We start from the raw sequence: 92,037 nt of genomic DNA on the forward strand, positions 1-92,037 counted from the left end.
GCGGGGCCCGCTCGGGGGGGGCCCCCCCGCCGCGTGCCGCAATGCCGGTTGTGTTTGTACGGCCGCGCCATTCGCTCCGGCTGCGATGACGCGACCGTCCTCCTTACTTGCCAACGCTACCCAGCGTACCCAGCAACCCCGTGACCGGTGCCAGCAGGCCCGTCGAACCGCTGCTCGACGATGCCGTACCCGACACGCTGCCGACCAGCGACGTGACCGGCGCGAGCGGGCTCGCCCCCCCGGACCCTGCCGCACCGCCAACTGCTCCGGTGACAGTATTCAGCAAACCGGTGACGGGCGCGAGAGGGTTTGCACTGCCTGCGCCACCCGTGGCGCCGCCGAGCGTGCCCGTGACCGTCGACACGAGATTCGTGACGGGTGCGAGCGGGCCGCTGCTGCCGCCTGCTGCGCCACCCAGTGCGCCAGTCACCGTGGAAACCAGGCCGGTCACCGGCGCGAGCGGGCCGCTGCCCGAGCCGCCTGCTGCGCCGCCGAGCGCGCCCGTGAGCGAGCCGAGCGGCGTCGAGCCCAGACCCGACAACAAGCCGCCGAGCGGGTTCGTCGAACCGGAACCTGACGACGAGCCGTTCTGGACGGTTGCCGTCGAGCCGCCGACGAGGCTCGTGATCAGGCCGGGGATCGGCGCCGCGCCATTCGGGCCGTTCGGATTGACGAGGCCGCCCGCGTTGGTCACGGTGTTGCCGACTGCCGTCACGAGCTGGCCGACGTCGCCGACGAGCGGCTGGCTCGACGTGCCGCCGACCTGCTTGCCGGCCGAGCTGATCGCGCCGCCGATCTGGCCGAGCAGGCCCGAGACGGGTTGGCCGAGGCCGGTCGTCGTGCCGACCTGCTGCGTGACCTGGCCGGCGGTGATCACGAGCGGCGTGATCGCCGAGCTGATCGGTTGCGTGACCTGCTGCACGGCGCCCGACGACAGCGTCGAGCCGATCGTCGTGCCGGCGGCCGTCAGGCCGTTGGCGACCGTGTCGAGCACGGTGCCGACCGGCGTCGTGACCGGCGCGAGCGGCGCCAGCGGGCCCGTGCCCAGCGCCTTGACCGTCGAGCTCAGGCCGGACACCGTGTTGCTGGTCGCACCGACGACGTTGCCGAGACCGGCCACCGTGGTGCCGACCGGGTCCTTGGTCGAACCGATCTGTCCCAGCCCGTTGCTCACCGCATCGGCTGCCGCACCGACGATCGTGCCGGTGCTGGACAGCGTGCTGCCGATACCCTTCGGCACGCCGTCGCCGAGGCCCGGCAGGCTGATATTGCCGACCGTGCTGCCGAGGTCGGTGGCCGTCTGGCCGACCGTGCTGATGACGCCCTTGGTGCCGGTCGACGAGCCGCTGGTGCCGCTCGTCCCGGACGTGCCGCTCGTGCTCGGGTTGTTGTTGTCGTTGCTGCTGGTCGGCGGCGAGCTGACGCCGCCACCGCCGCAGGCGGCCAGCAGGCACGCCGCGGCGAAGGCGGTGAGGGGCGCGCGCCAATGGCGCAGGGCGACCGTCGGGAGGGAACGTTGCTGGGACATGATGGACTCCTCGCTGTCTTTTCGATGAATGGATGTCGGATTACTTGCCGTGCGTGCCGCCGAGCAGGCCGCCGATCAGCGACGTGACGGGCGCCAGCGGATTCGACGACGAACCCGAATTCGTGACGGCACCCGTGCCGCCGCTCAGTGCCGGCACGCCCACCGTGCTCGTGACCGTGGAGACGACGTTCGTCACCGGGGCGAGCGGGCTGCCGCCGCCTGCGCCAGCCGTCGCGCCGCCGAGGGCGCCCGTGACTGCGCCGAGAAGACCGGTGACGGGCGCCAGAGGATTTGCGCTGCCTGCGCCACCCGTTGCGCCGCCGAGTGCGCCCGTGACCGTCGACACGAGACCCGTGACCGGCGCGAGCGGACCGCCGCTGCCACCTGCTGCGCCGCCGAGTGCACCCGTGACCGTCGAGACGAGACCGGTGACCGGCGCGAGCGGGCCGCCGCTGCCGCCGGCTGCGCCGCCGAGTGCACCCGTGACCGTCGAGACGAGACCGGTGACCGGCGCGAGCGGGCCGCCGCTGCCGCCGGCTGCGCTGCCGAGCGCGCCCGTGACCGTCGAGACGAGACCCGTGACCGGGGCGAGCGGGCCGCTGCCGCCACCCGTTGCGCCGCCGAGTGCGCCGGTCACCGTCGACACGAGACCCGTGAGCGGGGCGAGCGGGTTGGTCACGCCGCCGGTGCCGCCCGTGAGCAGGCCGCCGACGGCCTTGACGGTGTTGCCCGTCGACGAGACGGTGTTGCCGAGGCCCGTGGTGACCGGGTTGCCGCCCGTCGATGCGAGCAGGGCGCCAGCCTGGTTCAGACCGTTGCCAACCGTGCCGAGCAGCGTGTTGACCGGCGCGCCGAGGCCGGTTGCGGTGCCGATCGTCTGGGTCGTCTGGCCGACCATGGTCGTGATCGGCGTGATGGCCGAGCTGACCGTCTGCGTGACCTGCTGGATCGGGCCGGTCGACAGCACGTTGGTGAGCGTGGTGCCGCCGTTCGACACGGCACCGCCGAGCGTCGTGACGAGGCCGCCGACCGCGCCCGTGACCGGTGCGAGCGGTGACAGCGGGCCGCTGCCGAGGCTCGTGACCAGGTTGCCCGTTTGCGTGACTGCGCCGCCGAGCTGATTCACCACGCCGCCGGTGCTGGCGACCGTGGTGCCGACCGGATCCTTCGTCGCGCCGAGCTGGCCGAGCCCGCTGCCGAGGCCGTTGCCGAGTGCGGTAACCGCGCCGCCGACGCTTTGCACGATGCCGCCCGCGGCTTGCGTGGTGGCCGGATTGACGCCCGGCAGCGTCTGGCTGCCGATGACGGAGCCGAGGCCGGAGACGGTGTCGCCGGCATTCGTGATGATGTTGCTGCCTTGTGCGAGGACATTTCCCACCGGGTTCGCCGACACACCGGAGGTGCCGGACGTACCGCTCGTGCCCGAGGTTCCGCTGGTGCCGGACGTGCCGCTCGTGCCCGAGGTTCCGCTGGTGCCGGACGTGCCGCTCGTGCCTGAGGTTCCGCTGGTGCCGGACGTGCCGCTCGTACCCGAGGTGCCGCTCGAGCCGTTGCCGCCCGACGTGGAGATCGTATCGCCGCCGCCGGAGCTCGAGCCGCCGCCGCCGAGACCCTGGCTGATGGAGCCGGAGCCGCCGCACGCGGAGAGGGAAAGCATGGCTGCAACGGTGGCCGCGATCAGAGTCGTCCGGAACACGCCATGAGGGATAACCTTAATGTCCATTTCGTCCTCGCATTAAAAATGTGTTGTGAACTGCGTTGTGTTGAGTGGTGCGAGGACTACTCTGCAACTGTCGTGCCATTTCGAGGCTCGACGGTTCGACAACCGGTTTTAAACGAGGCAATTCCTTGTCGGAAAAGGAAGTTCCGGAAATTGAAAGATTGTTGAATCTGTTTAAGTGCAGATGAATGAGAACGGTTTCGGCCGTTTCGTAACGTAACGTCACAACATTGGCGTTACGCGTGCGGCGTAACGTGGGGCCCGCGCAGGCTTGGTGGACGAGGCAATTGTTTTACTGGTGGATTAGGTGTGCACATCTAACCTATCGTAAATCCTATGTGTAAGTCGTACCGAAACGCCGTACAAATACGTTGTGCTCCTGGTCATTTTTTTCCGTCAGAGTGGTTAAAAGAGGTTGGAACTTAAATGGGATCGGATATAGAATCGGGAGCAGATGTAAGGAAATGTACGGTTCGGTACACTACGTTCGAGGAGGAGCGCTATCGCGAATGTTAACTTGCATCAAATCGTGAGCAAGGCCCTTCGGGGCGACCTATAAAGAAAGCGCACCCGGTTGTCGTTACAGCAGATGTGGCGAACGGTTGGGGCAAACGGCCAGATATGCGGGGACGTATACGTATAAAAGGCCAGAAAACGTAAATACAGGCACGAGGAATAAAATGAAAGCAATCATCAAGCGTTTCCTTAAGGAAGAAGACGGGGTTACCGCAGTCGAGTACGGACTCATCGCGGGACTTATCGCAGTCGCTCTCGTCAGTGCGATGAGCACGTTGACGGGCGGCATCTCGGGGGCGTTCACCTACATCGCGAACCAGCTGCCGAAGGCATAACGAACGAGCTTTTGCTCATTTCCCTGTTGTTAGGGGCGCGGGTTGCTTCGGCAACCCGCGCGGTAAGTTTTGCCGTTCGGGGCGTAAATGATCCTGCTAACTGGCGTCGGGGTTTTCCTCGCGTGGGCGGTGCTCGTCGCGCTCGAGGACATCCGTCATAGGCGTATACCGAATTCACTGGTGATCGGTGGATTCGTATCTGCATTTGTGCTCGCCGGGCATAATCCATTCGGCATATCCGTGAATCAGGCGCTCATTGGCGCACTGGTCGGCTTTCTCAGTCTTTTCCCGTTTTTTGTGCTGCGCGTAATGGGTGCCGCGGATGTCAAGGTATTCGCGGTGCTGGGCGCGTGGTGCGGCCCGTATGCGTTGCTGTGGCTCTGGATCATTGCGAGCCTGCTGGCATTCGCGCATGCCGGCACGCTGGTCTTCGCCACCCGTACGCCGGTGTCGGCGTTGTGGCAGCGGCGTTCCCCGACGATGCAGATTGCCGGTTTCCGCGCGTCGCCGTATGCCGCGTTTCTCGTGATCCCGGCGGCGCTGTGGTGCCTGTACCGGATCGCGGTGGGGGGGATGCAATGAAGGCGGCCCGGCCGGTATCCGGCATGCGGCGCCGCGAGCGCGGCGCAACCGCGATCGAATTTGCACTGATGTTGCCGGTGTTCTTCCTGATCCTGTACGCGATCATCACGTACGGGATGATCTTCGCGGCTCAGCAAAACCTGACGCTTGCCGCCACGGAAGGCGCTCGCGCCGCGTTGAACTATCAGCAGGTCGGCGCGGCCGCGTCGGTGCAGGCGGCCCAGCAAGCCGCGCTGGCGGCGCGGGCCCAAGCCGCATGCACGGCCGCGACGAACCTGACCACTTGGCTGAAAGGGTCGACATGTTCGCCCACACAGCAAGGCAACTGTTCGTATGACCCGACAATGTTGTGCGTGCAGATCACGCTGACCTACCCCTACTCGCAGAGCCCGCTGATTCCGTCGTTCCCGCTGCTCGGTTCGCTGTTGCCGGTGCCGTCGACACTCACCGGCACCGCGATGGTCCAGATCAGCCCGGTCAACATCATATAGACGGCAGCGACGGCGTCGTGCCGGGTCGAGGGCGCCCGGTTGGCACGTTGTGCGGAGAATTCAATCGTGAGTAGCGGGGAAACATAACAACACCATGGCCAACAACCTGACGAAGATCATTGCGGGCTTGCTGATCGCGATCGCGATCCTGCTCGGCGTCTATGCATGGATGCTCGGTCGCAAGCCGGGCGACGTCGCGCCGGTTGCCGCGACGGTCGCGACGCAGAGCGTGCCGGTCGTCGTGACGACGCGGCCGTTGCAAGCCGGTCAGCCGATTCCGGCCGATGCGCTGAAGGTCCAGCAGTCGACCGCTGCGCCGCAGGGGGCGTTCGCCGATCCGCTGCAACTGGTCGGCCGCACGCCGGCTGCCGACATTCCGGCGCAGGCGGCCGTCGTCGCGAGCGCCTTGTCGTCCGGCCTCGCCGAGCAGATCGCGCCGGGAGAACGCGCCGTCGCGATCAAGGTCGACGAGACCAACGCGGTCGGCAACCGCGTGCGGCCCGGCAACTATGTCGACGTGTTCCTGAACCTGAAGCGCGACGGGACCGGCGTGGCGATCGGCGGGACGTCGACGGCCGAGATCGTCAATACCCAGGCGCGGCTGCTGATGTCGAAAGTCCGCGTGCTGTCGTTCGGCGATGCAACGACCGAGCGGGACAGTTCGAACGGCTCGGTGGTCGGGACGCGGACCGCGGTGCTGGCCGTGCCGACCGCGCAGGTCGACGCGCTGACGCTCGCAGAGCAGAGCGGTCGGCTCGTGCTCGCGCTGCGTAACCCACGCGACGACGATGTCGCGACGCAAACCGTCGCGGTTCGTGTCGGCGACGACAAGAGTCCGTCGACGCTTGCCGCGGCGGGCGTGGTGCTGGGCGAGTTGTCGAAGAGCGCGACGACGGCGGCGCCGGCCCCGCGTGCGGTGCCGCGGGTGGTCGCGCGGCATCCGAGCGGCGGCAGCATCGAAGTGATTCGGGGTGGGCGGACCGAAACGGTCGCCTATTGAGCGGGACGACGACGGCAAAACAATGAAAAAGAAACTGATTGGTTTGGCTATTGCATTGAGCGCGCTGGCGATGCCGCCGCTGTCGGACGCGGCCGACACGAGCGGCACGATCAGCCTTGCGATCGGCGCGCAGCGGCAGATTGCGACGGGGCGGGCGCTGCAGCGGGTCGCGGTCGGTGACCCGTCGGTGGCCGACGTGCTCGTCGTGAAGGGCGGGCGTGGCGGCGTGCTGCTGGTGGCGAAGAATGCCGGCGCGACGAACGTGATGATCTGGGAGCGCGGCCATGATGAGCCGACCGTCTACAACGTGAACGTCACGAGCGGTGCGGCGCGGGCACTGCTCGACGGCGCGTCGCCGAGCGTGAACACGTATGGCGGCACGACGGTGATCGGCGGTGCGGCCGGAACGCTCGACGGGCATCAGCGGGCGGTCCATGCGGCGAAGACGGTCGGCGGCAAGGACGGGACGACGCTCGATGCGTCGACGATCTCCGGCAAGAACGTCGTGCAGGTCGACGTGCGTGTCGTCGAATTCAGCCGTTCGGTGCTGAAGCAGGCAGGCCTGAACTTCTTCAAGCAGAGCAACGGCTTTGCGTTCGGCGCGTTCGCCCCGTCGGGACTGGCGTCGATTAGCGGTTCTCCGAACAGCTCGCTCACGTACAACACGAACGTACCGATTTCGTCGGCGTTCAACCTCGTCATCCATTCCATGTCCCGCGGATTGTTCGCCGACCTGTCGATTCTCGAGGCGAACAACCTGGCGCGCGTGCTCGCGCAGCCGACGCTCGTCGCATTGTCCGGCCAGAGCGCGAACTTCCTCGCCGGCGGCGAAATCCCGGTGCCGGTGCCGCAATCGCTCGGCACGATCTCGATCGAATGGAAACCCTACGGCGTCGGGCTGACGGTCACGCCGACCGTGCTGAGCCCGCGGCGGATCGCGTTGAAGGTCGCGCCCGAGTCGAGCCAGCTCGACTTCGTGCATTCGATCACGATCAACAGCGTGCAGGTGCCGGCGCTGACGACGCGGCGCGCGGACACGACGGTCGAGCTCGGCGACGGCGAAAGCTTCGTGATCGGCGGCCTGATCGACCGCGAAACCACGTCCAACGTCAACAAGGTGCCGTTCCTGGGCGATCTGCCCATCATCGGCGCGTTTTTCAAGAATCTGAGCTACCAGCAGAACGACAAGGAGCTCGTGATCATCGTGACGCCGCATCTCGTTGCACCGATTGCGCAGGGTGCGCCGCTGCCGGCGACGCCGGGCGAGCTGTCCGAGCAGCGCGACGGTCCGGTGTGGCGTTCGTACCTGGGCGGCATGGCATCGCCGGACGCGGGGCCGGGGTTCTCGAAATGAGCGCGCCGAATCGTTACCGGACCGCGCAGGCCGTCGCGCACGACGCGATGCCTTGCTTCATTGTGAGTATCCAAGATGAACGCGAGAACCTATTCTTTGGCTGAGCCCGCCGTCACCGACCACTTCGTCTGCGCCACCTCGGTCGCGGAGCATGTGCACTGGCTGTCGCAATCGCTGGTGTCCGCCGGCGCCGTCGAAGGGGTGCCGCTCGACGGCGCCGCGTTGTCGCAGCGTATCGGCGTGTTGAATCCGGCACTGGTCTTCATCGATTTTTCCGGTGATTGCGCGGCTGCGAGCACGGTGGTCGCCGCGATACGCGTCGCGCATCCGGGCGTGCCGGTCGTCGCGCTGGGCTCGCTCGCGCAACCGGAAGGCGCACTCGCCGCGCTGCGCGCGGGCGTGCGCGATTTCGTCGATTTCTCCGCACCGGCGGACGAGGCGCTGCGGATCACGCGCGTGTTGCTCGACAACGTCGGCGAGCCGGCGAATCGCCACGGGAAGGTCACCGCGTTGCTCGGCGCGCGTGCCGGGATGGGCGTGAGCACGCTCGCCGCGAACCTGTCGGTACTGATGCAGCGGCGGCCGGCCGATCCCGCCCGCACGGCGGCGCTGCTCGATCTCGGGCTGCCGGCCGGTGACGGCGCGTTGTTCCTGAATACGCGTTGCGAATTCCATTTCGTCGAGGCCGTGCGCAACCTGCGCCGGATCGACCGTACGTTCGTGACGACCGCGCTCGCGCGCCATTCGAGCGGCGTCGCCCTGACGACGCTGCCGCCGAATCTCGCCGAGCTGCGGGATGTGGCGACGGCGTCGTGCGCGGCATTGCTGAACCGGCTGCGGGCGTTCTTCGATCACCAGATCGTCGATCTCGGCGGCTTCCCGAATCGCGAATTCATTGCGCAGGTCGTGAACCTGGCGGACGAAGCATGGCTGGTTTGCGACCAGGGCGTGGCGTCGGTCGTGTCGGCGGTCGAGATGCTGGACGGGTTACGCGAGGCAGGTGCCGCGACCGACCGGATTCGGCTCGTCGTCAATCAGTTCGACGCCGAGCTCGGGCTGCTGCCCGCGCAGATCGCCGAGCGGCTGGAACTGTCGCTGCTCGCGACGTTGCCGTCGCGGCGCGTGTCGATCGGGCATGCCGCGAACCAGGGCAAGCTGATCGCCGAGGTCGCGGAACGCGACCCGTACGTCCGTGCGCTCGGGCCGCTGGTCGAGCGCCTTGCGGGCGCGCCGGCGCCGGGCGCGACGCAGCGTGCGGCCGGCGGCCTCTCGGCGCTCAGGCGCATCATTCAATCCTCAACGAAGCGGTCGTAAGCGATGGCACACGACATTCAATTTGCCGACGGCGCAGCGCCGTTCTCGCAAACGCAACAGTTCCACGACATCAAGAATGCCGCGCACGAGCATCTGCTCACGCGGATCGAGGAACTGGGCGCCGAATTCGGCCGTTGGTCGCGACAGGCGATCAACCAGTTCGTCGATCTCGAAATCGACAGCTTCGTGCGGCTGCGGCGCATCCCGCTCAACGAGAGCGAGGTGCGTGCGGTGGCCGAGGCGCTGACGAAGGAGCTCGCCGGCTTCGGACCGATCGAGGACCTGTTGGCGGACCCGCACGTCGAGGACATCCTGATCAACGGCTACAACGACATCTACGTGTCGCGCCACGGGATCCTGTCGAAGCTGCCGATCCGTTTTACCGACAACGCGCATCTGCTGCGGATCGTGCGACGGATTCTGGCCCCGGTCGGCCGGCGGCTCGACGAATCGAACCCGATGGTCGACGCGCGGCTACCCGACGGCGGGCGGGTCAACGTCGTGATCGAACCGTTGTCGATCGACGGCCCGGTCGTGTCGATCCGGAAGTTCCGCAAGGACCCGCTGAAGCCCGAGGACCTGCTGGGCAACGGTACCTACAACGAGGAAATCGGCCGGCTGCTCGAGGCGGCGGTCGACGCGCGCTGCAACGTGCTCGTGTCGGGCGGCACCAGTTCGGGCAAGACGTCGCTGCTGAACGCGCTGGCGTTCCACATTCCGATGGCGGAACGCGTCGTGACGATCGAGGATACGGCCGAACTGTCGCTGAATCACCCGCACGTCGTGCGGCTCGAAAGCCGTCCCGGCGGGTTCGACGGCAGCGGCGTCGTGACGATTCGCGACCTGCTGCGAAACACGCTGCGGATGCGGCCGGACCGGATCATCGTCGGCGAAGTGCGCGGCGGCGAAGTGCTCGAAATGCTGCAGGCGATGAATACCGGCCACGATGGATCGATGGGCACCGTGCACGCCAGCTCGCCGCGCGAATGTTTGTACCGGCTCGAGATGCTGGCCGGCTTCGCCGGTTTTCAGGGTACCGAAGCAAGCCTGCGGCGGCAGATCGCCAACGCGATCGATTTCATCGTGCAGATCGGCCGGCTGTCCAACGGCCGCCGCCGCATCCTGTCGATCACCGAAGTCACCGGCATGTCGGACAACATCGTATCGACGCAGGAGCTGTATCGCTACGAGGCGCGGGTCACGCCGGAGGGCGAAGAAATCGATCATTGGGAATCGCTCGGCATTCATCCGCATTCGCCGAAGCTCGCACGTTTCCGCAGCACGCTGGTGTCGGCCGGTGGCGGTGGCGGCGGGTTCGGTGGCAGCTTCGGGCGAGGCGGGGGCTTCAATGTCTAGCGCCACCTTGCTCGCGCTGATGTTCGCGTTGATTTGCGCGGCGGCCGGGTTGCTGCTGTGGCGCGGAAGCCAGGTGCGGGAAGGGCGCGCGCATACGCAGCGGTTCTTTGACAGCCGCGTGGGACAGGGCGCGCGTTCCGCCGCCCCGGCGGCCGATACGCGCGCCGCACGTGCCCCGGCGGCCGGTACGCCGAACGGGCAGGCGTCCGAACACGGGATCGCGCGCTGGCGCGCGTCGGCGCTCGGCGCGTGGACCGTGCTGTCCGACCGCGCGGGCCTCGATGAAGTACGCACCGGCCTCGTGCTGGCGCTGGCGGTCGTCGTGCTGCTCGCGCTGTGGGCCGGCATGGCCGGCGGCGTGCTCGCCGCGGTGGCCGCGCTCGTCGCGGGCAGTGTGCTCGTCGTGCTGTGGATCACGTCGCGCATTAGCCGGCGCCGCCTGAAGATCGTCCGTCAGTTGCCGTCGTTTCTCGACGGGATCGTGCGGCTCGTGACGCTCGGCAACAGCGTGCCGGCGGCGTTCCAGTCTGCGCTGCAGACGGCCGAGATGCCGCTGCGCCGCTGCCTCGACGACGTGTCGCAGATGCTGCGCTCCGGTGTCGAGATCGATCGCGCGATGCTGCACATCGCGCATACCTATCGCATCCGCGAATTCGAACTGGTCGGCGCGGTGTTGCGGTTGTCGGTCCGCTACGGCGGGCGGGCGGACGTGATGCTCGACCGGATGTCGACCTTCATGCGCGATCTCGAGCAGGCGGAACGCGAACTGTCCGCGATGTCGGCCGAGACCCGGCTGTCCGCGTGGGTACTGGCACTGTTGCCGATCGCAGTCGGCAGCTTCGTCATCGCCACGAGTCCGCGCTATTTCACGGCGATGTGGGGCGACGATAACGGACGCCAGCTGATTTACCTGGCGTTCGCGTTGCAGGCGATCGGTGGTTTCTGGTTGTACCGGCTCGCGCGGCTGAGGTGAATCGATGGATGCAAACCGTTTAGGCGCACTTGCGCTGGTGCTCGGATCGGTCGGCGTGCTGCTGCTTGCCGCGCTCGCGATCGTTCGCATCGTGCTCGTGCAGCGTGCCGAGCGCGCGCTGGTGAATGCGCTCGATCGCCGGACCGCGGCAGTGGAAGCGGCCGCCGCACGCGCCGGTGCCGCCGAACCTGCGCGCGACGCGGTGGCGCCTGCCGCGCCGCGCGTGCGTTTCGCAGGGCTGCGCGCACGCTTCGAAGACGTCGGGATGCGCTGGCTCGAGACCGGCTTCAGCCGATATCTGATCGCCGACGAAGATCGTCAGTTGCTTGAACAGTGCGGTTTCGTCGACGTGCGCGCGCGAGCGCTGTTCGTCGGCGCGCGCATCGTCTGCGCGATCCTGCTGCCGGCGCTTGCCGTGCTGGTCCTGATCGGTCGCGGACAGCAGACGCGCTGGCCGCTGTGGATCTCCGTCGCGCTCGTGACCGGCTACATGCTGCCGAAAATCTACGTGCGGCGCCGCGCCACTGCTCGCCGGCAAAGCATTGCGGCCGAATTGCCGCTGCTCGTCGACATGTTGCGGCTGCTGCAGGGCGTCGGCCTGTCGCTCGACCAGAGCATCCAGGTCGTCACGCACGATTTCCAGACGATGCTGCCCGTGCTGTCGTGGGAACTCGGCGTTGCACAGCGGCAGTTCGCGGCCGGTCGTACGCGCGAACAGTCGCTGCAACGCCTCACGAACAGTTTCGACAACGAGGACCTGCGCGCGATCGTGCGCTTGCTGATTCAGGTCGACAAGCATGGCGGTGCGGTGCAGGAGCCGCTGAAACAATTCGGTGACCGTCTGCGTGAAGGGCGTCGCGCGACGCTGCGCGAGCAGATCGGCCGCCTGACGGTGAAGATGACCGGCGTGATGATCGTCACGCTGTTGCCGGCACTGTTGATAGTGACGGCGGGGCCCGGGATCATGACCGTGCTGGCCGCGCTCGCCGCGATTCACCGTTGATGCGGCACGAAGGGAAGGAGCGACAGAAGATGAATCGATTGGGTTGGGTTCGCACGATCGCAGGCGCGACGGCATGCGCGTTGCTGGCCAGCGGGTGCGCGATGTTCAAGGAATCCGGATACGGCGTCGGCGCGCAGGCCGAACGCGGCGCGCTGATGCAGGCCGCGGCCGACAAGAATGCGCCGCCCGATACGCCAGGCATGTATCTGGGCCTGATCGAGCGGATGCAGGGGCAGGGACTGTATTTCGCGTCGTTGGCGCACATCGATCAGTACGAGAAGCAATATGGCGCGTCGCCGGACACGATCCTGCTGCGCGCCGACGCGTTGCGCGCGACCGGCCAGTACGACGCCGGCGTGGCCGCCTATACCAAGTTGCTGACGACGCCGCTCGCGGCGCGCGGCTATCGCGGGCTGGGGCTGACCGCCGGCGCCCGCGGCGATTTTGCGCTGGCCACGCAGCAGCTCGAACAGGCGACGGTGCTTGCGCCGACCGATGCGGCGACGTTGTCCGACCTCGCGTATTCGAAGATGCGCGAAGGCGATCTGGCGGGGGCACGCGTGCCGCTGCTGAAGGCGGCCGAACTCGAGCAGAAGAACCCGAAGATCCTCAGCAACTTCGTGCTGTACCTGCTCGCGACGGGCCATGCGAAGGACGCGCGGCGGCTGATGGATCAGCAGAAGCTGTCGCCCGCGGTGCGCGGCCAGATTCGTGACGACGAGACGAAGGTCGCGGCCGCGATGCGTGCGAAGCAGCGCGCCATTGCACGTGCGCCGGCCAGTGTGTCCGTGCCGTCGGTGGCGAGCAGCGACAATTTCGATCTTGCCGTGCCGCTGCTGCAGCGTTTCGCGCGATAACGACGATATTCACGGAGGCCATCATGTTTCACCTTTCCTCAATCCGCGTGCGGGCCGTGGGCATCGCGTTCGTGTGCTCGCTGGGCGCGGGCGTCGCGCACGCGCAAAGCGACACGCCGGCGTCCGAAATCGGTCATGCGACCACCGCGCTGCTCGACCTGCAGCGCTCGAATCGCTCGGCCGCCACGCCGCAACCGATCGACGGCGCGGCGGGTACGTATGCGTATCAGCGCTATATCGACTCGTTCAAGACGCCGATTCCGCAGTGGTTCGGCACGATGTCGGCGTCGGGCGGTGGCAGTAGCGGTGGCGGCGGCAGCGGCGGGCTGTCCGGCGGCGATCTCGCGCGCTGACGGAGCAGCACGGTGACTACCCGACACAGTGGCGGCACGATCCGCCGCGCGTCACGACAGCGCGGCGCGTTCTCGGTGATGGCGATCGTCGCGACGCTGATCGCCATCACGACGCTTGGCGCCATTGGCGTCGGTAATCTCTTTTACCAGCGTCGGGACGTGCAGCGCATTGCCGACATGGCCGCGCTCGCGGCCGTGCAGCGGATGGACGATGCCTGTTCGCAGCCGACTGCCACCGCGACCAGCAATGCGCAGTCCAACGGTCTCAATGCGTCGAACGGCGACACGATCAACATTGAATGTGGCCGCTGGGATACGTCCGTCAACCCGGCACCCAGCTACTACGCTGCCGCGGCAGCCGGAACCACGCAATTGAACGCCGCCAAGGTGGTCGTCACGCGTCAGGTGCCGTTCTTCTTCGTCGGACCGCCGCAGACGGTGTCCGCGGTATCAACCGCGCGTTCGACGAACATCGATACGTTCTCGGTCGGTGCAACCCTGGCCGCGCTCGGCGGCGTCGGCTGCTCGGGCGGATCCGCACCGACGTCCGGCAATCCGGGGCTCGTCAACGGACTGATCGGCGGGTTGCTCGGCGCCAACCTGAACCTGAACATCGGGTCATACCAAGCGCTTGCCTGCACCAACGTGACGGTCGGCGATCTCGTCGTGGCGGCGGGCGTCGGCACGGTCGATCAACTGCTCGCGCTGAAGCTCACGTTGCCGCAACTGATCCAGTTGATGGTGAAGGCGGCCACCCAGACGTCCGTCGTGAACGCAAGCCTGCAGGCGAGCCTCGCCACGCTGCAGGCGATCCTGAACGCCAACATTCCGGGAACGTCGATCGGTCTCGGCGGCGCGGGCGGGTTGCTGAACGTCGCGCTCGCGGATACGCAGGCGGCCCTCAATGCGCAGGTGGATCTGCTCGACCTCCTGATGGTCGGCGCGGAGATCGCGGCAACGGGCAAGCCGGCGGTCACGGTCAATGTGCCGTCGCTGAATCTCGGCGGGCTGACGGGAACGCAACTGCAGGTGCAGATCATCAGCCCGCCGTCGATCGGCGTTGGCGAGGGCGGGATCGATCCGGCAACGGGAACGTGGCGCACGAAGGCGTCGACGGCTGCGGTGGGTGTGTATCTGAATGTCGCTCTCGGCACCGCGCAGTTGCCGATAGTCGGGCCGTTGCTGAATGCGATCGCATCGATCGATGTCAAGCTTCCGATTTACCTGCAAGCCGGCACCGGTACCGCATGGCTGAATTCGACGCAATGTGCGTCCACGCAGGAGGCGAGTACCGTCGCCATTACGGCGCAACCGGGCGTGGCCAATCTGTGCATCGGCCAGCCGCCACTCGATGCATCGGGCAAGATCAGCCTGTCGTCGAATTACAGTTGTTCGTCGCCGGCGCAGATCATCAACGCGAACGCGGTGCTTGGGGCTGTTCGGGTGACGGCCTCTATGTCCAACGTATCTGTCCAAGTGCAGGGCGCTTCCCAATCGCATACGTTCAATGGCGTGCCGGGAATCGATGCGAACTACTGGACCGTGAATTCGAATGCACTCGGCTCAGCGCTCAGTTCGGCGCTGGCTCAACTCGCGGCTGCGACGATCACTGTCAACCTTACCTTGCTCGACCTGACCCCTTTGCCGATACCGTCTTCCTTCGTATCGACGCTGCTCGGTTTTCTGACCAGTCTGCTCAGCCCACTCCTGTCGAGCCTCGACGCAGTCCTCGTTCCGCTGCTGAATCTGCTCGGCGTCCAGGTCGGCGCGGCGACGGTCCACCAGATCTCGCTCAATTGCGGGGTCGCCCAAACGGTTTACTGAAGAAGCAGATCAGATGAGAAATACGCCCGCAATCGAAGAGCTCGACCTGTACGTCTGGGAAGGCAAGGCGGACATCGTCGACCGCGTCGCCCGGTGCATGGCGAGCTTCGACGTCGAAGTGATCCGCGCCGACAACGCGGCGGTCTCGCCCGAGCGCGCCGCGTTGCGGCGCTCGCTGGCGATCATCAGCGTGACGATGATCGAAGGCGGCGCGGCATTCCTGCGCGACTGGCAGGCCAACATCGGCATGCCGGTGGTCTGGGTCGGCGCGGCGCGCGACCACGACGCGTCGCAGTATCCGCCCGAGTATTCGCATATCCTGCCGCTCGACTTCACGTGCGCCGAACTGCGCGGCATGATCGGCAAGCTCGTCACGCAACTGCGTGCGCACGCAGCCGAGACGTTGCAGCCGTCGGAACTCGTCGCGCACTCCGAATCGATGCAGGCGCTGCTGCACGAAGTCGATACGTTCGCCGACTGCGACACCAACGTGCTGCTGCACGGCGAAACCGGCGTCGGCAAGGAGCGCATCGCGCAACTGCTGCACGAAAAGCATTCACGCTACCGGCACGGCGAATTCGTGCCGGTGAACTGCGGCGCGATTCCGGACGGCCTGTTCGAATCGCTGTTCTTCGGCCATGCGAAAGGGTCGTTCACGGGCGCGGTTGTTGCGCATAAAGGCTATTTCGAGCAGGCGGCCGGCGGCACGCTGTTCCTCGACGAAGTCGGCGATCTGCCGCTGTACCAGCAAGTCAAGCTGCTACGCGTGCTCGAGGACGGCGCGGTGCTGCGCGTCGGCGCGACGGCGCCGGTCAAGGTCGATTTCCGTCTGGTCGCGGCAAGCAACAAGAAGCTGCCGCAGCTCGTGAAGGAGGGACTGTTCCGCGCCGATCTCTACTACCGGCTCGCGGTGATCGAGCTGAGCATTCCGTCGCTGGAAGAGCGCGGTGCGGTCGACAAGATCGCGCTGTTCAAGTCGTTCGTCGCCCAGGTGGTGGGCGAGGAGCGGCTCGCCGAGTTGTCCGACCTGCCGTACTGGCTCACGGATTCGGTCGCGGACAGCTATTTCCCCGGCAACGTGCGCGAGCTGCGCAACCTCGCCGAGCGCGTCGGCGTGACGGTGCGACAGACGGGCGGCTGGGATGCCGCGCGACTGCAGCGACTGATCGCGCACGCGCGCAGCGCGGCCCAGCCGGTGCCGGCTGAGAGTGCGGCCGAGGTGTTCGTCGATCGCAGCAAGTGGGACATGAACGAGCGCAACCGCGTGATCGCGGCGCTCGACGCAAACGGTTGGCGGCGTCAGGACACGGCCCAGCAGCTCGGCATCAGCCGCAAGGTGTTGTGGGAAAAAATGCGCAAATATCAGATCTTCGACGAAGAGCCCGAGACCCGCGAAAGCGAGTAATTAATGAGATAAAATCGCAGTGAATTACAACGACTCGGGCGGGAATAAAACTTCATGAGCCATATGACGGGGTTGGGGCGGGTGAGCGTAATGCTCGCCCTGGTGGGAGGCATGCAAGGCGTGTTCGCGCAGGGGCTGGCAGGCAGCGATCCGTCGGCGGTGCAGCAGGCATCGGCGCCGGTGGCCGCGATTCCGGTGATCGATTCGCAGGCGCAGACGTCGGTGCAGCCGCAGGCCGGCGAGACGACGGGACCGAGCACGGTCGACGATTTGCAGCGCCAGATCCAGGCGCACTCGCTGACGGAAATGCGCACGAGCTACAACGGCAGCTACGGCGCCAGCCTGCTGTTCAACGTCAAGGACGGTGCGTATTTCGTCGCGTTGTTCCAGCAAAAGGCGTTCTGGCGCGTGATCAAGACTTACGACGAAACGCGCGCGGAAGCGATCTATCGCGATTTCTCGCATCAGGCGGAGCGGCTGGCCGTCAACGAACTGCGGGCGGCGAAGCTGGAATCGCAGAAGGCGCAAATGGACAAGCAGATCGAAGTCACGCAGGACCGCGCGCGGCGTCTGCAGGCGGACATCTCGATCGCCCGCCAGCAGCAGGCGGCGGTGGCGGATCGCCAGAAGAGCGTGCGGAGCGAAACGGCGGCGTTGCAGGCGCAACAGGCGCAGCTCCAGTCGCAATTGCGGGCGTTGCAGCAGCAGGTGCGTTCGCTGCAGCGCGAGGCCGACGCGGGTTTGCCGACGACGGCACGCTGAATTCGGTAACGGCGGTGCGGCGACATGCCGCGCCGGCCGTACAAGTGAAAAGGGCAAGCCGGTTGGCTTGCCCTTTTGTTTTACTGGCCGTCCGGCACGATTCGCCGGCGGCGCGTCACGATGACCGGCCCGTTGCCGCCGCGGGAATCCGACGGCGCGGCGTTGCCGGATGCGTCGCCGGTGTCGCGCGGCGCGCCGTAGCTTTCGCGCGGTTCACGCGGTGCGCCGTAGCCTTCGCGCGGCTCACGCGAGCCGTAGCCCTCGCGCGGTTCGCGCGAACCGTAGCCTTCACGCGGCTCGCGGGAGCCGTAGCCGCCGTCGCCGCGCGATTCGCGCGGACCGCCGTGCGAGCCGTACGGGCTGTGGCCGCCGCCTTCACGGCCGCCGGGGCGACCGCCGGTGCGCGGGCCGCGGGGGCCGCCGCCGCCCGGGCGCGAACCGCCCGTGTCGAGCTGGATCGTGGAAATCGCACGCTTGTAGATGCCTTGCAGACCCACGGGGGTGCGCAGCATCACCAGATACTGGTCGAACGACTCGATACACCCCGTCAGACGAATGCCGTTGACGAGATAGATTTCAACACGCTTACGTTCCTTGCGCGCCGAATTGATGAAGTCGTTTTGCGGATGGGATTCTGCGGGATTGGCCATTGAGGTGCGGCAGGAGCCTGCGTCAGAGAATATGTTGTGCGTGTGTGTGGCGTGTTCGTCCACAAGCCGTTTGGCGGAATTCTACCCTGTTCGATAGGGGAGCGCGCAGTCGTGATTGTGTCGAACCGTAACCCACTATAGACGTTCCGGCGCATTTTCGCGATCCGGCCGAATGGCCAAAGCCGTTTCGTTACGTCGCGTTACGACTCTCGCAGCCCCGTATCACCTCGGCGCGGGCGGCGCGCTTACATTGGTTGCGTGAGCCGGGCGGGCCGGCTTATCAGGGATCCGGAGCATGAACAAGAGGCAAGTGGCAGGGGTAATCGGGGGCATGGCGTTGCTCGTTTCCGGTAGTGCAATGGCGGGGCATGTCGACCTGTCGGTCGGCATCGGCGTACCGGTCGCACCGGTCTATGTCGAACCGGCGCCGGTCTATGTGGCGCCGCAGCCCGCCGTCGTCGCCTATCCGGGCTACGGATACGGCTATTACGGCGATGACGACGACGATCGCTACCGCAAGTGGCGCAAGCACTACTACAAGCACTGGCATCGGCACCACGGCGACGACGATGACGATTGAGCCCGTGATCGGCCCCGTCAGCGCGTGTCAGAACGCGTAGTCGGGGTTTTTCGGGTCGAATGCGGTGTCGTCGAGGGTCGCGGGCGCGATTTTCTCGATGACGATCCGCTCGAAGATCTTGCCGTCGTTGTCATAGGACTCGACGGTCCGGAAATAGGGGGCGTGCAGGTCGAGCCCCAGCACTTCCTTTTTCGCATAGAACTGCGGCCGGCCGGTCGGCGTTTCGTAGGTGAGCGCGACGACGCGCACGCCGTCGATCGTTTTGGCCTGCACGTCGGTCGGCCGCTGCACGCCGGCTTCCAGGTATTTCTTCCCTTCGGTCAGGTACAGGTTCGTGATGAACTCGGTGCCGAGATCCTTCACCTGGTGATTCGACTGGGCACGCGCCAGCGCGCCGTCGATCGCCGTCCACAGCGGAATCTTGCCGAGCAGGCCGCCGAGATGGCCATACATCTCGTCCTTGCGCTGGGTCGTGTCGTAGATGGTCTCCTGTCCGGCATGCGCGCCGCCCGGCAGCCATTTCGCATACACCCGCAGCGGCTCGCGGGTCGTCTTCACGAGCATGCGGTCGGGCGTGTCGGACCATTTTCCGCTGATGCGCTCCTGGCGCACCATCGTGAACTGGTAGGCCGGATAGCCGTTCGGGCCGTTGCGGATATAGAGCGGTACGGCGAGCGGATCGAGCGCCTTGAAGAGCGCGGTGAGCGTCGCGTCGTCGAGTTGCGCGAGCGTGCCGCGCTGGGCCGCCGTGCGCAGCCAGCGCGCCTGTTGCGCGAGCGGCTCGTGCGTGACCTTCGCGAGATCCGCGGGCAGCGCGACGGCCGGTGCCGCGCTCGCGGCGCTCGCCGTTTCCTGTGCATGCAGGCCCGCCTGTGCGAGCGACAGCACGCACGCGAGCGCCGCCGCGGCGGCATGCCGCGCGCGGCGTTTCATTCCTTCGTTCATCGACAGCGTCTCCCGGAGCGATGGATCGTTCAGCCTTGCTTCGCGGCGTTGAGTTTGGCGAGTTCCTCGTCGCGCAGCGCGCGGCGCAGGATCTTGCCGACGTTCGTCTGCGGCAGCGCGTCGCGGAACTCGACGAATTTCGGCATCTTGTAGCCGGTCAGGTTCTTGCGGCAGTGCGCGAGCACGTCCTCGGCCGTCAGCGACGGGTCGCGGCGCACGACGAACACCTTGATCCGTTCGCCCTGCACCTCGTCGGGAATGCCGATCGCCGCGGCTTCGCTGATGCCCGGATGCATCACCAGCACTTCCTCGATCTCGTTCGGATACACGTTGAAGCCCGACACGAGGATCATGTCCTTCTTGCGATCGATGAGGCGGATGAAACCGCGCTCGTCCATCACGCCGATGTCGCCGGTGCCGAGCCAGCCGTCGGCGTCGATCACCTTGGCGGTCTCGTCGGGGCGCTGCCAGTAGCCGCGCATCACCTGCGGGCCGCGCACGCACAGCTCGCCCGGCTCGCCGACGGCGGCCCAGGTGCCGTCCTCGCGGCGAAAGCGCACGAGGGTCGATGGCGCGGGCAGGCCGATCGAACCGCTGAACGCGGCCATGTCGTTCAGATCCACGGGGTTCATCGTGACGATCGGCGAGCACTCGGTGAGGCCGTAGCCTTCGACTACCGGCCGGCCCGTCACCTGCTGGAAGCGCTCGGCGACCGCGCGCTGCATCGCCATCCCGCCCGCCATCGCGAGCTTGAGCTTCGAGAAGTCGCGCTTGCGGAATTCCTCGTTGTCGAGGAATGCGTTGTACAGCGTGTTGATGCCGGTGATGCCCGTGAACGTCTCGTGGCGGATGATCTTCATCACCATCTTCATGTCGCGCGGGTTCGCGATCAGGATGTTGCGCCCGCCGAGCCCCATGAAGATGAACGCGTTCACCGTCAGCGAATAGATGTGATAGAGCGGCAGCGGCGTGAGCACGGTTTCGACGTCGCCCGACACCTGGTCGGCGATCCACGCCTTCGCCTGCAGCAGGTTCGCGATCAGGTTGCCGTGCGTGAGCATCGCGCCTTTCGCGACGCCGGTCGTGCCGCCGGTGTATTGCAGGAACGCGAGATCGTCGCGCGTGGTCTGCACCGGTTGCGGCGTGCCGCGCGCGCCGAGCGCGAGGGCGGAGCGCAGCCGGATCGCCTGCGGCAGGTGGTAGTCCGGCACGAGCTTCTTCACGTGCTTCAGCACGAAATTGATCAGGCGTCCTTTCGCGTTGAGACCGTCGGCGAGCAGGTCGCCGAGCGCGGTGACGACGATGTGCTTCACCTGCGTTTCCGGCAGCGCGTCCTGCAGCGTGCGCGCGAAGTTCTCGAACACGACGATCGTCTGCGCGCCGCTGTCCTTCAACTGGTGCGCGAGTTCGCGCGCGGTGTAGAGCGGATTCACGTTGACGACGATCGCGCCGGCCTTCAGCGTGCCGAACAGCGCGACCGGATACTGGAACGTGTTCGGCAGCATGATCGCGACGCGGTCGCCGGGCTTCACGCCGAGGCTTTGCAGATACGACGCGAATGCGTCGACCTTCTGCGCGAGCGTGCGATAGGTCATCGACGCGCCGGCGCTGACATACGCGACGCGGTCGGCGAAGCGGGTCGTGCATTCGTCGAAGAACTGCACGAGCGACGCGTATTGCGTGACGTCGATCTCGTGCGGGACGCCGGGCGGGTACGACGCGTACCAGATGGCGTCGGTGTTCGGCGGAAGCTGGGCCGAGGTGGTTGCTGCGGATGATGACATGACGTGTCTCCGGTCTTGGCGCTCGGCGCGGGTCGGCGCGTCAGCGCCAGCCCATGCCCCGTGCTTCGCGGCCGGCCGGCGCGGGCGTCTCGACGCCGCGCCTGACCGTGCGTATCAATCAAATCGTGAACAGGAAGCCGCGCGTGGCCTCGCGCGTTCAGTTCGTGGAATGCAGCGTTGCCGCCTCGGCGGCCGTCGCGCCCGACTGCGGCAGCCCGAACGCTTCGCTGGCGTCGGCATCGTCGAGCACCGCCGCGAAGATCGACAGTTGCGCGCTGTCTGGCATCGGCGCTTTCAGCGCGGCGACGATCAGCGACGACAGCCGCGCGATCATCTGCACGTCGTTCATCGTGCGGCCTTGCGAGAATTCGTCGATCAGGCTTTCGGTTTCGGCACCCGCGAGCGCGCCGGACAGCGCGCCGATCGCGAAGTGCAGCCGCCAGCCGAGTTCGGTGCGCGGCAGGTGCGGCAGCGCGCGCTGGAACGCATCGAAGAAGCGGCCCGCGACGCTCGCGTAGTGCGCGGTCAGGAAGTTGCGGACGAACGGCGAAGGGTCGGTATACGCGCGGCCGATCAGCCGGAGGAACCCGGGCCCGCCGCGTTCGGGATCGCGCGAGGCCTTCAGCGCCGGAATGAACATCGCGCCGAGCACGTGCTCGCAGGTGATGTGGGTGCCGAGCTGCGCGTCGAAGCGGTCGAGGATGCCGAGGCGCTCCTGGTTCAGCTGATCGAGCCGGCGCGACAGCATCGCGTGGATCAGCGCTTCCTTGCTGCCGAAGTGGTAGTTGACCGCGGCGAGGTTGACCGCCGCGCGCGAGGTGATCTGGCGCATCGACATCGCCTCGAAGCCGTGTTCGATGAACAGATCCTCGGCCGCATCGAGAATGCGCGCCTTCGTCCCGCCGGTCTGCCGCGTGCCGGATGACCGCGCCCCGGACGGCCGTCCCGCCGATGGCCGCCCCTCCTGACTTACTGCCATGTTCCGCCTCCCATGCCGGTTTCCCGGCCGCGAACAGGTGATTTGATTATCTGATTCAAACAGTCGTTTTCATTAAGATAAAAAAACGCGGGCGGCGCGGGCAAGCGCGGCGTCTGGACCAATTCCTCTAGTTCGATGTGCAGGTGCGGAAAGCGCGGCACCCGCTCACGGCGGGGCGGGGCGCGCGCGATGATGCGGTGCCGCAACGCGCGGGTTCACCCGACGGTGCTACGCGTATTGACCGATTGCGTCATGTCGATGCCGCGCCGTTCGCGGCTGAACAGGATCAGCACGGCGATCGCGACGGCCACGATGCCGGCCACGAGCGCGAGCGCGAAGCCGTAGTTGTTGCCGTTCGACACGGCGAGTGATGCCTGCATCGTCGCGTTGCCCGACGCGAGCAGGTTACCGAGCTGGTAGACGACGCCGGGGAAGGTGGCCCGGATCTCGTCGGGCGAGATCTCGTTCAGGTGAACCGGTATTACGCCCCACGCGCCCTGTACCGAGATCTGCATCAGGAACGCGCCGGCGGCGAGCGCGACCGGGCCGCTCGAGAACGCCCACAGCGGCAGCACCGGCAGCGCGATCAGCGCGGCGATGAAGATCGCGCGGCGCCGGCCGAGCCGCTCGGAGATCGTGCCGAACGACAGGCCGCCGACGATCGCGCCGATGTTCAGCACGATCGTGATCCAGGACACGGTATGCGGATCGAAGTGATGCTGTTCGCGCAGGAAGGTCGGATAGAGATCCTGCGTACCGTGCGAGAAGAAGTTGAACGCGGTCATCAGCACGATCGCGTAGATCGTGAGTTTCCAGTTCTGTTTCAACGTGGCGCCAAGGCTCGGGCGCGGGCGCTTCTCCATCTGTTTCCATGCCGGCGATTCGGGCACGTGCGCGCGCACGTACAGCACGAGCAGCGCGGGCAGCACGCCGACCATGAACATCCCGCGCCAGCCGATGTATTGGTAGAACAGGCCGAACACGACCGACGCGAGCAGATAACCGCTCGGATAGCCGGCCTGCAGCAGCCCGGACACGAAGCCGCGCGCATGCGTCGGCACGGTTTCCATCGTCAGCGCGGAGCCGACGCCCCATTCGCCGCCCATCGCGATGCCGAACAGCGCGCGCAGCACGAGCAGCGCGGTCAGGCTCGGCGCGAAACCCGACGCGAGTTCGAGCAGCGAATAGCACGCGATGTTGACCATCAGCGTCGGGCGGCGGCCGAAGCGGTCGGCGAGCCGGCCGAAGATCAGCGCGCCGAGCGGGCGCATCGCGAGCGTCAGCGTGAGCGCGAACGCGACGGCGGGAATCGTCGACGCGAACTCCGCGGCGATGTCCTTCAGCACGAAAACCATCAGGAAAAAATCGAACGCATCGAGCGTCCAGCCCAGGTAGGCGGCGATCGTGACGTTGCGTTGCTCGCGGGTCCAGCTCATGTCCGGGGTCTCCTCGTTGGCTTGCGCGCTCACGATGTGCATGCGGATGCCGGCCCGGCTCGCGCGCGGCGCGGGAGGCATTGATCGAGTGTAGGCTTCCGCGTCGCGCGATGTGGGGCGCGATAGCGCCGAATCGGGAATAATCCCTACGAAATGCACTGTTTCGGAAACGGAAACGGAGCCGCGCGAGGCACGCGTCAGGACTCTGTATCATTCCGGAAGGCTGTTTGTATCAATTCTGTAATGCGCTCGATGCGCATCGCCCCCGTATCAGGAGTCCAGATGAACGACCGTTCCGCCGACCCGTTGCCCGTGCTCGAAACCGCGCGGCTGTGGCTGCGTCCGCGCGTGCTGGCCGATCTCGATGCGTGCATCGAGATGGATCGCGATCCCGAGGTCACGCGCCACATCGCGGGCCCGTGGCACGACCCCGTCGAGCATCGTCGCTTCGTCACGCACCGGATCACGTGCGACTATCCGCCGGGCCTCGGCTACTGGTCGATCTTCGAGAAGGCCGCACCCGAGGTGTTCATCGGCTGGATCCTGCTGATTCCCGATTACAAGGACGGATCGCGCGACGTCGAGATCGGCTGGCGGCTGGTGCGTGCGACGTGGGGGCGCGGCATCGCGAGTGAAGCCGCGGCGGCCGTCGTGCGGCACGCGTTCGACACCGTGCGCCTGCCGCGCGTGATCGCCGATATCGCGGAGGCCAACAGCGGCTCGCTGAATGTGGCGCGCAAGCTCGGCATGCGGCGCGTGAGCGTCGTGCACGACGGCATTCCTTACATTCGTCACCGCCTCGAACGCAACGATTTGCGGGCGTAGCGTGGCGTCGTGCGTGCGGCAAGTGTCAGAGAGGGTCAACCGGACGCGCATCGCGGTGATGACGGATTAACGGCGCGCGCGATCCGGAGTATCGTTGCCGGAATTTCGCAACATGGGGTACGACCATGGCACTCGGCACCGACGTTCATCTCATTCCCGTCAGGCTCGACGCGCTGCGTCCGACCCAGATGACGGTGGGCTACCGCGAAGTCAAGGCGAAGCGCAAGCACTGGAAGGCGCTGAACAAGCGCGCCCGCAAGGCCGCGATCGAATCGCACTGGTTCCCGGCCGTCCTCGGCCCGGACGGGCTGCACTACATCACCGATCACCATCATCTCGGCCTCGCGCTGATCGAGGAGGGCGAGTCGCGCGTGAACGCGATGCTGCTGAAGGATCTGTCGTGGCTCGACGACACGATCTTCTGGCGGATGATGGAACACAACCAGTGGGTGCATCCGTTCGGCCCGGACGGCTCGCGGCGCGACTATGCGCATTTGCCGAAGGCGCTGACGGGGCTCGAGGACGATCCGTACCGCAGCCTCGCCGGCGAGCTGCGCACGGCGGGCGGGTACGCGAAGGACGCGACGCCGTTCAGCGAATTCCTGTGGGCCGACTATCTGCGCCAGCACGTGTCGCTCGACCAGATCCGCAAGAATTTCGCGAAGGCGCTCGATGTCGCGCTGCATCGTGCGCACGACCAGGATGCGCGCTATCTGCCCGGCTGGTCGGGCGTGATCGCCGTCAAACCCTGACCGGCCCACGGCGCCGACCGCCTCATGACGACCGCCCCGATCCGCCCCGACGCCGGCCCCCAACATCCGGACCATTTCGCGGCGCTCGACACGCCGCCGGCACCGCGTACGCAACGGATCGGCCTCGATGCGCTGGCCGGCCTGTCGATTGCCGGCCTGCTGATTCCCGAGGCGGTCGCGTATGCGGGGCTCGCGAACCTGCCGCCGCAGGCCGGCCTGATCGCGCTGCTGTCGGGGCTCGTCGTCTATGCGCTGACGGGCAGCAGCCGCTTCGCGATCGTGTCGTCGACGTCGTCGTCGGCCGCGGTGCTCGCCGCGACCGTGCTCGCCGAATCGGGGATGGCGCTCGCCGCGCAGCTCGCGCTGGCGGCGGCGCTCGTCGCGATGACGGGCGTGCTGTTCATCCTGGCCGGCGTCGCGCGGCTCGGCGGCATGTCGGATTTCGTCGCGCGGCCCGTGCTGCGCGGCTTCACGTTCGGCCTCGCGCTGACGATCGTCATCAAGCAGCTACCGAAGATTCTCGCGATTGCCGTGCAGCACGGCGATGCGCCCCACGTCGCGCTCGATTTGATCACCGGCGCGCCGCACGCGAATCTCGCGAGCGTCGTGCTCGGCGCGACCGCGCTCGCGCTGCTGTTCGTGCTCGGCCGCGGCGCGCGCGTGCCCGCGACGCTCGTCGTGATCGTGCTGTCGATCGCGGCGGGTTACGCGATCGACTGGCAGCGGTACGGAATCGCGATCGTCGGCCATATCGACTTCCGGCACCTCGAATTCGGGTTGCCGCATCTCGGCCGCAACGCATGGATGCAGACGGTCGAGCTCGCGTTCGCGCTGATGCTGATCCTGTATGCGGAGTCGTACGGATCGATCCGCAACTTCGCGCTGAAGCACGGCGATACCGTGTCGCCGAACCGCGACCTCGTTGCGCTCGGCTGCGCGAATCTCGTGTCGGGCCTGCTGCACGGGATGCCGGTCGGCGCCGGCTATTCGGCAACGTCGGCGAACGAGGCGGCCGGCGCGCAGTCGCGCTTCGCGGGAATGTGGGCGGCCGGCGTGGTCGCGCTGATCGTCTGGCTGCTGCTGCCGCAGCTCGCGCGCACGCCCGAGCCCGTGCTCGCGGCCATCGTGATCTTCGCGGTCAGCCATTCGCTGCATCCGTCCGTGTTCCGGCCGTACTGGGCCTGGCATCGCGACCGGCTCGTCGTGATCGCGGCACTGCTCGCGGTGCTCGTGCTCGGCGTGCTGCACGGGCTGCTCGCGGCCATTGGCGTGAGCCTGCTGCTGACGCTGCGCAAGCTGTCCGAGCCGAACGTCAGCGTGCTCGGCCGGCTGCGCGACAGCCACGATTTCGTCGACGTCGCGAGCCATGCCGATGCGAAGCCGGTGCCGGGCGTGCTGATCGTGCGGCCCGAGGCGCAACTGTTCTTCGCGAATGCGGACCGGATGCTCAATCGCGTGCGGGCGCTGATGAAGGCTGCACCGGACACGCATACCGTGATGTTGAGCCTCGAGGAAACGCCGGATGTCGACGGCACGACGATCGAATCGTTGCGCACGTTCGCGGCCGAATGCGCGGCCCGCGGGCTGCGGCTCGCGCTCGTCCGGCTCAAGACGCACGCGCTGCATGCACTGCGCCGCGCGGCGGACGATACGCTGCACGACGATGCGATGTCGGAACTGAGCGTCGACGAGAGCCTGCAACTGCTGCAGGCCGGCCGTCCGCCGGACGGCAGCGACGGCACGGCCGCCGCGTGAGGGCTGCATGACGGCGCGGCGCGTCGGCGCCGTCTAGTGCGACAGCGCGGCGCCGGCGCTGCGACCGATCATGTCGGCCACTTCCGCGGCCGTCGGCGCATACGCGCCCGCATGCGCACAGGCGACGGCCGCGCACGCGGCCGCGTAACGCAGATGCTCGGCGGCTGACGCATCGGGTCGAGCAAGCTGGCTCGCGAGCCAGCCGCCGATGCTCGCATCGCCGCAGCCGACCGTGTCGGCGACCGCGGTCGGGAACGCGGGCTGGAACAGCTCGGTATCGCGATGCAGCAGTTGCATGCCGGTTGCGCCGCGCGTGACGAGCATCGTCGCGGCGGGCGCCCACGCGCGCAGTTGCGCGAGCGCGGCCGCTTCGTCGAGTTCGGGAAACAGCCCGCGCAGATCCTCGTCGGAGACCTTGATCCAGTCGGCCAGCGCGGTCAGGCGGCGCAGCGTGTCGCGATACGACGGCGCGGCCATCGGTGCGCGGAAGTTCGGGTCGAACGAGATCCGCTTGCCGGCCGCCCGCGCGGCTTGCGCGAGTTCGATCAGGCGCGCTGCGAGCGGCTCGCGCACGACGCCGAGCGAGCCGACGTGCACGATCTCGGCCGCGTCGAACGCGCCGGCCGGCAAGTCGGCCGGATCGAACGCGAGATCGGCGCTGTTTTCGCCGATGAAGAAATAGTGCGGCGGCTGCTTCGATACGACCATCGCGAGGAGCGGCGCGCGGTCGACCTGCCGGATGAAGCGCATGTCGAGCCCCGCATCGGCGCTCTTGCGCATCAGCTCGTCGCCGAAAGTGTCGCGGCTGACCGTGCCGGCGAAGGCCGTCGGCACGCCGAGTCGCGCCCCGACGCGCGCGACGTTCCAGCACGAGCCGCCGGCGACGCTGTGCCAGTGCTGTGCGTCGTCGCGGATGAAATCGGTCAGCGCTTCGCCGAAAACGATCAGGCGGGGAAACGTCGTCGTCATGTGGAAACCTTGTGCCGCGGCGTCGCGCGCGGCCGTACAGCGGTTGATCTGAACAGGCGGCAGTACCGGCCGTCGCGCGCGGCGACGCGGCCCGGCGCCGCCCGGCTCGCAGACGGGCGGCGCGCTCGGCGCGATCAGCGCGGGGAGCTCCAGCCCTTGTAGGTCTTCACGTTGTCGCGCGTGACGAGCGTCGGCTCGATCAGGATCATCGGATTGGCCGGCTTCTGGCCGTTCATGATCCCGTAGCCGACGTTGACCGCCTGCTGCGCCATCGCCCACGGATCCTGGCTCGACGACGCCTGCACGAGCGTGTTCGACTTGAGCGCGACCTCGATGTCGGGCGCGCCGTCGACCGACGTGATCACGATGTTCGGGCGGTTCAGCTGTTTCGCCGCGAGATCGCTGCCGATCGCCTGCGGGTCGTTGATCGTGAACACGCCGTCGAGCTTCGGAAAGCGCGTCAGGTAGCCCTGCATCGCGTTCATCCCGCCTTCGCGCGAGCCCTTGCCGTCCTGGTCGCTCGACAGCAGCTTGATGCCGGCGTTTTTCGCAAGCACGGCCTTGCAGCCGTTCACGCGATCGATCACGGCCGACACCTGCGGGCCGTTCTCGATGATCACGTTGCCCTTGCCGTTCAGCTTCTTCGCGAGGTAGTCGCACGCGAGCTCGCCGGCCTTCACGTTGTTGGTCTGCACGGTCGCGTTCGCGCCGGCCGCCGCGACGTCCACCGCGACGACCGTGATGCCGGCCGCCTGCGCCTTCTTCACCGCCGGCTCGATCGCCTTCGGGTCGGTCGCGTTGAGCAGGATCATGTCGACGTGCGCGGAGATGAAGTTGTCGATCTGCGTGAACTGCTTGTTCAGGTCGTAGTCGGCCGAGACGGCCGTGACCTTCGCATTCGGGTTGAGCTGCTTCGCGCGCGCTTCGGCGCCTTTCACGATCGTGACGAAGTACGGGTTGCCGAGCGACCCGACCGTGACGCCGATCGATTTCAGCGGCTTGTCGGCTGCGTGGGCGGCGGCGGCGCCGAACGCGAGTGCGCAGGCGACGGCGGTCAGGGCGGCGGTGTGCTTGAACATGTCGTTGTGTCTCCGTGAGGTCTGTTGGCGAACGCGCGCAGGAGGACCTGCCTGCGCGCCGATGGTTGAATGGTCAGGAATGCGCGGTGAGGGAACGGTGTCAGGTACGGGCCGAGTCGCGCTGGCGATAGCGGTCGAGGGCGACCGCGCCGATGATCACGAGCCCCTTGATGATGTACTGCCAGATGTCGGACACGCCGAGCAGCACGAGGCCGTTGGTCAGCACCGCGATGATCAGCGCGCCGATCAGCGTGCCGACGATCGACCCGACGCCGCCGACGAAGCTCGTGCCGCCGAGGATCACCGCGGCGATCGCGTCGAGCTCGTACGACTGGCCGAGCTGCAGGCCGTTGGCCGCATACAGGCGCGCGGCCGACATCACCGCGCCGAGGCCGGCGAGCAGGCCCGACGCCGCATATACGAACATCTGGATCGCCCGTACGTTGATGCCCGACAGCCGTGCGGCTTCCGGGTTGCCGCCGACCGAATAGATCCGCATCCCGAGCACCGTGCGGCGCAGGATGAACCACGAGATCGCGATTACCGCGCACGCGATCACGACGAGCCACGGCACGCCGAGGATCGAGCCGTTGCCGATGAACGCGAACGGCAGTTGCGGGTTGAACACGGTCGTGTCGTTGCCGATCAGGCGCGCGACGCCGCGCACGGCGGTCATCGCGCCGAGCGTGACGATGAACGGCGGCAGGCGCAGGAACGAGATCAGTCCGCCGTTGATCGCGCCGAACACGAGGCCGACCGCGAGCGCGAACGGCACGCCGAGCCAGCCCCAGCCGGGAAGGGTCGACGCGATGAGCGCCGCGACGGCCGCGGCGGCGAGCACCGAGCCGACCGACAGGTCGATGCCGCCCGTCAGGATCACGAACGTCATGCCGGCGGCGAGCACGATGTTGATCGACGCCTGCTGCGTGACGATCGACAGGTTCTGCAACGTGAAGAAGCCATCGGTCAGGAAGCCGAAGCCGACGCACAGGACCAGCAGCACCGGCAGCATGCCGGCCGTGCGGATCAGCGATTGCATGCGGGCGCGGTGATCGGCGCCGCGCATCAGGGGCGTGCGGTTGGCGACCGGATGGGCGGTCGCGGAAGCGAGGTTCCGCTGCTTGGTCGGGTTGATCATTTCGGTAACCTGAAAGTGAGAGTGAAATGAAAAGGGCGGGGCTCAGTGCGCGTCGGCCAGTTCGGCCTGCGAGCCGGTGGCGAGCGCGATGATCGCTTCCTGCGTGATCGGCGTATGCGTGTGTCCGCCGAGTTCACCCGCGATCTCGCCCTCGCGCATCACGAGCACGCGATCGGCGACGCCGATGATTTCCGGCAGTTCGCTCGAGATCACGATCACGCCCACGCCGGCACGGGCCAATTCGTTGATGATCCGGTAGATCTCGGATTTCGCGCCGATGTCGACGCCGCGTGTCGGTTCATCGAGGATCAGCACGCGCGGCTTCGTCTCGAGCAGGCGCGACAGCAGCACTTTCTGCTGGTTGCCGCCCGACAGCGCGCCGACGTTGACGTTGGCGTGCGGCACGCGGATCGACAGCGACGCGATCGCGTCGCGCGCCCGTTCGGCGCCGCGCGCGAGGTCGAGCGCGCCGAGCCGCGCATCGCGGTTGCACACCGAGATGTTGATGTTGTCGCGCACGCTCATGTCGAGGAACAGGCCCCGGCGCTTGCGGTCCTCGGTCAGGTAGACGAGGCCCGCGTCGATCGCGTCGCGCGGCGAGTGCGCGCCGAACGTGCGTTCGCCCAGCTTCACGTCGCCGCGCACGCGCGGCTCGGCCCCGAAGATCAGCCGCGCGAGTTCGGTGCGGCCCGCGCCGACGAGGCCGGCGATGCCGAGCACTTCGCCGGCATGCAGATCGAAGCTGCAGCCGCGTACGCGCGCGCCGTCTGCGACGTCGCGGACCGACAGCAGCAGGTGGCCGGGGTCGTACGGCGCGTGTTCCTTCTTGTAGAAACCGGAGATGTCGCGCCCGACCATCATCGCGACGAGCCGCTCGGCCGACAGCGACGCGCGTTCGAGCGTGCCGACGTACGTGCCGTCGCGCAGCACCGATACGCGGTCGGACAACTCGTAGATCTCCGCCATCCGGTGGCTGATGTAGATGATCGCGAGACCTTCCTCGCGCAACTGGCGGATCAGGCGGAACAGGTGCTCGGTTTCGCGCGACGACAGCGGCGTGGTCGGCTCGTCCATCACGAGGATGCGGGCGCGGGTGTGTACGGCGCGCGCGATTTCGACGAGCTGCTGTTCGGCGATCGACAGCGTGTCGACGAGCGTGTCGGGCCCGAACGGCGCGCCCAGGCGTGCGAGCACGTCCTGGCAGCCGCGCGCCATCGCCGCGCGGTCGATCGTGCCCCAGCGCCGGTTGCCGCGGCGCAGTTCGCGGCCGACGTAGATGTTTTCCGCGACGGTCAGGTTCGGCGACAGGCACAGCTCCTGGTAGATCACCGCGACGCCGGCATCGCGCGCGGCGAGCGGGCCGTCGATGTCGATGCGTTGGCCGTCGATCAGGATCTCGCCGCCGGCGTCGGCGCGGTACGCGCCCGACAGAATCTTCATCAGCGTCGATTTGCCCGCGCCGTTCTCGCCCATCAGCGAATGGATCTCGCCCGGATAGACGGTCAGGCTGACGTTGTCGAGCGCGCGGACGGCCGGGAACGTCTTGCTGATCCCGCGCATCTCGAGCAACGGACGGGGCGACTCAGATCGCGACATGGTTGACCTCCTGCGAGTCGGTGCGGGCGCCCTTGAGGATGCCGGCCCGCGGGGAGAAGTTGAAAAACATCGGCAGCGTGGCGGCGCCGATCGCGCCGGCGTCGGCGCCGAACGTGCCGCGCACGAGCACGGGCGTGCCGCGCGCTTCGGGTGCGGTCGCCACGAGCGCCGCGCGCAGCCGGCTCGTGACCGCGTCGAGCAGGCCCGCGTCGGTGTCGGCGTCGAGCACGACCACCGGCGCGTCGATCACGCACAGCACCGCGCGCAACGCCGGTGCGAGCGCGTCGACGCAGTCGTCGATCCATTCGTCGACGGCCGGCAGGCCGCGCGCGATGCAGGCTTCGAGATCGGCGCGGTTCTCGACCGTCTCGCCGTGATGGCGCAGGTGGCGCACGAGCGCATGCAGCGAGGCGCGCGCGAGCAGGATGTCCCACGGGCCGCGCGGCGGCGGCGCGGAGGCCAGCCGGCTCGGCGGCACCGGAATCACCGCGATGTCGCCCGCATTGCCGGTCACGCCGCGCAGGCAGTCGCCGTCGATCGCGATGCCGCCGCCGATCGCCGGCCCGATGAACAGGTAGACGAAGTCGTCGCACTGCCGGCCATATCCGTAGAACAGTTCGGCGATCGCGGCCGCGTTGCCGTCGTTTTCGCCGAACACGGGCAGCGACAGCGTGCGGCCGAGGTCGGACGCGAAGTCGACGTCTTCCCACGCGCGGAACGTGTCGGGTGCGAGGCCGAGTTCGCGCATCCACGCGCCGAGGTTGTACGGCTGCGCGACGCCGATGCCGGTCAGACGCGCGCGTTCATGGTCGGGGAGCAGGGCCTGCATTGCGTCGATGTCGTGACGGACGATCTCGAGCACGTCGGCGGGCGGCGGCAGCAGCGTGTCGTGAGAGCGGCGGCCGAGCACGTCGCCCGCGAAATTGACGAGCGCCGTCTCGATGCGCATCCGGTCGAGATGGACGCCGATGCCGAATGCACCGCGCGGATCGAGGCGGATCAGCGAAGCGGGTTGGCCGCGCTGGCCTTCGGTGCGACCCGCGAATTCGATCAGCTTCGCGTCGGCGAGCGCCCCGATGATGCTGCCGACCGCCGTGCCCGTCATGTTCGCGAGACGCGCGAGGTCGGCCTTCGACGCGCTGCCGGCGCGGCGCAGCGTCTTCAGCAGCAGGCGCTCGTTGTAACGGCGCACGTTGGCCGAATTGCTTCCCTGGCCGAAGTGCGGGCTTCTCATGGCGTCTCCTTCCATGTCGCACCGCTCGGCGGCGCATTAAATAAATCACGTTGATTTATTTAACCGCGTGAGGGACGGCCTGTCAGCCTAGGGAAATCCCGGTTTTTCTACGACGGAGGGTTCGCGTGGGGCGGAGTGACGTGAAGGGGCCGAATGCAGTCGTGTGCCGATCGACGGTACGTGAGGCGGGGAGAGGGAAGATACGCGATACGGAGATTCCGTAAGCGCGCCCGGTGCTGGGCGCCGGAAATGAAAAAAGGTCGGCAAAAGCCGACCTTTTTTATAAATCGAGTGGTGCCCAGGAGAGGACTCGAACCTCCACGATGTTGCCACCGCTAGGACCTGAACCTAGTGCGTCTACCAATTCCGCCACCTGGGCACGTTTCGCTTGCTGCAGTGCGAAGACCGCTATTCTAGCGTGCCGGGAGAATCTGTCAATAGAATTTGAGGGGCGGACGAAAATATTAATCTGGCGGCGTGATTGTCCTGCGCGGGAGGGCGTGCGAGCCGCGACGACCTCCGAGTGTGATGTTGGGAGGCGATACGTCGACGCGAGCGCACATATTTATTTGAGCGCCGGAAATGAAAAAAGGCCGGCAAAAGCCGACCTTTTTTACAAATCAAGTGGTGCCCAGGAGAGGACTCGAACCTCCACGATGTTGCCACCGCTAGGACCTGAACCTAGTGCGTCTACCAATTCCGCCACCTGGGCACGTTTCGCTTGCTGCAGTGCGAAGACCGCTATTGTAGCGTGCTGACGAAGTCTGTCAACACAATTTCATCCGGCACGCTAAAAATACTGCGCACCTTGCGGAACCGACCGTCACCCGCCGATCGGCTCCGCGCGCTTCGTCGCAAAATTCCAGCGCTGCGCCTGGTCCGTATCGACGCGAGCGGGTAGCAGTCCGGCCGCCAGAAACGTGTCCGCGATCTTCTGTTGTTCGCCGAAGTTTTGCGGGGCCACCGCGCGGACCACGTAGCTGCGTCGCGCATTCGCACGTGCGATCGTCGTGGCATCGAGTCCCCAGATCGGTGCGAGCGTGGTCGCGGCCTCCTGCGGATGGTCGCGCAGCCACGTACCGGCCAGCGACAACTGGTCGAACAGGATCTGGACGACGTCGGGGCGCGCCGCGGCAAAGCTGCTCGATGCGAGGTAATAGCGCTGGTACGACGCGAGTCCGTTGCCGTCGGCCAGAATCCGCACGTTGGGATTCCGGTCGACTGACGCGACATAGGGATCCCACGTGATCCATGCGTCCACGCTGCCGCGCTCGAATGCTGCGCGGCCGTCAGCGGGCGTCAGGTAATGGATCGCCACATCGGCAGGCGCGAGCTTCGCGCGGGCGAGCGCGGCAAGCAGCAAGTAGTGGCTGCCGGCTGCCTTCGTGACCGCGATGCGTCGGCCCTTGAGATCGGCAAGCGTGCGCAGCGGGCTGTCCTGCTTGACGACGATTGCCTGCGCCTTCGGCGAGGGCGCCTCCTGCGCGATGTACACGAAACGCGCATGCGCGGCCTGCGCGAAGACCGGGACCGTATCGGCCACGTCGGCGCTGAAGTCGACGGCGCCGACGTTGAGCGCTTCGGTCAGCGGCAATCCGCTCGCGAATTCGTGCCATGACACGCGCAGGCCGAGCGGCGTCAGCGCCTGCTCGAGCGTGCCGCGCGTCTTGAGTAGCGTGATCAGCGTCGACGACTTCTGGTAACCGATGCGCAGGGTGGCCGGCGCGTTCTCGGCGTGCGCGCGGACGCCGGCGGCAGTGAGGCCCGCGGCCAGCATCGCGCGCGCGAATGCGCGGCGGTTCATCGACGTCATGAAGGGGGCTCCTCGTTGGATGCGTTGAAAGCGAGGCGGCTAACGTAACAACGGGGACGACGATTGATAACCGATAAATTCTGCTATCGATCGGAGCGGCCGACATAAGGGCAGGGGACGGACGCTCGCGACGCAAGCGCGGAAATGAAAAAAGGCCGGCAAAAGCCGACCTTTTTTATAAATCAAGTGGTGCCCAGGAGAGGACTCGAACCTCCACGATGTTGCCACCGCTAGGACCTGAACCTAGTGCGTCTACCAATTCCGCCACCTGGGCACGTTTTGCAGTAGCTGCTTGCTGCAAAGAAGCGAAATTATAGCGCCCCAATTATTCCTGTCAACACTTTTTTGCGATGCATCGCAAACCGGCCGCCGACGCCCGCGCCGGCGGCATTCCGGTCATTTGGCGACACAGGCGGGTGATAGAATGACCCGCCGCCGTCAATATAGAACTGTCTGACGGACACCTCTATGTTGATGCCGTGCACCATCAGTCAACGCAACGAGAACAATCATCGACAAACCCTTGAGCAAATATCCGTACCCCATTCCGAGCCGTGAAGAGATTCTCGGCGTGCTGCGTACGAGCGACGCGCCGCTGGCCGCCAACGACATCGCCGAAGCACTGTCGATCAAGCGTCAGGAGCGCGAGGGGTTCTTCCGGCGTGTCGCCGCGATGGAGCGCGACGGCCAGATCCGCCTCGACAAGCGTGGCCACTACCAGTTGACCCATCCGTCGAATTTCGTCGCCGGGCGCGTGCAGGGGCATCGCGACGGCTACGGGTTCGTGATCCGCGACGACGGCCAGGACGATCTGTTCTTGCCGAACGGCGAAATGCAGAAAGTGATGCACAACGACCGCGTGCTCGCGCGGATCGTCGGCTACGATCGCCGCGGCCGGCCGGAAGGGCATGTCGTCGAAGTCACGGACCGCGCGAACAAGCGCGTGATCGGCCGTCTGCTGAACGAGAACGGCGCGCTGATCGTCGCGCCGGAAGACAAGCGCATCGGCCACGACATCCTGATCACGCAGAACGTGAAGAAGGCGAAGGTCGGGCAGGTCGTCGTCGTCGAGCTGACCGATTTCCCGAGCCGCCATTCGCAGCCGCTCGGCCGTGTCGTCGAAGTGCTCGGCGATATCGACGATCCGGGCATGGAAATCGAAATCGCGGTGCGCAAGTACGGCGTGCCGCACGAATTCAGCCAGCCGGCGCTCGACGAAGCCGCCGCGCTGCCCGACAAGGTGCGGCCGGCCGACCTGCGTTTCCGCGTCGACCTGCGCGACGTGCCGCTCGTGACGATCGACGGCGAGGACGCGCGCGACTTCGACGACGCCGTCTACTGCGAGCCGGTCAAGGTCGGCCGCGGCGACGGCTTCCGGCTGATCGTCGCGATCGCCGACGTGTCGCACTACGTCCAGCCGGGTACCGGGCTCGACGCCGACGCGCTCGAGCGCAGCACATCGGTCTACTTCCCGCGCCGCGTGATCCCGATGCTGCCGGAGAAGCTGTCGAACGGTCTCTGTTCGCTGAATCCGCAGGTCGATCGCTGCGTGCTCGCATGCGACATGGTGATCACCGCGCGCGGCGAGATCAAGGCCTACCAGTTCTACCCGGCCGTGATCCATTCGGCGGCGCGCCTCACGTACACCGAAGTCGCGGCCGTGCTGTCGAACACGAAGGGGCCGGAGGCCGCGCGCCGCGCGGACCTGCTGCCGCACCTGCAGGACCTGTACGGCGTCTACAAGTCGCTGTTCGCCGCCCGTCAGAAGCGCGGCGCGATCGACTTCGACACGACCGAGACCTACATCGTCTGCAACTCGCAGGGCAAGATCGAGCAGATCGTGCCGCGCCAGCGTAACGACGCGCACAAGCTGATCGAGGAATGCATGCTGGCCGCGAACGTCTGCGCGGCCGATTTCCTGAAGCGCAACAAGCATCCGGGCCTGTACCGCGTGCACGCGGGGCCGACGCCGGAGAAGCTCGAGAACCTGCGGGCGTTCCTGCGCGGCATGGGCCTGTCGCTCGGCGGCGGCGACAAGCCGCACGCGAGCGACTACGCGGCGCTGATGGCGCAGATTCGCGACCGTCCGGACGCGCAGATGCTGCAGCCGATGCTGCTGCGCTCGATGCAGCAGGCCGTCTACAGCCCGGACAACATCGGCCACTTCGGCCTGGCGTACGAGGCATACGCGCACTTCACGAGCCCGATCCGTCGCTATCCGGACCTGCTCACGCACCGCGCGATCTACGCGATCCTGTCGGGCAAGAAGTACACGCCGAAGGCGCCGGAAGGCTTCGAGTTGAACACCGCGTTGTCGCCGCGCGCCCGCGCGATGCAGCAGGCCGACGACGAAGCGCGCGGCCGCTCGCGCTCGAACACCGCGATCTGGGAAGAGCTCGGCCTGCACTGCTCGGCGAACGAGCGCCGTGCGGACGAAGCGTCGCGCGACGTCGAGGCGTGGCTCAAGTGCTACTTCATGCGCGACAAGCTCGGCGAGGAGTACGGCGGGATGGTGAACGGCGTGACGTCGTTCGGCATCTTCGTGCAGCTCGACACGCTGTTCATCGAAGGCCTCGTGCACGTGACGGAACTCGGCTCGGACTATTTCCAGTACGACGAGATCAAGAACGAGCTGCGCGGCGAACGCACGGGCATCCGCTATCGTCTGTCGGATCGCGTGCGCGTGCAGGTGAGCCGCGTCGATCTCGATGCGCGCAAGATCGATTTCCGCCTCGTGCGCGATACGCCGGTGAAGGCGCCGCGTCCGTCGCCCGCGCCGGCTGCCGGCGTCGATCGCAACGGCAACGGCAACGGCAATGGCCCGCGCGTGCGCGCGCTGCCGCCGGTCGAGGAAACCGTGCCGCGTCGCAAGAAGGCCGCGAGCGCGCCGAGCGTCGCGGTGCAGGAGGCGCGCGCCGCGCGTGGCGCCGCGAAGAAGAAGGGCGGTGGTGGCGCGCCGGCGAAGCCGACCGCGAAGAAGACCCGCGCCCGCAAGAAGTATTGAGCGTTCGGGGCGGCGTACGCGCACGCCCTGCAGTATCGAGAGACGCCGCGTCACCGGTCATCGGCCGGCCACGCGGCGCTTTCCTTTTCCATGGATCGCGGCTGCGCACGTCGCGCGACCGCACGTTTGATCGAAGGTTGTTCCAGTCATGTCACGTCTGAAGGTTCTTTACGGTTTTCATGCGGTGACCGCACGTTTGCGGCACGATGCATCGACGGTTGCGGAGGTGCTGTACGACCAGACGCGCCGCGACCGCCGCATGCAGGAGTTCCTGCACGCCGCGAAGGAAGCGGGCGTGCGGCTGATCGCAGCCGACGAAACGCGCCTGTGGGGCCTCGCGCACACCGAGCGTCACCAGGGCGTCGTCGCGCGCGTCGAGGACATGCCGCTTGCGCAGAACCTGTCCGAGCTGCTCGACGGCATCAACGGGCCCGCGCTGCTGCTCGTGCTCGACGGCGTCACCGATCCGCACAACCTCGGCGCATGCCTGCGGGTGGCCGATTCGGCCGGCGCGCACGCGGTGATCGCGCCGCGCGACCGGGCGGTCGGGCTGAACGCGACCGCCGCCAAGGTCGCGAGCGGTGCGGCCGATACGGTGCCGTACATCACGGTGACGAACCTCGCCCGCGCACTGCGCGAGCTGAAGGAAGCCGGCGTGTGGATCATCGGCACGTCGGACGAGGCGCCGGCGACGCTCTACGAAACGAAGCTCGACGGCCCGGTCGCACTCGTGATGGGCGCGGAAGGGGAAGGGATGCGCCGGCTCACGCGCGACACCTGCGACGAAGTGATGAGCATCCCGATGGCCGGCAGCGTCGAAAGCCTGAACGTGTCGGTCGCGAGCGGCGTGTGCCTGTACGAAGCCGTGCGCCAGCGGCGCGTGAAGGGCTGACCCCGGGGCCGACCCGACCCGTCCCGCGCGCGATGCGCGGGCGTCGAATGACCCGAACGACGCGTGCCGCGAAGCAAGGCGGCACGCGGTTCTCCGGAACCCGCGACCGATGACCCTGTTCCGCGTTGGCGTCTCCTGCACCGTGCTCGGCCTGCTGGCGGCCTGCACGTCGCCGTCGCTCGTCGAACGCGGCACCTACTACGCCGATACGAGCCTGCATGCGCGCGGTGCGGATTCACGGATCCGCTTTCTCGTGATGCATTACACCGAAAGCGACGAGACGAAATCGCTGCGCACGCTGACCGGCGATTCGGTCAGCGTGCATTACGTCGTCCCGCCGCAGCCGCGCACCGAGCGCGGCATGCCCGTCGTCTACCAGCTCGTTCCGGAGGCGCAGCGTGCGTGGCACGCGGGCATCAGCGAGTGGCAGGGCACGACCGAGCTGAACGCGGTGTCGATCGGCATCGAGAACGTGAACCGCGGCCCGCTCGATCCGCAGCATCGCACCTGGCAGCCGTATTCGCCCGAACAGGTCGACGCGCTGACCCGCCTGGCGAAGGACATCGTCGCGCGCTACGGGATTGCGCCGACGCGCGTGGTCGGGCACAGCGACATCGCGCCGCAACGCAAGATCGATCCCGGCCCGCTGTTCCCATGGCATGCGCTCGCGCAAGCCGGCGTGGGCGCATGGCCGGACGACGCGACCGTCGCCGCGCGGCTCGGCGGCCGCGACCCGCATGCGCCGGTCGACGTGCGCGACCTGCAGCTCAAGCTCGCGCGCTACGGCTACGACGTGCCGACCGACGGCGTGCTCGACGCGCGCACGCGGCGCGTGTTCGCGGCGTTCCAGATGCATTTCCGGCCGTCCGATTACGCGGGCAATCCGGATGCCGAAAGCGACGCGATCGCGCAGGCGCTGCTCGACAAGTACTTCCCCGGCACGCAAGCGGCGGACCACGCGCCGGCGGCCGATACGCGCTGAATACGCGACGCCCCGCACGCCGAAAAACGCGGGGGCGTCCGCCGACTCCGGTAAACTGGCGGTTTTCCGCAATCCCGCAGCATTACCACGCCATGACTCAAGACGAACTCAAACGCCTCGTCGGCCAGGCCGCCGCCGATTACGTGATCCAGAACGTGCCGGAAGGCGCCGTGATCGGCGTCGGCACCGGCTCGACCGCCAACTGCTTCATCGACGCACTCGCCGCCGTCAAGTCGCGCTATCGCGGCGCCGTGTCGAGCTCGGTCGCCACGACCGAACGCCTGAAATCGCACGGCATCAAGGTGTTCGACCTGAACGAGATCGACGCGCTGCAGGTGTACGTCGACGGCGCCGACGAGATCGACGCCGGCGGCGCGATGATCAAGGGCGGCGGCGGCGCGCTCACGCGCGAGAAGATCGTCGCGTCGGTGGCCGACACGTTCGTCTGCATCGCGGACGGCAGCAAGCGCGTGCCGGTGCTCGGCGCGTTCCCGCTGCCGATCGAGGTCGTGCCGATGGCGCGTACGGCGATCGGCCGGCGCGTGACCGCGCTCGGCGGCGTGCCCGTGCTGCGCGTGACGAAGGACGGCGCACCGTACATTACCGACAACGGCAACGAGATCATCGACGTGAAGGGCCTGCAGATTGCCGATCCGCGCGGTTTCGAAGCGCAGGTGAACGCATGGCCGGGCGTCGTGACGGTCGGCCTGTTCGCCGAGCGCGGCGCGAATCTGTGCTTGCTCGGCACGGAAAACGGCGTTGAAACGATCGTTTATCCGGCTGCTTGAATCTGAATGAGAAGCAGTCCGTAATGGCGCGGTAGCGCCGTCATGGATTGAATGTTTAAATCTTGTGTAAACCGGGGTCCGGCAGGCGCGACGCGCTTCCCGGGCCTTTTTTTTAGCCGTATAAATCTACCCCGTTCAAAAGAGGGATAACCCTGTCAGGTGTTTACCAGATAGCGAAATATCCTCGAACTCATCAACTTATAGATCATAAGAACAGAGTAGTAACCAGGGCCGGCGGAACTGCGGAGCAGGTGTTCGCAAATCGACGCACGGGGAGGTGTCATGGAGCAGGGCAAAGACCGGTCACTGGTCGCCAAAGTGATGGATGGGCTTGTCTCGGGTATCGTCGAAGACAAGTATGGCGGCATCTTGCCGCCGCAGGACGTGCTGTCGAAAGAGTTCGATGTGAGCCGCACGGTGATGCGGGAAGCGTTGTCGATGTTGCTTGCGCGCGACATGCTCGACGTGCGTCCGAAAGTCGGTACGCGCGTGCGGCCGATGCGCGACTGGCGGATGATCGACGAAGACGTCGTGAGCTGGCGCTTTCGGGCAAAGCCCGATCCGCAGTTCATGCGCGACGTCATCGAATTCCGGATGCTGATCGAACCACGTGCGACCGCGCAGGCGGCGGTGCGTGCGACGGCGGCCGATATCGCCGGCATTCGCGAAGCGTTCGACGCGTTCAAGGTGCTGCAGCCCGGCGACCCCGGCTACGACACGGCGGACGAGTTGCTGCACACGCGGATCGTCCAGGCGAGCGGCAACCAGTTCTTCCAGCAGATGGCGGCGATCGTGCGCGGGGCCGTGCGTCTCGTGAATCCGCGCGTCGTGCAGAAGGAAGGCGCGCATGACATCGCAGTGAAGGCGCATGCGCGCGTCGTCGATGCGATCGAGCGGCGCGACCCGCGCGAAGCCGAAGCGGCCTCGCTCGCGCTGATCGACTTCAGCGCGGACGAGATTTCGCGCGATTTCTCGGTCGACGTGCCGGTGCGTGCCTGACGCGGCGCGTGTCGTTGCTCATCCTGGTGCCGCCGGGCCGTTTATCATGACGTCCGGCCGGCAGCGTGCCGGCTACCGTCATACGACCGACACGGAAGATCAGGATGAACGACAACGACCATCGCCCGGTGCGCTTCGGCATCGTCGGTGCAGGCAGCATTGCGCGCCGCTTCGCGCAAAGCCTCGCGTACGTGCCGGGCGCCATGCTCGCCGGTGCCTGGGCCCGCCGCGCCGACGCAACGGCCGCCTTCTGCGAGACATACGGCGGCACGCCTGCCGCGAGCCTCGACGCGCTCCTCGCGAGCGATCTCGACGCCGTCTACATCGCGACGCTCCATGACAGTCACGCGCAGTACACGCTGGCCGCATTGGCCGCCGGCAAGGCCGTGCTGTGCGAGAAACCCGCGGCGCTGAACGCCGCGCAACTCGACACGGTGCTGCACGCGGCGCGCGATGCCGGGCTGCTCTTCATGGAGGCGATGAAGCCGCCGTTCTTCCCGCTGTACCGTCAGCTACGTGCGCATCTGCGCGACGATCCGATCGGCGAGATCCGGCTCGTGCGGGCGGGCTGCGCATCGTCGTCGGTGCCGGAGGATCATTCCGTCTATCGCCTGGATCGTGCGGGCGGCGCATTGCTCGATATCGGCATCTACGAGGCGTTCCTGGCCGTCGACTGGCTCGGCGCGGCGCGCGACGTGCAGACGCTCGGCCGCGTCGGCGCGACCGGCGTCGACCTGTTCGCGAGCCTGAACAGCGTGCATGCGAACGGCGGGATCGCGCAGCTCTTTTGCGGGCTCGACGTGATGGGGCGCGGCGACGCGCTGATCGCGGCGGCGGGCGGTCACGTGACGATTCACGAGAAGTGGTGGAACCCCGCGCGTGCGACGATCCGCTACGCGGACGGGCGCACCGTCGAACTCGATGCGCCGGTCGAAGGCGGCGGGCTGAACTACGAAACCGCGCATTTCTGCGACCTGCTGCGCGCGGGCGAAACCGAAAGTCCGATCATGACGCACGATCATTCGCGGCAGATGATCGCGATGACCGATGCGGCGCGCGCCGTGCTCGGCGTGCGCTATTCGGGCGAATAGGCGGGACGGAGGGGCCGGGCCCGCGAGCGCGGCCCGGCGCGACTGCGTGGTTCAGTGCCGCGACGGCAGCGACAGGCGCTTTTCGTACCAGCGCTGCACCCATTCGAGGATCTGGCACAGGATCCAGTACACGGCCGCGGCGGCGAGATAGAGCGGCAGTGGCTGATAGGTCGCCGCGATCACTTCCTGCGCGCTGCGCAGCAGTTCGGTCACGGTGATCACGGACACGAGCGACGTGTCCTTGATCAGGCTGATCAGGCTGTTGGACAGGCTCGGCACCGCGATGCGCAGCGCCTGCGGGCCGATCACGTAGCGCAGCGTCTGCCCCCACGACAGCCCGAGGCTGTACGCGGCGAGCCACTGGCCGCGCGCGATCCCGTTGATCGCGCCGCGCATGCTTTCCGACATGTACGCGGCGACGTTCGCGGACAGCGCGATGACGCCGGCCGGCGTCGGGTCGAGCGAGATGCCGAGGCTCGGCAGCCCGTAATAGATGACGAAGATCTGCACGAGCAGCGGCGTGCCGCGCATCAGGCTCACATACGCGCGAGCCAGCCACGCGAGCGCGTTGACCCAGATGCGTTCGAAGCCGTCGAGCGCCTCGCTTTGCCGGATGCCCATCATCGCGAGCACGACCGCGCCAAGCAGGCCGAACACCATCGACAGCACGGCGAACTTGACGGTCAGTACGGCACCCTGGGCGAGCACCGGCAGCGATTGGACGAGCAGGGACGTTGTCGACATGGAATACGAATCGAATGCGTGCGCGAAAGCGCAATCATAAACCGGACCAATAAAACAAAGGGCGGCATCGTTGCGGATGCCACCCTTTCCGGCCCGCCGTCAGGCGGGAAATGCAGGCGTGCTTACTTGATCGGTTTCGTCACGTCGATGCCGAACCACTTGTCCGAGATCTTCGTGAACGTGCCGTCGGCCTCGAGTTGCGCCATCGCGTCGTCGATCGCCTTCTGGAACTTCGGGTTGCCCTTCTTGAACGGGATGCCGGACGGGTTCGCCGAGCCGACGTTCGCGCCCGGGCGCAGCGGCAGCTGGGAATTCTTCGTCAGGTACGCGAGCATCAGGCGGTCGTTGAGCGCGGCGTCGAGGCGGCCGGCCGCGAGATCGCGCAGGTACTCGGGCGCGCCCGGGTACGTCTTCACGTCGATGCCCGGCACGGATTTCGCCATGTCCATGTAGTTCGTGCCGAGCGCGACGCCGAGCTTCTTGCCCTTCAGGTCTTCCAGCGACTTGAACTGACGCGTGTCGTCCTTGCGCTGGATCAGCTGCGCGGACGAGTACGTGTACGCCGGCGAGAAGTCGAGCGTTTCCTTGCGCTTGTCGGTGATGCCGACCTGGTTGGCGATCACGTCGAACTTGCCGGCCTGCAGGCCGGCGATGATCCCGCTCCATTCGGTCGTCACGAATTCGGCCTTCACGCCGAGCTTCGCCGCGACGGCCTTCGCGATGTCGACGTCGAAGCCGACGAGTTCGCCTTGCGGGCTCTTCGAGTTGAACGGCGGGAACGTGCCTTCGAGGCCGACCCGCAGCGTGCCGCGTTGTTTGACCTGGTCGAGGAGGTCGGCCGCGTGCGCGGTCGCCGCAGCGAACGACGTGCCGATCACGCCGGCCACCAGCAGCTTCTTCAGCAGCGAAAATTTCATCGTGTGTGTCCTTGCCCTGTCGGGGTCAATGGTTTTGGTCATGCGCCGATGATAGCAAAAATGCTATCGATGACTAAATATAGTTTGCTTATGGCTATATTACGCGGTGCGTTCGCGGGCGATCGCCTTCACGCATTCCGACACGAGTGCCGGACCGCGATAGATGAAGCCGGTATAGAGCTGGACGAGCGCCGCGCCGGCCGCCAGCTTCGCGCGGGCGTCCTCGCCGGAGAAAATGCCGCCGACGCCGATGATCGGCACGTCGTTGCCGACTTCCGCGTGCAGCTTGCGGATCACTTCGTTCGACGCGTCGAACACCGGGCGGCCCGACAGGCCGCCGGCTTCGTCCGCATGCGGCAGGCCCTGGACGGCCGCGCGCGACAGCGTCGTATTGGTCGCGATGACCGCTTCGATCTTGTGGCGCAGCAGCGTGTCGCCGATTTCCTTGACCTGCTCGTCGTCGAGATCGGGCGCGATCTTCAGCGCGAGCGGCACGAGCTTGCCGTGCAGGTCGGCGAGGCGCTGCTGCTTGTCCTTCAACGCGGCGAGCAGCGCGTCGAGCTCGCCCGCGCCCTGCAACTGGCGCAGGTTCTTCGTGTTCGGCGACGAGATGTTGATCGTCACGTAGCTCGCGAACGGGTACACGCGCTCGAGGCAGTACAGGTAATCCTCGGCGGCGCGCTCGATCGGCGTGTCGGCGTTCTTGCCGATGTTCAGGCCGAGGATGCCGCGATAGCGGGCGGCCTGGACGTTCTTCACGAACTGGTCGACGCCGTGGTTGTTGAAGCCCATCCGGTTGATCAGCGCCTCGGCCTGCGGCAGCCGGAACATCCGCGGGCGCGGATTGCCGGGCTGCGGGCGCGGCGTGACGGTGCCGACCTCGATGAAGCCGAAGCCGAGCGCCGCGAGGCCGTCGATGGCTGCGCCATCCTTGTCGAGGCCGGCCGCGAGGCCGACCGGATTGCGGAACGTGAGCCCCATCACGGTGCGCGGCGCGTCGGGCACGCGGGCCGACAGCGCGCAGGCGAGGCCCGTGCGGCCGGCCGCGCCGAGCGCGCGCAGCGTAAGGTGGTGAGCGTCTTCCGCATCCATTTTGAACAGGGATGCGCGGGCCAGCGGGTAGAGGGAACTGAACACGGGAATTGGGCGGACGGCCGGAATGAATGACAACCCGCTATTTTACCGGGAGTTGCGCGGCACGGGCGCGCTTCGCTTCGTAGCCACCGCGGCGTGCGTCAGCCCGAGCCGGAATGCCCGCCCGGCAACGGCGCGCGCGCCAGCGCCGCGTCGACGGGCGGCAGGTCGACGCGCTCCGGATCGAGCGTCTTCCAGCGGCCGTCGATCAGCCCTTCGAGCGGATGGAAGTTCGCCTTGTAGGCCATCTTCGGGCTCTCGCGGATCCAGTAGCCGAGGTACACGTAGGGCAGCCCGAGACTCTTCGCCTGTTCGATCTGCCACAGGATGTTGTAGGTGCCGTAGCTCGTGTGCCGGTCGTCGGGCTCAAAGAACGTATAGACCGACGACAGCCCGTCGCCGAGGATGTCGATCATGCTGACCATCCGCAGCTTGCCGGGTTCGCCGCCCGGTGCGTCGAGGTCGCGGAATTCGACGAGGCGCGAGTTGATCCGGCTTTGCAGCAGGAACTGTTCGTACTGGTCGCGGCTGTCGCGGTCCATGCCGCCGCCTGCGTGGCGCGCGGACTGGTAGCGCATGTAGAGCGCGTAGTGCTCTTCGTCGTAGTGCAGCGGCGAGACCGTCGCGACGAGTGCGCGGTGCCGCTTCCACATCCTGCGCTGCGTGCGCGTCGGCGCGAACTCGCCGACCGGCACGCGCACCGGTACGCATGCGCGGCAGCCGTCGCAGTACGGGCGGTACGTGAAGACGCCCGAACGGCGGAAGCCGGCCTTCACGAGCTCGGTGTAGATGTCGGAATTGATCAGGTGGCTCGGCGTCGCGACTTGCGAGCGCGCGATGCGGCCGTCCAGATAGCTGCACGGATAGGGCGCCGTTGCATAGAATTGCAGCGCCGAAAGCGGTGAAAGCGGCAGCTCAGTCGGGTGAGTCATGGGCAGCTCTCGATGCAGGGAAGGAGTGCCGCGCTAGCGCTCGGTCCCGGAGGGCGCCGCCGTTTCGGCGGGGCTCGTCAGCGCGGCGAGCACGCGCTTGTCGAACTGCCACGGAATCGGCGGTTCGGCTACCGCGCTGCGCACGTGAGCGACAAAGGCCTTGCGTGCGATCTCGCGGCCGCCGAGCGACGCTAGATGCGACGTATTCTGCTGGCAGTCTATCATCTCCAGCCCCTGCTCGCGAAGGTGCGCGACGAGCGTGGCCAGCGCGATTTTCGACGCATCGGTCACGTCCGCATACATCGACTCGCCGAAGAACATCCGGCCGAACGACACGCCGTACAGGCCGCCGACGCGGCGCCCGTCGTGCCACGTCTCGATGCTGTGCGCGTTGCCGGAGCGGTAGAGCGACGTATAGGCGTCGATGATCTCGGCGGTGATCCAGGTGCCGCGCTGCCCGCGGCGCGGCGCTTGCGCGCAGGCGCGCATCACGCCGGGAAAGTCGTGATCGACGCGCACTTCCCAGCCCGGCTCGCGCAGCACGCGCTTCAGCGTCTTGCGCAGCGACGGCGATACCTTGAATTCGGCCGGCACGAGGATCATGCGCGGGTCGGGGCTCCACCACAGCACCGGCTGGCCGTCCGAGTACCACGGGAAGATGCCGCGCAGGTAGGCGTCGATGAGCCGCGACGGCAGCAGGTCGGCGCTCGCGGCGAGCAGCCCGGGCGCGCCGGTCGCGGGACCGAGCGCGCGTTCGATGGACGGAAACGGATCGTCCGGGCCGAGCCAGGGAACCATGGGAGCGGGGCTCAGCCGTTGCGCAGCGAGCGGAAGATATCGCCGGTGTGCACGCCGTAGTCGCCGGCGGCGCGATCGGCGAAGAAGAAGCGCAGCGTCTGGCTGACGGTCGGGAACGCGATCTCGTCCCACGGGATGTCGGCTTCGTCGAACAGTTTCACTTCGAGGCTTTCCTCGCCGGCTTCGAAGGCCGGGTCGGTGAGCCGTGCGAGGTAGAACAGGTGGACCTGGTGCACGTGCGGCACGTTGAGCAGCGTGAACAGGTTCTGCACCTCGACGCGCGCGCCGGCTTCCTCGAGCGTTTCGCGCGCGGCGGCTTCCGCCGTCGTTTCGCCCATTTCCATGAAGCCCGCCGGCAGCGTCCAGAATCCGTAGCGCGGTTCGATCGCGCGGCGGCACAGCAGGATCTGGTCGCCCCAGACCGGCACCGTGCCGACGACGTTGCGCGGATTCTGATAATGGATCGTGCCGCAGTGATCGCAGACGAAGCGCTCGCGGTTGTCGCCCGGAGGAATGCGCGCGAGGACTTCGTGACCGCAGACGGAGCAGAATTTCATGTCGAGTGGAAGGGACGAGGTGATGCGAGTGTATCACCGGGCCGCGGCATTCTCGAACGCCTGCGCGTGGAGCGGCACGTCGTGCGAAATGGCGAGTGCGCGAGCGGCGCGCCCGGACGCACGAAAACAAAAAGCCCGGCGCGAGGCCGGGCTTTTTGCGAAATTCTGGACGGTTGGTTGCGGGGGTAGGATTTGAACCTACGACCTTCGGGTTATGAGCCCGACGAGCTGCCAGACTGCTCCACCCCGCGTCCGTCGAAGAAATGAATTATATGGGGTTGCCCGGAGGTGCGCAAGTGTTTTCTGACAATCCCGTGGCGGGCGCTTGTGGGGCCGGTACGTGGGGGCACGTGCGCTAGAATCGAGCGGTTTGTGTCGTCATTCCGGCAGCGGCCCTGCGCGATCGCATCGGCGCCGTTGCGACTCTCATTACTGCATCGACGGATTCATGGACATCGCTCACGATCTGCAATCGATCGGCGCGCAGGAACAGGCGCTCGTGTTTCCCCATTTCGACCCGGCCCGCGCGTGGGCGCTCGGCAACCGGATGCATGCGCTCGCGACGTCGCGCGGCCATGCGATCGCGATCGACATCGCCACGTTCGGCCAGCCGCTGTTCTATGCGGCGCTCGCCGGTGCGACCCCCGACAACGCCGACTGGGTGCGCCGCAAGCGCAACGTCGTCGCGCATTTCCGTCGCAGTTCGTACGCGATCGGCCTGCGCATGCAGCAGGCCGGCGCGACGCTCGCGGACAAGCACGGGCTGCCGGTCGCCGAGTATGCGTCGCACGGCGGTTCGTTTCCGCTGACCGTCGCCGGCGCCGGCGTGATCGGCTCGATCACCGCGTCCGGGCTGCCGCAGCGCGCGGACCACGAGTTCGTCGTCGAGGCGCTGTGCGCGGAGCTCGGTCACGACTACGCGGTACTGGCCCTCGCAAGGAGCTGAGCGATGCAACTGCCCGGTTACGCATGGCTCGCGATCGCGATCGTCGCGGAAGTGATCGGCACGTCCGCGCTGCGCGCGGCGGACGGCTTCACGCGCTTCTGGCCGTCGGTGCTCGTCGTCGCGGGTTACGGCGTTGCGTTCTACTGCTTGTCGCTCACGTTGCGCACGATGCCGGTCGGCATCATCTATGCAGTCTGGTCGGGCGCCGGCATCGTGCTGATCACACTCGTCGCGATGCTGCTCTATCGCCAGGTGCCGGACGTGCCGGCGGTGATCGGCCTCGGGCTGATCATCGCCGGCGTCGTGGTGCTGAACCTGTTCTCGAAGATGCAGGCGCACTGAGCGTGCGACTGCCGTTTGCCGGACGACTTTCATGACCGATTCCACTTCCGCCGCCGTTTCCGCCGAATCCCCCCAGCCCGACGTGCGCGCGTATGTCGCGAACCGCATCGGCTTTCTCGAACTGAACCGGCCGAAGGCGCTGAACGCGCTGTCGGTCGGCATGATCCGGCTGATGCAGCGGGCGCTCGACGCGTGGCGCGACGACCCCGACGTCGTCGCCGTCGTCGTGCACAGCCCGCATCCGCGCGCGTTCTGCGCGGGCGGCGACGTGCGCTTCTTCCACGACGCGTGGCAGCGCGGCGACCGCGATGCGGTCGATACGTTCTTCATCGAGGAATACACGCTGAACCATGCGATCTTCACGTATCCGAAGCCGTACATCGCGCTGATGCACGGTGTCGTGATGGGCGGCGGCATGGGGATTTCGCAGGCGGCGCGGCATACCGGCGGCCTGCGCGTCGTGACCGACTCGACGAAGATGGCGATGCCCGAAACACGCATCGGCCTGTTCCCGGACGTCGGGATGAGCTGGTTTCTCGCGCGCACGCCCGGCGCGATCGGCCGCTATCTCGCGGTGACCGGCGCGACGCTCGACGCGGCCGGCGCGCTGTACGCACAACTTGCCGACGTCTATCTGCCCGATGCCGCGCTGCCGGCACTGCTCGATACGCTGCGCGGCGCGCGCATCGACAGCGGTGCGCAGGCCGTCGCGTGCGTGGCCGAGGCGGCCGCCGCGCACAAGGTCGTGCCGACGCCCGACACGTCGGCGCTCGCCGATGCGCGCGCCGGAATCGATCGGCATTTCGCGCAGCCGGACATCAACGCGATCCTCGCATCGCTCGACGCCGAGCAGGATTGCGCGGCGGTCGACGGGTGGGTCGAGAAGGCGACCCACGCGATGCGCGAGCAACTGTCGCCGCTGTCGATGGCCGTGTCGCTCGAAGTCGTCGAACGCGCGCGTGGCGCGACGATGGCCGATTGCCTGCGGCGCGATCTCGATCTCACGCGCTCGACGTTTGCGCGCGGCGACGTGATCGAAGGCGTGCGCGCGCTGATCGTCGACAAGGATCACCAGCCGGTGTGGCGTTTCAAGTCGGCCGCCGACGTCGATCGCGCCGACGTGCTTGCGATGTTCGACAGCCCGTGGACGCCCGACACGCATCCGCTGCGCAAGCTGCAGGACTGACGCCGCTCAGCCCGACCGCGCGGCCGATCGACGCGCGACGCAGAAACGAAAAGGCCGCGTGCACATGCACGCGGCCTTTTTGCAGGGATGTCGGCCGGGCCGACCCCGAAGGGTGTGTCGCCCGCGTCGGCGTTACTCGTCGCCCGCGTCGTCCGACATGAACGCGCGCATGAACACGAGCGCGCCGAAGCCCCACACCGCATTCGCCGCGAAGCCGGCCGCGAGTACCGGCATCATGTTGCCCGACGGCCAGATGCCGCGCAGCGGATCGATCGCGAACACGCGGGCGGCCGTCAGCACGATACCGCCGAACACGAGCGCGCCGATCCACGATGCTTCGCGTTCCGGCGACACGCGCAACAACCACGCCATCGGAATCGCGCAGCACGCGCTGATCAGCGCATTCGCGACAAATTCAGGAATGCCGAGCGGCGCGAACGGCTGTGTCGAGAAGCCGGTTGCGGCGATCAGGTCGGCCGTGTGGAGGAGGGCGAGCGTGGCCTCGCGGAAGAACAGTGCGGCCAGGAAGCCGGACAGGAAGGGCAGGATGACTTTCTGCATCGATGAGTGCACCGCAGGCGCGCACGGCCGAAGCCGTATGCGCGGAGTTATTCGGATAGGTGCGCCATTATAGGGCCCGGCCGCGGCGATATTCGCTCCAGCGTCGTGCTAATCACGAAAGCGGAAAACCTAAGCTCAAAAAAATCGTTCCAAAGCCCTGTACCGATCCCTAGACTGATTCCTCAGAAACAGCCGTGCGATCGCGTCCTCGCCCGCTGCACGGCCTGACCGGCGAGCCATCCCGATTCGAATGCACACCATGCATGCGTCGCTCCTCCGCGACGCGAGCAGGGCGACGTTTTTTTCAAATTTCGGCAGTGACAGTCAAGCAGGAGCAGCAGATGAATGTGTTCTGGTTTATTCCCACGCATGGCGACAGCCGCTATCTCGGCACGGCCGAAGGCGCGCGCGCCGCGGACTACGATTATTTCAAGCAGGTCGCCGTGGCGGCGGACACGCTAGGCTACGACGGCGTGCTGCTGCCGACCGGCCGTTCCTGCGAGGATGCGTGGGTCGTCGCATCGAGCCTGATTCCGGCGACGCAGCGCCTGAAGTTCCTGGTCGCGGTGCGCCCCGGCATCGCTTCGCCGGGGCTGGCCGCGCGGATGGCCGCGACGTTCGACCGCCTGTCGGGCGGCCGCCTGCTGATCAACGTCGTCACGGGCGGCGATGCAGCCGAGCTCGAAGGCGACGGCCTCTTTGCCGATCACGACACGCGCTACGAGATCACCGACGATTTCCTGAACATCTGGCGCGGGCTGCTCGCCGCATCGCACGACAACGACGGGTTCGACTACATCGGCAAGCACCTGCAGTCGAAGGGCGGCAAGGCGCTTTATCCGCCCGTGCAGCATCCGCATCCGCCGCTGTGGTTCGGCGGTTCGTCGCCGGCCGCCCACGCGATCGCCGCCGATCACATCGATACCTACCTGACCTGGGGCGAGCCGCCCGAGGCCGTCGCGAAGAAGATCGCCGACATTCGCGCTCGTGCCGACGCGCGCGGCCGCAAGATCAAGTTCGGCATCCGCCTGCACGTGATCGTGCGTGAGACCGAGGACGAGGCATGGCGTGACGCCGAGCGGCTGATCAGCCGGCTCGACGACGACACGATCGCGCGTGCGCAGAAGGCGTTCGCGAACATGGATTCGGAAGGCCAGCGCCGGATGGCCGCGCTGCACGGCGGCAAGCGCGGCGGCCGCGAGGCGCTCGAGGTCTATCCGAACCTGTGGGCCGGCGTGGGGCTCGTGCGCGGCGGCGCCGGCACGGCGCTCGTCGGCAATCCCGAGCAGGTCGCGGAACGCATGCGCGAATACGCGGATCTCGGCATCGAAACGTTCATCCTGTCCGGCTATCCGCACCTCGAGGAGTCGTATCGCTTCGCGGAACTCGTGTTCCCGCTGATCAAGGGCAAGGGCGTCGAGAAGGCGGCCGGTCCGCTGTCGGGGCCGTTCGGCGAGATCGTCGGCAACAACTATCTGCCGAAGACGAGCCAGAGCTGAGCGACGGAGGCCTGCGATGACAACGAAACCGTCGACGACCGGCGTCGCCGTGGCCGCCCGCGCGTGGCGCGGCGTCGCGCCGTGGCTCGTGCCGCTCGTGTTGCTGGTGGTGTGGGAAGTCGGTGCGCGCACCGGCTGGCTGTCGACCCGCGTGTTGCCCGAGCCGGTGGCGGTCGTGCGCGCGGCCTGGTCGCTCGTGACGTCGGGCGAAATGTGGGCGAACGTGAAAGTGAGCACGTGGCGTGCGCTGTTCGGCTTCGCGATCGGCGGCGGCGTCGGCCTGGCGCTGGGGCTCGCGACCGGGCTGTCGAAGACTGCCGAGGTCGCGCTCGACTCGACGATCCAGATGATCCGCAACATCCCGGCGCTCGCGATGATCCCGCTCGTGATCCTGTGGTTCGGCATCGACGAGAAGGCGAAGCTGTTCCTCGTCGCGCTCGGCGTGTTCTTCCCCGTCTACATCAATACGTATCACGGGATCCGCTCGGTCGACGCGAACCTGATCGAGATGGCGAAGAGCTACGGCGTGCGCGGCTTCGCGCTGTACCGCGACGTGATCCTGCCGGGCGCGTTGCCGTCGATCCTCGTCGGCGTGCGCTTCGCGCTCGGGCTGATGTGGGTGATGCTGATCGTCGCGGAAACGATCTCCGCGCAGTCGGGCATCGGCTACATGACGATGAACGCGCGTGAATTCCTGCAAACCGACGTGGTGGTGGTCGGCATCCTGCTGTACGCGGTGCTCGGCAAGCTGGCCGACGTGCTGGCGAAATGGCTCGAGCGCGTGACGCTGCGCTGGCACCCCGCCTATCAATCAGGAGCAAAAGCATGAATGCGACGACTTCGGCGGCCGCCTACGGCCCGCTCGCCGGCGCAGACCTCGAGGCCGAACTGGCGCAGGCCCGCGTCGCGGACGGCGACGCGCGCGACGCGGCGATCCTCGAACGTGACGGCAGCGCATCGGTCGTGCCGCTTGCGCGGCGGCGCGCGGGCGGCAGCCCGGCACCCGACGACGCGGTCACGCTGTCGGGCGTCAGCAAGCGCTTCGGCGCCCGCACGGTGCTCGACGACGTCGAACTCGGCATCGCGCGCGGCAGCTTCGTCGCGATCGTCGGCCGCAGCGGTTGCGGGAAATCGACGCTGCTGCGTCTCGTCGCGGGACTCGAGCAACCGAGCAGCGGCACGCTGGTGACGCGCGGCGAGGGCGGCGGCGCGCTCGATACGCGGATCATGTACCAGGATGCGCGCCTGCTGCCGTGGAAGACCGTGCTGCAGAACGTGATGCTGGGCCTCGGCCGCGGCGCGCGCGACCAGGCCCGCGCGGTGCTCGACGAAGTCGGGCTGCTGGAGCGCGCGAACGACTGGCCCGCGCAACTGTCGGGCGGACAGCGGCAGCGCGTCGCCCTCGCTCGCGCGCTCGTGCACCGGCCGCAACTGCTGCTGCTCGACGAGCCGCTCGGCGCGCTGGACGCGCTTACCCGCATCGAAATGCATGCGCTGATCGAGCGCCTGTGGCGCGAGCATCGGTTCACCGCGCTGCTCGTCACGCACGACGTGCAGGAGGCTGTTGCGCTCGGCGACCGCATCCTGTTGATCGAGCAGGGGCGGGTGGCGCTCGACCAGTCGGTGCCGCTCGACCGGCCGCGTGCCCGCGCGTCGGCCGCATTCGCGGCGCTGGAGGACCGCGTGCTGAAACGCGTGCTCGCCGGCGGCCCCGGCGCGGCCGATCACGACGCCGAGCATCAAGCAGACAAGGTTCGACCGGTCGGGCAGATCCGCTGGGCCGTTTAATTCCGGGCGGCCCCGGCCGCCCGTTCTGAGACTTTTTTCTTCGGAGCGATTATCCCGATGAGCATCACTGCAATCAACGTACGTAACCAGTTCAAGGGCAAGGTCAAGGAGATCATTCGCGGGTCCGTGGTTTCCGAAGTCGACGTCGAGACGCCGTTCGGCATCGTTACGTCGGTGATCACCACCCGTTCGGTGGACGAACTCGAACTGAAGGTCGGCGCCGAAGTCGTCGCGCTCGTGAAGTCGACGGAAGTCTCGATCGCGCGCCTCTGAGCGCATGTGTCGCGCACCCGTGCGGCGCCGGCGGGCAGCGTGCCTGCCGGCGCCGCATTGGCGTTCGCGCCGCGCGTTTGCCTCGGTATTCGACTTCCTGACGAAGTGCTAGGATGGAACGACACCGATGCCGGAGGCCAACGCATGACCCCCATCCTTTCCCCCGAAGCCATCGAGGCGCTGAAATGGATCGACCAGTTCGGCGACAGCCGGCCGGTTCCTGCCGCGTTCGATGACGTCGTCTATGCGTTGCTGAATGACGGACTGATCTATCAGGCGACGGCTGACCGGGTCGACCTGACGGCCGATGGCCGGTCATTTTTGTCCGACGAATACGATTGAGCGCGCGGCGCCGGCCGCGCGGGCGGCCTGGCGCAGCATCGCCACGGAGCGTGCGATGGAACCGAGAGGCAGCGACCTCGGCGATTTCAGCGAGCCGTACCGCGGCTTCGAGATCGAGGTGAAAACCGAGCAGGTCTGGGACGGCGAGCACGCGCACTATCGCGTGCTGCAGGGCGATGCCGTGCGGATCGACTGGCGGCGGGTCAAGGTCGACGGGATGCTGCTCACCGAACGGCGCGTGATCGAGCGCGTGTTCGACGAGGCGCGCCGGGCGGTCGACGCGGAGCTCGGCGGCGGGTAGCGCGCGTGTCGGGCGGGCATCGCCGGTATTGCGGTAAAATATCGGGTTGTTTCCGTGCCGTTTGGCCTGTACCCGAATTCCATGTCCGTTCCGTCCTCGCTTCCTCCCCGCCGTGTATCCGTCGCGCCGATGCTCGACTGGACGGACCGCCATTGCCGGTCGTTCCACCGCACGCTGACGCGCAATACGTGGCTGTATACGGAGATGATCACGACGGGCGCGCTGCTGTTCGGCGATGCCCAGCGGCATCTTGCGTTCACGCCGAGCGAATCGCCGATCGCGCTGCAACTGGGCGGCAGCGAGCGGGACGATCTCGCGCGCGCCGCAAAGCTCGGCGAGCAGTGGGGCTACGACGAAATCAACCTGAACTGCGGGTGCCCGTCCGAGCGCGTGCAGCGCGGTGCGTTCGGTGCATGCCTGATGAACGAGCCGCAACTCGTGGCCGACTGCGTGAAGGCGATGCGCGATGCGGTGGCGGTGCCGGTGACGGTCAAGCACCGGATCGGGGTCGATGCGGTCGAGGACTACGCGTTCGTGCGCGACTTCGTCGGCACGGTGGCCGAGGCCGGTTGCGAAACGTTCGTCGTGCATGCGCGCAACGCGATCCTGAAGGGACTGTCACCGAAGGAGAATCGCGAGATCCCGCCGCTCAAGTACGACTATGCGTATCGGTTGAAGCGCGATTTTCCGTCGCTGGAGATCGTGATCAACGGTGGTATCACGACGCTCGATGAAGTCGCGCAGCATCTCGAGCACGTCGACGGCGTGATGCTCGGCCGCGAGGCGTATCACAACCCGTACGTGCTGGCGGAAGTCGATGCGCGCTTCTACGGATCCACCGCAGCGGTACCGACGCGCGAAGAGGCTGAAGCGCAACTGATCGCGTATTGCGCGGCCGAGCTGAAGCGTGGCACCTACCTCGGTGCGATCGTGCGGCACGCGCTCGGGCTGTATCGCGGCATGCCGGGCGCGCGTGGCTGGCGTCGCGTGCTGTCCGATAACAAGAAGCTGGCGCGCGGCGATCTGGCTGTGTTCGACGAGGCGCGCGCGCATCTGAACGAAGCCGAAGAAATTTTTGAAAAAAAGGCTTTGCAAGATTCAAAAGTGTTCGTATAATCTTGTTCTTCGCTGCTGAAACAAAACAGCGAAACGAAGCAAGCAGTATCAGTGGTGGCTGTAGCTCAGTTGGTAGAGTCCAGGATTGTGATTCCTGTCGTCGTGGGTTCGAGTCCCATCAGCCACCCCAACAAATTCAAGCAAAAAGCCCGGTTCGTTGAGCCGGGCTTTTTGCTTTCTGGCGTTCGGACACAGCCAATGTGTGTCTTGGTCACGGCGTCTTTAACGAAGTAGCATCCCGTATTCAACGAATCGACCACGATGCCATTTCGGCCTCGTTCTCCAAAAGAACGATTGCGTAAAGCGCGCTTGCGCGGCAGCAACATCAGGCGCATGTGAGGGGCACCGTATGCACAAAAGAATCGAATGCCATCGCGATGTATTCGACGGTTACGAAATCATCGTCGAGTCCGTGCAGCCGGCACCCGGCAGCACGTGGATGGCGAACGTGCGGGTTCGCAAAGACGGAATCGAATCGCCCCGGCGATATGACTTCGCTACCGAATATGAGACCTCGGACGAGGCGACGCGGGCAGGTATCGAAATCGGGCGCGCGCTCGTGCAATCGTTGCGCAACGCGCAACGGGGTATCGACTGACGGCACCGCTTGTCCGGCATCGCCGACGTGGATGACGGAGATGGCGACGCCCCAGCCTGCTTCGTATCGTGTTCCCGTGTCGTTGCGCCAACAACGTTCACGCCACTTTGCCTGCGACGCTAGCTTTCCCCTCTAAGGTTCCCGCGCGCCGTGCCGTTATCTTTCCTGGACAGCCCTCGTGCCTCGAATGCTGATCCGTTTTCTTGCCTGCTCGCGCCACACGCGAGCAGGCTTTTTTCGTTTACGGCCGTTCATAACCAGCTGATTGGCGGAATAGGACAGGGGCTTGGCGCAAACCGACAAAGCGCAACAGTCTTACATGCGTGTAATGTGTGACCTTCCTCGTGCCCTCATGCTTTGCAGGGCCGTTCGATCCCGATGACCGATGACGGTGTCGGGATTTTTTTTGCCCGCAGTGCCGGCGCCCCGACAACGAACCCGGCGAAAGGCATTTCACAAAGCACGGTATATTTTGCGACGACGCATGCCGATCAAGCGAACAGCAGAAGGAGTTGCTACCGATGCCGGACACACGGACCACACTGCGCGCCGCGACGCCGCACGACGCGAATCACATCGCTCGCCTGCATACGCTGAGCTGGCAAACCGCCTATAGCCACATCCTTCCGGCCGGCTATCTGTCCGACGAGGTACCGACGGAGCACGCGGTCCGATGGCGCAAGTATCTCGACCGCAACGAGAACGAGTGGGGCCTTGTGCTGATTGCCGAGGCGAACGGCGAGCCCGTCGGCTTCGTCAGTGCCGAGCGCCCCGTCGATCCGGCGCGTGGCGTGTTGCTCGATTGCCTGCACGTCCATCCTGCGCATCACGGCGGCGGCACGGGCAAGCGCATGATCGAAGCCGTTCGCGCGTGGGCCCGGTCGATCGGCGTGGACAAGGTCCATCTGCAGGTGCTGGACGGCAACGTGCGTGCGATCGGATTCTACGAGCACAACGGCTGGCAATGGATCGATGTCGAAACGAGTCGCATCGGCCAGACGGAAGTCACCGACCGGATTTACGCGATCCAGGCGTGAGGCTTGTCGGCGTCGACGCGAGCGGCCGCGCGCGAGTGCAAGCGCGCTTGGCCACGATGCATTCACATCGGGCGACAGCCTGGCGTCATTCGCCGCAATACCGCACAAGCAAATCGGCTTCGGTCTCGTGGATTTCGACGGGCAAGGTGGTCGCACCGGCATACGCGAGATAGCGCGCACGATGCTGGCCGTTACGGAACGATGCGACGCCGACTTTCGACAGGCCGGGAAGGCCGAGCAACGTTCGTGTTCTCGTCTCGCGAAACGTGATGAATGGCATGTCCGGAATCCGGTCCCGGTCCGGATCGAGAAATTCGCGAATGCCCGCGGTTTTTCCGGGCGCCCAGTACTGAACCGATGGCAGCACATAGTCCGTGGTGTCGCGGTCGGCGCAGGCCAGCAGCTTCTTCAGGTCGATCGTCACGACCCGATGCCGCGAGTCGTCGGACGCGAATACCCGCTTGAGGTGCGTATAGGCATAGGGCGCGTGCCCGGGAAGCTGGACGATCCAGACATCTACGCCGCTTTGTCGTGCGTGAGCGAGCGTCATTATTTCCTCTGGTGGCGCAAGCGGTCTTTGTGATCCGAGTTTAGCAGCGCGATTGCGGCTGCGGAGCAGGTCGATACCGGAAACAGGAAAACGGAGCGCTTGACGACTCAACCGGCACGGCAAAAAAGCATCTGGGCGGCCATACGTGGATGGTCCATATCGACAGGTCGCGAGAATATCGCGATACTGCCAGCGAAAATGATGCGCTGCGCGAAATTCACGCAAGCTTCACATTGTGTCGCAAAGCACGTGACGCGCCGGGCATCATCGAAATCGAGAGGGCAGATTGAGCGGAGAAGCCATGTCGTCGAAACTCGAGATCGAATATCTCGATTACCGTTTCACCGCAACGCTCGACATCACGGAGTCCGGCCGTGTCGCCGTCGTCGACCGGCAACTCGAATCCGAGGAGCGAAACAAGACGCTCGGGTGGATCGTGTTCGATCGGTTCCTGGCGCGAAATGATTTCACGGATGAGGAAGACGCGCGCGCCAATATCGTCGAGTGGCTGGAGCGGCTTGCCGATCCCGGGCCCGTCGCATCGACCGGAATTGCGAAGGCGAGCGCGGTGGCAACCGGCGTGGTGACCGCAGATGTGTCGACAGCCGCAATGGTCGGCGACGCCGCCATTGAAATCGTCAGCAATCTCGACTGGATCGATATGGTTGCCGACTGGTTTTCCACTGGTTCGCTGTAGCGAAGAAATCGCGTTTTCGTGACGCAGATCATTGTAGGCGCGAAATTCCGCACGAAAAAAGTGAGGCGAAAATCATCGCGCATAAAAAAATAGAATAATCCTGCTTTGACAATACCCGAGACTTACCGGAAACTGCGCCCCGGGCTGAAAATTCCACTTGAATTAAAACAAAATAAAACACCGAAATGAAAAAACGAACGCTGTCGACGCCGGCGCAATGACGACTGTTGCCGGCCTGACAGGTTGTACTCCGATGCGGTACGACAGCGGCAGCTGCGAAGAAGCTGTCGGCTGGTTCCTCGTCGGCGAAGCCGGCAAGCCGCGCGCGGCGCTTGAATCGTGACGATATTCGCCGGTACGCGCGCATGCCGGTCGCCATCACATTGTTACTAAAGGGTGAGTTGCCGCACAGACCGTCGCACGGCCCGCGATCACAATTTGACCGGTTGACCGTTCTTCCCCGGCCCGGTCAACCATTTCCCCGCTCGCTCGCGCAGGAGCGGGGGCTTTTTGCCCCCCGACGCCGGAAGGTTGCGTCGGCGGAACCGGACAGGCGTCCGGCGGGCGGCGCAACGGCACTCGTTCGCACCCCGACATCCGTTCGCCTGATCCGTACGCATCGCTTTCCTCGTGCCTGAGCGAACCCTCAGGCCCATCGCCGGTTTTTGCCGGCGATGCCTTGATCCCGGCGGCGCGCAACAACGCTGCCGGGATGTTTTTTGCGTCAGATGGCGTGTGACGTCACATTACGTCACATCACGCGCCGCGGGCATGGCGCTCCGCTCAGCCCGCCTGTTCGACGCTGGTTTCCCATCCGTCGTAGTCCCCGCCGAGTGCGCGCACCTCGCGATTGAGCGCGATCGTGTGGCGCGTGATGTCGGCGAGCGTCATCGTGCCTTCGTGCGAAAACCGTACCGCCGACTTGCCGTCTTCGGTCGGCGCGACCGATTCGACCGGATAGCCTTTCGCTTCGGCCCAGTCCGCGAACTGATGCGCGTCGCTCGGGTCGGGGAAATACGCCCAGTGCATCACGCGCCGGCTCACGTCGGGCACGTCGCCTTGCTGCCGCAGCGCATCCAGCGTGCGCATGTCGCGCATGATCTGCCAGTCGTCGTCGGTCGGGTAGAGCGTCTGCCAGTAGGTCGTCTTGTCGGGATCGTCCTGATGCGCGTACTGAAGCGCATAGGCCGTCTGGTCGGCCAGCGAGTCGACGATCTCCGCGGCGGCCTCTTCGTCGAACGGTACGTAGAACAGAAAATCCCGGTTGCCGTCGACGGTGATGCGGCCGACCTGCACGCCGCCTTTCGCGGTGATCGCGGCGTCGAGCAGATCCTCGATCTTCGCGAGATCGGCGAATTCGTCGCCGGTCGGCAAACCTTCGGGCGACGGATGCGCAAAGGGGACGCGCACGCTGAGCAGCGACGTGCGCGGATCGCCTTCGGCGATTTCCGCGAAGCCGTGGTTGAAGCTGATGAAAGCCTGATGGTCGCCCATTCTGGCAGGGAAGGTTCCCCAGGCGTCGCTCATGTGTTTCTCCCGTACACGATTGTCTGTTGACGGTTGCAAAGCGTCCCAATGTATCATCGAAAATCGCGTCGGCCGGCGCAGCGCACATGATCGCAGGCCGTGCTGGCTGCGCAGGCGGGATCCGGGCCGTTCACAGTCGGCCGGATGCATGCGACGAGCCGCAAAAATTCAAAGGAGAGGCCGATGTCGACGTTTGCGGTGAATGGTGTCCGAATCGATCCGCTCAGCGCGCGCGTGACGCACGTGCGCTGGGCGGCCGTGAACCCGGCCGATCGCTCGTGGGCGTCGACGCCCAGCGAGGCTCCGGTGGCCGACGTGGCGCGCGCGCTCGCGTCCGGTAACGATGTCCGCGCGATCTTCTCGGCAACGGATGCCACCGCAACCGGGCCCAGGCTGAAACGCGTGCTGTATCGCGATGCATCGGAAGGCATCGAACTCGACATCGATGCCACGAGCGAGTCGCGCACGTTGCGCGATCTGCCGCAGATCTGACTGCGGGCCGGTATCCAGAACGCATCATGCGAGCGCGCTCATGACCCTGTCCAGATCCGCCATCGTCCCGCTGGCCGTCGCGCTGTGTCTGGCGCTTGCCGCCTGCCAGGCCGCATCCGGGCCTGCGCCCGTGCAACCGTCACCCGAGACCGCGTCGGCGACCGTTCCTGCATCGTCTCCGCCGGCCGCGCCGATTCGCGGCATCGGCGTCGCGCCTCATCTGGCGGGGCAGAGCCATTGGGCGATGGGCCAATGCACGACCAACGGTACCGTCAAGGTATGCAACTGACCGGCGTCGGCGCCGTGGCGCGACGTCACGGCATTCCGGGTCGTCAGCGTCGCCGGTAATCATTACATCGGCTACCAATTCTCCGCGCATTCGTCGCGCGTGAAGGTGCCGGGCGGGCGTGATGCTGCCGATCGCCGGGTTTGCCGATCTTCCGCTCGATGCGGTGGCCGAGTTGCTGGAGGTGTGCCGCCGTCGATTCGGCCAGCCGGGCGAGCCGGCCGATCGAACGGGCCGATGACGCCTGACGCGGCGTCCTGTGCTCCCGTCCGTCAAGCAAGCAAAAAAATCCTGGGCGCCGTGTCGATTTCCGTCGGCGTCGTCCGTCGTAGCATCGGAGGCGTGCGCATCGCGCGTCCGTCCCGATTTTCGATACGACAACCGACTGAAGGAGCGACACCATGCCCACGTCCGTCAAGCCGATCCCGGAAGGGATGCGCACGCTGACCCCGCATCTGATCTGTGCGGGCGCCACCGCAGCGATCGATTTCTACAAGCGAGCATTCAATGCGACCGAACAGTTTCGCCTCGCGATGCCAGACGGCCGGCTCGCGCATGCGTGCCTCGCGATTGGCGATTCGACGCTGATGCTGGTGGATGAAATGCCCGAGCACGGTGCGCTGGGGCCGAAGGCGCTGAAAGGCACGCCGGTCTGCCTGCATCTGTACGTGCCGGACACCGATGCGGCGATCGCGAAGGCGGTCGCGGCCGGCGCGACCGTGACGATGCCGGCCGCCGACATGTTCTGGGGCGATCGTTACGGGCAGGTCGAGGATCCGTTCGGGCATCGCTGGTCGCTGGCGACGCATCAGCGCGATCTGACACCCGAGCAGATCGCGGACGCGATGGCCAGCGCGCCGCCCTGCGGCAGTTGAACCGACGTCTTGGCACGACCGCGGAGAAGCGGCCGCGCGGCGGTTTGATCCCGTCGCGCCTGCCGACTCGTCCGCGGTTACGCGCCGGCCGCCTTGTCGCGCTGCTTGTGCTCGTACATCCGGCGATCGGCTGATGCGAGCAGGTCCGCGACGGTGAGATGGCGTGCGGGATCGTACGCAACGTGCCCGACGCTGAAGCGGATCGCGTAGCCGCGTGCGTCGGCTGCGTTGCGCTGCGCGAGCGCTTGCGTCACGCGTTCGACGGGCTCGGTGACATCAGCCGGATCGGTGGCGCTCAACAGCACGACGAACTCGTCGCCGCCGAGCCGGGCGATGACGTCGCTGTCGCGCAGCGCGCCCGTCAACGTGTCGGCGAACGCCTTGAGCGCGCGATCGCCTTCGGCGTGGCCGAAGCGGTCGTTGATCGCCTTGAAACCATTCAGGTCGAAGAACAGCAGCACGGCGTGACGGCCGACGCGATCGCACAGGCGCAGCACGTGGCGGGCGAGAATCTCGAAGCCGCGCCGGTTCGTGAGCTGCGTGAGCTCGTCGGTCGTCGCGAAATGCAGCGCGGCGATCTCGCGCTCGGTCATGTGGGCGAGATCGCCGAGGAGGGCGAGTTCGTCGGGTTCGAGCGAGCGGGGCCGCGTATCGATCAGGCACAGCGTGCCGATGGGCGCGCCGTTCGGTGCGGTGAGCGGCCGGCCGGCGTAGAAGCGGATGCCGGGCGCGCCGGTGACGAGCGGGTTGTCGTGGAAGCGATCGTCGTTCAGTGCATCCTGGATCACCATCGTATCGCCCGCGAGCAGCGCGTGCGCGCAGAACGACACGTCGCGCGGCGTCTGCGTGGCGTCGAGGCCCGCACGACTCTTGAACCACTGGCGATTCTCGTCGACGAGACTGACGAGGGCGATCGGGACATCGAACAGTCGTCGCGCGAGGCGCGTCAGACGATCGAAGCGCTCTTCGGGCGGGGTATCGAGGATCGAGAGCGAATGAAGCGTATCGAGCCGGGTCGCCTCGTCGGCCGGTTTCGGTGCGATTTGCATGGGCCTTGTCTCTTGTCCCGGCCGTCGGGCCGGTCATGGGTCGTCCGTCGAACAGTATCGCGCATTCCGCGATGCATCGCCACGCTGCAAACCGTGGCGGTGGCGATCGGGTTCGTGAGGCGCAGGGAAGATGCGGCAAGAAGCGGGTGTCATCGGCCCGTGTTGCGTCGCGATGCGCGATCGGACCGGCGATACCTCAAGCTTGCGCGTCGCGCTGCCGTAAACAGGACGAGTCCAATCGTTCGTCATCTCCCATCGCACACCATGGTTCGAATTCTGTACGCGGGCTATCTCGCGTTTGCACTGTATCTCCTTTACCCGTTGGTGCAGAACACGCTGACGTTCAGTACCGATTGCGTGCGCAGTGCGCTGCCGATGGGCGACCATGGTCTCGCGGCGAATTCGGCAAGCAGTGCGGACGGGCACGCGAATCGCTGTGTGCCGGGCGCGCACGTCGGCATCGCGACCGGGCGGGGTGCCTGACATCCTTCGAACGCGGCGGTGTCGCGCGTGACGGGCGTTTCGCGAGGCGGCAGGCTGGCCATTGGGCCGAATTGAACATCGCGCCGCGCTCGCCGATCATCCGCAATACGGTAGCGTGCATGCGAGCGGTCGAGCGTCGGGCGAACGCGCGTGTCGTGCGTCAGTAGCTGGAGCGGTACGGCGTGCCCTGGTCGAAGCGGCTTTGCCAGTGCGTGAGGTAGCGCGATGCGAGTTGCGGATTGTTCCAGACCACGACGACGTTCTCGGAATTGCGGCTGGCCGCCGACGCGCTGTAGTTGAACGACCCCGTTTCGACGTGCTCGGCGTCGATCACGAGGTACTTGTCGTGATGGATCGCATAGGCGTCGATCGTGCGCGTCGGGATGCCCGCGTTGACGAGCAGGTTCAGTGCCTGCTTGCTGCTCTTCGCGCGATTGCCCTTGTCGTCGACCACCACCGCGACGTTGACGCCGCGGCGCTTGGCGGCAAGCAGCGCGCGCGTGACGGGTGGCGACGTGAACGAGTAGGCGGCGACCCGGATCGAGCTGCGCGCCGCCCCGATCGCTTTCAGCACGAGCGCCTCGGCGCCGCCGTCGGGCGAGAAGGCCGATTCGACGACCTGGGTCGCGGGGGCTTCGTGAGTGGGGGCCGGCAGCCATCGCGACACGAGATCGATCGCTTGCTGGAGCAGCGATTCGCTTTGCGTCTTGCCGAAGGCGGCGAAGGGTGTGGCGAGCAGGGAAGCGGCGAGACAGGCGGCAGCGAGGCGATTGCGCGACAACATCTTGGACAGCGAATAATTTCGAGACAGCGGGCCGAGAGTGTAACGCACGCGTGGCGGCCCGGTCACGTGCGGATGCGAAGCGACGGTCCGCGCGATGATCGGCAGGGGTGGAGAGGGTGATGCGAAGTTGCGTTGCGCAGTCCGTGCGTGCGCGCGGGGCGATCAATTAACGGATACGGAACAGGGCTGGCGATGGCATGCGATTGCGCTTGCCGTTGCCGCTCACTCGCGTGCGAGCAACGCGCGCCCGCTCGGTCGGGCCCGGACGCCTTGCGGCCTGTGGCCCAAGCGTATGTCCGGCGGACGCATCAATCAGACAGGCATCCGCGCACGCAGCGGATCGTCAATCCCCGGCTGCAGGCGCCTCAGCCCCGTCGGACGCGATCCATCCGGGTCCGGGCTCGGGCTGTACGTCACGCGCGTCGAGCGGTTCGCCGCAGGCCGAGCATACGGTCACCGCGTGCATCAGCTGGCCGCAGGTCCGGTGACGCAGTTGCACCGGCGGCCCCTGGCCGTCGTCCTTCCAGCGATCGCCCCACGCCATCAGCGCGAGCAGGGCCGGGTAGAGGTCGAGGCCCTTGTCCGTCAGCCGGTATTCGAAGCGCGGCGGGCGTTCCTGATACGCGCGCTTGACGAGCACGCCTTCGTCGACGAGCCGCGCGAGCCGTTCGGCCAGCACGTGGCGCGTCAGGCCGAGCTGCGCCTGAAACGCATCGAAGCGGCGGCAGCCGAGGAATGCGTTGCGGAGGATCAGCATGGTCCAGCGGTCGCCGAGCACGGCGAGCGCGCGCGCGACCGAACAGTTCAGCGTGCCGATGTCATCCCATTTCATCGTCGAGTCTCTTGCCCCATGCGGCGGTCTTGCGGCGGTTCAGCGAAATAGCGGGTTCGATTATAGAACCCGCGTTCGGTGGCAACGGGCGCAGTCGCGTTGACAACCGCCGGCATCGTTGACAATAATGAGTTCCAATTTAGAACTTACGAGCGCGGCGACGCGCTTTCAACCCGGAGACAACCCGATGAATCCGCTTTCCCTGTCTGGCCTCGATCTGCTGCGTGCCGCCGTGTCGGGCGACGCGCCCCTTGCGTCGATTTCGGAGACGATTCCGATGCGTCCGCTCGACGTCGAGCTCGGTTACGTGAAGTTTTCGGCGCGGGCGGACGGCCGGCACCTGAACCCGCTGGGCGGCGTGCACGGCGGGTTCGCCGCGACGGTGCTCGATTCGGTCACCGGGTGCGCGGTGCATTCGATGCTCGATGCGGGCGTCGGTTACGGCACCGTCGATCTGCATGTGAAGATGCTGCGGCCCGTGCCGCGCGACGTCGACCTGATCGCGGAAGGGCGCGTGATTCACCTGTCGCGTTCGCTGGGCGTCGCGGAGGGCACGCTGAAGACGCCGGACGACAAGATCGTCGCGCATGCATCGGCGACCTGCTTCATCCAGCGGCCGCAGTGACGGAAGGCGGCGACGCGGCCGTCCAGGCGGGCGCGCGAGGCGCATGGGGCAGCACCGAAGGCCGCTTGTAAGCGTGTGCGGGGCCCATCTGAAGCACGCGCTTCAATGTGATAGCGTTCCTGCTTTCCACCGACGCGACAGGAACAGCATGGAATACCGCACACTCGGCGATTCGGGCCTCGAGGTCAGCCTGATCGGTCTCGGCACGATGACGTGGGGCGAGCAGAATTCGGAGCGCGACGCGCACGAGCAGATCGACTACGCGCTCGGGCAGGGCGTGACGCTGATCGACGCCGCGGAGATGTATCCGGTGCCGCCGAAGCCCGACACGCAGGGCCGCACCGAGCAATACATCGGCACCTGGATCGCGCAGCATCGCGCGCAGCGCGACCGTATCGTGCTCGCGACGAAGATCGCCGGGCCGGCGCGGCAGCCGCACAATCCGCGCCATATTCGCGGCGAGGGCAACCAGTTCGACCGCAAGAACCTGACCGAAGCGCTCGACGGCAGCCTCAAGCGCCTGCAGACCGACTACGTCGATCTCTACCAGCTGCATTGGCCCGATCGCAGCACGACCACGTTCGGCCGTCCCGCGTATCCGTGGGTCGACGACGCGTACACGGTGCCGATCGAGGAAACGCTCGGCGTGCTCGCGGAATTCGTGAAGGCCGGCAAGGTGCGCGCGATCGGCGTGTCGAACGAAACGCCGTGGGGTGTCGCGCAGTTCCTGCGCGCGGCCGAGCGGCTCGGGTTGCCGCGCATCGCGAGCATCCAGAATCCGTACAGCCTGCTGAACCGCACGTTCGAGAACGGGCTGTCGGAATTCACGCATCGCGACGGCGTCGGCCTGCTCGCGTATTCGCCGCTCGCGTTCGGCTGGCTGTCCGGCAAGTACGAGAACGGCGCGCGTCCGGCCGGCGCGCGCATCACGCTGTTCGAGCGTTTCCAGCGCTACAGCAAGCCGCAGGCCGTCGAGGCGACGTCGCGTTACGTCGCGCTCGCGCAGCGTCACGGGTTGTCGCCCGCGCAACTGGCGCTCGCGTTCGTCAACAGCCGTCCGTTCGTGCGCAGCAACCTGGTCGGCGCGACGTCGCTCGAGCAGTTGAAGGAAAACATCGGCAGCATCGACGTGACGCTGTTCGACGAGATCCTCGCCGAGATCGACGCATTGCACGAACGGCAGCCGAACCCGGCGCCGTAAACGGCGCGCGGCCCGCGCGACAGCGATGCCGCGGCGGGCCGCGTCGGCGGCGCACCGCTGCGCCGTCGTTTTCCGCGTCAGCGCATCTTCAGCCGGGTGCGCGCGACGAACAGCGCGGCGAGGCTCAGCAGCGCGCACCCCATCAGATAGAGCGCCGGCGACAGCCGGTTGCCGGTCGTGCTGATCAGCCAGGTGATGACGAACGGCGCGAAGCCGCCGAACAGCGTGACGCCGGTGTTGTAGCTGACCGCGAGGCCGGTGGCACGCGTCTGCGCCGGGAACAGTTCGGCCATCAGCGCCGGCAGCGCGCCGCAGTACATCGCCTTCAGCGCGCCGATCCAGACGAGTGCGGCGAGCATCGTCGCGAACGACGCGTGGCGCGTGAGCCACGCGAACGTCGGCCATACGGTGACGAGCATCAGCACGGCCGCGACCGCCATCATGCGGATCCGCCCGGTGCGGTCGGACAGATGGCCGACGACCGGCGTGACGAGCGTGAGCACGAAGCCGGTCGCGAGCGTCGCCGCGAAGCCGGTCGACGCAGGCAGTCCGAGCTGCTTGATCGCGTAGGTCGGCATGTACAGGATCATGTAGTTGATCGCGGTCGAGATCACCAGCGCGCCGACCGACAGCAGCAGCCGCAGCTTCTGGTCCGCGAACAGTTCGCGCACCGGCGCTTCGGAGCGCGCCTGCGTCTTGAACTCGACGCCTTCGTCGACGTAGCGGCGGATGTACAGCCCGACCGGGCCGATCGCGAGGCCGAACAGGAACGGCACGCGCCAGCCCCAGCTTTCGAGTTGCGCGGAGGTCAGCGTGGCCGTCAGCAGCGCGCCGAAGCCCGACGCGAGCAACGTCGCGAGGCCCTGGCTCGCGAACTGCCAGCTCGACATGAAGCCGCGCCGCTGCGGCGCGTGCTCGACGAGAAACGCGGTCGAACTCGCGAATTCGCCGCCGGCGGAAAAGCCCTGCATCAGCCGCGACAGCATGATCCCGAGCGGCGCGAGAATGCCGATCGATGCATAGGTCGGCATCAGCGCGATCAGCAGCGTGCCGGCCATCATCATCGCGATCGACAGCAGCAGCGACGCCTTGCGGCCCGCGCGGTCCGCGTAAGCGCCGAGCACGAAGCCGCCGATCGGCCGGATCAGATAGGACAGCCCGAACGTGCCGAGCGTCAGCATCAGCGACGTCGCTTCGCTCGTGGCGGGGAAGAACAGCTTGGCGATCGTCACCGCGAAGAAGCCGTAGACGATCAGGTCGAACCATTCGAGTGCGTTGCCGATCGACGCCGCGAAGATGATGCGCCGGATCTTCGCGGCGCTGGGGCGCGCGGCGTCCTGCGAGGTCAGGGTGGTCGTATTCATCGTGTGTGCAGGTCCCGTGAAAGGGGCGAAGCGCGTTACAGGGCGGCGCCGGCCGCGGCGGATGCCGCGCGGCGAACGGGCGGCGCGTCGTCGCCGAGATCCCAGAAGAGGCCGGCCATCATCTGCAGCCCCTCGCTGACGACGCTCGCGAGCAGATGCTCGTCGGGCGCGTGCTGCGAGCACGCCGGGTACGAGTGCGGCACCCACAGCGTCGGCAGCCCGAGCGTGTCCGCAAACACGTCGTTCGGCAGCGTGCCGCCCAGATTCGGCAGGATCGCGGGCTTCTTGCCGGTCGTGCGCGCGAGCGACGCGACGGCCCAGCGCACCCACGGATCGTCCGGGGGCACGCGTGTCGCCGGTGCGCCGCGTTCGACGTCGATCTCGACGTCGGCGAAGCCGTGCGCATCGAGGTGCGCGCGCAAGTGCGCATGCAGCGCCTGCCAGTCGGTGCCGACGACGAAGCGCAACTGGCAGTGCGCATACGCGGCGGGCGGGATCGCGTTGACGGGATGCTCCGGATTGCCGGCCTTGAACGCGAGGATCTCGAACGTGTTCCAGCCGAACACGCGTTCGGCCGCGGACAGGCCGGGCTCGCCCCAGTCGGCGTCGAGCGCCGGGTCGCCGGGGCCGCCGCCGACCGCAAGATCGGCGAGTGCGTCGCGCACGGCGGCCGGGATCGGCGGCGGGCGCAGCCCCGCGACGCGAATCGCGCCGCGCGCGTCGACGAGGCACGCGAGCGCATGCGCGAGCACGATCGCCGGGTTGCGCAGCAGTCCGCCCCAGTTGCCGGAGTGATGCGCACCGTCGCGGGCGCGCAGGCTCAGCGTGAAGTTGACCGAGCCGCGCGAGCCGAGGAATACCGTCGGGCGCGCGGCGGCGATGCGCGGGCCGTCGGAGGCGATCAGCACGTCGGCCGCGAGCGCGTCGCGCTCCTGGCGGCACAGCGCGTCGAGGCCCGGCGACCCGGTTTCCTCGCCCATCTCGATCAGCAGCTTCGCGTTGAAGCCGAGCCGGCCGCCGCGCGCGGCGAGCACGCTCGCCAGCGCGGCCAGGTTGATCGTGTGCTGGCCCTTGTTGTCGGCGCTGCCGCGGCCGTACCAGCGGTCGCCGTCGGCCGTCAGCGTCCACGGCGACAGCGGCGCGCGCCACTGCGCGTCGTAGCCGCGCACGACATCGCCGTGGCCGTAGATCAGCACGGTCGGCAGCGCGTCGTCTTCGTGGCGCGACGCGAGCAGGAACGGGCCGCCGCCGTCGACGGGGTTGTCGACGATCCGCGACGTGAAACCGAGGCGGGCGGCCTCGGGCGCGATCTCGTCGGTCAGATAGGCGCGCAGCGCGGCGTCGCTGCCGCTTTCCTGGCTTTCGGTGCGCAGGCCGACGCGGCGGCTCAGGGTTGCGAAGAACGCACCGGATTCGAACTGGTTCAGCGCGTGCTGGATGGCGGCGGTACGGCTCAAAGCGTGTCTCCCGTGTGGTTCCGCTGCGCGCGGGCCGTGCACGCAACGTGAAGTGCGATCGATTCTAGAAAGCCCGTTTTTTTGTCACAATGATCGAATTTCGAACCTTTCTTTGCCGAAAAGGCAAAGCAGCGCGGCCGGATGCGGCGCGGAGACAGAACGATGGCGGCTTTCCTGCATGGGCTGGCGTTGCGGTATTTCGTCGAGGTGGCGCGTACCGGCTCGATCAGCGACGCGTCCGTGCGGCTGCACGTGGCCGTGTCGGCGATCAGCCGCCAGATCGCGAAGCTGGAGAGCGAGCTCGGCGCGCCGCTGTTCGAGCGGCGGCCGCGCGGGATGGCGCTGTCGGAAGCCGGCGAGCGGCTGCTGGCGTTCGCGCAGCGCAGCCTGCTGGAGGCCGAGCACGTGATGAAGGACATCGGCGGGCTCGACGCGCTGCACGGCAGCCTGCTGAAGATCGCATGCTCGGAAGGGTTCGCGATCGACTTCCTGCCCGGCGTGCTCGCGAGCTTCAAGGCGCGCCACCCGGGCGTCGATTTCACCGTGTGGGTCGTGTCGCCGGCGGATGCGACGCGGCGCGTGCGCGACGGCGACGCGGACATCGCGTTGACCTTCAGCCTCGCGCCGGAGAAGGGCGTGCGTGTCGACCACACGGAGCGCGCGCCCGTCTTTGCGCTGGTCCGGCACGATCATCCGCTCGCGGCGCGCGACGCGGTGTCGCTCGCCGATGTCGCGCGCCACGCGCACGTGCTGCCCGAGGCCGGCACGACGGTGCGCCAGCTGATCGACATCGCGTGCGCGCTCGACGGGCTGCTGCTCGAGCCCGAACTGACGAGCAACAATACCGCGGCGATGTACGGCTACGCACGGCGCACCGGCGCGGTGATGTTCACGGGGCTGCTGTCGGTGCGCGATCGCTCCGATGCGGACGGCTTCGTCGTCGTGCCCGTGACGAACCCGCAACTGCGCGAACGCAGCATCCAGGTACAGACGATGGCGGGGCGCGATCTGCCCGCGTCGGTGCGTGCATTTCGCGACCACCTGATCGACGCGATGCAGGCCGCCTCGCCGCCGCGGACTACCGCGCGCGGCCCGGGACGCCGGCCCGTGAGATAATCGTCAATCCGCCTTCCGTGCCCATGCGGCTCCACGAGCCGCATCGCCCCTGTTCGACGCCAAATTGAAGAACCTGATTGTCACCCTCGATCGCGCCGGCGAGTTCGACGAGATCATCGACGTGCGCACGCCGCTCGAGTTCGCCGAGGACCATATTCCCGGCGCGCTGAACGCGCCCGTGCTCAGCAACGAAGAGCGCGTGCTCGTCGGCACGATGTACCGCCAGGTGTCGCCGTACGAGGCGACGCGCGTCGGCGCGGCGATCGTCGCGCGCAACATCGCGCGCCATCTCGACACGACCTTCGCCGACCGGCCGCGCAACTGGCGGCCGCTGATCTACTGCTGGCGCGGCGGCAAGCGCTCGGGTTCGATGACGACCTGGTTCAACCTGATCGGCTGGAAGGCGCGCCAGCTCGACGGCGGCTACAAGGCGTACCGCCAGTCGGTGTGCGCGACCCTCGCGTCGCTGCCGACGCGCTTTCGCTACATCGCGCTGGTCGGCCACACGGGGTGCGGCAAGACGCGCCTGCTGAACGCGCTGCGCGACGTCGGCGCGCAGACGCTCGACCTGGAAGCGCTCGCGTGCCATCGCGGTTCGCTGCTCGGCGCGCTACCGGGCAAGCCGCAGCCGGCGCAGAAGGGGTTCGATTCGGGGCTCGTCGAGACGCTCGGGCGTTTCGACCCTCAATGGCCGGTGTTCGTCGAGTCGGAAAGCCGCCGGATCGGGCTCGTGCAGTTGCCGATCGCGCTGATCGAAGCGTTTCACGCGGGGCCGTGGGTGCAGGTCGAAGCGGCCCACGACGAGCGGATCGCGTTCCTGCTGGACGATTACGCGCACCTGTTCGACGAACCGGACGCGTTCAAGGCGCAGCTTCATCGGCTGATCGGCCTGCACAGCCGCGAAGAGGTGACGCGCTGGAAGGGGCTGATCGATGCCGGCGCGCGGGCCGATTTGTTCACCGAGCTGATCGACAAGCATTACGATCCCGCCTACGCGCGCACTTACCGTGCGACGTACGACAAGCCGAACCGGGCGCTGACGTTCACGTTCCGGCCCAACGCGGCCGACGTGCGCGATCAGGCGCGCATGCTGCTGGCCGAACTCGCGCGCGCCGGGTTGCCGGCATCGGCCGCGCTTGCTGGCGGCGCGACATCCGAAACCGACAAAAACCAATCGACGTTCACCACACGATGACGACCACACGCACCCAACCCAGTCCCGCCCTCGGCTGGATGACCTTCCTGCTGATCGCGGTCGCGGGGCTCTTCTATGTGAAATGGTTCCCGTACTACAACAAGGCGTTCGTTGCCGCCGAGCATCATTCGATCGGCCAGTCGATCCTGATGGGTACGTCGGCGGCGGCGCCCGAGCCGTCGCTGAAGGCGGCGCTCGACTACGCGTGGGCATACGGCAAGGCGATCTGGCAGGCGATGGTGCTCGGCCTGCTGCTCGGCTCGGCCGTGCAGGCGCTGCTGCCCGCGCATTGGGTAGCGCGCGTGCTCGGCCGCACCGGGTTCGGCAGTGTCGCCGCGGGCGGGCTGCTGTCGCTGCCGGGGATGATGTGCACGTGCTGCGCGGCGCCGGTTGTAGCGGGGCTGCGGGCGCGTCATGCATCGCCGGGCGGCGCGGTCGCGTTCTGGCTCGGCAACACGGTGCTGAACCCGGCGGCGCTGGTGTTCATGGGCTTCGTGCTCGGCTGGCACTGGAGCGCGCTGCGCCTCGTGCTCGGCATCGCGATGGTGTTCGGGATCGGCTACCTGCTGAACCGCATCGCGCGTCCTGAAGACCGCAATATCGACGATGCCCAGCTCGCCGCGCTGGCGGCCGAACAGGCCGCGGCCGGCAATCCGTTCGTCCGCTGGATGAAACTGCTCGCGCGCATGGCCGTGCGGCTCGTGCCCGAATACATCGTGCTCGTGCTGCTGCTCGGCGCCGCGCGCGCGTGGCTGTTTCCGCATATCGGCCCGGACATCGGCAATCATCTCGGCTGGATCGTCGCATTCGCGGTCGCGGGCATGCTGTTCGTGATCCCGACGGCCGGCGAGGTGCCGATCATCCAGGCGATGCTGTCGCTCGGCATGGGCGTCGGTCCGGCCGCCGCGCTGCTGATGACGCTGCCGCCGATCAGCGTGCCGTCGCTCGCGATGCTCGCGCGTTCGTTCAAGCCGACCATGCTGGCGATCGTCGCGACGCTCGTCGTCGTGTTCGGGATCGCGAGCGGCTTGCTCGCGATCGCGTTCGGGTTCTGACGCACGCAAACGGCGCGCCAGTCGCGCGCCGTCGTCGTATTCATCCGGCGCCGCGGCTTCACGCGTGCGGCGCCCTTTACAAGAAGCAAACAGGAAAACGCATGACCCAACCGAAGATTCATCCTCGACTCGAAAAGGCGCTGACGCGCGGCGATCTCGCGATCCGCCAGGCCAATTCCGCGCGGGCGACTGCCGTGCTGCAAGCGCTCGGCACGATGATCATCGAGGCCTCCGCAACGATCGGTGTCGAGGCCAGCATCGACATTCCGCAAGGCGATCGCATCTACGATCCGGTCAACGGCCTGTGGCCGCAGAAGATGCTGGTGTCGTTCGACGGTCCGGTGGACGAAGCCGACAAGGAAGAACTGCGCACGGTGTATCTGGTGGCCGACGATCCGGGTACGCAGTTCCGCGTCGAATGGCATCGCGCGGACGGCAAGCTCGGCCGCCAGGAAGGCGGCCCGCTCGCGACCGTCGCGTTCCTGACCGACGTCGAAATTCCGTGGAGCGACGACGACGAGTAACGTCGTCGCATGAAGCCGGCGCCCGGTGCGCCGGCCGTCAGCGCATCATCCGCCGCCGGAACAGCCACGCGGACAGCAGGAATCCGCCGACCGCGTAGCCGGCGAGCACCGCGACGTGCAGCGCGATGTCGGTCGCCGGCCGGCCGAGCATCGCGGGCCGGATCAGCTCGACCGCATTCGCGAGCGGTAGCGCCCGCGCCGCGTGCTGCGCGATCGGCGGCAACTGCGTGATCGGGAAAAACACGCCGGACAGCAGCAGCATCGGCGTCAGCGCGAGCGTCTGATAGAACATGAAGAAATCGTAGGACGGCGCGAGCGCCGTGACGATCATCGCGATGCTGGCGAACGCGAGGCCGGCCAGCGCGATCACGGGCAGCACCGCGAGCATCGACGGAAACTGCGCGTAGCCGAGCCCGCCCGCGACCAGCATGATCGCGCCCCCTGACAGCATCGCCTTGCTGGCCGCCCACACGATCTCGCCGAGCACGATGTCGCCGAGCGCGAGCGGCGTGTGCATGATCGCTTCCCACGTGCGCTGCACGTGCATCCGCGAGAAACCCGAATACATCGACTCGAAGCTCGCGGACATCATCACGCTCGACCCGACCGTGCCGGCCGCGAGGAACGCGATATACGACACGCCGTCGACATGGCCGAGCATCAGGCCGAGTCCGAAACCCAGCCCGAACAGGTAGATCATCGGATCGGCGAGATTGCCGAACATCGACGCGAGCGCGAGCTTGCGCCACACGAGATAGTTGCGCCGCCAGACGGCGATCCAGTTGCTCGCGTTCGCGGGCATCGCGATCGCGAAGCGCGACTCGCGCGGCGGGGCCGATGGCGTGGTGGCGGAATAGTTGCGGACGTCCATGATCGATCAGTCCTGCATTTCGCGGCCCGTGAGCCGCAGGAACACATCTTCCAGATTGGCCGGCCGATGCAGATAGCGCAACCCCGCGCGGCCCTTCAGGCGCGCGCTGAGCGGTTCGGGGTCGCTCACATAGCAGAACAGCGTCTCGCCGCTGATCTCCGTGTGCTTCGCGAACGCCGACAACTCGTCGCGCAGCGCGGCCGGATCGGGCCCGTAGATCTCGATCACGTCGCAGCCGATCTCCGATTCGATCAGCGCATGCGGCGCGCCTTCGGCGATCTTGCGGCCTTCCTCGATCACGCACAGCCGATCGCACAGCCGCTCGGCTTCTTCCATGAAGTGCGTGGTGATCAGGATCGTCTTGCCGCGCGCAAGCAGCGAACGCAGCCGCTCCCACATCAGGTGCCGCGCCTGCGGATCGAGGCCTGTCGTCGGCTCGTCGAGCACCAGCACGTCGGGATCGTTGACGAGCGCACGGGCGAGCGTGAGGCGGCGCTTCATGCCGCCCGACAGCTCGCCGACCTTCGCGTCGGCCTTGTTTTCCAGCTTCGCGAATTCGAGCAGCGGCGGCACGAGCGCGCGTGCGGCGTGCGCCGACATCCCGAAATAGCGGCTGAAGACGAGCAGGTTCTCGCGTACGGTGAAGTCGGGGTCGAGATTGTCGAACTGCGGGACGACGCCGACCCGCTGGCGTGCATGCCGCGCCCGCGATGGAACCGGTTCGCCGCACAGCGAAATGGTGCCGGCATCGGGGTGCGCGAGGCCGAGCAGCATCTTCAGCGTGGTCGTCTTGCCGGCGCCGTTCGGCCCGAGCAGGCCATAGCATTCGCCGGCCTTCACGTTGAAGGACAGACCGTTGACGACCAGCTTGTCGCCATAGCGCTTTTCGACGTTGCGGAAATCGATCGGTGCGACGGACATGGGCAGGTTGTCGTTGTAAGCGGGCGCGTTCCGTTGCCCGAGCGTGGCCGGTTTGCGAACGGATCGGACGGATGCGTGTCACATGGGCATGACCGAAGCGCACGACGCCAGCGTACGGTGGCCCGCTGGAGTATGAACGGGCCATTCTAGTGCATCGGCTGCATCGCTTCAGGGCATGCCTGCCCGGTGCGATGCAAGCGCGCACCGATCGTGCACCGCATCATCGCGCACGCGCCGCGCGGGGCGAATCAGCGTTTTCCATCCCTTGCGTCCTGAATTGCGGCGCACCATGATGAATGCGTAGGCTCGTTGTCGCGATAGGGAGGTCTCATGGCTAGCTACAACAAGATTTTGCTGTGTTACGACGGCACGCTCGAAGGGCGCAAGGCACTGCGCTGCGGGGCCAATCTCGCAATGGACCTGAAGGCCGAAACGCATTTGCTGTCGGTCGTCGACATGCGTTCGAGCATTGCGCAAAGTGCAGGTTTGCTGACCGATGTCGCATGCGGCCGCTTCGAGGAAACCGCGCGCGAAATCCTGCAGGAAGGCGTGAACTGGCTGCGTGAGCGCGGCGTACAGGCCGAAGGCCATTTCGCGTTCGGGTATCCGATCGACGAAATCGCGAATCTCGCGTCGGAGCTGAAAGTCGACCTCGTCGTCGTCGGCCACCGGTGCCGCAGCGGATTGTCGAGATGGTGGATGGGGTCGGGCAATACGCAACTGCTCGATCGCGTGAACTGCAGCATCCTGGTGGCGTGTTCGTCGGCGGAAGAGCAGAAGGCCGAAATCGCGCGCGAGCGTGAGGCGGCCACGGCGAACGGCAAATGATCTAAAGACTGGACGACTGCGTGACCGGCGATGCGTGCCGGTCACGCACCGCGCTGCATCAGCACGGCAGGCGTCCAGAGTGGCCTGCTACGCATGCAGGTCGATCCCGGACAATTTCCACGAGAACAGCCCGAAGCGGTGAAAGATCGCCGCATAGCGTGTGCCGTCGGCACTGCGCTGATACGTCACGACGAATTCATCGATATTTCGGTAGCCCGCGCTGGTTTGCTGCTGGTGCGGCGCTTGCGTGGCTTCGCTCGGGCTGGCCGGTGCGGCAGGTGCGGGCGCCGGCGACGATGCCGCTGAAGCGACCGCGTTGCTGCCCGATACCCCCGCACTTGCCGGCGCCGGATTGGCGGGCGGTGCGGCAGGCGTGGTGCCGGGGGCATTGCCTGCCGGCGGCTGATTCGACCACTCAGGCGGACGCTCGCCCGGATTGCCGCGCGGCGGCATTCCGCTCATCAGCGCGGCAACGCCTTCCGGCGTCGCGTACGCATCGACCAGAGGACCGATCAACGCGGACCCGATCAGCGCGCCGATCACCGCGAACGGGTTGTTCTTCTTCACTGCGTCGATCCGGCGCATCAACTCTTCCGTGACCTGCTGCTTCAGGCTGATGCGCAGCGATGGAAAGTCGACATACTCGCTGATCGCCTGCGCATCGCGCGCATCGATCGCCGATTTCAGGCGACCGAGCGCGACATACGGCGACGCGTACGCATAGCCGAGCGCCGCAATGACGGCGACGATCAGCGCGACGATCAGTAGGGGCTTGAGTCGCCCTGTGCGGCGCGGCGATTCGGTCACGTTGCCTCCGGTGCGGGAAGGTTCCGCAATCAGAGACCGCCCGGCGTGGCCGATCGTTCCTCTGCGATGCAGCGATCGATCATTCGGCAGACGGCATCGATCGTGCCGACCATGATCAAGCGCGACCGGCCGTGATAGACGCGCACCGGCGCGCGGCGTGCGGGTTCCGCGTGATTCAGACCGGCGTTCAGCGATACCCGCGCGAACGCGGGCAGCGCTGACGGCAGCAGGGACGCCTGCCGTTCGACTGCGACTTCTTCATGCACAGGCGCCGCCGCGGACAGCGGTGCGCAGGGCGTGCGGCCGCGCAGATGACGCAGGCGACCGAATTGACGGAAAGGCAGCAGGCGGGCAAGGCGTTCCATGATGTTCTCCTGAGCGAGACGGAATGTCAGAGTTCGCCCGAGCGAATCAGCCCGACGGCGATGCCTTCCAGCGCGAAATCCGCGCTGCCGGCCTTGACGAAGATGTTTTCGTAATCCGGGTTCTCCGCGATCAGCTCGAGGCCGCCGGGCCGGCGCATCAGGCGCTTGACCGTGACGTCGTCGCCCAGACGCGCGACGATGATCTGGCCGTCCTTCGCTTCCGTGCGCTTCTGCACGGCGAGGAGGTCGCCGTCGAGAATGCCGGCGTCGCGCATCGACAGGCCGCGCACCTTCAGCAGGTAGTCGGGCTTGCTGGTGAACAGCGCGGGATCGCACGCGTAGTGCTGCGAGATGTGCTCCTGCGCGAGGATCGGGCTACCGGCCGCGACGCGGCCGACGAGCGGCAGCGACAGTTGCATCAGCGCGGCGTGCGGCAGCGTGAACTGGTGCGGGGCGTCGTCGACGCCGAGCAGCCGGATGCCGCGCGACGCACCGGCGGCCAGCTCGATCACGCCCTTGCGCGCCAGCGCGCGCAGGTGCTCCTCGGCCGCGTTCGGCGAGCTGAAGCCCAGTTCGGCCGCGATCTCGGCGCGGGTGGGCGGGAATCCGGAGCGCTCGATCGCGCGACGGATCAAGTCGAACACTTGCTGCTGACGGGCGGTGAGTTTGGTCATGGCTCAACTGTATGGATAGACAGTGAGCTGTATTTTTATACAGTACTTGGTGAATTTCAAGTGTTACTTGAGGTTCGACGCGATCGCGCCGGTTCCGGCGTGATTTCGCGACGCCCGGACGCCGGTTTATCCGCCGCAACCGTCCATCCCGTCTGCGTTAGCACTTTTGAGTATTAAAAAATGAGGAACGATTATTTTTAATCATGTAACCCGTTCGATAGACTGGCCCGACATCGCAATACCGACAACACTGGAGAACCAAGGATGGCGAAGCGCAACACGGGGCTGGTGGGCGGAGTGGGCCGCCTGATCGCAACACTCGCGCTGGGCGCGGCGGCGGCGCTGGGCGTCGTGACGCATGCCCAGGCCGATACGACTTTCCTGAACGTGTCGTACGACCCGACGCGCGAGCTGTATCAGGATTTCAACCAGGCGTTCGGCAAGGAGTGGAAGGCGAAGACGGGCGAAACGGTCAATTTCAAGCAGTCGCACGGCGGGTCGGGCGCGCAGGCGCGCTCGGTGCTCGATGGCCTGCAGGCCGACGTCGTCACGCTGGCGCTCGCCTACGACATCGACGCGCTCGCGAACAAGGGGCTCGTGGCCAAAGATTGGCAGAAGCGCCTGCCCGACAACGCGTCGCCGTACACGTCGACGATCGTGTTCCTGGTGCGCAAGGGTAATCCGAAGGGGATCAAGGACTGGGACGACCTGACCAAGCCGGGCATCTCGATCGTCACGCCGAACCCGAAGACGTCGGGCGGCGCGCGCTGGAACTACCTGGCCGCGTGGGCATACGCGCTGCACAAGCCGGGCGGCAACGAGCAGACGGCGAAGGAATTCGTCACGAAGCTCTACAAGAACGCAGGCGTGCTCGATTCGGGCGCGCGGGGCGCGACGACGAGCTTCGTGCAGCGCGGGATCGGCGACGTGCTGATCGCATGGGAAAACGAGGCGTTCCTGTCGGTCAAGGAATTCGGCACCGACAAGTTCGAGATCGTCGTGCCGTCGGTGAGCATCCTGGCCGAGCCGCCCGTCGCGGTGGTCGACAAGGTGGTCGACAAGAAAGGCACGCGCAAGCTGGCCGAGGCCTACCTGAATTTCCTGTACAGCCCGCAGGGCCAGGAAATCGCCGCGCGCAACTACTACCGGCCGCGTTCGAAGAACGTGTCGGCGGAGCTGACCAAGCAGTTTCCGAAGCTGAAGCTGTACACGGTCGACGACACGTTCGGCGGCTGGACGAATGCGCAGAAGACGCATTTCGCGGACGGCGGCGTGTTCGACTCGATCTACAAGCCGCAGTAACGCCATAACGACAAGCGGCGCGCCACGACAGCGCGCCGCATCCCCGACGGCCCGCCGGCGCGATTCACTGCGCCGGCGTTTGCGTCGGACCCGTGAGCAGCATCGACCCAGCAAGAGCATCCGATGACGACGTACACCTTTCGCAAGCCGAGCGCGCTGCCCGGTTTCGGCGTGACACTCGGCATCACGGTGGCCTATTTGAGCCTCGTGGTGCTGATTCCGCTCGCCGCCACGTTCCTGAAGACCGCGACGCTGTCGTGGGACCAGTTCGTCACCGCCGTCACGTCGCCGCGCGTGCTCGCGTCGTACCGGCTGACGTTCTCGGCCGCGCTCGGCGGCGCGCTGATCAACGCCGTGTTCGGCTTCCTCGTCGCGTGGGTGCTGGTGCGCTACACGTTCCCGTTCAAGCGCCTCGTCGACGCGATCGTCGACCTGCCGTTCGCGCTGCCGACCTCGGTGGCCGGCATCTCGCTCGCGGCCGTCTACGCGACCAACGGCTGGGTCGGCCAGTATCTGGCGCCGCTCGGCATCAAGATCGCGTTCACGCCGGCCGGCGTGCTGGTCGCGCTGACCTTCATCGGGCTGCCGTTCGTCGTGCGCACCGTGCAGCCGGTGCTCGAGGATTTCGAGCGCGAGCAGGAAGAGGCCGCCGCGTGCCTCGGTGCGTCGCGCTGGCTGACGTTCCGCCGCGTCGTGCTGCCGGCCGTGCTGCCGGCGCTGCTCACCGGTTTCGCGCTCGCGTTCGCGCGTGCGCTGGGCGAATACGGCTCGGTGATCTTCATCGCCGGCAACGTGCCGATGAAATCCGAGATCACGTCGCTGCTGATCATCACGAAGCTCGAGCAGTACGACTACGCGGGCGCGACCGCGCTGGCGGTCGTGATGCTGGTCGTGTCGTTCCTGATGCTGCTGCTGATCAACACGCTGCAGTGGTATCTGCAGCGCCGGACGAGCAAGGGCGCGAGCGGCCCGGCGCCCGCCGCTGTCGCCGCCGTCGCAGCAGGAGGCCAGCAATGAGCCAGGAGGCCACCGTCGTGCTGAAAACCCCGTCGCCCGCCGCGCGTGCCGCGAAGCGGCTCGATCCCGTCAGCGAGTCGCGCGTCGTGCGCTGGCTGCTCACGGGCATCGCGCTGGCGTTCCTCGCGTTCTTCCTCGTCGTGCCGCTCGCCGCGGTGTTCGTCGAGGCGCTGCGCAAGGGTGTCGGCTTCTATTTCGAATCGCTGGCCGATCCCGATGCATGGTCGGCGATCAAGCTGACGCTGACCGTCGCCGTGATCGCGGTGCCGCTGAACCTCGTGTTCGGCGTGTGCGCATCGTGGGCGATCGCGAAGTTCGAGTTCCGCGGCAAGGCGCTGCTGACGACGCTGATCGACCTGCCGTTCTCGGTGTCGCCGGTGATCTCGGGCCTCGTATACGTGCTGCTGTTCGGCGCGCAGGGCTGGCTCGGGCCGTGGCTGCAGGGGCACGACGTGCAGATCATCTTCGCAGTGCCGGGCATCGTGCTCGCGACGATCTTCGTCACGTTCCCGTTCGTCGCGCGCGAGCTGATTCCGCTGATGCAGGCGCAAGGCACCGACGAGGAAGAGGCCGCGCGCGTGCTCGGCGCGTCGGGCTGGCAGATCTTTCGCCGCGTGACGCTGCCGAACGTGAAGTGGGGCCTGCTGTACGGCGTGATCCTGTGCAATGCGCGCGCGATGGGCGAGTTCGGCGCGGTGTCGGTCGTGTCGGGCCACATCCGCGGCGTGACGGACACGATGCCGCTGCACGTCGAAATCCTGTACAACGAATACAACTTCGCGGCGGCGTTCGCGGTGGCGTCGGTGCTGGCGCTGCTCGCGCTCGTCACGCTCGCGCTGAAGCTGCTCGCTGAGCGTCACCTCGCCGCCGAACTGGCCGACACGCACGACGCCGTTCCCGCACATGCCGGCCCTGTCGCCGCCGTTTCGTCGAAATCGTAAAGAGGCAACCAGAATGGGTATCACCGTCCGTAACCTTCAGAAGCGCTTCGGCGATTTCACGGCGCTCGACAACGTGTCGCTCGACTTTCCGCCCGGCGAACTGGTCGCGCTGCTCGGCCCGTCCGGCTGCGGCAAGACCACGCTGCTGCGCGTGATCGCGGGCCTCGAGCACGCGGACGCCGGCCAGGTCGTGCTGCAGGGGCTCGACGTCGCGTCGGTCGGCGCGCGCGACCGCCAGGTCGGCTTCGTGTTCCAGCATTACGCGCTGTTCCGCCACATGACGGTGTTCGAGAACGTCGCGTTCGGGCTGCGCGTGAAGCCGCGCCGCGAGCGGCCGTCGGAAGCCGCGATTCGCGAGAAGGTGCACGAGCTGCTCAAGCTCGTGCAGCTCGACTGGCTCGCGCAGCGCTATCCGTCCGAGCTGTCGGGCGGGCAGCGCCAGCGTATCGCGCTCGCCCGCGCGCTCGCGGTCGAGCCGAAGGTGCTGCTGCTCGACGAACCGTTCGGCGCGCTCGACGCGAAGGTCCGCAAGGAGCTGCGCGGCTGGCTGCGTCGCCTGCACGACGACCTGCACATCTCGACGATCTTCGTCACGCACGACCAGGAAGAGGCGCTCGAAGTGGCCGATCGCATCGTCGTGCTGAATCGCGGCCACGTCGAGCAGGTCGGCAGCCCGCAGGACGTCTACGATCATCCGCAAAGCGCGTTCGTGTACGAGTTCCTCGGCGCGGCGAACCGGCTGCCGGGCACGGTTGCCGGGCGCGGCTTCGTCGCGGAAGGCGCGGCCGCGCCGATCGAGGTCGACGCCGATTTCGCGGGCCCCGCGCACGCGTACGTGCGGCCGCACGATCTGCAGCTGTGGCCGGCGGGCGAAGGGCACCGCGACGGCATCGCGGTGGACGTGCGGCGCGTGATTCCGCTCGGCGGTTCGGTGCGCGTGGAGCTCGAGGCGCGCGCGGGCGGCGCGCTCGAGGCGGAACTCGACCGCGACGCATGGCGGGCGCTGTCGCTGCAGGTCGGCGACGGTGCGACGGCCGTGCCGCGCGCCGTGCGGGTATTTCCCGCGCGTTGACGAGACAATGCAGGGCAGAGGGCGGGCATCGCTCCGATTCGACAATCAAACAACGACAGCCTAAGAGGCATACCCATGAATTTTCAGCAATTGCGGTTCGTGCGCGAAGCGGTGCGCCAGAACATGAACCTGACGGAAGTCGCGAACGTGCTGTACACGTCGCAGTCGGGCGTGTCGAAGCAGATCAAGGATCTCGAGGACGAGTTGGGCGTCGACATCTTCATCCGGCGCGGCAAGCGGCTGACGGGGCTGACGGAGCCCGGCAAGGCCGTGCACCAGCTGATCGAGCGGATGCTGCTCGACGCCGAGAACCTGCGCCGCGTCGCGCGCCAGTTTGCCGATCAGGATAGCGGCCACCTCGTCGTCGCGACGACGCACACGCAGGCGCGTTACGCACTGCCGAAGGTGATCCGGCAGTTCACCGACGTGTTCCCGAAGGTGCATCTCGCGCTGCGCCAGGGCAGCCCGCAGCAGATCGCGCAGATGATCCTGAACGGCGAGGCCGATCTCGGCATCTCGACCGAGGCGCTCGACCGCTATCCGGACATCGTCACGTTCCCGTGCTATTCGTGGCACCACACGGTCGTCGTGCCGAAGGGCCACCCGCTCGTCGGCCGCGAGAACCTGACGCTCGAGGAGATCGCCGAATACCCGATCATCACGTACGACCAGGACTTCACGGGCCGCTCGCACATCGACCAGGCGTTCACGCAGGCGGGCGCCGTGCCCGACGTGGTGCTGACCGCGATCGATGCGGACGTGATCAAGACCTACGTCGAACTCGGGATGGGGATCGGCGTGGTCGCGGCGATGGCCTACGATCCGCAGCGCGACACGGGGCTCGTCGCGCTCGATACGCAGCACCTGTTCGAGGCGAGCACGACGCGGGTCGGGCTGCGCAAGGGCGCGTTCCTGCGTGCGTACGCGTACCGGCTGATCGAAATGTTCGCCCCGCACCTGAACGAAGCGGAAATCGCCGGGCTGTTGCGCGAAGCCGTTTGACCGGTGCACGTCGCGCGCCGTCCGGGCCGTTGCCGCGGATGGCGCGACTTGCACCCCGCGTGCGGTGCCGCATACGGCGCCGGGCGCGACAGGCGATGGCCGCCATCACGGCTGAAGCACCCGCCGAGCGATCCCGCGCCAGGCGACGATCGCCCCATGTTGCCGACCAACAGAAAAACAAGAACGACCTGCAACGCCAGGCCTTGGCGCGGAACGCACGATCGGCAGTCGTCCTCATTCACAAGACCGCGCGTGCGAATCGCCGCGCGGTTCCGTCACGGTCGACGACATGTCGCGACGGCGAATGCGGCCGAGCTTCGTGCCGACGGTCGACGCGAGCGCGTTGTCCGGAACGATCCGCTTCCTCGCTGGCCAGCCGCCTGCGAAGCGCTCCGGCGAGCCGTCGTCGGCATCGCGAGTGTCGTATTTGCGCGTCGTGAAGCGCGCTCGCGCGCTCCGAATAAACCCTTAAATATTGATCAGACAGGTTGCGCGCCGAAGCGAATCGGTACAGCATAGCCTTCACTCTGCCGGCCTCCCGCCGGCGGTGGCGCGTCAACGACAGCACGCGCCAGGCAGTCGGCCGTCTGCCTCGCTTCCATTCCGTGGTACCGACAGCAGCATCGATGGCCATTGCCCGGGTAGTGTGGCGCAAACGTTTGCTCACATTAAAACAACAGTCAAACAACAATCCGGCCCTTCGGGCCAGTCGCCAGGAGATGTGTATGAATGTCCGCTTTCGCCGTCGCTTCCTGACCGCCGCGCTCGCCGCCGTCGCGGTGGCCGCCGCACCGGCCGTCCACGCGCAATCGGCGGGCAAGCCGAAGGTCGCGCTCGTGATGAAGTCGCTCGCCAACGAGTTCTTCCTGACCATGGAAACGGGCGCGAAGGAATACCAGAAACACAACGCGAACCAGTTCGACCTGATCACCAACGGCATCAAGGACGAAACCGACACCGCGAACCAGATCCGCATCGTCGAGCAGATGATCGTCTCGAAGGTCGACGCGATCGTGATCGCACCTGCCGATTCGAAGGCGCTCGTGCCGGTCGTGAAGAAGGCCGTCGACGCGGGCATCATCGTCGTGAACATCGACAACCGGCTCGACCCCGACGTGCTGAAGTCGAAGAACCTGAACGTGCCGTTCGTCGGCCCGGACAACCGCAAGGGCGCGCGCAAGATCGGCGACTACCTCGCGAAGCGGCTGAAGGCGGGCGACCAGGTCGGCATCGTCGAAGGCGTGTCGACGACGACCAACGCGCAGCAGCGCACGGCCGGCTTCCAGGACGCGATGAAGGCGGGCGGGATGAAGGTCGTGTCGGTGCAGTCGGGCGAATGGGAGATCGACAAGGGCAATGCGGTGGCCGCCGCGATGCTCAACGAATACCCGAACCTGAAGGCGCTGCTGTGCGGTAACGACAACATGGCGATCGGCGCCGTGTCGGCCGTGCGCGCGGCCGGCAAGCAGGGCAAGGTGCTCGTGGTCGGCTACGACAACATCAACGCGATCAAGCCGATGCTGAAGGACGGCCGCGTGCTCGCGACCGCCGACCAGTACGCGGCGAAGCAGGCCGTGTTCGGCATCGACACGGCGCTCAAGGCGATCGCCGAGCATCGCAAGCAGGCCGACATGTCCGGCGTGGTCGAGACGCCGGTGGATCTCGTGACGAAGTAACGCCGCCCCGGTGCGGCCGCTGCCCTCAAGAATCCGGCGCGGCGGCCGTTATCCGGTGTGAGCGCGATCACGGCCACTGCATGCACATGCACTTGTGAGCGTCATACCCGCGCGCCCCGTGCGCGCGGCCGCAACCAGGATCGCGATGGAACCGACCTTCCAACCCCCCCGTTCAGCCCATCCCGTGCTGTCCGTATCCGGCATCGGCAAAACCTATGCCGAACCCGTGCTCGCCGACGTCACGCTGACGCTCGACGCGGGCCAGGCGCTCGCGCTGACGGGCGAGAACGGCGCCGGCAAGAGCACGCTGTCGAAGATCATCGGCGGGCTCGTCGACCCGACCACCGGCACGATGCAACTCGGCGGCGAGGCCTATGCGCCGGCGAGCCGCACGCAGGCCGAGGCGCTCGGCGTGCGCATGGTGATGCAGGAGCTGAACCTGCTGCCGACGCTGACCGTCGCCGAAAACCTGTTCCTGAACCGCCTGCCGCGGCGCTTCGGGATCATCGACCGCGCGCGGCTGCGCGACGACGCCCGCGCCGCGATGGCGCAGGTCGGGCTCGACGCGGTCGATCCCGATACGCCGGTCGGCGCGCTCGGCATCGGCCACCAGCAGATGGTCGAGATCGCACGCAACCTGATCGGCGACTGTCGCGTGCTGATCCTCGACGAGCCGACCGCGATGCTGACCGCGCGCGAAGTCGAGCTGCTGTTCGAGCAGATCGACCGGCTGAAGGCGCGCGGCGTCGCGATCGTCTATATCTCGCACCGGCTCGAAGAGCTCGCGCGCGTCGCCGAGCGCGTCGCGGTGCTGCGCGACGGCCGGCTCGTGCATGCGGGCGACATGGCGGCGACGACGTCCGACGGGCTCGTCACGCTGATGGTCGGGCGCGAGATCGGCGAACACATCGATCTCGGCGAACGTCGTTTCGGCGCGCCGCGGCTCGCCGTATCGGGCCTCACGCGCGGGACGGCCGTGCGCGACGTGTCGCTCGAGGTGCGCGGGGGCGAGATCTTCGGCATCTCGGGGCTGATCGGCGCGGGGCGCACCGAGCTGCTGCGACTGATCTACGGCGCCGATACGCCGGATGCCGGCACGATCGCCGTCGGCCAGCCGCTGAAGCCGGCGCGGATCGCGTCGCCCGTCGACGCGGTGAAGCACGGCATCGCGCTGATCACCGAGGATCGCAAGGGCGAAGGTCTGCTGCTGTCGCAGTCGATCACCGCGAACGTGTCGCTCGGCCAGCTCGACCGGCTCGCGCGTGGCGGCATCGTCGATTCGGGGCGCGAAACGGCGCTGGCCGAGCAGCAGATCGACGCGCTGCGCATCCGCACGCACGGGGCGGCGCAGCCGGTCGGCGAGCTGTCGGGCGGCAACCAGCAGAAGGTCGTGATCGGCCGCTGGCTCGCGCGCGACATGGGCGTGCTGCTGTTCGACGAGCCGACCCGCGGGATCGACGTCGGCGCCAAATTCGAGATCTACACTTTGATGGGCGCGCTCGCGCGCGAAGGCCGCGCGCTCGTGGTCGTATCGAGCGACCTGCGCGAGCTGATGCTGATCTGCGACCGGATCGGCGTGATGTCGGCCGGCCGCATGACCGCCGTGTTCGAGCGCGGCAACTGGACCCAGGATGCGCTGCTGGCCGCGGCGTTCGCCGGCTTCGGCCGCGAGACGCCGGCGGCGGCCATGCAGCATCCGGACGCGGGGCAGGCGCACGGCGCCGCTCCGGGCACTTCGACGACAGGACCACAGCAATGACCCAGCCTCCCGTATCCCCGACCGACGCAGGCGCGCAGCAGGACGTGACGGGGCGCCGCGCGCGCACGCTGTCCGGCACGCGGCTCGGCCTGTCGAACTATCTCGGGCTGGCCGGCGCGCTGGCCGCGATGATCGCGCTGTTCTCGGTGCTGAGCTCGCATTTCCTGACCTACGACACGTTCAGCACGATCGCGAACCAGATTCCCGATCTCGTCGTGATGTCGGTCGGAATGACCTTCGTGCTGATCATCGCCGGGATCGACCTGTCGGTCGGCTCGGTGCTCGCGCTGGCCGCGTCGATGGTCAGCGTCGCCGCGCTGAAATGGCAGTGGGGGCCGCTGCCCGCCGCGCTGATCGGGATCGCGGTCGCGACCGCGACGGGCGCGCTGACCGGCGCGGTCACGGTCGGCTGGCGGATTCCGTCGTTCATCGTGTCGCTCGGCGTGCTGGAGGCCGCGCGCGGCCTCGCGTACCAGCTGACGAATTCGCGCACCGCGTATATCGGCGATGCGTTCGATTTCCTGTCGAACCCGATCGCGCTGGGCATTTCGCCGGCATTCCTGATCGCGGTCGCGGTGATGATCGCGGCCCAGTTCGTGCTCACGCGCACCGTGTTCGGACGCTATCTGGTCGGGATTGGCACGAACGAGGAAGCGGTGCGACTTGCGGGGGTTAACCCGCGGCCGTATAAAATTCTCGTATTCGCACTGATGGGCGCGCTCGCGGGGCTCGCGTCGCTGTTCCAGATTTCGCGGCTCGAGGCGGCCGATCCGAACGCGGGCGCGGGCCTCGAGCTGCAGGTGATCGCCGCCGTCGTGATCGGCGGCACGAGCCTGATGGGCGGGCGCGGCTCGGTGATCAGCACGTTCTTCGGCGTGTTGATCATCTCCGTGCTGGCCGCTGGGCTGGCGCAGATCGGTGCGAACGAGCCGACCAAACGGATCATCACGGGCGCGGTGATCGTGGTGGCGGTCGTGCTCGATACGTATCGCAGCCGGCGCGCACGCGTGCGGTAGAAGACAGACAGAACAGACCAGAGAGAAACGGGAAATGGCGACGATCAAGGATGTGGCGGCCATGGCGGGCGTGTCGTTTACGACCGTCTCGCACGTGGTGAACAATTCGCGGCCGGTGTCCGCGGATGTGCGTGCGAAGGTCGAGGGCGCGATCCGCGAGCTGAATTACGTGCCGTCGGCCGTGGCGCGCTCGCTGAAGGCGCGGGCGACGGCGACGATCGGCCTCGTCGTGCCGAACAGCACGAATCCGTACTTCGCCGAGCTTGCGCGCGGTATCGAGGATCAGTGCGCGGCCAACGGCTATTGCGTGTTCTTCTGCAATTCGGACGATGATCCCGTGAAGCAGCGCAACTACCTGCGCGTGCTGCAGGAAAAGCGCATCGACGGGCTGATCGTCGCGTCGGCGGGCGAGGACGCGGTGCTCGCGCAGACGCTCGCCGACACGCACGCGCCGCTCGTCGTCGTCGACCGCAACATCGAGGGGCTCGCGGCCGATCTCGTGCAGATCGACCACGAACGCGGCGCGTACCTGGCCACGCGCCACCTGCTCGAACTCGGGCACGCGAAGATCGGCTGCATCACCGGGCCGACCGACACCGCCGTCAGCGCGATGCGCGTGCACGGCTTCATCCGCGCGATGGCCGAGCGCGGGGTCGACATCGTGCCGGGCGCGATCGCCGAAAGCGATTTCTCGTGCCTGGGCGGCTATCACGCGGCATCGCGGCTGTTCGAATCGGTGCGGCCGAGCGCGATCTTCGCGGGCAACGACCTGATGGGCGTCGGCGCGCTGCGCGCGGCGGCCGAGCGCGGGATGCGCGTGCCCGACGACTGTTCGATCATCGGGTTCGACGACATCGAATTTTCCCGCTACACGTATCCGGCGCTGTCGACGGTCGGCCAGTCGGTGCGCGCGCTCGGCGAAATGGCCGCGCAGACGCTGATCGAACGGATCGGCGGCGGTTCGACCGCCGTGCCGAGCCGCCGTCGCGTCGTGTCGCCGCGCCTCGTGCTGCGCGAATCGACGGCGGTCTACCGCGAGCCGGCCGCACCGGGCGGTCGCGCATGACGGCGAACGCACCGGGCGCCGGCCGCGTGACGGTGGTCGGCAGCCTCAACATGGATCTCGTCGTGCGGGCGCTGCGGCTGCCGCTGCCGGGCGAAACGCTCGCCGGGCATGCGTTCGCGCAGGCGGCGGGCGGCAAGGGCGGCAACCAGGCCGTCGCCGCGGCCCGGCTGGGCGCGCAGGTCACGATGATCGGCTGCGTCGGCGCGGATGCGCACGGCGCGGCACTGCGCGCGGGCCTGGAGGCCGAGGGAATCGACTGCATCGGGCTCGCGACCAGCGTGTCGGCGTCGACCGGCGTCGCGCTGATCGTCGTCGACGACGCGAGCCAGAACGCGATCGTGATCGTCGCGGGCGGCAACGGCGAGGTCACGACCGACACGATCACGCGGCACGAAGCCGCGCTGGCGGCGGCCGACGTGCTGATCTGCCAGCTCGAGACGCCGCCGGACGCGGTGTTCGCGGCACTGTCGGCCGGGCGCCGGCTCGGCCGCACGGTGGTGCTCAATCCGGCTCCGGCCGTCGCGCCGTTGCCGGAGGGCTGGCTGCCGCTCGTTGACTACCTGATCCCGAACGAGGTCGAGGCGGCCGCGCTGACCGGGCTGCCGGTGCGCGATCCGGCGGAGGCCGAGGCCGCCGCGCGGGCGCTGCAAGTCGGCGGCGCGCGCAACGTGCTGGTCACGCTCGGCGCGCGCGGCGTGCTCGCGCTGACGGCCGACGGCGCCGCGCGGCATTATCCGGCGCCGGTCGTGCAGGCCGTCGACACGACGGCGGCCGGCGACACCTTCATCGGCGGCTTTTCCGCGCGGCTCGCGGCCGGCGCGGACGTCGACGCGGCCATCCGCTTCGCGCAACGCGCGGCGGCGCTGTCGGTCACGCGCGCGGGCGCGCAGCCGTCAATTCCGACCCGCGCCGAACTGGCCGACTAGGGTCGGATCCGCGGTTCTAAATTCCGACACGCGGCCGGTTCGTCGCACGAGCCGGCCGCTCGCGCCGCCGGCAACGCGTTCGCGTACCGGCGCGCCTTTCCTGCCCGCTTCACCATCCCGCCCCGAATTGCGTCAATTATTCAGTCGTCTGTAATAAACAGACGAATAATTCGAAATAATGACGCGAAAACCATCAAGTTATGCGCCGCACGGTCGTAAATGCACCGAGTGAAGCAATGCTTCGAGCCAACGGGCCTGGCCCGTTCATGACGACGCAACACAGGATGGATGATGGTGTTCAGGAACCTGACGATTCGTGCGCGCATCGGTTTGACGATGGCGTTTCTGGCGGTACTGCTGGGTATCACCGGCGTGCTCGGTCTGTACGGGATGACGCGTTCGAACGATTCGACGCGCGAAATTTTCACGAACCAGATGCCGAGCGCGGTCAACGTGGCGGTCTCGGAAATGTTCGCCGCGCGCGAGCGTCTCGCACTCGACCGGGCGGCGCTGCTGGCCGGCACGCCCGACTCGGCGGCGGCCGTCGAGCGCAGCCGCGCGATGCGCGTGCAGTCCGACGCGTGGTGGCAGAAATACCTGGCGCTGCCGCGCGGCGCGGACGAGGACCGGCTCGCCCAGGAGGTCGCCGCCCGGCGCAAGGTGCTGCAGGACAGCTGCGACGCGTTCGGGAGTGCGGTCGCGGCCGGCGATCACGACCGGATCGGCGAGGGCGCGAAGCAGCTCCAGGCGCGTTATAACGAACTGGCCGTGGCCGGCGAAGCGTTGCGCACCTTCCAGTTCACCGATGCGCAGGCGCGCTTCGACCGGGCGGAATCGGTATTCGAGACGATGCGCGTGCTGTCGATCGTCGTGCTGGTGGCCGGCATCGGCGCCGCGGTGCTGTCGTGGCTGACGCTGAGCCGCGCGATCGGACGCCCGATCGCCGACGCGCTGGCGCATTTCGACGCGATCTCCGCGGGCGACCTGCGCCGGCCGATCGTCGTCGACCGGCGCGACGAGATGGGCCAGTTGCTGGAAGGCCTCGCGCGGATGCAGCGCGGGCTCGTCGACACGGTGCGCACCGTGCGCGGCGGCAGCGAGTCGATCGCGACCGCGGCCCGCCAGATCGCGGCCGGCAACATCGACCTGTCGTCGCGTACCGAGGAGCAGGCGGCGGCGCTGCAGGAAACCGCGTCGAGCATGGAGCAGCTGACCGGCACCGTGAAGCAGAATGCGGACAATGCGCGCCAGGCAAGCTCGCTGGCCGCGAACGCGTCCGAGATTGCAAACAAGGGCAATACGGTGGTCGGCCAGGTGGTCGGCACGATGGGCGAAATCAACGACAGCTCGGCGAAAATCGCGGACATCATCGCGATCATCGAGGGAATCGCGTTCCAGACCAACATTCTTGCGCTGAATGCGGCCGTCGAAGCCGCGCGGGCGGGCGAGGAAGGCCGCGGCTTCGCGGTCGTCGCGGGCGAAGTGCGCAGCCTCGCGCAGCGTTCGTCAAGCGCGGCGAAGGAAATCAAGGCGCTGATCGACGCGTCGGTGGAACGTATCCGGACCGGCTCGACGCTGGTCGACGAAGCCGGGCGCACGATGAGTGACGTGATCGGCGCGGTCCAGCGCGTGACGGACATCATGGGCGAGATCGCGGCGGCGTCCGAGGAGCAGAGCGGCGGGATCGACCAGGTGGCGCGTGCGGTCGCGCAAATGGACGAGGTCACGCAGCAGAACGCCGCGCTCGTCGAGGAAGCCGCGGCTGCCGCGCAATCGCTCGACGAACAGGCGGCGCGCCTGCGCGAAACGGCGGCGGTATTCCAGCTCGACGACGAAACGGCGCGCGCGGGCACCGCGGTTGCGGCGCGTCATGCGCCGCGCGCGCCGGCCGCGGCGCCTGCACCGGCTGCCGCGCGCGTCGAACGCGACGCCGCGCCGAAACGCGCG

General features: G+C 67.1%; 92 protein-coding genes, 5 tRNA genes and 2 pseudogenes. 62 read left to right on the plus strand and 37 right to left on the minus strand.

Going from position 1 to position 92,037, the window contains the following annotated elements:
* Positions 1 to 103: 103 nt before the first annotated feature.
* Entirely contained in the window at positions 104 to 1,528 is a 1,425-nt protein-coding gene (locus MMB92_RS20270; protein ID WP_034200652.1) for a collagen-like triple helix repeat-containing protein, read from the minus strand.
* Between the two features lie 40 nt (positions 1,529 to 1,568).
* Entirely contained in the window at positions 1,569 to 3,251 is a 1,683-nt protein-coding gene (locus MMB92_RS20275) for a collagen-like triple helix repeat-containing protein (RefSeq protein WP_277562897.1), read from the minus strand.
* A gap of 677 nt (positions 3,252 to 3,928) precedes the next feature.
* Here MMB92_RS20275 and MMB92_RS20280 point away from each other — a divergent pair.
* From MMB92_RS20280 to MMB92_RS20345, 14 genes are all read left to right on the plus strand, one after another.
* Positions 3,929 to 4,099 carry a Flp family type IVb pilin gene (locus tag MMB92_RS20280; protein ID WP_006483497.1) on the plus strand — a complete coding sequence of 57 codons (171 nt, stop codon included), beginning with the start codon at positions 3,929 to 3,931 and terminating at the stop codon, positions 4,097 to 4,099.
* 87 nt (positions 4,100 to 4,186) lie between these two features.
* Positions 4,187 to 4,681: an A24 family peptidase gene (locus tag MMB92_RS20285; protein WP_006483488.1), complete on the plus strand. Its 495-nt coding sequence runs from the start codon at positions 4,187 to 4,189 to the stop codon at positions 4,679 to 4,681.
* Entirely contained in the window at positions 4,678 to 5,172 is a 495-nt protein-coding gene (locus MMB92_RS20290) for a TadE family protein (RefSeq protein ID WP_006483477.1), read from the plus strand. The genes MMB92_RS20285 and MMB92_RS20290 overlap by 4 nt, the downstream gene beginning before the upstream one ends.
* 94 nt (positions 5,173 to 5,266) lie before the next feature.
* Positions 5,267 to 6,172: a Flp pilus assembly protein CpaB gene (gene cpaB / locus MMB92_RS20295; protein WP_034200650.1), complete on the plus strand. Its 906-nt coding sequence runs from the start codon at positions 5,267 to 5,269 to the stop codon at positions 6,170 to 6,172.
* Between the two features lie 22 nt (positions 6,173 to 6,194).
* Positions 6,195 to 7,526, plus strand: a complete 1,332-nt coding sequence (locus tag MMB92_RS20300; protein ID WP_277562898.1) for a type II and III secretion system protein family protein — start codon at positions 6,195 to 6,197, stop codon at positions 7,524 to 7,526.
* 75 nt (positions 7,527 to 7,601) lie between these two features.
* Complete coding sequence (locus MMB92_RS20305; protein ID WP_006483491.1) at positions 7,602 to 8,840, plus strand: fimbrial protein; 1,239 nt, start codon at positions 7,602 to 7,604, stop codon at positions 8,838 to 8,840.
* A gap of 3 nt (positions 8,841 to 8,843) precedes the next feature.
* Complete coding sequence (locus MMB92_RS20310; RefSeq protein WP_006483500.1) at positions 8,844 to 10,196, plus strand: CpaF family protein; 1,353 nt, start codon at positions 8,844 to 8,846, stop codon at positions 10,194 to 10,196.
* Complete coding sequence (locus MMB92_RS20315; RefSeq protein WP_034200648.1) at positions 10,189 to 11,169, plus strand: type II secretion system F family protein; 981 nt, start codon at positions 10,189 to 10,191, stop codon at positions 11,167 to 11,169. Before MMB92_RS20310 ends, MMB92_RS20315 begins: the two co-directional genes overlap by 8 nt.
* A gap of 4 nt (positions 11,170 to 11,173) precedes the next feature.
* Positions 11,174 to 12,172 (plus strand): type II secretion system F family protein, encoded by a 999-nt coding sequence (locus tag MMB92_RS20320; RefSeq protein WP_006483478.1) that lies wholly within the window; start codon positions 11,174 to 11,176, stop codon positions 12,170 to 12,172.
* Between the two features lie 29 nt (positions 12,173 to 12,201).
* On the plus strand, positions 12,202 to 13,029 hold the full coding sequence (locus tag MMB92_RS20325) for a pilus assembly protein (protein WP_034200647.1): 828 nt from the start codon (positions 12,202 to 12,204) through the stop codon (positions 13,027 to 13,029).
* 23 nt (positions 13,030 to 13,052) lie between these two features.
* Complete coding sequence (locus MMB92_RS20330; RefSeq protein ID WP_006483481.1) at positions 13,053 to 13,382, plus strand: DUF3613 domain-containing protein; 330 nt, start codon at positions 13,053 to 13,055, stop codon at positions 13,380 to 13,382.
* Positions 13,383 to 13,394: 12 nt separating this feature from the next.
* Positions 13,395 to 15,206, plus strand: a complete 1,812-nt coding sequence (locus tag MMB92_RS20335; protein WP_006495326.1) for a TadG family pilus assembly protein — start codon at positions 13,395 to 13,397, stop codon at positions 15,204 to 15,206.
* Between the two features lie 13 nt (positions 15,207 to 15,219).
* On the plus strand, positions 15,220 to 16,611 hold the full coding sequence (locus tag MMB92_RS20340; RefSeq protein WP_006483492.1) for a sigma-54 dependent transcriptional regulator: 1,392 nt from the start codon (positions 15,220 to 15,222) through the stop codon (positions 16,609 to 16,611).
* Positions 16,612 to 16,665: 54 nt separating this feature from the next.
* Positions 16,666 to 17,373: a DUF2968 domain-containing protein gene (locus MMB92_RS20345; RefSeq protein WP_060268012.1), complete on the plus strand. Its 708-nt coding sequence runs from the start codon at positions 16,666 to 16,668 to the stop codon at positions 17,371 to 17,373.
* Positions 17,374 to 17,453: 80 nt separating this feature from the next.
* On the opposite strand, the gene hfq is transcribed toward MMB92_RS20345, so the two are convergent.
* Complete coding sequence (gene hfq, locus MMB92_RS20350; protein WP_006495323.1) at positions 17,454 to 18,023, minus strand: RNA chaperone Hfq; 570 nt, start codon at positions 18,021 to 18,023, stop codon at positions 17,454 to 17,456.
* Between the two features lie 295 nt (positions 18,024 to 18,318).
* Between hfq and MMB92_RS20355 the strand changes: the two genes are divergently transcribed.
* Entirely contained in the window at positions 18,319 to 18,603 is a 285-nt protein-coding gene (locus MMB92_RS20355) for a hypothetical protein (RefSeq protein ID WP_012492571.1), read from the plus strand.
* A gap of 27 nt (positions 18,604 to 18,630) precedes the next feature.
* Here MMB92_RS20355 and MMB92_RS20360 read toward each other — a convergent pair whose 3' ends face one another.
* From MMB92_RS20360 to MMB92_RS20375, 4 genes are all read right to left on the minus strand, one after another.
* Positions 18,631 to 19,548, minus strand: coding sequence for a DUF1571 domain-containing protein (locus MMB92_RS20360; RefSeq protein ID WP_006495322.1), 918 nt, complete (start codon positions 19,546 to 19,548; stop codon positions 18,631 to 18,633).
* 29 nt (positions 19,549 to 19,577) lie between these two features.
* A complete protein-coding gene (locus MMB92_RS20365; protein ID WP_048986594.1) occupies positions 19,578 to 21,332 on the minus strand; it encodes an AMP-binding protein in 1,755 nt (584 codons plus the stop codon).
* Positions 21,333 to 21,489: 157 nt separating this feature from the next.
* Entirely contained in the window at positions 21,490 to 22,311 is an 822-nt protein-coding gene (locus tag MMB92_RS20370; protein WP_277562899.1) for a TetR/AcrR family transcriptional regulator, read from the minus strand.
* 215 nt (positions 22,312 to 22,526) lie between these two features.
* Complete coding sequence (locus tag MMB92_RS20375) at positions 22,527 to 23,747, minus strand: MFS transporter (protein WP_006495319.1); 1,221 nt, start codon at positions 23,745 to 23,747, stop codon at positions 22,527 to 22,529.
* A 282-nt stretch (positions 23,748 to 24,029) separates the two neighbouring features.
* On the opposite strand from MMB92_RS20375, the gene MMB92_RS20380 reads away from it, so the two are divergent.
* The 3 genes from MMB92_RS20380 to MMB92_RS20390 all read left to right on the plus strand — a co-directional run bounded on the left by MMB92_RS20380 (position 24,030) and on the right by MMB92_RS20390 (position 27,079).
* Positions 24,030 to 24,572 carry a GNAT family N-acetyltransferase gene (locus MMB92_RS20380; RefSeq protein ID WP_006495318.1) on the plus strand — a complete coding sequence of 181 codons (543 nt, stop codon included), beginning with the start codon at positions 24,030 to 24,032 and terminating at the stop codon, positions 24,570 to 24,572.
* 125 nt (positions 24,573 to 24,697) lie between these two features.
* Positions 24,698 to 25,324, plus strand: a complete 627-nt coding sequence (locus tag MMB92_RS20385; protein WP_006485279.1) for a ParB-like protein — start codon at positions 24,698 to 24,700, stop codon at positions 25,322 to 25,324.
* A 24-nt stretch (positions 25,325 to 25,348) separates the two neighbouring features.
* Positions 25,349 to 27,079, plus strand: a complete 1,731-nt coding sequence (locus tag MMB92_RS20390) for a SulP family inorganic anion transporter (protein WP_059723718.1) — start codon at positions 25,349 to 25,351, stop codon at positions 27,077 to 27,079.
* A gap of 33 nt (positions 27,080 to 27,112) precedes the next feature.
* On the opposite strand, the gene MMB92_RS20395 is transcribed toward MMB92_RS20390, so the two are convergent.
* The 9 genes from MMB92_RS20395 to MMB92_RS20435 all read right to left on the minus strand — a co-directional run bounded on the left by MMB92_RS20395 (position 27,113) and on the right by MMB92_RS20435 (position 35,182).
* Positions 27,113 to 28,048 carry a carbohydrate kinase gene (locus MMB92_RS20395; RefSeq protein WP_034200642.1) on the minus strand — a complete coding sequence of 312 codons (936 nt, stop codon included), beginning with the start codon at positions 28,046 to 28,048 and terminating at the stop codon, positions 27,113 to 27,115.
* 134 nt (positions 28,049 to 28,182) lie between these two features.
* Positions 28,183 to 29,127: an ABC transporter substrate-binding protein gene (locus MMB92_RS20400; RefSeq protein ID WP_006485275.1), complete on the minus strand. Its 945-nt coding sequence runs from the start codon at positions 29,125 to 29,127 to the stop codon at positions 28,183 to 28,185.
* Positions 29,128 to 29,227: 100 nt separating this feature from the next.
* Positions 29,228 to 30,265 carry a ribose ABC transporter permease gene (locus tag MMB92_RS20405; RefSeq protein ID WP_006485281.1) on the minus strand — a complete coding sequence of 346 codons (1,038 nt, stop codon included), beginning with the start codon at positions 30,263 to 30,265 and terminating at the stop codon, positions 29,228 to 29,230.
* Between the two features lie 42 nt (positions 30,266 to 30,307).
* Positions 30,308 to 31,861, minus strand: coding sequence for a sugar ABC transporter ATP-binding protein (locus MMB92_RS20410; protein WP_241300616.1), 1,554 nt, complete (start codon positions 31,859 to 31,861; stop codon positions 30,308 to 30,310).
* The gene (locus tag MMB92_RS20415) at positions 31,848 to 33,095 is read right to left on the minus strand and encodes an ROK family protein (protein WP_060268024.1); all 1,248 of its coding nucleotides are present in this window, start codon (positions 33,093 to 33,095) and stop codon (positions 31,848 to 31,850) included. The genes MMB92_RS20410 and MMB92_RS20415 overlap by 14 nt, the downstream gene beginning before the upstream one ends.
* Before the next feature lie 292 nt (positions 33,096 to 33,387).
* Positions 33,388 to 33,474, minus strand: a tRNA-Leu gene (locus MMB92_RS20420).
* A 246-nt stretch (positions 33,475 to 33,720) separates the two neighbouring features.
* Positions 33,721 to 33,807 (minus strand) — tRNA-Leu (locus MMB92_RS20425).
* 111 nt (positions 33,808 to 33,918) lie between these two features.
* Positions 33,919 to 34,908, minus strand: coding sequence for an aliphatic sulfonate ABC transporter substrate-binding protein (locus tag MMB92_RS20430; RefSeq protein WP_277562900.1), 990 nt, complete (start codon positions 34,906 to 34,908; stop codon positions 33,919 to 33,921).
* 187 nt (positions 34,909 to 35,095) lie between these two features.
* Positions 35,096 to 35,182, minus strand: a tRNA-Leu gene (locus tag MMB92_RS20435).
* 249 nt (positions 35,183 to 35,431) lie between these two features.
* On the opposite strand from MMB92_RS20435, the gene rnr reads away from it, so the two are divergent.
* The 6 genes from rnr to MMB92_RS20465 all read left to right on the plus strand — a co-directional run bounded on the left by rnr (position 35,432) and on the right by MMB92_RS20465 (position 42,664).
* Positions 35,432 to 37,912, plus strand: coding sequence for a ribonuclease R (gene rnr / locus MMB92_RS20440; protein WP_069357792.1), 2,481 nt, complete (start codon positions 35,432 to 35,434; stop codon positions 37,910 to 37,912).
* A gap of 148 nt (positions 37,913 to 38,060) precedes the next feature.
* Complete coding sequence (gene rlmB, locus MMB92_RS20445) at positions 38,061 to 38,804, plus strand: 23S rRNA (guanosine(2251)-2'-O)-methyltransferase RlmB (RefSeq protein WP_006484150.1); 744 nt, start codon at positions 38,061 to 38,063, stop codon at positions 38,802 to 38,804.
* A 109-nt stretch (positions 38,805 to 38,913) separates the two neighbouring features.
* Positions 38,914 to 39,786: an N-acetylmuramoyl-L-alanine amidase gene (locus MMB92_RS20450; RefSeq protein WP_006484228.1), complete on the plus strand. Its 873-nt coding sequence runs from the start codon at positions 38,914 to 38,916 to the stop codon at positions 39,784 to 39,786.
* 92 nt (positions 39,787 to 39,878) lie between these two features.
* Positions 39,879 to 40,574 carry a ribose-5-phosphate isomerase RpiA gene (rpiA, locus tag MMB92_RS20455; RefSeq protein ID WP_048986587.1) on the plus strand — a complete coding sequence of 232 codons (696 nt, stop codon included), beginning with the start codon at positions 39,879 to 39,881 and terminating at the stop codon, positions 40,572 to 40,574.
* Positions 40,575 to 40,856: 282 nt separating this feature from the next.
* Positions 40,857 to 41,573, plus strand: coding sequence for an FCD domain-containing protein (locus MMB92_RS20460; RefSeq protein WP_006484155.1), 717 nt, complete (start codon positions 40,857 to 40,859; stop codon positions 41,571 to 41,573).
* A 104-nt stretch (positions 41,574 to 41,677) separates the two neighbouring features.
* Positions 41,678 to 42,664 (plus strand): Gfo/Idh/MocA family oxidoreductase, encoded by a 987-nt coding sequence (locus MMB92_RS20465; RefSeq protein ID WP_060268028.1) that lies wholly within the window; start codon positions 41,678 to 41,680, stop codon positions 42,662 to 42,664.
* A 51-nt stretch (positions 42,665 to 42,715) separates the two neighbouring features.
* On the opposite strand, the gene MMB92_RS20470 is transcribed toward MMB92_RS20465, so the two are convergent.
* The 7 genes from MMB92_RS20470 to MMB92_RS20500 all read right to left on the minus strand — a co-directional run bounded on the left by MMB92_RS20470 (position 42,716) and on the right by MMB92_RS20500 (position 47,997).
* Positions 42,716 to 43,408 carry an amino acid ABC transporter permease gene (locus MMB92_RS20470; protein ID WP_006484207.1) on the minus strand — a complete coding sequence of 231 codons (693 nt, stop codon included), beginning with the start codon at positions 43,406 to 43,408 and terminating at the stop codon, positions 42,716 to 42,718.
* Between the two features lie 122 nt (positions 43,409 to 43,530).
* A complete protein-coding gene (locus MMB92_RS20475) occupies positions 43,531 to 44,325 on the minus strand; it encodes a cystine ABC transporter substrate-binding protein (protein WP_006476115.1) in 795 nt (264 codons plus the stop codon).
* 99 nt (positions 44,326 to 44,424) lie between these two features.
* Positions 44,425 to 45,462 (minus strand): quinone-dependent dihydroorotate dehydrogenase, encoded by a 1,038-nt coding sequence (locus tag MMB92_RS20480; protein WP_012492588.1) that lies wholly within the window; start codon positions 45,460 to 45,462, stop codon positions 44,425 to 44,427.
* 98 nt (positions 45,463 to 45,560) lie between these two features.
* Positions 45,561 to 46,391 (minus strand): arginyltransferase, encoded by an 831-nt coding sequence (locus MMB92_RS20485; RefSeq protein WP_006484143.1) that lies wholly within the window; start codon positions 46,389 to 46,391, stop codon positions 45,561 to 45,563.
* Between the two features lie 33 nt (positions 46,392 to 46,424).
* Entirely contained in the window at positions 46,425 to 47,189 is a 765-nt protein-coding gene (aat, locus tag MMB92_RS20490; RefSeq protein WP_006495309.1) for a leucyl/phenylalanyl-tRNA--protein transferase, read from the minus strand.
* Positions 47,190 to 47,200: 11 nt separating this feature from the next.
* A complete protein-coding gene (locus tag MMB92_RS20495; protein ID WP_006484214.1) occupies positions 47,201 to 47,746 on the minus strand; it encodes an NUDIX hydrolase in 546 nt (181 codons plus the stop codon).
* A gap of 174 nt (positions 47,747 to 47,920) precedes the next feature.
* Positions 47,921 to 47,997: transfer RNA gene (locus MMB92_RS20500), tRNA-Met, on the minus strand.
* A gap of 197 nt (positions 47,998 to 48,194) precedes the next feature.
* Between MMB92_RS20500 and MMB92_RS20505 the strand changes: the two genes are divergently transcribed.
* The 3 genes from MMB92_RS20505 to MMB92_RS20515 are packed head-to-tail and all read left to right on the plus strand — an operon-like array spanning position 48,195 to position 50,220.
* Positions 48,195 to 48,692, plus strand: coding sequence for a heme-degrading domain-containing protein (locus MMB92_RS20505; RefSeq protein WP_006484123.1), 498 nt, complete (start codon positions 48,195 to 48,197; stop codon positions 48,690 to 48,692).
* Positions 48,693 to 48,695: 3 nt separating this feature from the next.
* On the plus strand, positions 48,696 to 49,034 hold the full coding sequence (locus MMB92_RS20510) for a multidrug efflux SMR transporter (protein ID WP_006484181.1): 339 nt from the start codon (positions 48,696 to 48,698) through the stop codon (positions 49,032 to 49,034).
* A 31-nt stretch (positions 49,035 to 49,065) separates the two neighbouring features.
* Positions 49,066 to 50,220: an enoyl-CoA hydratase/isomerase family protein gene (locus tag MMB92_RS20515; protein WP_060268030.1), complete on the plus strand. Its 1,155-nt coding sequence runs from the start codon at positions 49,066 to 49,068 to the stop codon at positions 50,218 to 50,220.
* Positions 50,221 to 50,352: 132 nt separating this feature from the next.
* Here MMB92_RS20515 and MMB92_RS20520 read toward each other — a convergent pair whose 3' ends face one another.
* Positions 50,353 to 50,781, minus strand: coding sequence for a hypothetical protein (locus tag MMB92_RS20520; protein ID WP_006484223.1), 429 nt, complete (start codon positions 50,779 to 50,781; stop codon positions 50,353 to 50,355).
* 341 nt (positions 50,782 to 51,122) lie between these two features.
* Here MMB92_RS20520 and ssuD point away from each other — a divergent pair, with 341 nt between their 5' ends.
* From ssuD to MMB92_RS20570, 10 genes are all read left to right on the plus strand, one after another.
* Positions 51,123 to 52,280 carry an FMNH2-dependent alkanesulfonate monooxygenase gene (gene ssuD / locus MMB92_RS20525; RefSeq protein WP_006495307.1) on the plus strand — a complete coding sequence of 386 codons (1,158 nt, stop codon included), beginning with the start codon at positions 51,123 to 51,125 and terminating at the stop codon, positions 52,278 to 52,280.
* Positions 52,281 to 52,296: 16 nt separating this feature from the next.
* Positions 52,297 to 53,109, plus strand: a complete 813-nt coding sequence (gene ssuC / locus MMB92_RS20530) for an aliphatic sulfonate ABC transporter permease SsuC (RefSeq protein ID WP_060268032.1) — start codon at positions 52,297 to 52,299, stop codon at positions 53,107 to 53,109.
* Positions 53,106 to 54,068 carry an ATP-binding cassette domain-containing protein gene (locus MMB92_RS20535; protein WP_006484157.1) on the plus strand — a complete coding sequence of 321 codons (963 nt, stop codon included), beginning with the start codon at positions 53,106 to 53,108 and terminating at the stop codon, positions 54,066 to 54,068. The genes ssuC and MMB92_RS20535 overlap by 4 nt, the downstream gene beginning before the upstream one ends.
* Positions 54,069 to 54,125: 57 nt before the next feature.
* On the plus strand, positions 54,126 to 54,341 hold the full coding sequence (locus MMB92_RS20540; protein WP_006476104.1) for a TOBE domain-containing protein: 216 nt from the start codon (positions 54,126 to 54,128) through the stop codon (positions 54,339 to 54,341).
* Between the two features lie 144 nt (positions 54,342 to 54,485).
* Positions 54,486 to 54,683, plus strand: coding sequence for a hypothetical protein (locus tag MMB92_RS20545; protein ID WP_006484168.1), 198 nt, complete (start codon positions 54,486 to 54,488; stop codon positions 54,681 to 54,683).
* A 55-nt stretch (positions 54,684 to 54,738) separates the two neighbouring features.
* Positions 54,739 to 54,984 (plus strand): hypothetical protein, encoded by a 246-nt coding sequence (locus MMB92_RS20550; protein ID WP_006495306.1) that lies wholly within the window; start codon positions 54,739 to 54,741, stop codon positions 54,982 to 54,984.
* Between the two features lie 129 nt (positions 54,985 to 55,113).
* A complete protein-coding gene (dusA, locus tag MMB92_RS20555) occupies positions 55,114 to 56,100 on the plus strand; it encodes a tRNA dihydrouridine(20/20a) synthase DusA (RefSeq protein WP_006491499.1) in 987 nt (328 codons plus the stop codon).
* 54 nt (positions 56,101 to 56,154) lie between these two features.
* Positions 56,155 to 56,230 (plus strand) — tRNA-His (locus MMB92_RS20560).
* 219 nt (positions 56,231 to 56,449) lie between these two features.
* Entirely contained in the window at positions 56,450 to 56,698 is a 249-nt protein-coding gene (locus MMB92_RS20565; protein ID WP_006484196.1) for a DUF6566 family protein, read from the plus strand.
* 521 nt (positions 56,699 to 57,219) lie between these two features.
* Positions 57,220 to 57,735: a GNAT family N-acetyltransferase gene (locus tag MMB92_RS20570; protein WP_006495234.1), complete on the plus strand. Its 516-nt coding sequence runs from the start codon at positions 57,220 to 57,222 to the stop codon at positions 57,733 to 57,735.
* 85 nt (positions 57,736 to 57,820) lie between these two features.
* On the opposite strand, the gene MMB92_RS20575 is transcribed toward MMB92_RS20570, so the two are convergent.
* Positions 57,821 to 58,285 (minus strand): hypothetical protein, encoded by a 465-nt coding sequence (locus MMB92_RS20575; protein ID WP_277562901.1) that lies wholly within the window; start codon positions 58,283 to 58,285, stop codon positions 57,821 to 57,823.
* A 301-nt stretch (positions 58,286 to 58,586) separates the two neighbouring features.
* Here MMB92_RS20575 and MMB92_RS20580 point away from each other — a divergent pair, with 301 nt between their 5' ends.
* The gene (locus tag MMB92_RS20580; RefSeq protein WP_006484118.1) at positions 58,587 to 58,982 is read left to right on the plus strand and encodes a hypothetical protein; all 396 of its coding nucleotides are present in this window, start codon (positions 58,587 to 58,589) and stop codon (positions 58,980 to 58,982) included.
* Positions 58,983 to 59,010: 28 nt separating this feature from the next.
* On the opposite strand, the gene MMB92_RS20585 is transcribed toward MMB92_RS20580, so the two are convergent.
* Positions 59,011 to 59,361: a hypothetical protein gene (locus tag MMB92_RS20585; protein WP_006484222.1), complete on the minus strand. Its 351-nt coding sequence runs from the start codon at positions 59,359 to 59,361 to the stop codon at positions 59,011 to 59,013.
* A gap of 404 nt (positions 59,362 to 59,765) precedes the next feature.
* A complete protein-coding gene (locus MMB92_RS20590) occupies positions 59,766 to 60,509 on the minus strand; it encodes a DUF695 domain-containing protein (RefSeq protein WP_043204865.1) in 744 nt (247 codons plus the stop codon).
* A 183-nt stretch (positions 60,510 to 60,692) separates the two neighbouring features.
* Between MMB92_RS20590 and MMB92_RS20595 the strand changes: the two genes are divergently transcribed.
* The 4 genes and pseudogenes from MMB92_RS20595 to MMB92_RS20610 all read left to right on the plus strand — a co-directional run bounded on the left by MMB92_RS20595 (position 60,693) and on the right by MMB92_RS20610 (position 62,162).
* Positions 60,693 to 61,001: a hypothetical protein gene (locus MMB92_RS20595; protein ID WP_006484174.1), complete on the plus strand. Its 309-nt coding sequence runs from the start codon at positions 60,693 to 60,695 to the stop codon at positions 60,999 to 61,001.
* A gap of 40 nt (positions 61,002 to 61,041) precedes the next feature.
* Positions 61,042 to 61,290, plus strand: a complete 249-nt coding sequence (locus MMB92_RS20600) for a hypothetical protein (protein ID WP_080431223.1) — start codon at positions 61,042 to 61,044, stop codon at positions 61,288 to 61,290.
* Positions 61,291 to 61,302: 12 nt separating this feature from the next.
* Positions 61,303 to 61,528 (plus strand): annotated as a pseudogene (locus tag MMB92_RS20605) (hypothetical protein); the annotation flags it as partial.
* A gap of 160 nt (positions 61,529 to 61,688) precedes the next feature.
* Entirely contained in the window at positions 61,689 to 62,162 is a 474-nt protein-coding gene (locus MMB92_RS20610) for a VOC family protein (RefSeq protein ID WP_006484195.1), read from the plus strand.
* 77 nt (positions 62,163 to 62,239) lie between these two features.
* Here the strand turns inward: MMB92_RS20610 and MMB92_RS20615 are convergent, their stop codons facing one another.
* The gene (locus MMB92_RS20615; RefSeq protein ID WP_006484192.1) at positions 62,240 to 63,211 is read right to left on the minus strand and encodes a sensor domain-containing diguanylate cyclase; all 972 of its coding nucleotides are present in this window, start codon (positions 63,209 to 63,211) and stop codon (positions 62,240 to 62,242) included.
* Between the two features lie 264 nt (positions 63,212 to 63,475).
* Between MMB92_RS20615 and MMB92_RS20620 the strand changes: the two genes are divergently transcribed.
* Positions 63,476 to 63,694: a hypothetical protein gene (locus tag MMB92_RS20620; protein ID WP_006484186.1), complete on the plus strand. Its 219-nt coding sequence runs from the start codon at positions 63,476 to 63,478 to the stop codon at positions 63,692 to 63,694.
* 160 nt (positions 63,695 to 63,854) lie between these two features.
* On the opposite strand, the gene MMB92_RS20625 is transcribed toward MMB92_RS20620, so the two are convergent.
* Both MMB92_RS20625 and MMB92_RS20630 read right to left on the minus strand, forming a co-directional pair.
* Positions 63,855 to 64,478 carry a phospholipase D family protein gene (locus MMB92_RS20625; RefSeq protein WP_034201824.1) on the minus strand — a complete coding sequence of 208 codons (624 nt, stop codon included), beginning with the start codon at positions 64,476 to 64,478 and terminating at the stop codon, positions 63,855 to 63,857.
* Positions 64,479 to 64,821: 343 nt separating this feature from the next.
* The gene (locus MMB92_RS20630; RefSeq protein ID WP_059723600.1) at positions 64,822 to 65,310 is read right to left on the minus strand and encodes a helix-turn-helix domain-containing protein; all 489 of its coding nucleotides are present in this window, start codon (positions 65,308 to 65,310) and stop codon (positions 64,822 to 64,824) included.
* Between the two features lie 187 nt (positions 65,311 to 65,497).
* Between MMB92_RS20630 and MMB92_RS20635 the strand changes: the two genes are divergently transcribed.
* Positions 65,498 to 65,935, plus strand: a complete 438-nt coding sequence (locus tag MMB92_RS20635; RefSeq protein ID WP_006484216.1) for a PaaI family thioesterase — start codon at positions 65,498 to 65,500, stop codon at positions 65,933 to 65,935.
* A 148-nt stretch (positions 65,936 to 66,083) separates the two neighbouring features.
* Positions 66,084 to 67,136, plus strand: coding sequence for an NADP(H)-dependent aldo-keto reductase (locus tag MMB92_RS20640; RefSeq protein WP_060268036.1), 1,053 nt, complete (start codon positions 66,084 to 66,086; stop codon positions 67,134 to 67,136).
* A 77-nt stretch (positions 67,137 to 67,213) separates the two neighbouring features.
* Here MMB92_RS20640 and MMB92_RS20645 read toward each other — a convergent pair whose 3' ends face one another.
* Positions 67,214 to 68,500, minus strand: coding sequence for an MFS transporter (locus MMB92_RS20645; RefSeq protein WP_006495224.1), 1,287 nt, complete (start codon positions 68,498 to 68,500; stop codon positions 67,214 to 67,216).
* Between the two features lie 35 nt (positions 68,501 to 68,535).
* Positions 68,536 to 69,957 carry a M20 family metallopeptidase gene (locus tag MMB92_RS20650; RefSeq protein WP_060268037.1) on the minus strand — a complete coding sequence of 474 codons (1,422 nt, stop codon included), beginning with the start codon at positions 69,955 to 69,957 and terminating at the stop codon, positions 68,536 to 68,538.
* A 162-nt stretch (positions 69,958 to 70,119) separates the two neighbouring features.
* Between MMB92_RS20650 and MMB92_RS20655 the strand changes: the two genes are divergently transcribed.
* The 4 genes from MMB92_RS20655 to MMB92_RS20670 all read left to right on the plus strand — a co-directional run bounded on the left by MMB92_RS20655 (position 70,120) and on the right by MMB92_RS20670 (position 73,847).
* Positions 70,120 to 71,073, plus strand: a complete 954-nt coding sequence (locus tag MMB92_RS20655) for a LysR substrate-binding domain-containing protein (protein ID WP_060211538.1) — start codon at positions 70,120 to 70,122, stop codon at positions 71,071 to 71,073.
* 64 nt (positions 71,074 to 71,137) lie between these two features.
* Complete coding sequence (gene mnmH / locus MMB92_RS20660) at positions 71,138 to 72,268, plus strand: tRNA 2-selenouridine(34) synthase MnmH (protein WP_034201819.1); 1,131 nt, start codon at positions 71,138 to 71,140, stop codon at positions 72,266 to 72,268.
* Entirely contained in the window at positions 72,265 to 73,323 is a 1,059-nt protein-coding gene (locus MMB92_RS20665; protein WP_006484180.1) for a permease, read from the plus strand. Before mnmH ends, MMB92_RS20665 begins: the two co-directional genes overlap by 4 nt.
* A 101-nt stretch (positions 73,324 to 73,424) precedes the next feature.
* Positions 73,425 to 73,847 (plus strand): hypothetical protein, encoded by a 423-nt coding sequence (locus MMB92_RS20670; protein WP_006484198.1) that lies wholly within the window; start codon positions 73,425 to 73,427, stop codon positions 73,845 to 73,847.
* A 37-nt stretch (positions 73,848 to 73,884) separates the two neighbouring features.
* Here the strand turns inward: MMB92_RS20670 and MMB92_RS20675 are convergent, their stop codons facing one another.
* Together MMB92_RS20675 and nodI are read right to left on the minus strand one after the other, a co-directional pair.
* Complete coding sequence (locus tag MMB92_RS20675) at positions 73,885 to 74,718, minus strand: ABC transporter permease (protein WP_006484127.1); 834 nt, start codon at positions 74,716 to 74,718, stop codon at positions 73,885 to 73,887.
* Between the two features lie 6 nt (positions 74,719 to 74,724).
* On the minus strand, positions 74,725 to 75,639 hold the full coding sequence (gene nodI, locus MMB92_RS20680; RefSeq protein ID WP_048986578.1) for a nodulation factor ABC transporter ATP-binding protein NodI: 915 nt from the start codon (positions 75,637 to 75,639) through the stop codon (positions 74,725 to 74,727).
* Positions 75,640 to 75,969: 330 nt separating this feature from the next.
* Here nodI and MMB92_RS20685 point away from each other — a divergent pair, with 330 nt between their 5' ends.
* Positions 75,970 to 76,467 carry a universal stress protein gene (locus MMB92_RS20685; RefSeq protein WP_006484144.1) on the plus strand — a complete coding sequence of 166 codons (498 nt, stop codon included), beginning with the start codon at positions 75,970 to 75,972 and terminating at the stop codon, positions 76,465 to 76,467.
* 87 nt (positions 76,468 to 76,554) lie between these two features.
* On the opposite strand, the gene MMB92_RS20690 is transcribed toward MMB92_RS20685, so the two are convergent.
* The 3 genes from MMB92_RS20690 to lexA are packed head-to-tail and all read right to left on the minus strand — an operon-like array spanning position 76,555 to position 78,313.
* Positions 76,555 to 77,274, minus strand: coding sequence for a DUF2939 domain-containing protein (locus MMB92_RS20690; RefSeq protein ID WP_006484209.1), 720 nt, complete (start codon positions 77,272 to 77,274; stop codon positions 76,555 to 76,557).
* Positions 77,275 to 77,303: 29 nt separating this feature from the next.
* A complete protein-coding gene (locus MMB92_RS20695) occupies positions 77,304 to 77,639 on the minus strand; it encodes a hypothetical protein (RefSeq protein WP_006484149.1) in 336 nt (111 codons plus the stop codon).
* Positions 77,640 to 77,665: 26 nt separating this feature from the next.
* Positions 77,666 to 78,313, minus strand: a complete 648-nt coding sequence (lexA, locus tag MMB92_RS20700; RefSeq protein ID WP_006484226.1) for a transcriptional repressor LexA — start codon at positions 78,311 to 78,313, stop codon at positions 77,666 to 77,668.
* Between lexA and MMB92_RS35295 the strand changes: the two are divergent.
* The 12 genes and pseudogenes from MMB92_RS35295 to MMB92_RS20755 all read left to right on the plus strand — a co-directional run.
* Positions 78,284 to 78,400 (plus strand): annotated as a pseudogene (locus MMB92_RS35295) (sodium:proton symporter); the annotation flags it as partial. The gene lexA and the pseudogene MMB92_RS35295 overlap by 30 nt on opposite strands.
* A 177-nt stretch (positions 78,401 to 78,577) precedes the next feature.
* Entirely contained in the window at positions 78,578 to 79,615 is a 1,038-nt protein-coding gene (locus MMB92_RS20705; protein WP_048986575.1) for a sulfate ABC transporter substrate-binding protein, read from the plus strand.
* A 123-nt stretch (positions 79,616 to 79,738) separates the two neighbouring features.
* A complete protein-coding gene (cysT, locus tag MMB92_RS20710) occupies positions 79,739 to 80,632 on the plus strand; it encodes a sulfate ABC transporter permease subunit CysT (protein WP_006495215.1) in 894 nt (297 codons plus the stop codon).
* Positions 80,629 to 81,573, plus strand: a complete 945-nt coding sequence (gene cysW / locus MMB92_RS20715) for a sulfate ABC transporter permease subunit CysW (protein WP_006484215.1) — start codon at positions 80,629 to 80,631, stop codon at positions 81,571 to 81,573. Before cysT ends, cysW begins: the two co-directional genes overlap by 4 nt.
* Positions 81,574 to 81,586: 13 nt before the next feature.
* Positions 81,587 to 82,645: a sulfate ABC transporter ATP-binding protein gene (locus tag MMB92_RS20720; RefSeq protein WP_006484184.1), complete on the plus strand. Its 1,059-nt coding sequence runs from the start codon at positions 81,587 to 81,589 to the stop codon at positions 82,643 to 82,645.
* Between the two features lie 75 nt (positions 82,646 to 82,720).
* Positions 82,721 to 83,647, plus strand: a complete 927-nt coding sequence (locus MMB92_RS20725; protein WP_006484201.1) for a CysB family HTH-type transcriptional regulator — start codon at positions 82,721 to 82,723, stop codon at positions 83,645 to 83,647.
* 725 nt (positions 83,648 to 84,372) lie between these two features.
* Positions 84,373 to 85,323, plus strand: a complete 951-nt coding sequence (locus MMB92_RS20730; RefSeq protein ID WP_006484190.1) for a sugar ABC transporter substrate-binding protein — start codon at positions 84,373 to 84,375, stop codon at positions 85,321 to 85,323.
* Positions 85,324 to 85,468: 145 nt separating this feature from the next.
* Complete coding sequence (locus tag MMB92_RS20735) at positions 85,469 to 87,082, plus strand: sugar ABC transporter ATP-binding protein (RefSeq protein WP_034201812.1); 1,614 nt, start codon at positions 85,469 to 85,471, stop codon at positions 87,080 to 87,082.
* Entirely contained in the window at positions 87,079 to 88,098 is a 1,020-nt protein-coding gene (locus MMB92_RS20740; protein WP_006484124.1) for an ABC transporter permease, read from the plus strand. The genes MMB92_RS20735 and MMB92_RS20740 overlap by 4 nt, the downstream gene beginning before the upstream one ends.
* Before the next feature lie 34 nt (positions 88,099 to 88,132).
* Complete coding sequence (locus MMB92_RS20745) at positions 88,133 to 89,164, plus strand: LacI family DNA-binding transcriptional regulator (protein ID WP_006484167.1); 1,032 nt, start codon at positions 88,133 to 88,135, stop codon at positions 89,162 to 89,164.
* Positions 89,161 to 90,090 carry a ribokinase gene (gene rbsK, locus MMB92_RS20750; protein ID WP_277562902.1) on the plus strand — a complete coding sequence of 310 codons (930 nt, stop codon included), beginning with the start codon at positions 89,161 to 89,163 and terminating at the stop codon, positions 90,088 to 90,090. The genes MMB92_RS20745 and rbsK overlap by 4 nt, the downstream gene beginning before the upstream one ends.
* Positions 90,091 to 90,381: 291 nt before the next feature.
* The coding region (locus tag MMB92_RS20755) for a methyl-accepting chemotaxis protein (RefSeq protein ID WP_277562903.1) at positions 90,382 to 92,037 on the plus strand (1,656 nt) is incomplete at its 3' end.

It is taken from the genome of Burkholderia sp. IO2 (assembly GCF_029522185.1).
GTDB classification, from domain to species: domain Bacteria; phylum Pseudomonadota; class Gammaproteobacteria; order Burkholderiales; family Burkholderiaceae; genus Burkholderia; species Burkholderia cenocepacia.

What these genes read in the sequence shown, in the direction of transcription:
- MMB92_RS20305 (WP_006483491.1), top strand. Translation starts at nt 7,602, where the DNA reads ATGAACGCGAGAACCTATTCTTTGGCTGAGCCCGCCGTCACCGACCAC.
- MMB92_RS20745 (WP_006484167.1), top strand. Translation starts at nt 88,133, where the DNA reads ATGGCGACGATCAAGGATGTGGCGGCCATGGCGGGCGTGTCGTTTACG.
- MMB92_RS20400 (WP_006485275.1), bottom strand. Translation starts at nt 29,127, where the DNA reads ATGTTCAAGCACACCGCCGCCCTGACCGCCGTCGCCTGCGCACTCGCG.
- MMB92_RS20635 (WP_006484216.1), top strand. Translation starts at nt 65,498, where the DNA reads ATGAATCCGCTTTCCCTGTCTGGCCTCGATCTGCTGCGTGCCGCCGTG.
- cysW (WP_006484215.1), top strand. Translation starts at nt 80,629, where the DNA reads ATGAGCCAGGAGGCCACCGTCGTGCTGAAAACCCCGTCGCCCGCCGCG.
- MMB92_RS20725 (WP_006484201.1), top strand. Translation starts at nt 82,721, where the DNA reads ATGAATTTTCAGCAATTGCGGTTCGTGCGCGAAGCGGTGCGCCAGAAC.
- ssuC (WP_060268032.1), top strand. Translation starts at nt 52,297, where the DNA reads ATGACAACGAAACCGTCGACGACCGGCGTCGCCGTGGCCGCCCGCGCG.
- MMB92_RS20385 (WP_006485279.1), top strand. Translation starts at nt 24,698, where the DNA reads ATGGCACTCGGCACCGACGTTCATCTCATTCCCGTCAGGCTCGACGCG.
- MMB92_RS20300 (WP_277562898.1), top strand. Translation starts at nt 6,195, where the DNA reads ATGAAAAAGAAACTGATTGGTTTGGCTATTGCATTGAGCGCGCTGGCG.
- MMB92_RS20355 (WP_012492571.1), top strand. Translation starts at nt 18,319, where the DNA reads ATGAACAAGAGGCAAGTGGCAGGGGTAATCGGGGGCATGGCGTTGCTC.
- MMB92_RS20495 (WP_006484214.1), bottom strand. Translation starts at nt 47,746, where the DNA reads ATGAAATTCTGCTCCGTCTGCGGTCACGAAGTCCTCGCGCGCATTCCT.
- MMB92_RS20620 (WP_006484186.1), top strand. Translation starts at nt 63,476, where the DNA reads ATGGTTCGAATTCTGTACGCGGGCTATCTCGCGTTTGCACTGTATCTC.
- MMB92_RS20705 (WP_048986575.1), top strand. Translation starts at nt 78,578, where the DNA reads ATGGCGAAGCGCAACACGGGGCTGGTGGGCGGAGTGGGCCGCCTGATC.
- MMB92_RS20430 (WP_277562900.1), bottom strand. Translation starts at nt 34,908, where the DNA reads ATGACGTCGATGAACCGCCGCGCATTCGCGCGCGCGATGCTGGCCGCG.
- MMB92_RS20405 (WP_006485281.1), bottom strand. Translation starts at nt 30,265, where the DNA reads ATGATCAACCCGACCAAGCAGCGGAACCTCGCTTCCGCGACCGCCCAT.
- MMB92_RS20410 (WP_241300616.1), bottom strand. Translation starts at nt 31,861, where the DNA reads ATGTCGCGATCTGAGTCGCCCCGTCCGTTGCTCGAGATGCGCGGGATC.
- MMB92_RS20390 (WP_059723718.1), top strand. Translation starts at nt 25,349, where the DNA reads ATGACGACCGCCCCGATCCGCCCCGACGCCGGCCCCCAACATCCGGAC.
- MMB92_RS20290 (WP_006483477.1), top strand. Translation starts at nt 4,678, where the DNA reads ATGAAGGCGGCCCGGCCGGTATCCGGCATGCGGCGCCGCGAGCGCGGC.
- MMB92_RS20610 (WP_006484195.1), top strand. Translation starts at nt 61,689, where the DNA reads ATGCCCACGTCCGTCAAGCCGATCCCGGAAGGGATGCGCACGCTGACC.
- MMB92_RS20640 (WP_060268036.1), top strand. Translation starts at nt 66,084, where the DNA reads ATGGAATACCGCACACTCGGCGATTCGGGCCTCGAGGTCAGCCTGATC.
- MMB92_RS20675 (WP_006484127.1), bottom strand. Translation starts at nt 74,718, where the DNA reads ATGGACGTCCGCAACTATTCCGCCACCACGCCATCGGCCCCGCCGCGC.
- MMB92_RS20740 (WP_006484124.1), top strand. Translation starts at nt 87,079, where the DNA reads ATGACCCAGCCTCCCGTATCCCCGACCGACGCAGGCGCGCAGCAGGAC.
- MMB92_RS20600 (WP_080431223.1), top strand. Translation starts at nt 61,042, where the DNA reads ATGACCCTGTCCAGATCCGCCATCGTCCCGCTGGCCGTCGCGCTGTGT.
- MMB92_RS20615 (WP_006484192.1), bottom strand. Translation starts at nt 63,211, where the DNA reads ATGCAAATCGCACCGAAACCGGCCGACGAGGCGACCCGGCTCGATACG.
- MMB92_RS20575 (WP_277562901.1), bottom strand. Translation starts at nt 58,285, where the DNA reads ATGACGCTCGCTCACGCACGACAAAGCGGCGTAGATGTCTGGATCGTC.
- MMB92_RS20320 (WP_006483478.1), top strand. Translation starts at nt 11,174, where the DNA reads ATGGATGCAAACCGTTTAGGCGCACTTGCGCTGGTGCTCGGATCGGTC.
- MMB92_RS20565 (WP_006484196.1), top strand. Translation starts at nt 56,450, where the DNA reads ATGCACAAAAGAATCGAATGCCATCGCGATGTATTCGACGGTTACGAA.
- cysT (WP_006495215.1), top strand. Translation starts at nt 79,739, where the DNA reads ATGACGACGTACACCTTTCGCAAGCCGAGCGCGCTGCCCGGTTTCGGC.
- MMB92_RS20340 (WP_006483492.1), top strand. Translation starts at nt 15,220, where the DNA reads ATGAGAAATACGCCCGCAATCGAAGAGCTCGACCTGTACGTCTGGGAA.
- MMB92_RS20545 (WP_006484168.1), top strand. Translation starts at nt 54,486, where the DNA reads ATGACCCCCATCCTTTCCCCCGAAGCCATCGAGGCGCTGAAATGGATC.
- MMB92_RS20625 (WP_034201824.1), bottom strand. Translation starts at nt 64,478, where the DNA reads ATGTTGTCGCGCAATCGCCTCGCTGCCGCCTGTCTCGCCGCTTCCCTG.
- MMB92_RS20460 (WP_006484155.1), top strand. Translation starts at nt 40,857, where the DNA reads ATGGAGCAGGGCAAAGACCGGTCACTGGTCGCCAAAGTGATGGATGGG.
- MMB92_RS20380 (WP_006495318.1), top strand. Translation starts at nt 24,030, where the DNA reads ATGAACGACCGTTCCGCCGACCCGTTGCCCGTGCTCGAAACCGCGCGG.
- MMB92_RS20370 (WP_277562899.1), bottom strand. Translation starts at nt 22,311, where the DNA reads ATGGCAGTAAGTCAGGAGGGGCGGCCATCGGCGGGACGGCCGTCCGGG.
- MMB92_RS20375 (WP_006495319.1), bottom strand. Translation starts at nt 23,747, where the DNA reads ATGAGCTGGACCCGCGAGCAACGCAACGTCACGATCGCCGCCTACCTG.
- dusA (WP_006491499.1), top strand. Translation starts at nt 55,114, where the DNA reads ATGCTCGACTGGACGGACCGCCATTGCCGGTCGTTCCACCGCACGCTG.
- MMB92_RS20730 (WP_006484190.1), top strand. Translation starts at nt 84,373, where the DNA reads ATGAATGTCCGCTTTCGCCGTCGCTTCCTGACCGCCGCGCTCGCCGCC.
- MMB92_RS20590 (WP_043204865.1), bottom strand. Translation starts at nt 60,509, where the DNA reads ATGAGCGACGCCTGGGGAACCTTCCCTGCCAGAATGGGCGACCATCAG.
- MMB92_RS20735 (WP_034201812.1), top strand. Translation starts at nt 85,469, where the DNA reads ATGGAACCGACCTTCCAACCCCCCCGTTCAGCCCATCCCGTGCTGTCC.
- nodI (WP_048986578.1), bottom strand. Translation starts at nt 75,639, where the DNA reads ATGTCCGTCGCACCGATCGATTTCCGCAACGTCGAAAAGCGCTATGGC.
- MMB92_RS20415 (WP_060268024.1), bottom strand. Translation starts at nt 33,095, where the DNA reads ATGAGAAGCCCGCACTTCGGCCAGGGAAGCAATTCGGCCAACGTGCGC.
- MMB92_RS20595 (WP_006484174.1), top strand. Translation starts at nt 60,693, where the DNA reads ATGTCGACGTTTGCGGTGAATGGTGTCCGAATCGATCCGCTCAGCGCG.
- MMB92_RS20280 (WP_006483497.1), top strand. Translation starts at nt 3,929, where the DNA reads ATGAAAGCAATCATCAAGCGTTTCCTTAAGGAAGAAGACGGGGTTACC.
- rpiA (WP_048986587.1), top strand. Translation starts at nt 39,879, where the DNA reads ATGACTCAAGACGAACTCAAACGCCTCGTCGGCCAGGCCGCCGCCGAT.
- MMB92_RS20645 (WP_006495224.1), bottom strand. Translation starts at nt 68,500, where the DNA reads ATGAATACGACCACCCTGACCTCGCAGGACGCCGCGCGCCCCAGCGCC.
- cpaB (WP_034200650.1), top strand. Translation starts at nt 5,267, where the DNA reads ATGGCCAACAACCTGACGAAGATCATTGCGGGCTTGCTGATCGCGATC.
- MMB92_RS20550 (WP_006495306.1), top strand. Translation starts at nt 54,739, where the DNA reads ATGGAACCGAGAGGCAGCGACCTCGGCGATTTCAGCGAGCCGTACCGC.
- MMB92_RS20275 (WP_277562897.1), bottom strand. Translation starts at nt 3,251, where the DNA reads ATGGACATTAAGGTTATCCCTCATGGCGTGTTCCGGACGACTCTGATC.
- MMB92_RS20450 (WP_006484228.1), top strand. Translation starts at nt 38,914, where the DNA reads ATGACCCTGTTCCGCGTTGGCGTCTCCTGCACCGTGCTCGGCCTGCTG.
- MMB92_RS20580 (WP_006484118.1), top strand. Translation starts at nt 58,587, where the DNA reads ATGTCGTCGAAACTCGAGATCGAATATCTCGATTACCGTTTCACCGCA.
- MMB92_RS20310 (WP_006483500.1), top strand. Translation starts at nt 8,844, where the DNA reads ATGGCACACGACATTCAATTTGCCGACGGCGCAGCGCCGTTCTCGCAA.
- ssuD (WP_006495307.1), top strand. Translation starts at nt 51,123, where the DNA reads ATGAATGTGTTCTGGTTTATTCCCACGCATGGCGACAGCCGCTATCTC.
- MMB92_RS20540 (WP_006476104.1), top strand. Translation starts at nt 54,126, where the DNA reads ATGAGCATCACTGCAATCAACGTACGTAACCAGTTCAAGGGCAAGGTC.
- rlmB (WP_006484150.1), top strand. Translation starts at nt 38,061, where the DNA reads ATGTCACGTCTGAAGGTTCTTTACGGTTTTCATGCGGTGACCGCACGT.
- MMB92_RS20365 (WP_048986594.1), bottom strand. Translation starts at nt 21,332, where the DNA reads ATGTCATCATCCGCAGCAACCACCTCGGCCCAGCTTCCGCCGAACACC.
- MMB92_RS20475 (WP_006476115.1), bottom strand. Translation starts at nt 44,325, where the DNA reads ATGAAATTTTCGCTGCTGAAGAAGCTGCTGGTGGCCGGCGTGATCGGC.
- MMB92_RS20515 (WP_060268030.1), top strand. Translation starts at nt 49,066, where the DNA reads ATGACCGATTCCACTTCCGCCGCCGTTTCCGCCGAATCCCCCCAGCCC.
- MMB92_RS20395 (WP_034200642.1), bottom strand. Translation starts at nt 28,048, where the DNA reads ATGACGACGACGTTTCCCCGCCTGATCGTTTTCGGCGAAGCGCTGACC.
- MMB92_RS20685 (WP_006484144.1), top strand. Translation starts at nt 75,970, where the DNA reads ATGGCTAGCTACAACAAGATTTTGCTGTGTTACGACGGCACGCTCGAA.
- MMB92_RS20585 (WP_006484222.1), bottom strand. Translation starts at nt 59,361, where the DNA reads ATGGCGACCGGCATGCGCGCGTACCGGCGAATATCGTCACGATTCAAG.
- MMB92_RS20465 (WP_060268028.1), top strand. Translation starts at nt 41,678, where the DNA reads ATGAACGACAACGACCATCGCCCGGTGCGCTTCGGCATCGTCGGTGCA.
- MMB92_RS20315 (WP_034200648.1), top strand. Translation starts at nt 10,189, where the DNA reads ATGTCTAGCGCCACCTTGCTCGCGCTGATGTTCGCGTTGATTTGCGCG.
- aat (WP_006495309.1), bottom strand. Translation starts at nt 47,189, where the DNA reads ATGGTTCCCTGGCTCGGCCCGGACGATCCGTTTCCGTCCATCGAACGC.
- MMB92_RS20505 (WP_006484123.1), top strand. Translation starts at nt 48,195, where the DNA reads ATGGACATCGCTCACGATCTGCAATCGATCGGCGCGCAGGAACAGGCG.
- MMB92_RS20485 (WP_006484143.1), bottom strand. Translation starts at nt 46,391, where the DNA reads ATGACTCACCCGACTGAGCTGCCGCTTTCACCGCTTTCGGCGCTGCAA.
- MMB92_RS20655 (WP_060211538.1), top strand. Translation starts at nt 70,120, where the DNA reads ATGGCGGCTTTCCTGCATGGGCTGGCGTTGCGGTATTTCGTCGAGGTG.
- MMB92_RS20720 (WP_006484184.1), top strand. Translation starts at nt 81,587, where the DNA reads ATGGGTATCACCGTCCGTAACCTTCAGAAGCGCTTCGGCGATTTCACG.
- MMB92_RS20270 (WP_034200652.1), bottom strand. Translation starts at nt 1,528, where the DNA reads ATGTCCCAGCAACGTTCCCTCCCGACGGTCGCCCTGCGCCATTGGCGC.
- MMB92_RS20520 (WP_006484223.1), bottom strand. Translation starts at nt 50,781, where the DNA reads ATGCAGAAAGTCATCCTGCCCTTCCTGTCCGGCTTCCTGGCCGCACTG.
- MMB92_RS20285 (WP_006483488.1), top strand. Translation starts at nt 4,187, where the DNA reads ATGATCCTGCTAACTGGCGTCGGGGTTTTCCTCGCGTGGGCGGTGCTC.
- MMB92_RS20330 (WP_006483481.1), top strand. Translation starts at nt 13,053, where the DNA reads ATGTTTCACCTTTCCTCAATCCGCGTGCGGGCCGTGGGCATCGCGTTC.
- MMB92_RS20470 (WP_006484207.1), bottom strand. Translation starts at nt 43,408, where the DNA reads ATGTCGACAACGTCCCTGCTCGTCCAATCGCTGCCGGTGCTCGCCCAG.
- MMB92_RS20570 (WP_006495234.1), top strand. Translation starts at nt 57,220, where the DNA reads ATGCCGGACACACGGACCACACTGCGCGCCGCGACGCCGCACGACGCG.
- rbsK (WP_277562902.1), top strand. Translation starts at nt 89,161, where the DNA reads ATGACGGCGAACGCACCGGGCGCCGGCCGCGTGACGGTGGTCGGCAGC.
- MMB92_RS20695 (WP_006484149.1), bottom strand. Translation starts at nt 77,639, where the DNA reads ATGGAACGCCTTGCCCGCCTGCTGCCTTTCCGTCAATTCGGTCGCCTG.
- MMB92_RS20360 (WP_006495322.1), bottom strand. Translation starts at nt 19,548, where the DNA reads ATGAACGAAGGAATGAAACGCCGCGCGCGGCATGCCGCCGCGGCGGCG.
- MMB92_RS20670 (WP_006484198.1), top strand. Translation starts at nt 73,425, where the DNA reads ATGACCCAACCGAAGATTCATCCTCGACTCGAAAAGGCGCTGACGCGC.
- MMB92_RS20535 (WP_006484157.1), top strand. Translation starts at nt 53,106, where the DNA reads ATGAATGCGACGACTTCGGCGGCCGCCTACGGCCCGCTCGCCGGCGCA.
- MMB92_RS20345 (WP_060268012.1), top strand. Translation starts at nt 16,666, where the DNA reads ATGAGCCATATGACGGGGTTGGGGCGGGTGAGCGTAATGCTCGCCCTG.
- MMB92_RS20510 (WP_006484181.1), top strand. Translation starts at nt 48,696, where the DNA reads ATGCAACTGCCCGGTTACGCATGGCTCGCGATCGCGATCGTCGCGGAA.
- lexA (WP_006484226.1), bottom strand. Translation starts at nt 78,313, where the DNA reads ATGACCAAACTCACCGCCCGTCAGCAGCAAGTGTTCGACTTGATCCGT.
- MMB92_RS20665 (WP_006484180.1), top strand. Translation starts at nt 72,265, where the DNA reads ATGACGACCACACGCACCCAACCCAGTCCCGCCCTCGGCTGGATGACC.
- MMB92_RS20325 (WP_034200647.1), top strand. Translation starts at nt 12,202, where the DNA reads ATGAATCGATTGGGTTGGGTTCGCACGATCGCAGGCGCGACGGCATGC.
- hfq (WP_006495323.1), bottom strand. Translation starts at nt 18,023, where the DNA reads ATGGCCAATCCCGCAGAATCCCATCCGCAAAACGACTTCATCAATTCG.
- MMB92_RS20630 (WP_059723600.1), bottom strand. Translation starts at nt 65,310, where the DNA reads ATGAAATGGGATGACATCGGCACGCTGAACTGTTCGGTCGCGCGCGCG.